The 115343-nt window shown below is 38.9% G+C and carries 104 protein-coding genes and 1 riboswitch (1 of these 105 running past the window's edge); of the genes, 42 read left to right on the forward strand and 62 right to left on the reverse strand.

Annotated features, from left to right (window positions below):
- Positions 1 to 337: 337 nt before the first annotated feature.
- Both BM015_RS07955 and BM015_RS07960 read right to left on the reverse strand, forming a co-directional pair.
- Positions 338 to 559 (reverse strand): YtxH domain-containing protein, encoded by a 222-nt coding sequence (locus BM015_RS07955; protein ID WP_090657109.1) that lies wholly within the window; start codon positions 557 to 559, stop codon positions 338 to 340.
- A 60-nt stretch (positions 560 to 619) separates the two neighbouring features.
- Positions 620 to 3358: a putative LPS assembly protein LptD gene (locus BM015_RS07960; RefSeq protein WP_090657112.1), complete on the reverse strand. Its 2739-nt coding sequence runs from the start codon at positions 3356 to 3358 to the stop codon at positions 620 to 622.
- 70 nt (positions 3359 to 3428) lie between these two features.
- On the opposite strand from BM015_RS07960, the gene BM015_RS07965 reads away from it, so the two are divergent.
- The 4 genes from BM015_RS07965 to apaG all read left to right on the forward strand — a co-directional run bounded on the left by BM015_RS07965 (position 3429) and on the right by apaG (position 7836).
- Entirely contained in the window at positions 3429 to 4403 is a 975-nt protein-coding gene (locus tag BM015_RS07965) for an N-acetylmuramoyl-L-alanine amidase family protein (protein WP_090657113.1), read from the forward strand.
- 170 nt (positions 4404 to 4573) lie between these two features.
- The gene (locus BM015_RS07970; protein WP_090657115.1) at positions 4574 to 5584 is read left to right on the forward strand and encodes an MlaD family protein; all 1011 of its coding nucleotides are present in this window, start codon (positions 4574 to 4576) and stop codon (positions 5582 to 5584) included.
- Entirely contained in the window at positions 5581 to 7218 is a 1638-nt protein-coding gene (locus tag BM015_RS07975; protein ID WP_090657117.1) for an OstA-like protein, read from the forward strand. The genes BM015_RS07970 and BM015_RS07975 overlap by 4 nt, the downstream gene beginning before the upstream one ends.
- A 231-nt stretch (positions 7219 to 7449) precedes the next feature.
- Positions 7450 to 7836 carry a Co2+/Mg2+ efflux protein ApaG gene (gene apaG / locus BM015_RS07980; protein WP_090657118.1) on the forward strand — a complete coding sequence of 129 codons (387 nt, stop codon included), beginning with the start codon at positions 7450 to 7452 and terminating at the stop codon, positions 7834 to 7836.
- Positions 7837 to 7858: 22 nt separating this feature from the next.
- Here the strand turns inward: apaG and gldB are convergent, their stop codons facing one another.
- The gene (gldB, locus tag BM015_RS07985) at positions 7859 to 8866 is read right to left on the reverse strand and encodes a gliding motility lipoprotein GldB (RefSeq protein WP_245751293.1); all 1008 of its coding nucleotides are present in this window, start codon (positions 8864 to 8866) and stop codon (positions 7859 to 7861) included.
- Positions 8867 to 8931: 65 nt separating this feature from the next.
- On the opposite strand from gldB, the gene BM015_RS07990 reads away from it, so the two are divergent.
- The gene (locus BM015_RS07990; protein WP_090657120.1) at positions 8932 to 10614 is read left to right on the forward strand and encodes an NAD+ synthase; all 1683 of its coding nucleotides are present in this window, start codon (positions 8932 to 8934) and stop codon (positions 10612 to 10614) included.
- Positions 10615 to 10700: 86 nt separating this feature from the next.
- Positions 10701 to 13319, forward strand: coding sequence for an MGH1-like glycoside hydrolase domain-containing protein (locus tag BM015_RS07995; protein WP_090657122.1), 2619 nt, complete (start codon positions 10701 to 10703; stop codon positions 13317 to 13319).
- 68 nt (positions 13320 to 13387) lie between these two features.
- Here BM015_RS07995 and BM015_RS08000 read toward each other — a convergent pair whose 3' ends face one another.
- From BM015_RS08000 to hemH, 8 genes are all read right to left on the reverse strand, one after another.
- Positions 13388 to 14770 carry a murein hydrolase activator EnvC family protein gene (locus BM015_RS08000; RefSeq protein WP_090657125.1) on the reverse strand — a complete coding sequence of 461 codons (1383 nt, stop codon included), beginning with the start codon at positions 14768 to 14770 and terminating at the stop codon, positions 13388 to 13390.
- Positions 14771 to 14819: 49 nt separating this feature from the next.
- Positions 14820 to 15680, reverse strand: a complete 861-nt coding sequence (locus BM015_RS08005; RefSeq protein ID WP_090657127.1) for a lipoprotein insertase outer membrane protein LolB1 — start codon at positions 15678 to 15680, stop codon at positions 14820 to 14822.
- The gene (dut, locus tag BM015_RS08010) at positions 15634 to 16074 is read right to left on the reverse strand and encodes a dUTP diphosphatase (RefSeq protein WP_090657129.1); all 441 of its coding nucleotides are present in this window, start codon (positions 16072 to 16074) and stop codon (positions 15634 to 15636) included. Before dut ends, BM015_RS08005 begins: the two co-directional genes overlap by 47 nt.
- A gap of 504 nt (positions 16075 to 16578) precedes the next feature.
- On the reverse strand, positions 16579 to 16953 hold the full coding sequence (locus BM015_RS08015; RefSeq protein ID WP_090657132.1) for a four helix bundle protein: 375 nt from the start codon (positions 16951 to 16953) through the stop codon (positions 16579 to 16581).
- A gap of 537 nt (positions 16954 to 17490) precedes the next feature.
- Positions 17491 to 17985 carry a 2-C-methyl-D-erythritol 2,4-cyclodiphosphate synthase gene (ispF, locus tag BM015_RS08020; RefSeq protein WP_090657134.1) on the reverse strand — a complete coding sequence of 165 codons (495 nt, stop codon included), beginning with the start codon at positions 17983 to 17985 and terminating at the stop codon, positions 17491 to 17493.
- 160 nt (positions 17986 to 18145) lie between these two features.
- Entirely contained in the window at positions 18146 to 19276 is a 1131-nt protein-coding gene (gene porV, locus BM015_RS08025; RefSeq protein ID WP_090657136.1) for a type IX secretion system outer membrane channel protein PorV, read from the reverse strand.
- A gap of 184 nt (positions 19277 to 19460) precedes the next feature.
- The gene (locus BM015_RS08030; protein ID WP_090657138.1) at positions 19461 to 20021 is read right to left on the reverse strand and encodes a CopD family protein; all 561 of its coding nucleotides are present in this window, start codon (positions 20019 to 20021) and stop codon (positions 19461 to 19463) included.
- Positions 20022 to 20165: 144 nt separating this feature from the next.
- On the reverse strand, positions 20166 to 21218 hold the full coding sequence (gene hemH / locus BM015_RS08035) for a ferrochelatase (RefSeq protein WP_090657140.1): 1053 nt from the start codon (positions 21216 to 21218) through the stop codon (positions 20166 to 20168).
- 203 nt (positions 21219 to 21421) lie between these two features.
- Here hemH and hemA point away from each other — a divergent pair, with 203 nt between their 5' ends.
- The 3 genes from hemA to BM015_RS08050 are packed head-to-tail and all read left to right on the forward strand — an operon-like array spanning position 21422 to position 24293.
- Positions 21422 to 22630 (forward strand): glutamyl-tRNA reductase, encoded by a 1209-nt coding sequence (gene hemA / locus BM015_RS08040; protein WP_090657142.1) that lies wholly within the window; start codon positions 21422 to 21424, stop codon positions 22628 to 22630.
- A gap of 3 nt (positions 22631 to 22633) precedes the next feature.
- Positions 22634 to 23605, forward strand: coding sequence for a hydroxymethylbilane synthase (gene hemC / locus BM015_RS08045; RefSeq protein WP_090657144.1), 972 nt, complete (start codon positions 22634 to 22636; stop codon positions 23603 to 23605).
- The gene (locus BM015_RS08050) at positions 23577 to 24293 is read left to right on the forward strand and encodes a uroporphyrinogen-III synthase (RefSeq protein WP_143075794.1); all 717 of its coding nucleotides are present in this window, start codon (positions 23577 to 23579) and stop codon (positions 24291 to 24293) included. The genes hemC and BM015_RS08050 overlap by 29 nt, the downstream gene beginning before the upstream one ends.
- A 45-nt stretch (positions 24294 to 24338) precedes the next feature.
- Here BM015_RS08050 and BM015_RS08055 read toward each other — a convergent pair whose 3' ends face one another.
- The 3 genes from BM015_RS08055 to BM015_RS08065 all read right to left on the reverse strand — a co-directional run bounded on the left by BM015_RS08055 (position 24339) and on the right by BM015_RS08065 (position 27877).
- Positions 24339 to 25877: a S8 family peptidase gene (locus BM015_RS08055; RefSeq protein WP_090657148.1), complete on the reverse strand. Its 1539-nt coding sequence runs from the start codon at positions 25875 to 25877 to the stop codon at positions 24339 to 24341.
- A 64-nt stretch (positions 25878 to 25941) separates the two neighbouring features.
- Positions 25942 to 26739 (reverse strand): SDR family NAD(P)-dependent oxidoreductase, encoded by a 798-nt coding sequence (locus BM015_RS08060; RefSeq protein ID WP_090657150.1) that lies wholly within the window; start codon positions 26737 to 26739, stop codon positions 25942 to 25944.
- Positions 26740 to 26890: 151 nt separating this feature from the next.
- Positions 26891 to 27877 (reverse strand): SDR family oxidoreductase, encoded by a 987-nt coding sequence (locus BM015_RS08065; RefSeq protein WP_090657152.1) that lies wholly within the window; start codon positions 27875 to 27877, stop codon positions 26891 to 26893.
- A 228-nt stretch (positions 27878 to 28105) separates the two neighbouring features.
- Between BM015_RS08065 and BM015_RS08070 the strand changes: the two genes are divergently transcribed.
- The 4 genes from BM015_RS08070 (at position 28106) to BM015_RS08085 (ending at position 33481) form a co-directional block, all read left to right on the forward strand.
- Positions 28106 to 28693 carry a bifunctional nuclease family protein gene (locus BM015_RS08070; protein ID WP_090657642.1) on the forward strand — a complete coding sequence of 196 codons (588 nt, stop codon included), beginning with the start codon at positions 28106 to 28108 and terminating at the stop codon, positions 28691 to 28693.
- A 16-nt stretch (positions 28694 to 28709) separates the two neighbouring features.
- Positions 28710 to 29534, forward strand: coding sequence for a 4-(cytidine 5'-diphospho)-2-C-methyl-D-erythritol kinase (gene ispE / locus BM015_RS08075; protein ID WP_090657154.1), 825 nt, complete (start codon positions 28710 to 28712; stop codon positions 29532 to 29534).
- Between the two features lie 9 nt (positions 29535 to 29543).
- Complete coding sequence (locus BM015_RS08080; RefSeq protein ID WP_090657156.1) at positions 29544 to 30206, forward strand: CPBP family intramembrane glutamic endopeptidase; 663 nt, start codon at positions 29544 to 29546, stop codon at positions 30204 to 30206.
- 287 nt (positions 30207 to 30493) lie between these two features.
- Complete coding sequence (locus tag BM015_RS08085) at positions 30494 to 33481, forward strand: 4-alpha-glucanotransferase (RefSeq protein ID WP_245751295.1); 2988 nt, start codon at positions 30494 to 30496, stop codon at positions 33479 to 33481.
- Between the two features lie 41 nt (positions 33482 to 33522).
- Here BM015_RS08085 and BM015_RS08090 read toward each other — a convergent pair whose 3' ends face one another.
- Positions 33523 to 35172 (reverse strand): CTP synthase, encoded by a 1650-nt coding sequence (locus BM015_RS08090; RefSeq protein ID WP_090657158.1) that lies wholly within the window; start codon positions 35170 to 35172, stop codon positions 33523 to 33525.
- Positions 35173 to 35566: 394 nt separating this feature from the next.
- Here BM015_RS08090 and mdh point away from each other — a divergent pair, with 394 nt between their 5' ends.
- On the forward strand, positions 35567 to 36496 hold the full coding sequence (mdh, locus tag BM015_RS08095; protein ID WP_090657160.1) for a malate dehydrogenase: 930 nt from the start codon (positions 35567 to 35569) through the stop codon (positions 36494 to 36496).
- 154 nt (positions 36497 to 36650) lie between these two features.
- Here the strand turns inward: mdh and rpsG are convergent, their stop codons facing one another.
- From rpsG to BM015_RS08110, 3 genes are all read right to left on the reverse strand, one after another.
- Entirely contained in the window at positions 36651 to 37118 is a 468-nt protein-coding gene (rpsG, locus tag BM015_RS08100) for a 30S ribosomal protein S7 (RefSeq protein ID WP_090657162.1), read from the reverse strand.
- Positions 37119 to 37141: 23 nt separating this feature from the next.
- The gene (gene rpsL / locus BM015_RS08105; RefSeq protein ID WP_090657165.1) at positions 37142 to 37522 is read right to left on the reverse strand and encodes a 30S ribosomal protein S12; all 381 of its coding nucleotides are present in this window, start codon (positions 37520 to 37522) and stop codon (positions 37142 to 37144) included.
- A gap of 115 nt (positions 37523 to 37637) precedes the next feature.
- Positions 37638 to 38699, reverse strand: a complete 1062-nt coding sequence (locus BM015_RS08110) for a branched-chain amino acid aminotransferase (protein WP_090657167.1) — start codon at positions 38697 to 38699, stop codon at positions 37638 to 37640.
- Positions 38700 to 38826: 127 nt separating this feature from the next.
- Here BM015_RS08110 and BM015_RS08115 point away from each other — a divergent pair, with 127 nt between their 5' ends.
- From BM015_RS08115 to BM015_RS08130, 4 genes are all read left to right on the forward strand, one after another.
- The gene (locus BM015_RS08115; protein WP_090657169.1) at positions 38827 to 39399 is read left to right on the forward strand and encodes a hypothetical protein; all 573 of its coding nucleotides are present in this window, start codon (positions 38827 to 38829) and stop codon (positions 39397 to 39399) included.
- Positions 39399 to 39983 carry an RdgB/HAM1 family non-canonical purine NTP pyrophosphatase gene (gene rdgB / locus BM015_RS08120; protein WP_090657171.1) on the forward strand — a complete coding sequence of 195 codons (585 nt, stop codon included), beginning with the start codon at positions 39399 to 39401 and terminating at the stop codon, positions 39981 to 39983. Before BM015_RS08115 ends, rdgB begins: the two co-directional genes overlap by 1 nt.
- Positions 39984 to 40063: 80 nt before the next feature.
- Positions 40064 to 40492 carry an acyl-CoA thioesterase gene (locus tag BM015_RS08125; RefSeq protein WP_090657173.1) on the forward strand — a complete coding sequence of 143 codons (429 nt, stop codon included), beginning with the start codon at positions 40064 to 40066 and terminating at the stop codon, positions 40490 to 40492.
- Between the two features lie 36 nt (positions 40493 to 40528).
- On the forward strand, positions 40529 to 40978 hold the full coding sequence (locus BM015_RS08130) for a DUF1569 domain-containing protein (RefSeq protein ID WP_090657175.1): 450 nt from the start codon (positions 40529 to 40531) through the stop codon (positions 40976 to 40978).
- Between the two features lie 91 nt (positions 40979 to 41069).
- On the opposite strand, the gene BM015_RS08135 is transcribed toward BM015_RS08130, so the two are convergent.
- From BM015_RS08135 to BM015_RS08170, 8 genes are all read right to left on the reverse strand, one after another.
- Positions 41070 to 41672 (reverse strand): superoxide dismutase, encoded by a 603-nt coding sequence (locus tag BM015_RS08135; RefSeq protein ID WP_090657177.1) that lies wholly within the window; start codon positions 41670 to 41672, stop codon positions 41070 to 41072.
- Positions 41673 to 41820: 148 nt separating this feature from the next.
- Positions 41821 to 42138 (reverse strand): hypothetical protein, encoded by a 318-nt coding sequence (locus tag BM015_RS08140; protein ID WP_177191851.1) that lies wholly within the window; start codon positions 42136 to 42138, stop codon positions 41821 to 41823.
- A 339-nt stretch (positions 42139 to 42477) separates the two neighbouring features.
- On the reverse strand, positions 42478 to 42921 hold the full coding sequence (locus BM015_RS08145) for a nucleoside deaminase (RefSeq protein WP_090657180.1): 444 nt from the start codon (positions 42919 to 42921) through the stop codon (positions 42478 to 42480).
- A gap of 13 nt (positions 42922 to 42934) precedes the next feature.
- On the reverse strand, positions 42935 to 45430 hold the full coding sequence (locus BM015_RS08150; protein ID WP_090657183.1) for an AsmA family protein: 2496 nt from the start codon (positions 45428 to 45430) through the stop codon (positions 42935 to 42937).
- A 57-nt stretch (positions 45431 to 45487) separates the two neighbouring features.
- Complete coding sequence (locus BM015_RS08155) at positions 45488 to 46216, reverse strand: esterase family protein (RefSeq protein WP_090657185.1); 729 nt, start codon at positions 46214 to 46216, stop codon at positions 45488 to 45490.
- 5 nt (positions 46217 to 46221) lie between these two features.
- A complete protein-coding gene (locus BM015_RS08160) occupies positions 46222 to 46977 on the reverse strand; it encodes an endonuclease NucS domain-containing protein (RefSeq protein ID WP_090657187.1) in 756 nt (251 codons plus the stop codon).
- 37 nt (positions 46978 to 47014) lie between these two features.
- A complete protein-coding gene (locus BM015_RS08165) occupies positions 47015 to 47752 on the reverse strand; it encodes a ParA family protein (RefSeq protein ID WP_090657189.1) in 738 nt (245 codons plus the stop codon).
- A gap of 130 nt (positions 47753 to 47882) precedes the next feature.
- Positions 47883 to 48647, reverse strand: a complete 765-nt coding sequence (locus BM015_RS08170; RefSeq protein WP_090657191.1) for an ABC transporter ATP-binding protein — start codon at positions 48645 to 48647, stop codon at positions 47883 to 47885.
- Positions 48648 to 48726: 79 nt separating this feature from the next.
- On the opposite strand from BM015_RS08170, the gene BM015_RS08175 reads away from it, so the two are divergent.
- From BM015_RS08175 to BM015_RS08185, 3 genes are all read left to right on the forward strand, one after another.
- Positions 48727 to 49620, forward strand: a complete 894-nt coding sequence (locus tag BM015_RS08175; protein WP_177191852.1) for a sulfotransferase — start codon at positions 48727 to 48729, stop codon at positions 49618 to 49620.
- Positions 49621 to 50382, forward strand: a complete 762-nt coding sequence (locus tag BM015_RS08180; RefSeq protein WP_090657195.1) for a sulfotransferase — start codon at positions 49621 to 49623, stop codon at positions 50380 to 50382.
- A 262-nt stretch (positions 50383 to 50644) separates the two neighbouring features.
- Complete coding sequence (locus tag BM015_RS08185; protein ID WP_090657197.1) at positions 50645 to 51403, forward strand: sulfotransferase domain-containing protein; 759 nt, start codon at positions 50645 to 50647, stop codon at positions 51401 to 51403.
- 90 nt (positions 51404 to 51493) lie between these two features.
- On the opposite strand, the gene BM015_RS08190 is transcribed toward BM015_RS08185, so the two are convergent.
- Together BM015_RS08190 and BM015_RS08195 are read right to left on the reverse strand one after the other, a co-directional pair.
- Positions 51494 to 53944 carry a TonB-dependent receptor gene (locus BM015_RS08190; RefSeq protein WP_090657646.1) on the reverse strand — a complete coding sequence of 817 codons (2451 nt, stop codon included), beginning with the start codon at positions 53942 to 53944 and terminating at the stop codon, positions 51494 to 51496.
- Positions 53945 to 54155: 211 nt separating this feature from the next.
- Positions 54156 to 56207 (reverse strand): putative porin, encoded by a 2052-nt coding sequence (locus tag BM015_RS08195; protein ID WP_090657199.1) that lies wholly within the window; start codon positions 56205 to 56207, stop codon positions 54156 to 54158.
- Positions 56208 to 56509: 302 nt separating this feature from the next.
- Between BM015_RS08195 and BM015_RS08200 the strand changes: the two genes are divergently transcribed.
- Positions 56510 to 56740 carry a DUF433 domain-containing protein gene (locus tag BM015_RS08200; RefSeq protein WP_090657202.1) on the forward strand — a complete coding sequence of 77 codons (231 nt, stop codon included), beginning with the start codon at positions 56510 to 56512 and terminating at the stop codon, positions 56738 to 56740.
- Positions 56741 to 56774: 34 nt separating this feature from the next.
- Positions 56775 to 57098: a hypothetical protein gene (locus BM015_RS08205; RefSeq protein ID WP_143075796.1), complete on the forward strand. Its 324-nt coding sequence runs from the start codon at positions 56775 to 56777 to the stop codon at positions 57096 to 57098.
- Here BM015_RS08205 and BM015_RS08210 read toward each other — a convergent pair.
- The gene (locus tag BM015_RS08210; RefSeq protein ID WP_090657205.1) at positions 57095 to 58129 is read right to left on the reverse strand and encodes a 2-oxoacid:ferredoxin oxidoreductase subunit beta; all 1035 of its coding nucleotides are present in this window, start codon (positions 58127 to 58129) and stop codon (positions 57095 to 57097) included. The genes BM015_RS08205 and BM015_RS08210 overlap by 4 nt on opposite strands.
- 108 nt (positions 58130 to 58237) lie before the next feature.
- On the opposite strand from BM015_RS08210, the gene gndA reads away from it, so the two are divergent.
- The 3 genes from gndA to pdxH all read left to right on the forward strand — a co-directional run bounded on the left by gndA (position 58238) and on the right by pdxH (position 62085).
- Positions 58238 to 59713, forward strand: a complete 1476-nt coding sequence (gene gndA, locus BM015_RS08215; RefSeq protein WP_090657207.1) for an NADP-dependent phosphogluconate dehydrogenase — start codon at positions 58238 to 58240, stop codon at positions 59711 to 59713.
- Between the two features lie 97 nt (positions 59714 to 59810).
- On the forward strand, positions 59811 to 61331 hold the full coding sequence (gene zwf, locus BM015_RS08220) for a glucose-6-phosphate dehydrogenase (RefSeq protein ID WP_090657210.1): 1521 nt from the start codon (positions 59811 to 59813) through the stop codon (positions 61329 to 61331).
- Positions 61332 to 61443: 112 nt separating this feature from the next.
- Positions 61444 to 62085 carry a pyridoxamine 5'-phosphate oxidase gene (gene pdxH, locus BM015_RS08225; protein WP_090657212.1) on the forward strand — a complete coding sequence of 214 codons (642 nt, stop codon included), beginning with the start codon at positions 61444 to 61446 and terminating at the stop codon, positions 62083 to 62085.
- A gap of 9 nt (positions 62086 to 62094) precedes the next feature.
- Here the strand turns inward: pdxH and BM015_RS08230 are convergent, their stop codons facing one another.
- From BM015_RS08230 to BM015_RS08245, 4 genes are all read right to left on the reverse strand, one after another.
- Positions 62095 to 62214, reverse strand: a complete 120-nt coding sequence (locus BM015_RS08230) for a 30S ribosomal protein THX (protein ID WP_090657214.1) — start codon at positions 62212 to 62214, stop codon at positions 62095 to 62097.
- Between the two features lie 120 nt (positions 62215 to 62334).
- Positions 62335 to 62604, reverse strand: coding sequence for an HU family DNA-binding protein (locus tag BM015_RS08235; protein ID WP_090657216.1), 270 nt, complete (start codon positions 62602 to 62604; stop codon positions 62335 to 62337).
- 95 nt (positions 62605 to 62699) lie between these two features.
- The gene (locus BM015_RS08240; protein ID WP_090657218.1) at positions 62700 to 63005 is read right to left on the reverse strand and encodes a DUF4286 family protein; all 306 of its coding nucleotides are present in this window, start codon (positions 63003 to 63005) and stop codon (positions 62700 to 62702) included.
- Between the two features lie 84 nt (positions 63006 to 63089).
- A complete protein-coding gene (locus BM015_RS08245; RefSeq protein WP_090657220.1) occupies positions 63090 to 63857 on the reverse strand; it encodes an exodeoxyribonuclease III in 768 nt (255 codons plus the stop codon).
- Between the two features lie 117 nt (positions 63858 to 63974).
- Between BM015_RS08245 and BM015_RS08250 the strand changes: the two genes are divergently transcribed.
- Both BM015_RS08250 and ftcD read left to right on the forward strand, forming a co-directional pair.
- Positions 63975 to 64865 carry a cupin-like domain-containing protein gene (locus BM015_RS08250; protein ID WP_090657222.1) on the forward strand — a complete coding sequence of 297 codons (891 nt, stop codon included), beginning with the start codon at positions 63975 to 63977 and terminating at the stop codon, positions 64863 to 64865.
- A gap of 219 nt (positions 64866 to 65084) precedes the next feature.
- Positions 65085 to 66761, forward strand: a complete 1677-nt coding sequence (gene ftcD, locus BM015_RS08255; RefSeq protein ID WP_090657224.1) for a glutamate formimidoyltransferase — start codon at positions 65085 to 65087, stop codon at positions 66759 to 66761.
- 95 nt (positions 66762 to 66856) lie between these two features.
- Here the strand turns inward: ftcD and BM015_RS08260 are convergent, their stop codons facing one another.
- The 3 genes from BM015_RS08260 to BM015_RS08270 form a co-directional block, all read right to left on the reverse strand.
- Positions 66857 to 67447 (reverse strand): Uma2 family endonuclease, encoded by a 591-nt coding sequence (locus tag BM015_RS08260; protein WP_090657225.1) that lies wholly within the window; start codon positions 67445 to 67447, stop codon positions 66857 to 66859.
- A 121-nt stretch (positions 67448 to 67568) separates the two neighbouring features.
- Positions 67569 to 68285 carry a YqjF family protein gene (locus tag BM015_RS08265; RefSeq protein ID WP_090657227.1) on the reverse strand — a complete coding sequence of 239 codons (717 nt, stop codon included), beginning with the start codon at positions 68283 to 68285 and terminating at the stop codon, positions 67569 to 67571.
- Between the two features lie 11 nt (positions 68286 to 68296).
- Entirely contained in the window at positions 68297 to 69610 is a 1314-nt protein-coding gene (locus BM015_RS08270) for a Gfo/Idh/MocA family protein (protein ID WP_090657647.1), read from the reverse strand.
- Positions 69611 to 70010: 400 nt separating this feature from the next.
- On the opposite strand from BM015_RS08270, the gene topA reads away from it, so the two are divergent.
- Entirely contained in the window at positions 70011 to 72350 is a 2340-nt protein-coding gene (gene topA, locus BM015_RS08275) for a type I DNA topoisomerase (RefSeq protein WP_090657228.1), read from the forward strand.
- 561 nt (positions 72351 to 72911) lie between these two features.
- Here topA and BM015_RS08285 read toward each other — a convergent pair.
- A complete protein-coding gene (locus BM015_RS08285; protein WP_090657232.1) occupies positions 72912 to 74006 on the reverse strand; it encodes an acyl-CoA dehydrogenase family protein in 1095 nt (364 codons plus the stop codon).
- Complete coding sequence (gene pnuC / locus BM015_RS08290; RefSeq protein ID WP_090657234.1) at positions 73987 to 74601, reverse strand: nicotinamide riboside transporter PnuC; 615 nt, start codon at positions 74599 to 74601, stop codon at positions 73987 to 73989. Before pnuC ends, BM015_RS08285 begins: the two co-directional genes overlap by 20 nt.
- Before the next feature lie 30 nt (positions 74602 to 74631).
- A riboswitch (TPP riboswitch) is annotated at positions 74632 to 74742 on the reverse strand.
- 158 nt (positions 74743 to 74900) lie between these two features.
- Here pnuC and BM015_RS08295 point away from each other — a divergent pair.
- Positions 74901 to 75773 (forward strand): transglutaminase family protein, encoded by an 873-nt coding sequence (locus BM015_RS08295; RefSeq protein WP_090657236.1) that lies wholly within the window; start codon positions 74901 to 74903, stop codon positions 75771 to 75773.
- Positions 75774 to 75783: 10 nt separating this feature from the next.
- Here the strand turns inward: BM015_RS08295 and BM015_RS08300 are convergent, their stop codons facing one another.
- From BM015_RS08300 to BM015_RS08330, 7 genes are all read right to left on the reverse strand, one after another.
- Positions 75784 to 76365, reverse strand: coding sequence for a nitroreductase family protein (locus BM015_RS08300; RefSeq protein WP_090657238.1), 582 nt, complete (start codon positions 76363 to 76365; stop codon positions 75784 to 75786).
- Between the two features lie 98 nt (positions 76366 to 76463).
- Positions 76464 to 77057, reverse strand: a complete 594-nt coding sequence (locus BM015_RS08305) for a DUF420 domain-containing protein (protein WP_090657240.1) — start codon at positions 77055 to 77057, stop codon at positions 76464 to 76466.
- A complete protein-coding gene (locus BM015_RS08310; RefSeq protein WP_090657242.1) occupies positions 77017 to 77859 on the reverse strand; it encodes an SCO family protein in 843 nt (280 codons plus the stop codon). Before BM015_RS08310 ends, BM015_RS08305 begins: the two co-directional genes overlap by 41 nt.
- A gap of 89 nt (positions 77860 to 77948) precedes the next feature.
- Positions 77949 to 78368 (reverse strand): cytochrome C oxidase subunit IV family protein, encoded by a 420-nt coding sequence (locus BM015_RS08315; protein ID WP_090657245.1) that lies wholly within the window; start codon positions 78366 to 78368, stop codon positions 77949 to 77951.
- 20 nt (positions 78369 to 78388) lie between these two features.
- The gene (locus BM015_RS08320) at positions 78389 to 79060 is read right to left on the reverse strand and encodes a cytochrome c oxidase subunit 3 (protein WP_090657247.1); all 672 of its coding nucleotides are present in this window, start codon (positions 79058 to 79060) and stop codon (positions 78389 to 78391) included.
- A 73-nt stretch (positions 79061 to 79133) separates the two neighbouring features.
- Positions 79134 to 79721, reverse strand: a complete 588-nt coding sequence (locus BM015_RS08325) for a cytochrome c oxidase subunit 3 (protein WP_245751297.1) — start codon at positions 79719 to 79721, stop codon at positions 79134 to 79136.
- 140 nt (positions 79722 to 79861) lie between these two features.
- Positions 79862 to 82213, reverse strand: coding sequence for a M4 family metallopeptidase (locus BM015_RS08330; RefSeq protein WP_090657249.1), 2352 nt, complete (start codon positions 82211 to 82213; stop codon positions 79862 to 79864).
- Between the two features lie 25 nt (positions 82214 to 82238).
- On the opposite strand from BM015_RS08330, the gene mnmD reads away from it, so the two are divergent.
- On the forward strand, positions 82239 to 82973 hold the full coding sequence (gene mnmD / locus BM015_RS08335; RefSeq protein WP_090657252.1) for a tRNA (5-methylaminomethyl-2-thiouridine)(34)-methyltransferase MnmC2: 735 nt from the start codon (positions 82239 to 82241) through the stop codon (positions 82971 to 82973).
- On the opposite strand, the gene BM015_RS08340 is transcribed toward mnmD, so the two are convergent.
- Complete coding sequence (locus BM015_RS08340) at positions 82963 to 84045, reverse strand: tryptophan 2,3-dioxygenase family protein (protein WP_090657254.1); 1083 nt, start codon at positions 84043 to 84045, stop codon at positions 82963 to 82965. The two genes, mnmD and BM015_RS08340, sit on opposite strands and share 11 nt — an antisense overlap.
- Before the next feature lie 160 nt (positions 84046 to 84205).
- Between BM015_RS08340 and pyrH the strand changes: the two genes are divergently transcribed.
- Positions 84206 to 84925, forward strand: a complete 720-nt coding sequence (gene pyrH, locus BM015_RS08345) for a UMP kinase (RefSeq protein ID WP_090657256.1) — start codon at positions 84206 to 84208, stop codon at positions 84923 to 84925.
- 50 nt (positions 84926 to 84975) lie between these two features.
- Here pyrH and BM015_RS08350 read toward each other — a convergent pair whose 3' ends face one another.
- Both BM015_RS08350 and BM015_RS08355 read right to left on the reverse strand, forming a co-directional pair.
- On the reverse strand, positions 84976 to 85488 hold the full coding sequence (locus BM015_RS08350) for an acyl-CoA thioesterase (protein WP_090657259.1): 513 nt from the start codon (positions 85486 to 85488) through the stop codon (positions 84976 to 84978).
- Between the two features lie 102 nt (positions 85489 to 85590).
- Complete coding sequence (locus BM015_RS08355) at positions 85591 to 86568, reverse strand: hypothetical protein (RefSeq protein ID WP_090657261.1); 978 nt, start codon at positions 86566 to 86568, stop codon at positions 85591 to 85593.
- Positions 86569 to 86930: 362 nt separating this feature from the next.
- On the opposite strand from BM015_RS08355, the gene BM015_RS08360 reads away from it, so the two are divergent.
- The 3 genes from BM015_RS08360 (at position 86931) to clpX (ending at position 89628) form a co-directional block, all read left to right on the forward strand.
- The gene (locus BM015_RS08360; RefSeq protein WP_090657263.1) at positions 86931 to 87620 is read left to right on the forward strand and encodes a ClpP family protease; all 690 of its coding nucleotides are present in this window, start codon (positions 86931 to 86933) and stop codon (positions 87618 to 87620) included.
- Positions 87621 to 87667: 47 nt separating this feature from the next.
- On the forward strand, positions 87668 to 88300 hold the full coding sequence (locus BM015_RS08365; protein WP_090657265.1) for a ClpP family protease: 633 nt from the start codon (positions 87668 to 87670) through the stop codon (positions 88298 to 88300).
- 92 nt (positions 88301 to 88392) lie between these two features.
- A complete protein-coding gene (clpX, locus tag BM015_RS08370) occupies positions 88393 to 89628 on the forward strand; it encodes an ATP-dependent Clp protease ATP-binding subunit ClpX (protein WP_090657267.1) in 1236 nt (411 codons plus the stop codon).
- A 5-nt stretch (positions 89629 to 89633) separates the two neighbouring features.
- On the opposite strand, the gene folP is transcribed toward clpX, so the two are convergent.
- Together folP and BM015_RS08380 are read right to left on the reverse strand one after the other, a co-directional pair.
- Complete coding sequence (folP, locus tag BM015_RS08375) at positions 89634 to 90500, reverse strand: dihydropteroate synthase (RefSeq protein ID WP_090657270.1); 867 nt, start codon at positions 90498 to 90500, stop codon at positions 89634 to 89636.
- A 127-nt stretch (positions 90501 to 90627) separates the two neighbouring features.
- The gene (locus BM015_RS08380; protein WP_262497242.1) at positions 90628 to 91185 is read right to left on the reverse strand and encodes a P-loop nucleotide/nucleoside kinase family protein; all 558 of its coding nucleotides are present in this window, start codon (positions 91183 to 91185) and stop codon (positions 90628 to 90630) included.
- A 109-nt stretch (positions 91186 to 91294) separates the two neighbouring features.
- Here BM015_RS08380 and BM015_RS08385 point away from each other — a divergent pair, with 109 nt between their 5' ends.
- Complete coding sequence (locus BM015_RS08385; protein WP_090657274.1) at positions 91295 to 92563, forward strand: D-arabinono-1,4-lactone oxidase; 1269 nt, start codon at positions 91295 to 91297, stop codon at positions 92561 to 92563.
- A 441-nt stretch (positions 92564 to 93004) separates the two neighbouring features.
- Here BM015_RS08385 and BM015_RS08390 read toward each other — a convergent pair whose 3' ends face one another.
- The 10 genes from BM015_RS08390 to BM015_RS08435 form a co-directional block, all read right to left on the reverse strand.
- Entirely contained in the window at positions 93005 to 93709 is a 705-nt protein-coding gene (locus tag BM015_RS08390; protein WP_090657276.1) for an ROK family protein, read from the reverse strand.
- A 112-nt stretch (positions 93710 to 93821) separates the two neighbouring features.
- Complete coding sequence (bglX, locus tag BM015_RS08395; RefSeq protein ID WP_090657279.1) at positions 93822 to 96107, reverse strand: beta-glucosidase BglX; 2286 nt, start codon at positions 96105 to 96107, stop codon at positions 93822 to 93824.
- Positions 96108 to 96183: 76 nt separating this feature from the next.
- Positions 96184 to 98331, reverse strand: a complete 2148-nt coding sequence (locus BM015_RS08400) for a M43 family zinc metalloprotease (protein WP_218148458.1) — start codon at positions 98329 to 98331, stop codon at positions 96184 to 96186.
- An 80-nt stretch (positions 98332 to 98411) separates the two neighbouring features.
- On the reverse strand, positions 98412 to 100988 hold the full coding sequence (locus tag BM015_RS08405; protein WP_090657281.1) for a PKD domain-containing protein: 2577 nt from the start codon (positions 100986 to 100988) through the stop codon (positions 98412 to 98414).
- A 167-nt stretch (positions 100989 to 101155) separates the two neighbouring features.
- Positions 101156 to 102457: a BamG family beta-barrel-assembly machinery protein gene (locus tag BM015_RS08410; RefSeq protein ID WP_143075797.1), complete on the reverse strand. Its 1302-nt coding sequence runs from the start codon at positions 102455 to 102457 to the stop codon at positions 101156 to 101158.
- Complete coding sequence (locus tag BM015_RS08415) at positions 102447 to 103742, reverse strand: DUF4270 family protein (RefSeq protein ID WP_177191853.1); 1296 nt, start codon at positions 103740 to 103742, stop codon at positions 102447 to 102449. Before BM015_RS08415 ends, BM015_RS08410 begins: the two co-directional genes overlap by 11 nt.
- A gap of 63 nt (positions 103743 to 103805) precedes the next feature.
- Positions 103806 to 104171, reverse strand: coding sequence for a DUF4907 domain-containing protein (locus BM015_RS08420; protein WP_177191854.1), 366 nt, complete (start codon positions 104169 to 104171; stop codon positions 103806 to 103808).
- Positions 104158 to 105192 carry a Kelch repeat-containing protein gene (locus BM015_RS08425; RefSeq protein ID WP_090657290.1) on the reverse strand — a complete coding sequence of 345 codons (1035 nt, stop codon included), beginning with the start codon at positions 105190 to 105192 and terminating at the stop codon, positions 104158 to 104160. The genes BM015_RS08420 and BM015_RS08425 overlap by 14 nt, the downstream gene beginning before the upstream one ends.
- Before the next feature lie 184 nt (positions 105193 to 105376).
- Positions 105377 to 106132 carry a LytR/AlgR family response regulator transcription factor gene (locus BM015_RS08430; RefSeq protein ID WP_090657292.1) on the reverse strand — a complete coding sequence of 252 codons (756 nt, stop codon included), beginning with the start codon at positions 106130 to 106132 and terminating at the stop codon, positions 105377 to 105379.
- A 163-nt stretch (positions 106133 to 106295) separates the two neighbouring features.
- Positions 106296 to 107378: a sensor histidine kinase gene (locus tag BM015_RS08435; protein ID WP_090657294.1), complete on the reverse strand. Its 1083-nt coding sequence runs from the start codon at positions 107376 to 107378 to the stop codon at positions 106296 to 106298.
- Between the two features lie 285 nt (positions 107379 to 107663).
- Here BM015_RS08435 and BM015_RS08440 point away from each other — a divergent pair, with 285 nt between their 5' ends.
- The 3 genes from BM015_RS08440 to BM015_RS08450 all read left to right on the forward strand — a co-directional run bounded on the left by BM015_RS08440 (position 107664) and on the right by BM015_RS08450 (position 110844).
- A complete protein-coding gene (locus tag BM015_RS08440) occupies positions 107664 to 108752 on the forward strand; it encodes an ABC transporter substrate-binding protein (protein WP_090657296.1) in 1089 nt (362 codons plus the stop codon).
- A 156-nt stretch (positions 108753 to 108908) separates the two neighbouring features.
- On the forward strand, positions 108909 to 109595 hold the full coding sequence (locus BM015_RS08445; protein ID WP_090657298.1) for a TPM domain-containing protein: 687 nt from the start codon (positions 108909 to 108911) through the stop codon (positions 109593 to 109595).
- A gap of 79 nt (positions 109596 to 109674) precedes the next feature.
- Positions 109675 to 110844, forward strand: a complete 1170-nt coding sequence (locus BM015_RS08450) for a DUF418 domain-containing protein (RefSeq protein ID WP_090657300.1) — start codon at positions 109675 to 109677, stop codon at positions 110842 to 110844.
- A gap of 484 nt (positions 110845 to 111328) precedes the next feature.
- Here the strand turns inward: BM015_RS08450 and BM015_RS08460 are convergent, their stop codons facing one another.
- A complete protein-coding gene (locus BM015_RS08460; protein WP_245751298.1) occupies positions 111329 to 111775 on the reverse strand; it encodes a hypothetical protein in 447 nt (148 codons plus the stop codon).
- A gap of 192 nt (positions 111776 to 111967) precedes the next feature.
- On the opposite strand from BM015_RS08460, the gene BM015_RS21365 reads away from it, so the two are divergent.
- Positions 111968 to 112171 (forward strand): hypothetical protein, encoded by a 204-nt coding sequence (locus BM015_RS21365; protein ID WP_143075799.1) that lies wholly within the window; start codon positions 111968 to 111970, stop codon positions 112169 to 112171.
- Between the two features lie 16 nt (positions 112172 to 112187).
- Here BM015_RS21365 and BM015_RS08470 read toward each other — a convergent pair whose 3' ends face one another.
- Positions 112188 to 113297: an ABC transporter permease gene (locus BM015_RS08470; protein WP_245751300.1), complete on the reverse strand. Its 1110-nt coding sequence runs from the start codon at positions 113295 to 113297 to the stop codon at positions 112188 to 112190.
- A 234-nt stretch (positions 113298 to 113531) separates the two neighbouring features.
- Between BM015_RS08470 and BM015_RS08475 the strand changes: the two genes are divergently transcribed.
- Together BM015_RS08475 and BM015_RS08485 are read left to right on the forward strand one after the other, a co-directional pair.
- Positions 113532 to 114404 carry an energy transducer TonB family protein gene (locus BM015_RS08475; RefSeq protein ID WP_090657306.1) on the forward strand — a complete coding sequence of 291 codons (873 nt, stop codon included), beginning with the start codon at positions 113532 to 113534 and terminating at the stop codon, positions 114402 to 114404.
- A 296-nt stretch (positions 114405 to 114700) separates the two neighbouring features.
- On the forward strand, positions 114701 to 115343 hold the 5' portion of the coding sequence (locus tag BM015_RS08485; RefSeq protein ID WP_090657311.1) for a heavy metal translocating P-type ATPase. 1496 nt of this gene lie beyond the right edge of the window; the window shows 643 of its 2139 coding nt (coding positions 1–643); the start codon lies at positions 114701 to 114703; its stop codon lies off the right edge, out of view.

The following is a 115343-nucleotide window of genomic DNA, read 5'->3' on the forward strand; positions in this document are numbered from 1 at the left end:
ATAATTTTATCGCTGGTGAGCATCGCTATTATTTTTTGGTGTGGTAACTCAAAAATAATTTCTTCTTTGCTCACCCTCTTTTATCTAGCAACTTGAATTAATTAACCAAATGCTTTAGCATTGGGATGAACAAGTTAATTTTTAACTGGCTTTAGCCAAAGCGCATTAGCCAATACTTAGGTTACCTTTTTATAAAACGTTCCCTTTAATCCCAGGCCTGAATGCCTGGGTTATTGCGAACTAACGTTAAAATAATTATCTGAAGTTTATTGCAATAAAAAATCCGGGAAGTATAAACACCCGGATTTTTATTATCGAACAAGCATTAAGCCAAATGCTATTCATCATCACCTGTATCAAAAGCCAGGTCATCTAAATCTTCTTCGGCTTTATTTCTAAAATTGCGGATTTTATCTTTTACGTTACCGGCCAGGTCAGTAGCTGAATCTGCAATGCGCTGACGAATTTCGCTGCCGCTTGCAGGAGCAACCATTAAGCCAACTGCCACACCGGCAACAAAACCAGATAAAGTTGCAATCAATATTTTCTGTGCACTCATAGAACAATTTTTTAATGATGATGTAATACGGGGTTTTGCCCAACAACCTTGCCAAAATAATTATTGCTGCATGAAGCGCTTGTTTATCCTGAGATCACGCAAAATACCCGATTTAGGGTTAAGCGTAATGGTGAAAGATTTATACAGGCCAACGTTTATATCAATCGTCATTTGCCAGCAATGCATATCTCTTGTGAGGAAGAAATTAGAAGCCTGCAGCTTGCGGGTAATGATATCAAAATAAAACCCGCCGCCTAACTGCCATTTAGGGGAAAGGCTTATGGTACCGTTTACATTTACGTTAGTGGAAAGATTATTTTTATAATGTATCAAGTCGGATTGTAACATTCTCGTAAACCCAAGCGAGTAAGATAATTGCAGCGACCATGGTGTATTAAAATCTACAAATTCAGCAGGATTGCTCCGGATATAATCAAGCTGCGCCTGCTGTTCATCGGGCGTGAGGGTTTCATCATAATCATTCAACCGGTCTTCATCCGAGCGGTCATCTTTTTTCGACTTGCTTTTCAGCGATGTTGATAACGATAAATTGCCCTGCTGAAACTGTCCTATCTTTCCTTCTTTCCAAAGCAAATGATAATGATTGGCAGTATCCTGCCTGTATGGATTAATGGTTGCGTTAGCCGTAATATTAATCTTATTAAAAAGATTAGTGCCGGCGCTTATGCTTATGGGGCTTATCGGCCTCTCTTTATTCGCACTGTCGGGAATAAGGTTATACCCGCTGGTAATGCTCAGGTTATCAAGTATGCGCACCTTTTTTACACTGTCGGCAGAAGTGGAATCTGTATTACGCTTTTTCATTTCAAGCAGGTTACTTATACCGAAAGTAATACCACCAAAACGGCCTTCGCTAAAGCCGCCCAATACGTTGCCCTGCAGCTGGGAAATACGCCTTACCTGTCCTGTCGAATCCACAATAACATTCTTATAATATTTGCTGACCATGTTTGGTTTATAACTTATACCAATTGATGGGTCAATCTCATGCCGCAGCTTTGAATTTTTAAAATTATAGGTACCAAAAATGCGGGTGTTCATGCTCATGCCAAAACTCATTTCCCGCGCTGCATAAAAACCCCTTTCGATAGATGTATCAACTTTGCCGCTTTTTTTATTCCAGTCTGAATAATTTATTTTCTGGGCATACCAGTTTTCCTGGTAATTGATTGAAGGCGCCAATACCAATGGGCCAAGTGCCGGCAATGTTAACGTAATAGGAATGCGGTGAGTAACGCCCCATTGCATGGTATCGAGTATCTTTCCAAAATTTATGGCTGAATCATAGAAAGAAACCACATTAAGCAAATTGCCTGAATAACCGATACCCAACTTCTGGTACCATTTAAGTGAACCCACCTGCTCTTTCTTCTGAAACGGATATATGGTGGGCGTGGTAAAACTTACCGTTGGCAGGTTCATATTTATAAGGCGGCTAACGCTGTTCTGCGTTTCGTTTAAAGAAACACTCAGGTTATTGCCAAGCCCCCATGTTTTACTATAAGTTATTGATGAAGCAAGGTTATTATTAAAATTAGCCATGGCATTATTGGTCAGGTTTTTATTGTACTGCGTACTGCCTGCCTGCACACTGGCACTGAAGGTTGTTCCAGGCCTTGCCTTACTGTCAGAAGAATGGTTCCACCTTACCTGGTAAGTATTGCTGGTGTAGAATTCTTCTTTGGATAAACTGTAAAGATCATTGTTCAATCTTTTTGTATGTATAGCGCTGAGCGCAAATGTGCCGCGATATTTATAACGTTTGTAATAATTGGTTGTGGCATCTGCCTGCCATCCGCCATAAGAATAAATATTACCCTGTATCCTCGAATCCCAGTTATCATTAATTACTTTATAATAACCCAGGCCTTCGAGCCCCAATCCAAATACATCGCTTGTGGTAAACTGTGGCGGCAGCAAACCGGAATGGCGGCCGCGCTGTAATGGATAAATGCCAAAAGGTATGGCAATAGGCATAGGCACACCTTCAAATTCGGGAAAGGCCGGGCCTGATACGGCAATTTTATCATTAACTATTTTAATTTTTCTCGCCCGTATATCAAAGTGCGGCGTATCAAGGTTACAGGTTGTAAATCTTCCGCGGTAAGCATATTCCACATCTTTTTCCACTTTCTTAACCCGTTGCGCATTTACAAACATTTCACCGGCTTTATAATAAGTATTTTTAGTAAGCCCTTTTTGCGTTTTGAGATTAAAAAAAACGGTGTCCATTATAGAGGTCTGATCGCCCTGCACAAAAGTGGGCAGGTTAAGCGCTCCCTTTGAAGTATCGGTGCCGCCATACGCTTTTATAAGATTTTTATTCTGATCGTACTCAATGGTATTGGCATCAAGCTTCATATCCGTATATGTTGTATTGGCCTTTCCATACAGTAAAAACTGTTTGGTAGGTATATGCAAAACAGCGCTGTCTTCTGCCGTGTAACTAATGGGCGCATCGAGTGAATCTTTGGAAAATAAAGTAGTGTCAACCACAATCCTGCGAGAAGAATCAGAAAGCGTGTCTGTTTCCACAAAAGAAACAGAATCAGAAATTACAGGCTTTCTTATAACATTTTTTGCAGGAAGCGTATCGGCAGGGGCAGATATGCCGGAGTCTGTGCGTGCCGGTATTGTATCAGCAGGTATTGTTAATAATTGTTGAAATTTATTTATACACCTACTGTTAGCAAGTAATGGGAACGTTATAAAAGTTAATACGCATAAAAAGATTACTGCGGTTTTTATATTTGCGTACAGTTTATATTGGTTCTGCATACAGCCGGAACAAAAATATAGTTTAATAGCATAAAAGATTTGTAAAGAAACCTTTTTAACGTACTAAATCATGCAAAGAAAAATTGCAGCCATTTCTTTTCTTATTGTTATCGTTTTTTGTTGTACTTCTTTCAGGTTTGCTTTGGCCACCAAAACTGCGCCTGCCATTACAGATAATTTACAGCAACAACAGCAAAATAAATTGCGCACTATTGTAATTGATGCCGGCCATGGAGGTAAAGATATTGGAGCGAGAGGAAAATATTCTTATGAGAAAAATGTAGCGCTCGCTATAGCATTAAAATTGCAGGCAACTTTGCAGCAGGCTTTACCTGATGTAAAAATTGTAATGACCCGCACAACAGATATTTTTGACGACCCGCGTGTAAAAGCAAATAAAGCCAATGCAGCTAAAGGCGATTTATTTATATGCATTCACTGCAATTCTGCCAAACCCATTACACACAGTGAAATCACAGGCTACAAAACGCAGACATATTATACAGGCAAAGGGAAAAAACGGAAAAAACATACAAGAAAGGTTGCCGTGCGCCGTTACTGGACCACGCCAAACCCCGCTAAAGGAACTGAAACTTATATATGGGCCGCAGACAGGAATGATAATAAAGAAGTTGCCATGATGGAGAATGAATCTTTATACATGGACAGCTCCCTGGCGCAGCAGCTTGGCGATTTTGACCCGGGCGACCCAACCAGGAAAATGTATTATACACTTAAAACGCAACAATATTTCCAGCGCAGCGCCAATCTTGCCCGCGATGTGGAAAATGAGTTTATTAAAATAGGCCGCACCAGCCGTGAAGCCAGGCAAAGAGGTGTTGGCATTTGGGTATTACAAGCCACAGCCATGCCAAGCATTCTTGTGGAAACAGGTTTTATTTCCAATCCTGAAGATGAAGATTACCTTAACAGCACCAGTGGCCAGCAGGAACTTTGCAATGCTATTACCAATGCAGTAATGAATTATAAAAACAACCTTGAAACAAACAGTTTTCAAAGCTTTTCACAGGATTCGCTGCAATAGTTTTTTATCCTGAAAAACATTTTTGCCACTTAAAAAGTTGTGTATTTGATACGGAAAACTTTATGCACTTTTGCTCGGTAAGTAATATCTTTTAGTTTTGCCTTCATTACATCTTTGGCATGATTGTATATTAAGAATTTAGCCACAGGTGCAAAAGATAAATTCCACACATGAAAATTTCGAATGAAACTAAAATAGGTGCTTTAACTACTATCGCGGTGGCTTTTTTAATTCTCGGTTTTAATTTTTTAAAAGGTAAAAGCGTATTAAAAACAGGCTTTTTTTTATACGCTAAATATTCCGACCTTAAAAAGCTCTCATCATCCAATGCTGTTTATGCAAATGGTTTCCAGATAGGCACTGTTTACAGCACCACATCCGATCCGGCATTAAAAGATTTGATTGTTGAAATAAAGCTTGCACAGGATTATAAGATACCGGCAAACTCTGTTGCAACCATTGAATCAAATCCCTTAGGTTCGCCGGTTTTGAATATTCAGCTTGGCGGAAGCACGCAGTTTCTTAACAGTGGCGATACATTGCAAACCCTTGAAGGCAACGGATTTCTCGGTTCTTTGTCAACCAAGCTCGGCCCGCTGTCTGATCAGCTAACCGCATCACTGGTAACATTAGATTCATTAATGAGGAATTTTAATACCTTGCTTGATACTACCACCAAGGGTAATATCCGCAGCGTAATAACCAATCTCAATAATGCTACCGGCCATATTTCAGAATCTACCATAGCGCTGCAAAAACTATTAAATGTACAAACCGGGGCACTGGCACAATCGCTTGCAAACATTAACGAGTTTACTGCGAACCTTGCAAAGAATAATCAAAAGATAGACAGCACGCTTTTTTACCTGCAGGCAACCACAAGAAATTTATCACAGGCTGATGTTGATGGTTTGGTAAATGGCTTTAAGCAAAGCGCAGATTCTTTATCGTCCATTATCAACCGCGTTAATTCAACGGATGGTTCCATCGGCGCTTTAATAAACGACAAGGCATTATACAATAATCTTAACAACATTACGCGCAGTTTAAATGTTTTACTTGATGATCTTCGTGTGCACCCGAAGCGTTATGTAAATATTTCCATTTTTGGCAAAAAAGATAAAGGCGATTATCTTACAGAACCGCTTCCGGTAAAAGATTCATCTGCGGTAAAACCATGATACAATATAAAGCGATAGTTTTTTTTCTCAGCGCAGCTTTTCTTTTTATATGCTCATCGCTTTTTGCACAACAGCCTGCAGACACCGCATCAAAAAGGAAGATCATCATTCTCAATGCAGACAGGCTTAATTATCAGAAAATAGATTCAGCTGAATTTCAATCTGCAGCCGGCAATGTTAAAATAAAACAGGATTCTACTTTATTCTATACAGATAGCGTTGTATTGAATAAAACTAAAAATATGCTGGAGGCATTTGGCCATGTGCATATAAATGATAACGACAGCATACATACTTATTCTGATTACCTGCGCTACCTCGGCAATGAAAAAAAAGCTTACCTCAAAGGCAACGTAAAATTAACCGATGGCAAAGGAACACTTACCACGCCCGATCTTGATTACGACCTGAACACACATATAGGCATTTATACAAAGAATGGAAAAGTAACCAGCGAAAAAACAGTGCTTACCAGTAAAGAAGGTTTTTATTATGGCGAAACCAAAGATGTTTATTTTAAGAAAGACGTAGTGCTGGTAAACCCTGATTATAATATTACAACCGACACATTACTGTTTAATACTTACACGAATGTTGCCACTTTTACCGTTCCCACCATTATAAAAAGCGGTGATAATAAAAAGATATTTACCAGCGATGGTTATTATGATTTAAAAAATAAAAATTCTTATTTCGGCAAACGGCCTCACATAGAAGACAGCACAACAATGCTTGATGCAGATATAGTTGCTTCCAACGATTCTACCAAAGAAAGTGAAGCCAGTGGCAATGTTATTTATAAAGATACCGCGCAGGGCGTAACCGTATTTGCCAATAATCTTAAAAGCAAAGGAGAAGAATCCTCTGTATTAGCCACACAAAAACCGGTAATGGTTATAAAGCAGGAGAAAGATTCTATTTACCTCGCTGCAGATACTTTATTCTCGGGCAAGCTATCTACCATTAAAAAATACAGGAAAATTCCTGTGATACTCGATTCGCTTCCCTCAACAGATTCTGTTTCTATTGCGTTCAGCGATTCGGCAAGGGCTAAACAGGATAGTGCAAAAGACCGTTTTGTGGAAGCTTATTACAACGTAAAAATATTTTCCGATTCACTGCAGGCTGTGGGCGACAGTTTATTTTATTCATCGGAAGATTCTGCATTCAGGCTGTTTAAAAACCCGGTTGTATGGAGCCGTGAAAGCCAGATAACCGGCGATACCATTTATTTATTTACGCTTAATAAAAAACCAAAACGCATGTACGTTTTTGAAAATGCCTTAAGCGTGGAAAAGGTTGGCCCTGAATATTACAACCAGGTAAAAGGCCGTACCATAAATGGTTACTTTACCAATGGAGAAATAGATTCTATACGGGCCAAAGGCAATTCGGAAAGTATTTATTATGCACAGGACGACAGCAGTAAATTTATTGGTGTGAACAGGGCAACGTCTGATGTAATTGATATGTATTTTGTAACACGTGAAGCTAATAAAATTGTTTTGAGAAGCAACGTGGTTGGCACCTCTACACCTATGCGCCAGATGAACCCTTTTGAAATGCGGCTGCGCAATTTTCAGTGGCTTGATGACCGCCGGCCCAAAACGAAATATGATTTATTTGGCAACTGATGTTATACAAGTTGTGAGTTGTAAGTGAGTATTGCTTACTCATTACTGATCACTCGTCACTTATTCCTTCATTAAAGAACCGGCGTTATTAACGTTTAGCATGAAAATTAATTACATCACTTAAGATTTTGAATTGCCTGCTAAAAAATCGTTCAATTATATCATTTATGACGGGCCTGTTCACCGGAATTTATTTTCAATCCCTATCTTTATTCCTGCAAACAATAAAGAATGGTATCAAAAATTTCAGAAGGCGTTGAAATAAGTGTTGAGAGCTTTTACCAGTCAGACTACAGCAATCCGACCAATGGTGAGTTCATGTTTGCTTACAGGATTACAATAGAAAACCAAAATAGCTTCAGCATAAAACTTTTACGCCGCAGTTGGAAAATCTTCGACAGCAGTGGTGAATATCGTGATGTGGATGGCGAAGGTGTTGTGGGCATGCAGCCTGTATTGCAGCCGGGCAAGCAGTTTCAATACGTAAGTGGCTGCAACCTGCGCAGTGAGCTTGGCCGCATGATGGGCACGTATGAAATGGAAAACCTCAACAGTAAAAAAATATTTAAAGTAAATATTCCACCGTTTGATTTAATTGCTCCGTTAAAAATGAACTGAGCATCGGTTAACAGTTAACCGGTTACCTCGGCTTATACTTCGTCTCATCATATATCTTTTTCTCCGGTGTATTAATTAATTGCTGCAAGGTAATTTCCGGGTTTTTATCCATCCATTTCTTTACAACCTGCCAGCCTATAAACTGCCCTATAAATCCCGGCGAAGCCTGGCCTAAAACTTCTGTGTAAGGGCCGTCCTGCATATAATCCCTTACCTGCAAAGGATCTGTTATAAACAGTAAATTATTCTGAACAAAATAATTCCATATACCAGCTTCATTATCATAACAGCCATCCAATTGTTTTTGCGTATAACCTGTTTTCAAGCTGTCTGCAAGCTGCGGTAAAAAATGATCAAGAAGGTACAACCTTTTTCCTGCATCAATCATCTGATATATTAACGGATCACTGCCGTTTTTTTCAGGATAAATATCACTTACAATATTCTTCATACAATTAACGGCAATGTATGCAGGCTTAAACCTGCGCTGCTGGTAATCCGGGTAAACATTGGTTATAAATTCTGAATGATAAACAGGAAAATCGTCACCAAGATATAATTGCAAACCCACAGCAAGCCCGCTTGTAGTAAGCACATTAGCATAACCTTCAACAGGGCCTATAAAAGTTATAACGTTTGCCGGTATTTTATATTCAGGAAAATAATACTTCACATATTGAAGGCCTCTTTTTATCTCTTTAAACTTATCGCTAAAATCATCAAAATATTTCTGCGCTGTATCATAAACAAAATGATAGTCGTGCAGGAACATTTTAATTTTTTTTGCAACACTGTCGGGCTGCGGCGGCAATACCATTATGTTATATAAATAATCATTCAGAAAAGCGCCATATTTTTTTTGAAGCACATTCAAAGAATTTTCAACATTATCCGTGTGAATTGAAAACAAGTCTTTATCAAAACGAAATAACTGCACGTCCACTTTAATATCGGAAACGTCGGGCGCTGGTTTCTTTTGCTTACAGGCAAATAACAGCAAACAAAAAAATGCGGCGGCAAAAAATTTCATATTGCAAATAAATTACTTGCTGCGCAAGCAGGTTGTTAATATTTATTTTAAACGAACTTTACAGTATGAAAATTACAATAGCCCAGCAAAACTATCATATCGGCAATTTTGAAAGTAATACGGCAAAAATTATCGAAGCTATTAAAGAAGCAAAGCAACAGGGCGCTGATCTCATTTTATTCAGCGAACTATGCGTTTGCGGTTACCCGCCAAGGGATTTTCTGGAGTTTAGCGATTTCATTAATAAATGTTATAACGCAGTTGATATAATTAAAGAGCATGCGGATACAATCGGCGTAGTTATTGGTTCACCGGCACGCAACCCAAAATTTGAAGGCAAGGATCTTTTTAATGCTGCTTTCTTCTTATATGAAAAAGAAATTAAGGCTGAGGTACACAAAACTTTGCTGCCCACTTATGACGTGTTTGATGAGTACCGCTATTTTGAACCGGCGTTCGATTGGAACGTTGTAGAGTTTAAAGGCAAAAAACTGGCAATAACTATTTGTGAAGATATCTGGAACCTTGGTGACAATCCATTGTATCGTATATGCCCGATGGATGCATTAATAAAACAAGCGCCTGATTTAATGCTTAACCTCAGCGCATCACCTTTTGACTATACACATAATGAAGACCGCAAAGCAGTTATAAAATCAAATGTGCTGAAGTATAAGCTGCCCATGTTTTATTGCAACACGGTTGGCAGCCAGACGGAGATTGTATTTGATGGCACTTCACTTTCATTTGACAAGCATGGAAACCTTTGCAAAATGTTGCCCATGTTTAAAGAAGCACTTGAAACTATTGTGTTGAATGATGATGGCACTATTGATGCACCTGTTATTGAACGCGCAGAATATTTGCCCGATACAGAATTTGCTGCAAAAGAATTTCAGCCTGCATTAAATCTTGAAATGATTCATGAAGCGTTGTTATTAGGCATTCGCGATTATTTTAAAAAGATGGGTTTTACTAAAGCTATTCTCGGTTCTTCCGGCGGCATTGACAGCGCTTTGGTTTTAACGCTTGCCTGCGAAGCATTGGGCCCTGAAAATGTAAGGGCCATTTTAATGCCTTCGCCTTATTCCACAGAACATTCTGTAAACGATGCGGAAGCATTAAGTAAAAATCTAAATAACCCGTATGATATCATCCGCATTAATTCAATCTATGAATCGTTTTTAGAAACATTGCAGCCTTTATTTAAAGACCTTCCATTTTCTGTTGCCGAAGAAAATATTCAAAGCCGCATAAGAGGTAATTTGCTGATGGCGATAGCCAATAAATTTGGTTATATCTTATTAAACACATCCAACAAAAGCGAGCTTTCAACCGGTTATGGCACTTTATATGGAGACATGGCCGGTGGCCTGAGTGTATTAGGCGATTGTTATAAATCGCAGGTGTATGCGCTGGCAAAATATATCAATCGCGATAAAGAAATTATTCCGGCTAATATTTTAATTAAAGCGCCAAGCGCTGAGTTAAGGCCTAATCAAAAAGATTCAGACAGCTTGCCGGATTATGCTGTGCTTGACTCCATTTTATATCAATATATAGAACGCCGGCTTGGCCCTAACGAAATAAAAGCCTTGGGGTTTGACAGTGCAACTGTTGATCGCACATTAAAACTTGTAAATACCAATGAGTACAAACGTAACCAGTTTTGTCCTATCATACGCGTATCAGAAAAAGCCTATGGCGTTGGCAGGCGCGTACCAATTGTAGGCAGGTATCTTTCATAAAGATGACAGATGACAGTTCACAGATGACCGATGACAATTGACAGCAAACACTCACCGTTCACTCACTCACTTATTAAGTTTGATATATGATTGATGAATTAAGAAGGCTCGAAGAAAATGTAAGTAAACCGGTTCCACTTGTAAAATGGGGATCATATTTAAGTGAAAGGCAATGGGCGACAGTGCGGGAAGATTACAGTCCCGATGGCGATGCATGGCATTATTTTCCTTTCGATCATGCGCATTGCAGAACGTACCGCTGGGGCGAAGACGGGCTTGCTGGCATTTCTGATTACTATCAAAACCTTTGCTTTTATATAGCCTTGTGGAATGGCAAAGATCCAATACTGAAAGAACGGCTTTTTGGTTTGGCAAACTATGAAGGCAATCATGGTGAAGATGTAAAAGAGTTGTATTATTATCTTGATAATTTGCCCACGCATACTTACATGGAGTATTTGTATAAATACCCGCAGCAATTATTTCCCTATGAACAATTAAGAACGGAAAACCGCAGCAAATCAAAACTCGATCCTGAATATGAAATTCTTGATACAGGCATATTTGATAACAATGAATACTTCGATGTTTTAATAACGTATGCAAAAGAAGATGATGAAGATATTTTTATTAAGATCGATATAACTAACCGCTTTACCGCGGCGGCGCCCATAACCGTTTTACCCACTCTATTTTTTTATAACCGCTGGCAGCATTCACCCGATTCGGACGTGCCTTCTATTACTTTATTAAACAGGAACGCAGTCATCACCGATCACTACAGGCTTAAAACAAATTACCTGTATTTTTTGAACGCCGATGACAGGTGGTTTACAGACAATGAAACCAATACAGAAATTATAACAGGCACGCCTAATAAATCAATATTTACAAAAGATGCATTTCATAATGCAGTTATTAAAAAGAAAAATATTACTGATTTAAGAAAAAGAAAAACGGGAACAAAATTCGCCGCCGTATATAATTTAAATATTGAGGCAGGCGCAACAAAAACCATTTACTGCAGGTTCAGCAATGAGCTTTTAAAGAAGCCTTTTTATAAAGGCTTTGAAAATATTTTTAATAAGCGCAAAAAAGAAGCAGATGAGTTTTATGATTTCGTTCTGCCCAAAAAAATAAATGATGACCTGCGAAATATTCAGCGGCAGGCTTTGGCAGGCATGTTCTGGACAAAACAATATTATCATTTTGATGTTGAGCGATGGCTTACCACCGGCGATGGCATTACGCCGCCCAGCGCATCTAAAGCCAATGGCCGCAACAGCGACTGGAAGCATTTAAAAAACCAGGACATTATCAGCATGCCCGACAAATGGGAATATCCCTGGTATGCCGCGTGGGACCTCGCTTTCCAAACCATTTCGCTGGCGGTTGCAGATGCCAATTTTGCCAAGCACCAGTTGCTGCTTATCATGCGTGAATGGTATATGAAACCCGATGGACAGCTACCTGCTTATGAGTGGAATTTCAGCGACGTAAACCCGCCGGTGCAGGCCTGGGCTGCATTGCAGGTTTATTATATTGAAGAGAAGCAAACAGGTAAAAAAGATGTTCAGTTTTTGAAGAAAATTTTTCAAAAGCTGCTTATCAATTTCACATGGTGGATAAACCGAAAAGATGTAAAAGGCAATAACATTTTTGAAGGCGGGTTCCTCGGGCTTGATAATATAGGCGTATTTAACCGCAGCTTTAACCAGCAGGGAAATATACAATTGGAACAGGCTGACGGCACAAGCTGGATGGGCATGTATGCATTGAACATGATGGATATTGCCATTGAGATTGCCTTGCATGACAGTGCTTTTGAAGACACAGCAACCAAGTTTTTCGAGCATTTTGTGTTTATAGCAGAAGCTTTGAATGAACATAACCTGTGGAATGCGGAAGACAGTTTTTTTTATGATGTATTAAATGTTGCAGGCGCTGATCCAATGCCTTTACGCATCCGTTCAATTGTAGGTTTGTCGCCGCTTTTCGCTGTGTCAAATATTTATGCATGGGAATTAAACAAGTTGCGGGATTTTAAAAAACGCATCACCTGGTTTGAACATTACCGCATAGTAAATAACAAGTTCTGGCCAAATGAAGAACGCAGCGGCGATTCAGAAATATTGCTTTCACTTATACGCAAGGAAAGGCTTGTAAAACTGCTGAATTATTTATTAGATGAGAACGAATTTCTATCGCCCGGCGGCATAAGGGCATTATCAAAATATCATTTGGAGCATCCTTATTCCACAACGGTTGATGGCATTGTTTACAGCATTCAGTATGATGCAGGCGACAGCACTTCCAATATGTTTGGCGGCAACAGCAACTGGCGCGGCCCTGTTTGGATGCCTGTTAATTTTCTTATCATTCAATCTATTCGCAAGTATGGTAAATTTTATGGTGACAGCTTGACTGTTGAATGCCCGGTTGGTTCCGGCAACCAGATGAACCTTGAGCAGGTGGCCGATGAACTTACACGCCGTGTAATAAGTTTATTTGAGAAAGATGCGGAAGGCAACCGTAAATTATATGAGCAATATAACTGGTTTTATAAAAGGCCGGAAAACCAGCACCTTATTTTATTCCATGAATATTTTCATGGTGATAATGGCAAAGGCCTCGGTGCTTCGCACCAAACCGGATGGACAGCATTGGTGGCTGAGTTAATTAGCGAGTATGGAGGTAAGTTGTAATTGCTACATACAGCGGCTATACAGAAAATCTTGCCAGATGCCCGGATTTATAAAAACAGTTGCATTTATCAGCGCAGCCAGCTTTCAGGATTAAGATAACCGCCGCTGCTGTTTTCTACCATAAAAACAATTTCACCATCACCTTCGGAGCCGGGGCCCGCAGTGCCAAGCACAGTGCCTGCATGCACTTCTGTTCCTGATTTCACTTTAATATTATTAAGGTTGCTATATGCCGTAAAATATTTACCATGCCTTATTACAACAGCCTGCCCGCTACCCATATCAAATACGCCTGATACGGTGCCATCGGCAACAGACTTAACAGTTACACCAAGAGGAACTGAAATATTTATACCGGAATTATTGCCTGTTATTTTAGTGCCGGGAATGGTATAAGATCCAAATGGAATGCTTATGATACCCGAACTAACAGGCCAGGGCAAGCTTCCCCTTCTCGTTTCAAAATTGATAGAAGTTATTTTATCTTCTTCTGTTGATTCCAGCACATTATAAACACGGGTGCTTTTAGGTGCAGCACTATTGCCAGCAACGCTTGCCGCATTCGATGACGGCGACTCTGGAGGGGGTGTTTTAGCATTATCTGCAGGAGAAGAAGAAGGATTATTGGAGGCCGCATTATTTTTTGCGGCAGCCGCAGCAGCAGCTTCTCTTTTTCTTTGTTCTTCCAATGCCTTTAAACGCGCTGCTTCTTTACGTTTGGCTTCAGCAATTTCACGGTTAATGATTGCCTGCAAAGCGCCTTTCAATTTTTGCTGGTCGCGCTGGTTTTGTTTTATTTGTTTGGCAACATCGCTTTCCCTGCCCTTTAAATTATTTAAAACATCATCCTGTTCTTTTCTATCTTCTTTTAAAACAGTTAGCTGTTTGCCCTGTTCAACCAGGGTAGATTTTTTTTCTGCCTTGTTTGATGTAAGTGTTTGAATTTTTTGTTCAATAACCCTTTGCGTTTTTTGAATAGTGCTTACCTGCGTTTCACGGTAATCGCGGTAACTTCTGAGATAAGCTATGCGTTTAACAGCATCATTAAAACTCGTTGCAGAAAAAATAAAATTGAGATAGTCGTAATTGCTGCGGTTTTTGTAAGCAAATACCAGGCTCTTGGCGTAATTTTCTTTAAGCGAATCAAGCTCCCGTTTCATCCTGTTTATATCAAGCTGGCTTGTATAAATGGTATTATCAAGTCTTCTCAAATCTTTATTAATATTATTAATAAGCGCATTGCGCGTTCTTATTTTTTTCTGCACCAGCGCCAGTTGGCTCAGCGATTTTTTCTTGCTTGATTTTATTTGATTAAGGGTGCTGTTTAATTCAGCTATTTCACGTTGCAGTTGCTGCTGCCTTTTCTGTATGTCTTCTTTACTTTCATCCTGCGCAGCCGCTGCCATTGCTATGCTTAAGCACATAAAAGCTGCAAACAGTTTTTTTATCATGAATAATTGCGTTTGAGATGATTGCTGCTAAATTAACGATACGAAATGCTTATTCGTATTTAACACGGTAATTTTTTGAAATTGTAAACACAAAACTCAGCGGCTGGTTGAAATTATAATCCTTAAAATTCAGAGTTAGGCTCGCCGGGGATTTACCGCTAACGGCAATATCCCTGCTTGCAGAAAAGTTGAAATTATTTACAACATGATAATCGTTATAAAAAATATTAGCGCCGGTTACGTCGCTGTTGCCGATGGTTTGATAATTACTTTGCCCGAGCAAAAAGCCGTTCTTTGTAAATGAATAAACAGAACGCAATACTTCGTCAGTACTGGAAACAGTAACAGAATCTTTTTTAACCTGGTAATTATTGTTGCCATCCAATATAGCCTTACCCAAAATAATATTCTGAAAATCGCTGAAACCAAGCGGCAGTTTGGTTATTGCCTGAAGATGTTCAATGCTGCTCAATTGAACTGTATTCTCCAGCTTGTTGATTATTTTAATGCTGTCGGGTGTTACCAAAACCCTGGCGCCTTCTATATTCAAAGGGCCTGTTATAGATATCCAGATAATGCTATCCTTCAGCATTTTTATATACACCGTTACATTGCCTGCAGCCTGCGGCGAGCTAAAGCTGGCCTTTGCACGGCCATAAAATGTATTAAAATTTAATGGAGTATTGGCAGCATCCATTAACTGTTGTTTTAAGATGGCTGCTGAATCTGCGTGCGGCAGCTTTATGGCGGGCGATGAACTTACTGCAGAATCCTTCACCACATGCTGCGCCTTTTTTGCAGTGCGGCAACCCGATGCGGCCATTAATCCAAAAACAATAATTATAAAAAATATCCGCTGCATATTATTTCCCGGTATGCCCAAAACCGCCTTCGCCGCGTTTGGATTCATTTAAAACTGTTACTTCTTCCCATGCTGCTTTTACAACAGGCTGAATAACCATTTGTGCAATTCTTTCGCCATGCTGAATTGCAAAAGGCTCTGTGGAAAGATTTATCAAAATTATTTTCAATTCGCCGCGGTAATCACTGTCAATAGTACCGGGCGTATTCAAACAGGTAATGCCATGTTTTATAGCCAGCCCGCTGCGCGGTCTTACCTGCGCTTCATAACCTAAAGGCAATTCAATAAACAAGCCAGTTGGAATTAATGCCCGCTGCATTGGGGCTAAATTAACAGGCTCCTGAAGATTGGCCCTTAAATCCATGCCCGATGAGCCAATAGTTTCGTAAGCGGGCAATGCGTTTGTAGAATTGTTAATGATTTTAATGGTAATAGTTTGCATGAATTATTTTTTAAACACTCAATATTTCAATACGCAATAGTCAATGTTCAATTTAAACGCTCTCAAAAATGATTATTGAATATTGAACATTGGTTATTGATTATTCTTTTAAACACTCAATATTTCAATATGCAATATTCAATGTTCAATTGTAAACGCTCTCAAAAATGATTATTGATTATTGAATATTGAGCATTGGTTATTGATTATTCATTTTTAACACTCAATATTTCAATATGCAATATTTAATGTTCAATTGTAAACGCTCTCAAAATGAGTATTGAATATTGGACATTGACTATTGATTATTTTTTTTAAACACTCAATATTTCAATACACAATATTCAATGTTCAATTATAAACGCTCTCAAAATGATTATTGAATATTGAACATTGACTATTGATTATTTTTTTTAAACACTCAATATTTCAATACGCAATATTCAATGTTCAATTGTAAACGCCCTTAAAAATGATTATTGAATATTGAGCATTGGTTATTGATTATTTTCTTTTACTATTCATTCTTGCGGTTTCTATGCTTTTAGCAATTATTGCAACCAGTTCCTCATTTTCTTTCTGTAGCGGTTCAAGTTTACTTACCGGCTTAATCATTTCTTTTGCAAAAATGAGCTTTAAACATGCCCTTGTTTCTTTAAGCTCTTTTAAAAGAATTTTCATTTTATGTATAAAATCCTCTCTTGATTCTGCTGCCTGGGCTTCCCCGTACATCAGCGATGGGGCAAGCCCGCAGCGAATGAGCTGACCTGCAATATAATTACCCGCCCTCGTATTTGGCAAGGTTTCAACTACATCAATAATCCGGGATGAAAAATCAATCAGGCGATCTTCAAGATCAAATTTTCTTTCATTGTTCATTTTGGTATTTATTTAAGAGTTAGAAACTGATAAATAAAACTACCAAAATGATTGTTTATTTTAAATACTCAATATTTCAATGTGCAATAATCCCCGCCTGACGGACGGGCAGGAATATTCAATTTAAACACTCAATATTTCAATACACAATATTCAATGTTCAATTTAAACGCTCTCAAAAATGATTACTGAATATTGAACATTGGTTATTGATTATTTTCTTTTAAACACTCAATATTTCAATATGCAATAATCCCCGCCTGACGGACGGGCAGGAATGTTCAATTGTAAACGCTCTTAAAAATGATTATTGAATATTGAGCATTGGTTATTGATTATTTTCTTTTAAACGCTCAATATTTCAATACACAATATTCAATGTTCAATTGTAAACGCTCTCAAAAATGATTATTGAATATTGAGCATTGGTTATTGATTATTTTCTTTTAAGCACTCAATATTTCAATACGCAATAATCAATAATCAATATTCAATTGTAAACGCTCTTAAAAATGAGTATTGAATATTGAGCATTGACTATTGATTATTTTCTTCCAACTTTTCCAACAGCACAGAAGCATACGCCACCACGCCTTCTTCCCTTCCCACAAAACCTAATTTTTCTGTTGTGGTGGCTTTAATGGAAACATCTTTCTCTGTCAAACCTAAAATATCCGCAATCGTTTTTTGCATTTGCTGAACGTAAGGTTTTATTTTAGGCGCCTGCAGGCACAGGCTGCTGTCAATATTAATTATCCTGTAGTTTTCTTTTTGTATAATCTGATTTGTTCTCGCCAGCAAAACCTTGCTGTCAATGCCTTTAAACTCGTTGGAAGTATCAGGGAAATGTTCGCCTATATCGCCCAGGCATGCTGCGCCAAGCATGGCATCGCAGATGGCGTGCAATAAAACATCTGCATCGCTGTAGCCCACAGCGCCTTTTGTATGCGGCACTTTTATACCGCCCAGCCAAAAATCCCTTCCTTCTTCAAGCCTGTGAAAATCTATACCGGAGCCTATTCTTATATTCATATTATTTACAACTATATTTTGCCACTAAGACGCCAGGGCACAAAAATTAAATACGCACTTTGTGACTTAGAGACTTAGTGGCGTCTCTAAAAAGCCTCATGAAAAAAGCGAAGGTAACTGCCTCCGCTTTAAACTTTATTTAAATTGTGTTGAAATAATATTATTCCTGCGCACCAAAATCAAACAAAAGGCTGAAGCGCAAAGTATTTGATAAAGGGTTTCTTGTAACGCCATTGCCGGATGGGGCAAGATAAGAGAAGTTGAAACCATATATCTGGTATTTTATACCAACGCCCGCCGTAAAATAACTGCGGTTGCCCATTTGTTTTGTTTCCTTATAATAACCTGCACGGATGGAGAACATATTATCATAAGTATATTCTGCGCCCAAAGAACCTGAATAAGCATTATCACTAAAAGATTTAAACCAACTGCTGAAAACGCTCTGCGAATGATATTCATTAATGGCTGCATCATCGGCATCGGTATCTCCGGTCAGCTTGGGAAAGGCAGGCACCAGTAATTTATTTACTTCTGCCGCCAGCGTAAACTTATGCATCTCCTGGAAAGCCCAGGTATAGGCGCCGCCAAGACCCATGTTTGCAGGAATGTAATCTTTGGTTTCGGCATTATCGGTGTAACCTATTTTACCGCCAAGGTTTGAAAGAGAAAGGCCGTAAGTAAAGCCCTGCCCGTCTTCAGTAGTATTATCGCCGTATAAAGAAAGATCAGCAGCTACTGTGCTTCCGGCTTTATAGGCAACGCCGTTATTTGGCGGAGCGCCATTAGCCAGGTCAGAATTTATATACCTTAATGCCACGCCTAAACCTAACGTACTGGATATTTTTCTTGAATATCCCAAATCAATAGCAAATTCAAATGGACGGCCAGAACCTGTGGGAGTGCCTGTAAAATCTGTAAAATCTATATTGCCCAGGTTAAAATATCTTATGCCTGCAGAAAAAGCCTGGTCCTCATCTAATTTATGATAACCTGCCAGCGTAATCATATACACATCTTTGGCAATGTCTTGCAGCCAGGGTGTATAGGTTACACTCACCGCCGTTGGCGATGTGGTAAAAGGTGTTTTAGCAATATTCCAGAAAGCTGAATTGGCATCGGGGCTTATGGCTATACCTGCATCGCCCATACCACCGGCACGTGCATCCGGGGAAATTCTAAGGAATGGGGTTGCGGTTGTTATAATATCATTTTGTGCAAATGCAGGAGACAGTAAGCAGCAACCCGCCAGCAATAAACAAGCCGGGGCCAGTAATTTTTTTCGCATCATTCGTTTGTTTTAATCATTTTGGTTTATCGTCATATTGGCTTTTAGGGCTAACTGACTAATGCGTATAATTTATTCTATAGAAGTATTTAAGACGATTAAAAATAGCTGGTTAGTATGGCAAATATGTAATATTTTTCAATTTTTTACTAATAATACGTAAAAAAGAATCCAAAGGCGGCTTACATTATGGCCTCTTATTTTTTTCCCTTATTGTCTTGTAAATTTTTATAGCGCTCATTAATAATACTACAAAGCAAACCAGCCCAACCAGCCCCCAAACAAAACTCATGCTTTGCTTTACCGTGGCCAGCATTACAATAGCCACCAAAAAAATAGTAGCCACTTCATTCCATATACGCAATTGCTGGGAACTATATTTAAACACACCGCTTATTTGCTGCTTAAATATTTTATGAATCGAAAAATGGTAGGCATATAATAACAATACAAAACAAAGCTTTACCAGCAGCCAGCGGCCGGGTTCGGTAAAAAGAGCAGGGCCCCATCCGCCAAAATGTAAAACCAGCGAGCCAAAAATTAAGGTAAGAATAGCCGATGGCCAGGTAATACCAAACCAAAGCCTTTTCATCATGATAGCAAACTGATCATGCAATGCCTGTTTTACAGCCGGTTCTTTGTCATTGGCCTCTGTATTATAAATAAAAAGCCTTGGCATATAAAACATACCTGCAAACCATGTTACCACAAAAATGATATGTATTGCTTTCAAGTATTGATATGACATAATGCATCGTATTTAAAAGCGTTTGAATTATTTATTAAAGCTGATGACGGGTTATCAGCCCGGCGCTTTCCAGGTGAAATAATTATGTGCTGCCAATTAAAGCATCAGGTGGTAAACATCATTTCTATTAATCCAAACAGCTTATTATTCAAACAACATTTCTGTGCTGCCATTAAAATAATCCTTTATCCAGTTGGTTACAGTTTGCACCCATAAAGGCTGCGTATTCATGCATGGAATAAACTCAAAAGATTCACCGCCTGCATCTAAAAAAATTTGCCTTGCCTGAATGGCAATTTCTTCCAGCGTTTCCAAACAATCGCTTACAAATGCAGGGCACACAACCAGCAATCTTTTTATGCCTTCGCCAGGCAAATCAGGCAGCCGTTCCTGCGTGGAAGGTAACAGCCAGGGATCTTTACCCAGCCTTGACTGGTAAGTTTGCTCTATTTTTTCTTCCGGTATGTTTAATGCTTTCGCCACAAGCTCGGTTGTAACAATGGTTTGATGGCGATAACAGAATTTATGTGCTGGTGAAGCCACATGGCAGCACCGGTTTACCTGCAGGCAATGCTGGCCGGTTATATCACTTTTCCTGATATGCCTTTGGGGCAAACCATGATAACTGAATAAAATTTTATCGTAATCCCTTTGCAGGTATGGCTTTATGCTTTCACTTAAAGCATAAATAAACTGTTCATTATTATAAAACGGTTTTATTGTTTTAAGCACTGAAGCATAATTCTTTTTCTTATGCTGATGTTTAATGTCTTCAACCGCAGTTTCATAACTGCTCATGGCATAATGCGGGTATAAAGGCAGCAGCAAAATTTCTTTAAGCTGCGGATTTTCTTCATGCAGCTTTTTTAATACAGATGCCGCAGAAGGGTTCTGATAACGCATCACGAGTTCTACAGGCTCTTCAAAATTTGCCTGCACTGCTTTTTGCAATTGCTCGCTTATTACAATTAAAGGCGAGCCTTCTTTCATCCATATTTTGCTATAAGCTTCGGCAGAATTTTTTGCCCTGAAGGGAACAATAATGCCTCTTACAAGCAATGTCCTTAACAAAAAAGGTTTATCAATCACCCGCCCGTCCATTAAAAATTCATTGAGGTATCTCTTTACATCTTTTACGTCTGTAGAATCGGGCGAACCGAGATTCATTAATATTATCGCACGGGTATGCTGGTTCATAAAGCCGCAAAAGTAAAGCCTGTTTTGCTGAAACAATACTTTCTATGTACTTCAATCCCAAATAAAAAGGAACAGTACTGCCGCAACTTAAAATGCCTGAGCCGGAATTCTTCAAAACATGACATATAAATGACACTTCAACTGATTTTAATCATGTTTATAGGATGGTTGCAAACTAATTTTGCGACGTTTGATATAACAGGATGGATATATATAAATTTTGCGTAGCAGGAATAAATTACAAAAAAGCAGATGCTGAATTGCGCAGCTCGTTTGCTGTAAATAATGATCAATATTCTTCTATTCTTAAAAATGCCCCTTTATTTGGATTGAAAGAGGTTTTTGTGCTTTCAACCTGCAACAGGACAGAAATATACGGGCTTACTGAAAATGCTGATGATCTCATCAGCCTGCTTTGTGCAGAAACACCGGGCAGCGCGGAAGCTTTTGCAAAATCGGCTTACATAAAAAAAGGCCGTGAAGCAATAGAACATCTTTTTGATGTGGCTGCCGGGCTTGATTCCCAGATTCTCGGTGATTATGAAATTGTGGGCCAGATAAAATCTGCCGCCAAGTTTTCAAGGCAGCATGGTTTTCTCGGTGCATATTTAGACCGCCTGGTGAACAGTGTTCTGCAATCGTCAAAGCTTATTAAAAATAATACAGCATTAAGCGGCGGCACTGTTTCTGTTGCATTTGCCGCAACACAATACATTAAGAAGCACGTAAAAAATATCAGCGATAAAAAAATATTATTGCTGGGCACAGGAAAAATCGGCAGCAGCGCCTGCAAAAATCTTGTGGATTATCTCGGCACAAAAAATATTATGCTTATAAACCGTTCTCCTGAAAAAGCAATAGGGCTTGCAACGGAGCTTGGTTTAAAAACAGCTTCTATTGATAATGTTGAAAACGAAGTGAATGCGGCCGACATTATTGTAGTAGCCACCAACGCAGCAGAGCCCGTAGTACTTGCTTCACACATCACCTCACATCAACCCAAATTAATCATTGACCTTTCTATTCCGTTTAATGTGGAAGAAAGCGTAAGGCATCTGCCGGGCGTTCAACTGGTGAATGTAGATGAATTATCGAAGCTGAAAGATGAAACGCTTAAAAAGCGGGAGGCTGAAGTGCCAAAAGCGAAGGCCATCATTGCTGAATCGATGCAGGATTTTATTGAATGGTATTATATGCGCAGGCATGTACCCATGCTGAAAGACCTGAAGCTAAAATTAAAAGAACTGCATTCTTATACTTTTATTCCCGATGCAGATAACCCGCTTTGTGAATCCAAGATCAATATTAAAATTCAGCGCGTGGTAAACGAAACAGCCTGCAAAATAAAAGAAACAAATACCAAAGGCTGCCATTACATTGCTGCAATAAATGATTTTATTTGCACTGCATAAATCATGGCGAATACAATTATTAGAATAGGTACGAGAGAAAGCCCGCTGGCCGTTTGGCAGGCAACACAGGTGCAAAACCTGCTTACTTCACAGAACATACAAGCAGAACTGGTATATATAAAAAGTGAAGGCGATACAGATTTGATTACGCCTTTATATGCGTTAGGCGTTCAGGGTATTTTTACCAAAGCGCTGGATGCTGCTTTGCTGAACAACAGGATTGATATTGCCGTTCATTCCATGAAAGATGTGCCTGTGCAAATGGCGGAAGGCATTGTTCAGGCTGCCGTTTTAAAACGTGCATCTTATAAAGACGTGTTTGTTTATAAAGACAAAACTGATCTTGAAAAGATTGGTTATATAAATAATGCATGGAGCAATTACTCACCACTTACAATCCACAACGCACAACTCACCATTGCCACCAGCAGCGTCCGGCGTATTGCACAATGGTTAAACCGCTATCCCAATACAGTTATTGAAAACCTGCGCGGTAATGTAAATACCCGCTTAAATAAAGTGCAAACCAATAACTGGAACGGCGCCATTTTCGCTGCCGCCGGAATAGAACGCATTAATTTAAGGCCTGAAAATTCAGTTGATATTGACTGGATGCTGCCTGCACCTGCACAGGGCGCTATTGTTGTTGTTTGCAGAAAAGATGATGAAGCAATATTTAATGCATGCAACAATTTTAATGATAAGGCCACAGCCTTGTGTGTAAAAATTGAAAGGGATTTTCTAAAAACTTTAATGGGCGGATGTTCAACACCGATAAGTGCTTTGACGAAAGTTGAAGACAATACAGTTATATTCAATGGGAATATATTATCAACAGACGGAAAGCAAAAAGTGGAAGTAAATAAAAGAGTTGCTTTGAACGAAGCCGCAGCACTTGGTACGCTTGCCGGTGAAGAAGTTTTGCAAAACGGCGGTGATAAAATTATTGAGCAAATTCGCAATGCTGGCAAATAATCCTTCTATATTAATTACAGGCGAAATTGATGAAGCCTTAATACAACAACTTACTTCCAAAGGTTTTAATGTTGATGTTATTCCATTCATTAAAACAGAGAGCATTCAATCAGCAATTATTCAACAGGAAATTGAACACATTGCGACCATTGATGCAATAATTATTTTTACAAGCAGCCATGCTGTTGAAGCTATATCACATCTTTTATCAAACAAAAAAATCAACTGGAAGGTTTATTGTGTTGGCGAAAAAACAAAATATGTAATTGAGCACTTACTGCCGGCTGTAAGCGTAGCAGATTATGCAGATAATGCCATTCATCTTTCACAAAAAATAATAAGCACTAATAGTATAAACGAGGTTTATTTTTTTTGTGGCGACAAGAGAATGGATACCTTACCGCGATTGCTTGCCAGCAATAATATAACTGTGCATGAAGTACAGGTTTACACCACTACTATTTTTGAATATGCACTTAACCGTTACTATGATGTTGTTTTATTCTTTAGCCCGAGTGCGGTGCGGGGTTTCTTTACATCAAATACAATAGATGAAAAGACTGCTTTGTTTGCTATAGGCAATACAACCGCAAACGAAATAAAACGATATACTTCAACCAATATTATTATAAGCGAAAAGCCCGGTAAGAAAGAATTAATTGAAAAGCTGGTTGAATTTTTTGAATAAAAAAAGCCTGCTTATTCAGCAAGCTTTTTATTGATGATAGAACGTTTATTGATTGATCGCAGCCAGCGCATTCAATTTACCATAGCCAAAATTTCTGTTCTTCTTTGGGTAACCACTTGCCGTTGTTGTAAGCCGTTGTACAATTTGTTCTCTTGTTTCTGTTGGATGTGCCGCCCACACAAGCGCTGCAATGCCTGCTGATGTTGCCGTTGCAACAGATGAGCCGCCAACTGTTGTTGGCACATTGCCACTTATGGCATTGGCAATAGGGCTCATATTGTCGCTGGTTTTATTCATCACGATCACAAAATCAATCTGCCGGCCTTTATGGCAATCGCCGCATGCTTTTAATGTAGCTGTATTTTTTACACCGGTTATAGCCTGCACCTGTGGTAAAGTTGCAGGGAAGGTTACGCCAACCCATGAAGTAAAATCGGTTGAAGTTCCGCCTGCACAAAACATCAGTTTTCCTTTATTGTAAGCATACATAATGGCATCTTTTATTTGAGAAGCCCCTGTTATGCGGCCAAGGCTTAAACTGATTATTTTAATGGAAGCATCATCAGCCGCATACGTATAAGCATCTGCAACACCTTTAACTTCTGAGCCATCAATTATCACATCGTTAGCGGCTTTACAAACAACAAGGTTGCTGTTATAAGCCACACCGCACGAATTTCCATTCGTGCACCGCGGTGCAGTTGCTGTGCTCGTCATTGTAGTGCCATGCCCGCAATTATCATTTGTATTGGCTGTTTTTGGAAGGGTAACTATTTTCTCTAAAGTCCTGCCGGAAGAATAACCCTGGTTAAAGCCGTTGTTCATATTATCCTGGTCGGGGCTAAGGCCGGTATCAATTACCATTATTTTTATACCGGCGCCGGTGCTTAATGCCCATGCAGCCGGTATATTATGATAACTGTAATTCCATGATTGTTTTGCACCCGGTGCAATGGTTATATAATCATCGCCTTCCTGCAAATTGGTGGCGCCTGTGTAACCGCCGCAGCCTGCACCAAGCGAAGCACTTAACTGCGCATCCAGGTCAGCATCATAATTTCCGGGCTCATAGCCTATTGGCTCAGCATAACGGATAAGCTTACTGTTGCGCAGCATTTTAAATGTGCTGAAATTATCAATGCGCACATCAATAACCGGCAGCTTATTTTCTTTCCAAACCTCTATATCTACTGCTTTTAAACCAGGATGCAGCAATCTTTCCTGCTGCAATATCATTTGTATAACCTGCGTTTTTACAGCGCTCCATTTATTATCGTGAATATTAATTTTTGCAATACGTTCCTCAATATTGTTTTCGCTTAAAGGTTTATAACCCACGGAAACAATATGATGAGGACTGTGCATGACGGCGCTGAATGCCATTAAATCTGAAGCATCGCTCCAGTTAAATTCACCTTTTTCGTTGATTGTTTTTGTAATGAAGGCGTTTATTTGTGCTGGCGTCATCAGTTGTGTTTGCACTTCTTCAACCGATGCACTGTTAACTTCATTTGAAGTTGACATTTTATTACAGGCCGCAAAAAGTAATACGCATGCAAGCAATGCAGGAGACAGCTTTTTCATAGTAGTTGCGTTAAAATAGCAGTTAATAAAGCAGTAAGTTACACGTATTAGTTATTAATACAAATTAATATTTGTGATTCTCTACATGCTTGAAAGCATTGGCTATAATCATTTGCTGAATAAATTCCGGTACAAGCCTGCTGATGTGGTAAGATAGTTTATTTATAAATCCCGGGATAATTCTTGCCCTGCCTTTCAGCATTTCTTCTATGGCTTCTTTTGCCACTTCTTCAGGCAGTAAAATGGATAGCTTTGCCATGCCTTTTAATTCTCTATTGCAGGCAATGGTATTGGCATTACTGTCGGTGCCGCCGGGGCATAAAACGCTCACATTAATATTATGCTGTTTTAGTTCAAGCCTTAGCGAACGGCTGAAATAATAAATGTATGCTTTGGATGCTATATAAACTGTTTTACCGGGAATCATATAGAAACCGCCCATGCTGCTTGTGTTCATTATATGCGATGGCGCATTGGCTTTCAGTTCAGGCAAAAACAAACGCGTAAGCATGGTGGCTGCATGAATGTTCAGTTCAAGCTGGCGTTCATAAAAAATAGTTTCGGTGTGTTCAAAATCGCCTTTGCTGCCAATGCCAACATTATTAATAAGGATATTGATGTTGTAATTATTTTCTTTCACCCATTTATATACAGCGCAAAAAGATTGGGGCTTGCTTAAATCAGCACCCAGGCCGCAGCATTCTATATTCTTAAAAGTTGATTGTATTTCATTAACCGTGTTTTCCAGCTCAGCGCCGGGCAGTGCAACCAACAATAAATTCATATTTCTTTTAGCGCATTCAAAAGCAAGCGCTTTACCTATACCAGCTCCTGCACCTGTAATCAAAGTGTACATCTTCATTATTGCTGCTTCTTTATTTTATATTGTTAAGAGCAAATTAAACAGGTTAATAATATTTCTTCTTATAAATATGTGAAGAGAAAGAATTAACCCAAAACGCAGGATAAACTTTAAAAGTATAATTCAAAGCTATCAATTTTCATTATGGCATTTAGTCCGGATTATTTTTCAGCCATTCAACCGTTTTCTTCAACCCTTCTTCCAGCGATATAAAACTATAACCGAGTTCACGCTGCGCTTTACTGCTGTCAACATCCCAGTTGTAATAATATTTTCTTATCCATGGCGGCGTAAGCAATGGTGGCCTGCCCGTTAGTTTCGAATATAGTTCAATTACATTACCTGCAAACATCATTGTCCACACAGGAAATTTTATCAATGTATGTTTCCCACCTGTAATCTGCGCCAGCAAATTAAAGAATTCAATGTACGATGCATTTACACCACCCAGGTTATACCGCTCTCCTGCCCTTCCTTTCTGCATGGCAAGAATATGGCCGTTCACAATATCATCAATATATACATAGCTTCCTGTGCGTTTGCCATCGCCCGGCATAATTTTCCATTTGCCCGACATATATAATTTTACCAGCCTTGTAACAGCATTACTTTCGGTTATAATGCCTGGCCCGTAAATACGCGGCGGATTTAATGTAACGATGCGCAGGCCATATTTGTTACAATATTCTTTTGCCAGTTCTTCAGCCTGGGTTTTGGTGGCTTCATAAATTGTAAAAGGCTTGCCTATTCTTCTATCTTCTTCTTTCACCGGCCTGCGGCCTGATGGCCCAAGTGTGCCGCCGGTTGAAGTGAATACAATATTATTAATATTGTTTTTCAATGCAGCATCAAACACATTTTTGGCGCCTGCCACATTAAGCCTGTAAAAAGTGGAAGCATCTTTCGCCCACACCCGCGCATAAGCAGCCAGGTGATAAACCTGTTCGCAACCCTGCATGGCTTCATCCATTGAGTCAACATCAGTAATATCTCCCTTAAAAATTTTTATGTTGGAATGCTGTAAAACCGGGGTATTCACATCCCGGCATAAAGCATGTATAATATTTCCATCACCGGCAAGCTTTTTAGCAAGGTTATTTCCAACATAACCGGTGGCGCCTGTTATAAAAATTTTCATCAATCAATTGTTCTGAATAAAATACATGAGCTTGAAAAACAGCATTATTATTGTTGCCCTGCTGCAAGGATAAGCAAGTAATTGGCTACCGAAAAATTTTTATTACGAAAAAATTTGTATAAAAAATATTTTTATTGCTCATTAAATAAGCCCAAAGTATATAAGATTGAAAAATTTTATATGGGCTGTAAATCTTTATTTTTGCGGCTTACGAAAGGAAATTTTTGCATGAAGAAGATAGAACTTGAAATTGTTGCATTATCGCATAGCATCACACAAACGCATTCGTATGCGGTTGTTTTGGGTGAAGTAAACGGGTTGCGGCGGTTGCCCATTGTTATTGGCGGTTTTGAAGCCCAGGCTATCGCCGTTGCACTTGAGCGCATGCAGCCCAGCCGCCCGCTTACACACGACCTTATGAAAAATTTTATGTATGCCTTTCATATAGAGTTGATGGAAATAGTGATCAACGATTTGCAGGAAGGCATTTTTTATTCAAAGCTCGTATGCGTAAATGAACATGACACTATTGAGATTGACAGCCGCACCAGCGATGCTTTAGCGCTTGCCGTGCGGTTCGGATGCCCCATTTATACCTATGAAAACATACTGGAAAATGCAGGCATTTTAATGGAAGATGAAGCCCGGCAAAAGAAATCTGACATTACCGTTGAAGATTCCGGGTCTTCCGCCGGCGACAAAGATTTAAGCAGGATGAGTTTGGATGACCTGCAAAAATTGCTCTCTGAAGTTCTGGAACATGAAGATTACATCCGCGCTATTGAAATAAGAGATGAAATAAACAAGCGCAAGTAATATTCAATTTTTTGCTTTGATAGTTTTTCCCAATTGCAAAATAAATATCGGCCTAAGTATTATTGGCAAAAGAAGCGACGGGTATCATAACCTCGAAACCGTTTTTTATCCCTTGCCTTTCTATGATGTGCTGGAAGTAATTCATCATTCCGGCCAGCACGAAGATTACACTTTAACCACTTCAGGAATTGAAATTGAAGGCGCCGCTGAAAACAATCTTTGCGTAAAAGCATACCGGCTTTTAAAACATGATTTTCCGCAATTGCCTTCAGTAAAAATTCATCTGCATAAAGCTATTCCTTCGGGTGCCGGCTTAGGCGGCGGCAGCGCTGATGGTGCTTTTATGCTAATGCTTTTGAATGATAAATTCAAACTGCATCTCACGGAAGAAAAATTATTGCAATATGCGCTGATGCTGGGCAGCGATTGTCCGTTTTTCATCATCAATAAACCATCGTTTGCACAGCAGCGTGGTGAAGTAATGCAACCGGTTCAGCTTGATTTATCCGGGTATCATTTAATGTTGATTAATCCACTCATTCACGTAAACACAGGCTGGGCATTTTCACAGGTTGATTATTCAGGTTCCAATAATATAAAAAGCATAATTGAGCAACCGGTTGAAACCTGGCAGGGAAAACTGGAAAACGCTTTTGAGCAACCTGTTTTTGAAAAATATCCCGAGATTAAAATCATTAAAAACGTGCTTCTTAAAAATGGGGCTTTGTTTGCTTCAATGAGCGGCAGCGGCAGCAGCGTGTATGGTATTTTCAGCAACCCGGCAGATATCGATCTCAATGTATTTCCATCGCATTACTTTGTACAGCAATTAGCATTGTAAAGCTGCTTTATGGATAAAGTAAATTATTTAAAGACTGTAACAAGCATTCTTGTAATTGCTCTCCTCATTTTATTTCCACATTTCGCTCACTTGCCTTTTGCTTCTTATGTTGTTGTATGCTTCCTGATAATTATTATTTATTTAAAAACACAGTATAAAACGCTTGGCTACATCGGGCTTAAACGAAAAGGCTTATCTGTTCACACTTTTATAGTTGGCGTTCTTTCAGCCATTCTTTGGATGGCTTTTGTAAAATTCATTTATCTTCCTTTCATAAATCATTTCTTTCAGGATTATATTAAGGCTTATACGGATTATGATTTTGTAAAAAATAATCTGAGCGGTTTATTAATTGCAACTATAGTGGCGTGGATAGCCGGGGGGTTTTATGAAGAAATTGCTTTCAGGGGATTTATTCAAAACATTATTCAAACATGGTTTTCAAAGTATAATTTTTCTTTTTGGCATGCTGGGCTTTTTACAAGTATTTTATTCGGCGTGTATCATTGGCAGCAGGGCATATTTGGTATAATCGGAGCCACCCTTGGCGGTTTGTATTGGTTATACCTGTTTAAAAAGTACAATAAAAATTTATGGTACCCCATTATATCGCATGCCGTGTATGACACAATAGCATTGACAATGATTTATTTTGATGTACTCAATAACTAATCACTGCTATAAAACTGTTGCACATTTGCGCTGAAAAGGAATATGGATCCAGCGATACTTTAATCGCCAGGCAACAGTAAAAAATTGAATGGTTTATGGTCCGGCTCATTTAATAAGCGCTTTGATTAAGCCGCCTGTTTAAAAGCTTTGCCCGAACAACTTAACTTTTGTTATTTATCCCGAATCCATTATCTAATATTTGTGTATTTATTACACTATACATACTTTCGTTAATAGGCTCCCCTGGAAAACATAGTTTGTATTTTTTTAAATTAAATTTTTATTCATTGGAAACCGGACAGCAAAAGAATGACAAACAGCAAAGTGCTGTTTCCATAAATAACCTGGAAGAAAACCCATCCGCCCCGAAAGCAGTAAAAAAATCAGCGGAAAAAAAGGCAAAATCTGCCGGGCCTAAAAAGGCTGCCAAACAGGCTGCAGGCAATAAGCCCAAAGCTGCAGTTAAAAAGTCAGCTCCAAAAAAGGCTTCAGCCATTGTTGAAACCAAAGAAAAGGCTCCTAAAAAAGTTGCTAAATCAGTTAAAAAAACGGCTGCAACAAAAATAATTTTCCAGCTTAAGTTTCATACTAAACCCGGCCAGTTGCTTTTTGTTACGGGCAATCATCCAATATTCGGCAATGAAAATATTGCAGATGCACTGCCGCTGCAATACCTTAACGAAGAAACCTGGGCTTCAACAGTTGACATAGATACAGCATCTGTGCCTGAACAGGGCATTCAGTACAATTACATTTTAAAGAATGAAGATGGTTCTGTTATGTACGACTGGGGCAATGATAAAACACTCATGCCCGGCTTATTTAAATATGAAGAAGTATTAATTGCCGATTCATGGAATTTTGCCGGTTATTACGATAATGCATTTTACACCGAGCCTTTTCAAAATGTATTGCTGAAAAATAATTATACTGAAATAAAAATTAAAGAGCCCAAAAAATTTACACACCAGTTCAGAATAAAAGCGCCCTTATTAAAAAAAGGAGAAACTATCTGCCTCTTAGGCTCTGCTGAAGAAACAGGAAAATGGACTGCAGAAACTCCTGTTTTATTAAGCAGGAAAGCCGGCGAAGACTTTCACAGTGTTTCACTCAATCTTGCCAACATCGACTTTCCGTTAATATATAAATATGGCGTTTACGATACTATTAATAAAAAATTCCTGCGTTATGAAGATGGTAAAAACCGCATACTCTTCCAGGCGCATGCGGCCGCAAAAAATAAAATAAGCATCATTAACGACGGGTTTATTATTCTGCCCGATAACACCTGGAAAGGCGCCGGTGTTTCCATACCTGTTTTTAGTTTACGAAGCAAAAGCAGTTGGGGCGTTGGTGAGTTTGCGGATATAAAATTATTGGTTGACTGGGCTAAGAAAACCGGTCTTCAGTTAATACAAGTATTGCCGGTGAACGATACCAATGCTACCGGCACGTGGAGCGACTCTTATCCTTATGCCGCTATTTCGGCTTTTGCATTGCATCCTATGTACATTAACCTGGATACGCTTGCCGCTAAGAAAAATAAAAAATTATTAGATGCAGCAAAAGAAGAAAGGCTGGCCCTGAATGAAAAAGATACGGTGGATTATGAAGCCGTAAACAATTTGAAATGGAAGCTGCTTAAAGAAATATATGCCCTGCAAAAAAAAGAAACTTTTGCTTCAGCAGCGTTCAAGGCTTTTTATAAAAAGAACCAGCATTGGCTGGCGCCATATTCCGCCTTTTGCTATTACAGGGATTTGTACAATACTTCCGATTTTAATAACTGGCCATCTAACAAAATCTTCAATGCAGATGAAGTAACCAAATTATTTGATAGCGCAAAAACGGCTGATGCGGTTTTGCTGCATTGTTTCATACAATATCATTTGCACCTGCAATTGCAGGAGGCCACTGCGTATGCGCACGAAAATGGTATAATTATTAAAGGCGATATTCCAATCGGTATTTACCGCTATGGCGCAGATGCCTGGCAGCACCCTGATTTGTTCAACATGCATTTACAGTCGGGTGCGCCGCCCGATGATTTTGCGGTAAAGGGCCAGAACTGGGGATTTCCAACTTACAACTGGCAGAAGATGGAAGCCGATCATTTTGCCTGGTGGCGTCAGCGTTTTGAACAAATGAGTTATTATTTTGATGCTTTTCGCATAGATCATATTCTTGGCTTCTTCCGCATCTGGAGCATTCCCATGCATGCGGTAGAAGGCATTATGGGGCATTTTGAACCCTGCATACCGGTGCATGTGCACGAGTTTCATCAAAGAAATATCTGGTTTGATTACGTGCGTTATACCAAGCCGTACATTACAGATCAACTATTGTATGATGAGGTGGGCGACGAAGCTGCACATTTCAAACAAACATACCTGAAAGCTAATGATGACGGCACTTACAGCCTGCTCGACGAATATGCAACACAACGAAAAGTTGAAGAACATTTTACGGCATTTGAAACAGCCGAACCTGATATTTGGGTAAAGCAAAAATTATTTGATCTTATTTCAAATGTTATTTTGTTTGAAGCAGAAGGAACAAACGGGCAGCAGTTTCATTTCCGCTTTTCAATTGAGGCAACCAAATCATTTCAATACCTCGATCAGCATAAACAAAACCAGCTAAAAGAATTATACATCGATTATTTCTTTCGCCGGCAGGATGAGTTCTGGAGAAAAGAAGCGCTTAAAAAACTACCTGCTTTAAAGCGCTCAACCAATATGCTTATTTGTGGTGAAGACCTTGGCCTCGTGCCAGGCTCCGTGCCTGAAGTGATGAAGCAGCTCGGGCTGCTCAGCCTTGAAATTCAGCGCATGCCCAAGCAGGTTGACAGGGAATTTTCTCATCCTGATGATGCACCTTATTTAAGTGTTGTTACGCCATCTACACATGACATGAGCACTATTCGTGGCTGGTGGGAAGAAGACCGTGCTAAAACACAACGTTTCTATAATTACCAGCTTGGCCAGTGGGGCGAAGCGCCTTATTTCTGCGAACCGTGGATTAACCGTGCAGTTATAATGCAGCATTTATATTCACCGGCCATGTGGAGTATTTTCCAGTTACAGGATATTTTGGGCATGAGTGAAGAACTGCGCAGGCAGAATCCAAATGAAGAACGCATTAACGTACCGGCCATTCCAAAACATTATTGGCGTTACCGCATGCATTTATTGCTTGAAGATTTATTGATTGCTGATGTGTTTAATGCAGAATTACATGGCAATATAGAAGCCTGCAACAGAACGGTTGAATGAACATTAACCTCTCTTCATAAATGAAAAGAGGTTAATTAAATTTATATCATCTCTCTTTGCAGGGAAGGTTTCTTCACTTCGTTGCGCATTTCATTATAATTTTTGGCAGCAGCAACAAACTCAACAAATAAAGGCGCAGGCTTTTCAACCGTGCTCTTTAATTCAGGATGGTATTGAACGCCAATAAAGAAAGGGTGATCTTTTACTTCCAGTATCTCTGCAAGGTTTGTATCAGGATTAATACCGCTCGCAATCATGCCGTTCTTTTCAAACTGGTCAAGATATTTGTTATTGAACTCATAACGGTGGCGATGTCTTTCGCTTATTAATGTTTTACCATAAATGCGATGCGCCAATGTGCCCGGTTTTATTTCACATGGATAAGCGCCCAAGCGCATTGTGCCGCCCATCTTTTTAATTTTCTTCTGTTCTTCCATCATATCTATAACCGGGTCGGGGGTTTGCAGGTCCATTTCTGTTGAATGCGCTTTCTCAATACCCAAAACATTACGGGCAAATTCAATGGCAGCCATTTGCATACCCAAACAAATACCAAAGAACGGGAGATTATTTTCACGGGCATATTGCACGGCAATAATCTTTCCTTCAATGCCACGCTTGCCAAAGCCCGGTGCAACCAGTAAACCATCAAGATGTTCAAGCTTTTCTTTTACATTTTGTTTGTTTAAGCTTTCGCTATGTACATCAATCACCTGCACTTTTACTTCATTCATAGCGCCGGCATGTATAAAACTTTCCAGGATAGACTTATATGCATCCTGCAGTTCCATATACTTGCCAATAAGCCCAATATTTACTTTACTCTTCGGGTATTTCAGTTTATCAAGAAAAACTTTCCAGTTTTTAAGGTCTGCTTCGGGAACAAGTGTTGTATTTAATTTCTTTAAAGTAATTATATCAAGTTTTTCCCGCAGCATGGTAAGCGGCACTTCATAAATAGTGGAGGCATCCATCGCTTCTATCACAGCTTCTGGTTTCACATTACAGAACAGGGCAATCTTTTTCTTCAGGTCATTATTCAAAGGTTCTTCTGTTCTGCAAACAATAATATCCGGATGCACGCCCGTTTCGCTCAGCATCTTTACACTATGCTGCGTTGGCTTTGTTTTTAATTCTTTTGCTGCACGTAAATAAGGGATTAAAGTAAGATGAATAACGCATACATCGCCTTCAGGCAACTCCCATTGCAACTGGCGCACTGCCTCTATAAATGGAAGGCTTTCAATATCGCCAACTGTGCCCCCGATTTCAGTGATTACAATATCGTAATTGCCATCATTGCCCAGCAATACCATGCGGCGTTTTATTTCATCTGTAATATGCGGAACAACCTGAACAGTCTTTCCCAAAAATTCACCGGCACGTTCTTTATCAATTACAGTCTGATAAATTCTGCCGGTAGTTACATTATTGGCCTGCGAAGTGTAAATATTTAGGAAACGTTCGTAGTGGCCAAGATCAAGATCAGTTTCTGCGCCATCTTCAGTTACATAACATTCACCATGTTCGTAAGGGTTTAATGTGCCGGGATCTATATTGATATAAGGGTCCAGCTTTTGAATTGTTACCCTGAAACCCCTTGCCTGTAACAGCTTTGCAAGCGACGCTGCAATAATGCCTTTACCTAAACTGCTTGTTACACCACCGGTAACAAAAATATATTTTGCCATAACTTAATTATTTATAGTTATAATAATTTAATGTTTAAGCGCTGTGCGCCTGGTGTTTTATTTTGTTACCGGCAGCAGCAAACCTGACAAATACCATTGCGTCGTATCAATTATGCTGCATGTATGTTTGTTCAACAAAAAAAGAAAACCCGCACAGTAAATTCTGTGTTTCGTTTTCATCAATCTTATTTTATGATTAGACTTCCGGTGACCGGAGAGAAGAAATTTCTCAGTGGTCATGCAAAGCTAAAATATATTTCTTGCGTTTAAAAATTTCGCTGTAAAAACTGCAATGAAAGTGGAAAATTTTTTATTCTTATTATGAAATGGGCAAACATATTTTTTGGGGCTTACCTTTGCAGCCCAAAATGATTCTTCACCATAAAAATTGTATATGAAAGTTACTGTTGTAGGTGCAGGCGCCGTAGGTGCAACCTGTGCTGATAACATTGTGCGTAAAGAAATAGCGCATGAAGTTGTATTGCTTGACATTAAAGAAGGTTTTGCTGAAGGTAAAGCCCAGGATATGATGCAAACCGCAGCCCTGCTTGGTTTTGACACACGCATCAGCGGCAGCACCGGCGATTATGCTAAAACTGCAAACAGCGATATCGTTGTTATAACATCCGGACTGCCACGCAAACCAGGCATGACCCGCGAAGAACTTATTGGCACTAATGCAGGTATTGTAAAAGGTGTTGTTGGAAGCATTTTAAAATATTCACCCAATGCTATTATTATTATTATCAGTAATCCGATGGATACCATGACTTACCTGGCGCTTACAGCAAGCGAATTACCTAAGAACAGGATAATTGGTATGGGCGGCGCTCTGGATAGTGCAAGGTTCAGGTACCAACTCAGCCAGCATCTCGGCTGCAGCCCGGCTGATTTGAATGCCATTGTTGTTGGCGGTCATGGCGACACTACCATGATTCCTTTAATAAGCAAAGCAACATGGAACAGCGTTCCGGTTACTAAATATTTAAGTGCAGATCAGCAAAAACAAATCGTATCGGATACAATGGTTGGCGGAGCCACGCTTACCAAGCTCATCGGCACATCTGCATGGTATGCACCCGGCGCGGCAGGCGCAGCACTGGTTGAAACCATTGCCAGGGATGAGAAAAAATTATTTACCTGCTGTGTTTACCTTGATGGAGAATATGGCCAAAGTGATATTTGTCTTGGCGTGCCTGTGGTCATCGGCAAAAACGGCTGGGAAAAGATCATTGAAATTGATTTAAATGAAGAAGAAAAAGCTGCATTTAGTAAAAGTGCAGATGCAGTAAGAAACATGAATGATGTTCTGAAAACATTATAAGAAGCTTTTCAATTAGAAAGAGGTTCACATTTTAAAATGTGAACCTCTTTTATTTTAAGTCAGCCGTCTTCCTTTCTCATCGGAGGTATACAGATTATTACAAAAATAAAAAGCCCCGCAATTGCGGAGCTTCGTTATAATGTAGGGATTCTTCCTAAACTCTAAAGTGGGAGAAAGCTTTGTTAGCTTCTGCCATGCGGTGCGTGTCTTCTTTCTTTTTGAAAGCGGCGCCTTCACCCTTGCTGGCAGCGATAATTTCGTTAGCCAGTTTATCAGCCATTGTTTTACCATTACGGTCGCGGCTGTAACGGATAAGCCATTTCATACTTAAAGAAATTTTACGGTCTGCGCGCACTTCTGTAGGTATCTGGAAAGTAGCACCACCAATTCTGCGGCTGCGCACTTCTACAGCAGGCGTTACATTTTGTAAAGCTCTTTTCCAAATTTCATAACCGTTTTCGCCGGTTATTTTGCTCACCTTATCAACCGCATCGTAAAATATGGTGATTGAAGTACTTTTCTTTCCCTGCCACATAAGGTTATTCACAAAACGTGTAACCAGTTTATCGTTAAAACGAGCGTCTGGCGCTAAGGGTAACTTTTTTGCTTGTGCTTTTCTCATCGCTTATAATGATGAATATTTAATTATTTTTTTGCTTTTTCTTTCTTGGTACCGTATTTAGAACGGCTTTGCTTGCGGTCTTTTACGCCGGCAGTATCGAGGCTGCCGCGTACAATGTGATAACGTACACCCGGTAAATCTTTTACACGGCCTCCGCGGATAAGCACGATAGAGTGCTCCTGCAGGTTATGGCCTTCACCCGGAATATAGGCAATCACCTCAATTTTATTGGTTAAACGCACCTTTGCTACTTTACGCAGGGCTGAGTTCGGCTTTTTGGGAGTTGTAGTATAAACCCTTGTACAAACGCCACGACGCTGAGGGCAGGCATCTAAAGCCCTTGATTTGCTTTTTGCCCTGATTATTTCACGGCCATTTCTTACTAATTGTTGTATTGTAGGCATTATTAACCTTAATTTTTTGGGACGGCAAAGGTAACTGCAACAGTATTTAATTCCAAATAAATTGGTACGCTCTTCTGAAATTATTGCGAAAAATGAATAAAAACCAACATTTCCTTTACACTTTAAACAACCATCCGTGCTTATCCGCAGTTTTACCAAGGCGTATCTGGTCAAGTGCCTGTTTAACTTTTGGAGAAATGGTAAAGCTGTTCACATCAAAATCCATCACAAAATCTTTGTACTTCAATTTTTTTATGTTTGAAATAACCGCAGCAGTGCCCATTCCAAAGATTTCTGTAAGCGTACCATTCTTATAAGCTTCCACCACTTCGTCAATATTCAGCTTTCTTTCTTCTACTTTAATACCTATATCTTTTAAAATGGTAATGATACTGTCGCGGGTAACGCCTTTTAAAATCGTGTCTTCCAGCGCGGGGGTCACAAATGAGTTATTAATAACAAAACCTATGTTCATCATACCTACTTCCTGCAGCCATTTATGCTCGAAGGCATCTGTCCATAAAACCTGGTCATAACCCATTTCTTTTGCCTTTGTAGCAGGCAGCATGCTGCCGCCATAATTGCCGGCATTTTTAGAAAAGCCGACACCGCCGGGCGCAGCCCTCGTATATTTTTCTTCCACAGCAATTTTCATGGGCGCTGCGTGGAAAGGCCCAACTGGACTAAGGATAATTAAAAATTTATAGGTTTCAGAAGGTTTTACGCCCAGCATATAATCCGTAGCAAACATAAACGGACGTATATATAATGAATGCTCTGCCTGTGTTGGAATCCAATTTTCATCAAGCTCAATCAACTGCCGCATGCCTTCAATAAAAATCTCTTCCGGCACTTCGGGCATGCTCATACGCCGCGCAGAAAGATTAAAGCGCTTTAAATTTTCGTAAGGGCGGAAAATAACAGCTTCACCGTTTTCCTGCCGAAAAGCCTTAATGCCTTCAAAGATAGACTGCCCATAATGCAGTGCGGAAACTGAGGGATCTAATACCAGCGGCTGATAAGGTTTAATTTCTACCGCTTTCCATTCACCATTTTCATAATCGGCTTCCAGCATGTGATCGGTAAAAAATTTTCCGAAAGGAATGTTTTCGAGGCTTATGTCAGTCAGCTTGCTCCTTTCTATTTTTGTGATGTTTATGTCTAACACTTCTGTCATACCCTTAAATTTGATGCAAAGAAAATAAAAAATCTTTTAGGAGATAAGGCCGCTTATCAATAGATTATTGCATTAGCAGCAATTTTTGGCACCGGCGGCTTTTTGAAAATCAAATAATTTACAATTGATGAAGGAACAATTACCACCGCAGGTTTTAGCGGGATTATTTAATAATTCGCTGGTTTATACCGGTGAGAAAATTAAAACAGAAACCATTTATGATGTACAGCAACCTGTTGCAATAAATGAGTACCCTGTTGAACTAAAACCTGCACCCGCAGAAGAAAAAGTGCACAAGCCCGGCAAATGGTACCTGGGTAATTATGAAAAGAAATTTATAGTACTGGTAAACGATGAATACAATGTTTATTTAAGTGAAAAAGAATTGGAATTCCTTACAGGTATTTTAAATGCCTGCAAAATGAACCTTGCACATGTTGCGCTTATCAACTTCAAAAACCATCCTGTTCAATTTCAGCAGATGAAGAAAGATTTGCAACCGCAATTTATTGTAAGCTTTGGCATAAATGCATTGCAGATAGAATTGCCATTTTCGATGCCCGACTACCAGGTGCAGCAATATGATAATTGCGCCATATTAACGGCACCTGCATTGGTTCAATTAAACGCTGCAACGCCTGCAGCAAAAGCTGAGAAAACAAAATTGTGGAACAGCCTTAAAAAAATGCTTAATCTCTGATGAATAATAAAACCCTGATTTTCGCGAGCAACAACAAACATAAAGTTGAAGAAATACTTGCCGTTATTGGTAACCGGTATAAAATAATTACATTAAGCGAAGCCGGAATAGATATTGACATTCCCGAGCCGCATGATACAATCGAAGCCAACGCATCTGAAAAATCGAGAACTATTTACCAGCTTACAAAACAAAATTGTTTCGGCGATGATACCGGCCTTGAAGTGGAAGCTTTAAATGGCGAGCCCGGCGTTAAAAGTGCAAGATATGCCGGCGAACAAAGAGATTTTGATGCGAATATTGATAAGCTGCTTTCTGAACTTGATGACAAAGAAAATCGTAATGCGCAGTTTAAAACTATTATTTCTTTAATGTGGGATGGCACGGAATATTTATTTGAAGGTATTGTAAAAGGAATGATTATTTATGAACGCCGCGGCACAAATGGTTTTGGGTACGACCCTGTTTTTATACCTGATGGAAGCTATAAAACCTTTGGCGAAATGACGCTGGAAGAAAAGAATTTATTCAGCCACCGTAAAAAAGCTACGGACAAATTAATTGAATTTTTAAAGCAGCAATAATTGCTACAAATGCACAGATTTATTTGAATAATTTAACTGATTCCAACTGTGCGCATGTAACCTATTTATAAAATAATCGCATGGAACGCATTAAAATAAGCCTGCCGGATAATTTCAAATTCTCCACTGTAATTAAAGTTCGTATTACCGATTTAAATTATGGCGGCCATGTTGGTAACGATAGCTTTCTTGCTCTTGTTCACGAAGCGAGGATGCAATTCCTAAATAACTTTGGTTATTCGGAATTAAAACTTGAAAACACTTCATTAATTATGTTTGATGCGGCCATTGAATTCAAAAAAGAATTGAATTATGGCGATGAAGTAAAAATATCTGTTGCAGCCAACGGGTTTGATACAAGGGGTTTTGATATTTTTTACAAGATGGAGATCATTAACCGCGATGCCCCGGTGCTGGCTGCAAAAGCAAAAACAGGCATGCTTTGCTACGATTATAACAATAAAAAATTAACCGGCGTTCCGGAAAAAGTAAAAGAAACATTGATTTAAATACATCTGTTATTCAAAACCATCATTCCACTTTATATGGGTAATATTTTTATTAAGGAAGATAAGGATGATATCCTGCGCAGGATTGACGAACTGCATCCCAACTCAAAAGCAATGTGGGGCAAAATGAATGTTTCGCAAATGCTGGCGCATTGTGTTGTGCCAACAAGAATTTCAGCCGGAGAAATAGAAAGCAAACAAAGCCTTATAGGAAAACTATTTGGCAGTATAGCAAAGAAACAAATGCTCTCAAGCCCGGAAATGAAAAAAGGTTTGCCAACTGCACCGAATTTCATTATAAAAAACACGCCTGATTTTTATGAAAGCCAGCAAACTTTAAAAGATGCGATTGAAAGATTATATGAAACTGATAAAACGGACCTGGTTCAACGTAAACATCCGTTCTTTGGAAAAATGACAATTGAAGAATGGGGCATTCTCAATTATAAACATTATGATCATCATTTAAAGCAGTTTGGAGTTTAAGGCTTATGCTATAAAAATCAATTGCTGGTAACAACAAAATAAAAAAGCTTCGCTCATGCGAAGCTTTTAAAATTATATAAGTGCTTATATATTATTTCGCCTTATCAAAATTTTCCTGCACTTTTTTCCAGTTGATAACGTTCCAAATAGCTGCCAAATAATCAGGACGTTTGTTTTGATATTTCAAATAATAAGCATGCTCCCAAACATCAACGCCAAGAATGGGCGTGCCTTTTACTTCGGCAACATCCATTAACGGGTTATCCTGGTTGGGCGTAGAAGTAACTTCAAGCTTGCCATCTTTTACAATAAGCCAGGCCCAGCCACTTCCAAAACGGGTGGCGCCAGCCGCATTAAACTTCGCTTTAAATTCATCAAAAGAACCAAAGGCGCTGCTGATGGCTTCAGCTAAACTGCCCGAAGGTGCGCCGCCATCTGCAGATAAAATATCCCAGAAGAAAGTATGGTTCCAATGGCCGCCGCCATTGTTGCGAACGGCAGGTGAAATTTTGCCTGCATTGGCAATCAGGTCTTCAAGCGATTTATTTTCATGTTCCGTTCCGGCAATTGCTTTATTCAGATTATCAACGTACGCCTGGTGATGTTTGTCGTGGTGAATCTTCATTGTTTGCTCATCGATGTGCGGCTCTAATGCATTGTATGCATACGGCAGCGGAGGTAATGTGAATGCCATAGTTATAAAATTTTAGATTTCTGATTGTAGATTTCTGCTTTTACAGAAATACAATTATTGTTTATAAAGGACAACAAATTTAGTGCGAGGCTGGCAAAAACAGATTAATTCTTTCTTATATCGAAAATAAGCTTGTGTTTATAGGCATTTAATCACCAAAATCAAAAAAAATATCCATGATTTCGTTTTGGCTTTTATTCATGTATGACAGAATTTCTTCTCTTGCAGATTTGCCAAATTGTTTATCACTTTGAAAGCTATTATAAAGTTTTTTCAAAACCTTATTACCTTTTATTTCATTGCCTAACATTATCAAGTTTATAGCCTTATAAATAGTAAGCATTTTATAATCTGCATTTTTATTGCTCATTGTATCCAACACTGCATTGCATATTGATAGTGACCCATGAAAATATGTATCCGAGCTTATTGAATCTTCTAATTTTCTGTGAAGCATACCTCCCATTAAATATATATATCAGCTGCGTTGGGGTTAATTCTTATACACGCATTAATTGAAATGATCGCATCCTCAAATTTCTTTAATGATGATAAAAACATCAATTTATTATAATAGCATAAAAAACAAGAGCTATCAATTGATGTTGCACTATCAAGATATGAAAGGGCCTTTATACAACTATCTGGATTATTAATGAAAGAAACTAAAGGGATTATTTGATTGCTAAGCCGAACTACTTCTGGATTTGTAATATGTTGCACTTTAGGCTGGCTAATTGAATAAGAACTAATTAGCAAAAAAACAAGTATCAGTTTTAAACTTGTCATGGAATACATTATTTAATTATCTCTTCTGCTGAAAGAAAGTTTTCATAAGCAATGCGCAATCTTCAGCCAAAACGCCGGTTCGTATTTTTGTTTTTGGATGAAACGGAAAGTTAGGTGATGTTATGCGGCGATGTCCATTTTTTTCATCAGCCGCACCCCAAACTACGCGATTTAATTTACTCCAGTACAAAGCGCCTGTGCACATTAAACAAGGTTCAACAGTTACATATAAAGTTGCATCGGGCAAATATTTGGTACCAAGAAAATTATAAGCTGAAGTAAGCGCCAGTATTTCTGCATGCGCAGTTGAATCGTTCAGTTGTTCCGTCATATTATGCGCCCTTGCAATAATTTTTTGATTAATGACGATTACAGCACCAATGGGAATTTCATCTTCTTCATAAGCTTTCTCTGCTTCCCGCAGAGCATGCTGCATATAGTATTCATCATTCAATATCATTAATACAAATTGCTTATTCTTTATCCTTTTCTCTTTGTTTACGACGCTTTTCCCTTTTATACTTATTAAAGAGATCAAGGCTTATTTTAATCTGGCCATCATCACCATCTTTAGCACGCAGGTTAATGCTTCTGCCGGGATCATTCAACTTGTCGCGGTCTATCTTTTTAAAATCTTTATCTCCGGGCTTATTGGTTAAAGACGACAAGGGAACCTGTATTAAAATATCCGTTCTGTTTGCAGTACTGTAAACACCTTCAATATACATGGTAATTGCAGACGACTGAACGGGCATTCTCCGTATGTATACATCACCGTTTTTTATATCAAAAGTATCCTTTAATTCTGCGAACTGCACATTATTCAAATCCCGGTTTTTAAAAACATACTGCTGAATATTGAGCAGCGGTTTAAAATTAGTTAAAGCTGCATTCTTTAAAGAGAAATAGAGTTTGCCGTTCAGGCTGTTTGTAAGCAGCTTACCGGCATTGTTTACACCAACAGCCAGGTTCGCTTTTGCATTCATAATGCCCTGCAGGTTGCCGGATGTAATGCTCGTTTGCCCGAAATTATCAAATGCGTAAAATAATTTTTTCACATTAATCTGACTAAGGTCTGCGTTCACAACAGCCTGGTGATAGTTATTATTAACCTGGTGCACTTTAGCGGAAAGATCAAACGAACCATCAGCATGCTGAAGCGATGCTTTTTGAATACCCCAGTCGTTGTCTTCAAACAACATACTTGCATTTACATTGGTTGCTTTAAAATTATGCAATGCAACCTTATCTGCTTTCAGGATTACATGCATATCTCCGTTTTCAAGAGCATCATCCACTGAGGTTATAACAGAACCGACACCACCTTTCTTTTTTATTTTTGCAGCGCCTTTATTGGCAAATAAAGTTTTGAAATCATTCAGATCAACAGAGGGAGAATAAACGCTGCAATTTATACTTGCTTTCCCGGCCTCTTTTTTTGAATAACGGTTTAGGTCGCTGCCATTAATATTTACAGTAAACCGGCTGGCATTTACATTACATCTAAAGTTATTCATCGCCAAAGTATTACCTGCTATAGCTATAGCGCCGTTGCAGGAAGAGAAAGTAATATTTCTCGGTACATATACCATCGTTCCATTCTCAATTTCAATTTTTGCATTCAGCAGGTTTAGCAAAGAAGGGTCGGGAATTAAAGGGCCATTATAAGCGAGGTATAATTTGGCGCTGCCTTCGGTAAAATCGAATGTTTCAGATAACAGCGTTTCATCTAACTGGGCCATTGTACATGCCGTATTAAATTCAAATTGTATAGTTGGTTTTGATAAATTGGTTATAGCAATTGTAGGCGTGCTCATTTTTATCTGTCCCCAATTACTTGTAAAACCGGTAACAATAATTTTGGAGTTGGAATCATTTGGTGCAATCCGGGAATCAACCTGGTTTGAATAATTTCCTTTAAAGCTGCAGTTTGTTAAATTTACAACGGGTGTTGTAATATTATTTTCTGTCGTAACAAAATCAACCTTAACAGCGGGGTCTCCTTTTTTGGCTAATGGCCCTGTTAATGAAACATTCACATCTACAGGCTCTGTAAGATTTATCTTATCTAACCTGTTTCTTGTTTTAGGTTTTAAAATCGTTAGTGCTGAAGCATATTCAATACCTTTCGTTGAAGCATCTATATGAAACTGTGATTTTCTTTTGAAATCAAATTCACCCTTAATAAGAAAAGGCTGGCCTTGTATTTTAACCTTCGATTCGTTTATGGTAAGTACGCCGCTGGTATCATATATCAATTTCCATTTGGCTTGTATGCGCTGGTTTTCCAGCCAATACCCCTGCGGCAAATTAAAACCAAGCCCACGCAACATTAAATCTTCATCAAAAGTTATGTGATATTTTGAGCCTGTAAAACGCATGTCAACATCAGCATCGTCAATGCGGCCCGCATACCTTTTTTTACGAATAACATCTTCCAAAACAACTGTTACATTTTCAAGATTAAAATTTTTAAGAACGATTGGTTTCTTGCTCTTGCCGGCATTAGCCGTGTCTTTTTTATGCGGCATCAGCACATAGTTGTTGGAGTAGCCGTTCGCATCAGTAAAACTGTGCAGCACCGCATTTTTTACAGTTACGGAGCCAATCTTCAGCCTATTGCCAAGCAATCCTATAAAGCCTGCCCTTGCGGTAATTTCTTCGGCTTTAATAAAAGGCCTGTGGTAGAATGAATCACTGATAGTTACATTCTCAAGCGTAATACCAATATCAGGAAATGTTCTCCATATAGTTATATCGGCATTATTAATTTTTAATTCTCCTAAAATGGTTTCTTTCATCTTCGCATTAAGAAACCCCAGCAATCTTTCTTTTGATGATGATACATAAATGCTAAGGCTCACCAGTAATAAAATATATAAGCCAATTATTACGGCAACAATACGCACAAAGCGCCGCCTCCATTTCCCGGGCACATGAAACCTGCTTTTCTTCTTTTCTTCCTCCATAGCTTAACTATTAAGCAGCAATTGTATAAGAAACGCTGTTGTGCAACAGCGTTTTTACTAAAATTTATTTTGAATGATATAAGGAAGCATATTCAGCCATGTGGGCCAATCATGCGTCCATCCTTCCCAAATGCTGAAATCGTGCCATATACCTTTATCCCAAAGCACCTGTGAGAACCTGCGGTTGGCATCAGGATCTTCATAAGCCCCACCGCCTGTATAAACATGAATATGATGACTGGCGCGTATTTTATCAAGGTACCATTCATCTGTCAAATTGGGAATATAATGAATTGGGCTGTTAAAATAAACCTGGTCATCCCAAAAACCTTTTGAATATTCTGTAAGATCATACACGCCGCTCATGCTTATAACGCCGTTAATAATATCGGGCCGCTTTAAAAATAAATTCATGGCATGCAATGCACCAAATGATGCGCCGCAAGTATAAATCATCGTTTCATTGCTTGAACTGTTGCGTATAAACGGTATTACTTCGTTATGTACATAATAGTTAAACTCGTTTTGACGAATGGCTTTATGCGGCGGGTACATTTCGTTATTCAGCCAGCTTTCATTATTAATGCTGTTGATGCTATAAACTTTTAATTTGCCTGCATCAATAAAAGGGGCCAAAGCATCTATCAGTTTAAAGCGTTCATATTCGAGGTAATCAGCCGCAGCGGTTGGCACCAATAACAATGCAAACCCATAATGGCCATACGTTACTATTGGCATTTCTTTATTGAGTGAAGGACTGTGCCAGGATATAATTTCTCTTTGCATATAATTTAAGATGTGACTTTTTTATCCAAAAAATTGATATCAAATTTCATTTCGTATTCGCAGAGAAATACATTTGGTGTCATTTCTACTGCATATTTAATTTTCTCATCCATTTTATTAGCGACAATATATCCATAAACATTTTTATTTCTTGCCATATTTATTTTAACCCATCCCATATATCTTAATAATTGCCCCAATGCCCTATCGACTCCTCTTGAAAGTTTAGTTTCAAAAACAAAAAAATCTCCTTTGTCATCAACCGTTAAAATATCAATTGGCCCTACATCAGTTGGATATTCTTTACCTCTTCTTTCTCCATCGTCATACAGTTTTAAATTATGTTTCCTAATTGTTGATAAATTACGGATAAGAAAATCCTGAAGATGTTCTTCAAGAGCGAATAAATAAGTTTCCTTCTCAGTTATAAACTCTTCATCTTTAGCAATAGAAATTATTTCTTGAGTAGAATTCAAACCTAATTTTTGTTCATGAAGCCTAAAGTCAATATATCTTTTAAAGGCGTTTGATTCTTGTTTATGCGAATTGTCATCGTTTTGCTTAAATTCCGGAACAGAATACCATCTGTGAAAAATAGATTGCAATTCTTTTGGATTTTTTATGTCATATAAAGATTCCGAAATTATTGACCTTATTTTTAAATCCCTTGATAATTTGTCTATTTTGCTTGAATAAGCGTTAATGCTGCTTTGAGCCCACTTATCTGTCATCCAATTAATAAAACCCTCTTTTTCTGTCATTGTTATTTTAAAATTTCATTCTACAGTTTTAATGATATTACAAACAAACCTTCTTCACTTCATGCCATAAATCACGGTAGCATTGCGCTGCATAACTGCTGTTGGCATATTCAAATAAAGGCTGCTGGTTAATGCCCATTTTCTCTACATCGCTTAAATAAGGAATATAATTTTTAAAGAACAGTTTATCCCTGTAAAATTGTTGCATCACTTCATGGTGCAGGTTTTTCCTGTGGTCAACCATACTGAAGAAGCATTTTAACTTGCTTTTATCAAGACCGTTATCATCAAAATAAGCGCTCACCATTTCAAAAGAATTTATGGAAAGCGTTGTGGGGATATTCGGCATCAAAATATAATCTGCCGCATTAAAAATATTTTCATGCAATAAAGAAATACCGGGCGGGCAATCCAATATTACAATATCATATTCTTTAAGGTTTGCCAGCAGCGATTTTAGTTTTCTTTTACTGTGTTTTATATCACTCAGCAATGTATCAATATTACGCGCAGAAATATCCGCCGGGATTATCCATAAGTTTTCAAAAGCAGAATCCTGTGCGGCATCTTTTACATCTATTTCTTCTGCAAACAATTTTTTTGTTTCGTTTTTATTGTTTGCCTGCACTTTTAGATAAAATGAAGATGAACCCTGCGGATCAAGGTCCCATATCAGTGTTTTATAAACATCGGCAGCGGCGAGATAAGCCAGGTTTATAGCGGCGGCAGTTTTGCCCACGCCGCCTTTGAGATTGTATAAAGCAAAGATTGTCATACATCTAAAATACAAATTAAAACAGCCCACCCCAAAAGGAAGGGCTTTGCACTCAAAATAATTTAATGTGATCTGGTATTACAGCGGGTTGTAAAGGCTTTTCATTTGCGGGATATTTAGGGAAAGGCTGCTATTCTTCCCTCAACTGTTTACCTGTAAGATGAATAAAAACATCTTCCAGGTTGGCTTGTTTTACTTCTTTGGGTTTCTCAAAACCAGCAGCTACAAGATCATCAATCAATTTATCCGGAGAAGCTAATGCTATTATTTTACCTGAATCTATGATAGCAACCCGGTCGCATAAAATTTCCGCTTCATCCATATAATGTGTGGTGATAATAACCGTAGTGCCTTTGCTTCTTATATCTTTTATCAAATCCCAGAGATTGCGGCGCGCCTGCGGATCGAGGCCTGTTGTTGGCTCATCGAGGAAAATAATCTTTGGCCTGTTTATTAATGTTGTGGCAATAGAAAAGCGCTGTTTCTGGCCACCGCTCAGTTCTTTAAATTTTGCTTTGGCTTTGTCGCGAAGATTTACTGTACCGAGTAAATCCATTGGGTTTACTTTGCCGTTATATAAACCCCCGAAAAGCTGGATAAGTTCCACCAGGTTCAGGCCCGGGTAATAACCTGAGCTTTGCAACTGAACACCAATTAATTTTTTTATTTCATTGGGTGCATTATCAAGGTTAAAACCATCAACAATTATTTCCCCGCTTGTTTTCTCCCGCAGCGTTTCAATAATCTCAAGCGTGGTAGATTTTCCGGCGCCATTAGGGCCAAGCAGGCCAAAAATTTCACCTTCATACACATCAAAGCTTATACCCTTTACAGCCTTAAAATCGCCGTAATGCTTAACGAGATCCTTTACTGAAATAATTGGTTTCTGTTGCATATAAATGATATAAAGAATGTATTACAAAGAAATTTATATACTTGTTTATTTTGCAGCAAATATCTTTGAACACCTTTACATGCAAGAAAAATTAACTGTTATTTACATAATATCCGACAGGCGTTCCGGCTCTACGCTGCTTGAAAATATGCTTTCAAAGTCACGGGAAATTTTATCTGTTGGCGAACTGGCAATGCTTAAAGGCCATATTTATAAAGAAGGGCCGGGCGAGCTATGGAACTGGAACTGCAGTTGCGGCAAACCTGTTATGCAATGCGAATTCTGGAGTAAAGTGCTTAAAGGCATTTATGATGATAATTTTGAAACCAAGATAACCTGGCAATATAAGTCTGTGCAATTGCTGCTTTCATCATTTACATCTATCAATAGCAAAAGCACGCTGCAAAAATTAATCAATACAAAAAGAAATAAACAAACAGTCCAGGTACTGAATGAAGTTTATAAAGCTTTAGGTAATATTTCAGACAAAAAATTTATTGTTGATTCTTCAAAGGATCCCATACAGGCTTTGGCTATTACAAAATGTGTTGATATAAATGTGAAGCTTATCTGGCTTACAAGAGATTTGCGCGCCATTACTTTTTCAAAACTGAAGAGATGGAAACAAAATAAGCGTTCTGATAAAAAGCCTTTGGAAACATTAATCGACAGTTTCAGGTATAAAAAAGTTTGCAATGCAGTTATTAAAAACGTTGGTGAAAAGAACACGATTAAAATAAGTTATGAAGCGCTGGCCGAAAAGCCACAGCAACAATTAGATAACATCTGCGCCAAATTTGGATTGGCTGATTACCAGGCGCCTGAATATATGGAGTTGAATAACGATCATACCATTGCAGGCACACCAGGCAGGTTTGAAAAAAAAGTGATTGCTGCTGATAATTCATGGAAAGATTTTTATAAACAACATGCCATGCTGAATGCATTGGGCAAAGTTTTTAATGCATTATAAATGGAGAAGGGCAAAAATGATTTCTTTATTCTAACAGCTCCGAGAAGCGGCTCTACTGTTCTTACAAGAACGCTCGACCAACATCCGCAAATATTTTGCGCAGGAGAAATTTTTCATCCGTCTGATGAAACCTATCATCCTGAATGGCAGTTCCCATTCATTGGTAAAAAAAGTAAAAAAGGGTTTTCAAGAACCTTGTTTACATTAACCAATTATATAAAAGGTTATTTAACGGCGGCCACGCACATAAAAAACTTTTATGCTGTCCACGATACAAAACCTATACGCGGGTTTAAATTAATGAACAGGCATGTTACAGATTTTCCAACAGTTTGGAAATACCTGCTGCAAAGCAATAAGAAAGTAATTGTGCTTGTAAGAACAAATACTTTTCGCGAAGCGCTTTCAAGTTTCAGGGCAAGAAAAATTGGCGTATTTCATTCAAATGAAGATGCGTCACTGGCGGCAAAGAAAGTCCAGGTAAATGCAGTGCAGTTAAAAAAGCGCGTGGATGAACTGGAAGCCATCAACAGTAATATTTTAAAGCTTGGCAAAAGCTTTAATCATATTGTGCTTACGTATGAAGAATTTGAGCACTGGCAGGAAATGCTGGATAAGGTTTTCGATTTTCTTGAAGTGGAAAAAATAAATATGCCGGCGCAGTTAAGAAAAATAAGTGCAGCCAACTGGCGCGATGGTGTTGAGAATTATGAAGAAGTTGAAAATATAATGAAGGATAAGTATGCACATTTTATAAATTAAAAGGCTGTTTGAATTAAACATAAAAAGTGAGTATGGGGTTTCGGAACTGACAGTTTTTTAGCCACAGATGCACAGATAATATCTGTGCATCTGTGGCAATAATTAATTATTAAGAAGATTATTTAAGTTAACAAAAAACATTACCCGTTACTAATCTGACGCTTTTAATGCATAAATATTTAATAAGAAAATTCCCAAAAGCATCTAGCCGGTATTACAAAATTTTAAACAAGTAATCAAACACCATCAACAAGCTATAGAAATGACAAAATTTATAATCTTCACTTTACCGCGAACAGGTTCTACCCTGTTAAGCAAATCGCTTAACAGGCATCCAGAAATTTTTTGTGATGATGAAATATTTCATTTCAGCTTTCGCGACTATTTCAGCCCTAACCAATTCAGGTTTTTAAAAATCCCTCTCCTTCCCAAAAAAATAAATTATATAATTAATTATCCCGCTACTTATCTGCGTTTGCCATCTTTCCTGAAAAAATATTTTTCCAATAAAGAAGATGAAAATTTTAAGGCGCGGGGCTTTAAGCTCATGTATTATCAAACCCTTTATATGCCGGGTTTAATAAACTACCTCAAAAAAAATAATATTAAAGTGATATTGCTTTTGCGTGAAAATATTTTGCGCAACGCACTGAGTGATTTGCGGGCACGGGCCACGGGCATATATCACAACCAGGATGACAATGAAGCACAACGTTCCGGCATGGCCAAACTGAATGTTGATATAAATGCACTCCAACAAAAAATGAATGATATTATCCGGCAAAACAACCTGCTGGAGAACATTGTGAGCGATATGGATTATATAAAAATCCGTTATGAAGATTTTGCAGAATGGGATGCCACTATAAATAAAATTGCATCATTCCTGCAGGTTTCCCAAACTGTTGTAACTGCAGGCGCCAAAAAATTAAACCCTGATGCGTTGCAGGATATGATTGAAAATTATACCGAAGTGGAAACATGGCTGAAGCAAAATAATTATGCAGCGTTTACAGCATAAAGTTGAGACCGTTGCGTGGAATCGGTCATAAAAAGGGCCCGGAAAGAATTCCAGGCCCGCTTATTTATTCATCACCTAAAAACGAGAAAACTAATTTAATCCGCCGCCCTGCGTACCCACACGTTTGCTTTCATCTTCTGCACCTGTTTTACGCTGGCGTGCTGCTTTTACCTGGTTGCTGCCAAAGCGGTAGGTAAAGCTTAAACGCAGTTGCCTGCTTTCATTGCCGCCTTTTACTTTCAGATATTGGCCTGCAAAATTGCTTTTACCTGTCCAGCGCAGCGTTTGAAATATATCTGTTACACTTGCTTTAGCTGTTGCTTTACCTTTAAAAAAGGTTTGCTGTATGCCGCCATCAACACTCCATAATGCACCGCTTTTAAATGTGCCCTGCCATATAGATGGCGAAGTGTAAAAGCCGCTTACTTCAATGGTTGTTGCCTTTGCTACTTTAAAAGTTTGCTGTGCATATACATTTACTGCAAATACATCAAGGTCTATATTCCTTCCAGTGCCAAAATTGGCCTTGTAATGAGAATAGTAAGAGTTTACATTCGCAAACACGCTGTACCATTTATATTGAAAAGGCATACTGATATTCAGGCTTACCAAATCCTGGTCTGCAAGATTTTTCTTTGTAATAAATGCTTTTGATTTGTCAGCAGTATCTATGATTTGAGAGAACACATCATTAACATGGCTGTACGTTAACTTGGTTGTTAACCTGTACCAAAGAGTATTGGTTAACGATATACTGTTAGTGTATTGCGGCCTCAACTGTGTATTACCTTTCTGATAAGTGTATTCATCCAGCTTAAATTCAAAAGGATTTAAATCCTGGTAAGCAGGCCTGTCAATTCTCCTGCTGTAAGCAAGGCTCCACTGGTTCTTTGGATTTTTATTGAACGTGATGGCTGCGCTTGGGAACAGATCAGTATAATTTCTTTTGAAAGAAGAATCGTAAGGCTGGTAACCGCCGTTCCAGTTATACCCGTCAGATATGCCTTTTGAATTGGTGTTTTCTGCACGCAAACCTGCTTGTATCATAATACCATTTTTAAACTGGCGGTTATAATTAACATATGCTGCATTTACATTCTCTTTATAATTAAAATCGTTGCTGCGTAAAGTGTCTAAAAATTTATCATCTGAATACACATTATACCTTTCAAAATCATTTGCAGATTTTACGTAAGAGAACTTAGCCCCATAACCTAACTTTCCTTTCAAAAAGTTTTGTTCATAATCAGCTTTTACTGAATAGATGTCAATCTTAGTTGGCGCTATCATGTTATATATATACTGGTTCTGCAGCACTGAACCGCTTGGATCGTAATAATAATTAGGCTGGAATTGATCGCTCTTAATATCATAATATCCATAATCAGCATCAACATTTAATTCATGCCCTGAAGTATCTGCAAAATGATAATTGAGATTAGCATTTACATTATCCCTTTTCATGGAGCTTGAATTATCAGCCTTTAATATTTTATTTACATCGCCTGTAGGCTCATAAGATATTATTGTATTGCTTTTGTTTGAAACATTTATATCCCCAAGGTTACCATTCACCATTACACCAACAGTATTGCGGCTGTTGATAAAATAGTCCACGCCTGCTTTAAAGTTGTGGCTTTTATTATCAAAACGCATTTTGGAATGCTGGTCGAAAACAGTATCAAGCTGAATGCGGTACAGGTTCATGAAGCCTTCGTTCTTACTATCATTATAATTATAGCTGCCAAAAAGGTTTACTTTTTTATTGCGGTGATTGATGGAAATGCCGCCGTTATATTTTGGATAAATACCAATATTATAACCAGCATTCACAGAACCGTTGGTACCAAAAGATTTGTTCTTTTTTAAACGGATATTAATAATGCCCGCATTGCCCGCAGCTTCATATTTCGCCGATGGATTTGTGATCAATTCAATTGATTCTATTTGCGACGACTGCAATGTTTTTAAATAATTGGCAAGGTCTGAACCGGTTAACGGCGAAGGTTTTCCATCAATATAAACCTGCACACCGTTCTTGCCTGCAAGACTTATATTTTCATCTTTATCCACCACCACACCGGGAGATTTTCGCAACAGTTCTAATGCATCGTTGCCGGTTGCGTTAATGGTGTTTTCAACATTTAATATGGTTTTATCTGCCTTCACTTCAACAATAGGTTTCCTTGCCGTAACCACCACATCTTTCAGATCATTATTGGCTTTAACAAGTGAAATGGCAGCAAGGTTTACATCGCCGCCGCCTGCCACTTCAAAAACCGGCGAATAACTGGCTGCATAACCAACAAAAGTTGTGTTGGTTAAATATTTCCCTTCTTTTATATTCTGAAACTGGTACTGGCCGGCAGTGTTGGTAACAGCAATTTTTACTATTGATGAATCTTTTGCATTCAGTAAAGAAACACTTGCATTGGATAATGTTTTTCCATCAGCATCTTTTACAACGCCCTTTATATTTTGAGCGAACGTGGTTAGCGATAAAAGTATAAACGCACTTAGTATTGATAAAATCTTTTTCATAAGTTTAATAATTTTCAAAATTGATAATTGCAGCAGTTACTGCATATACTTCTTTTATTAATGGCACAAAGAAACTTATGAACGGAAGCGCAGGCAATCGTTAATCGGCGAAGCAAATAATAAAGCGGATGAACTGTAATTTTTATGTAACAGGCAGTAACTGAGCGTCGGCGAAAAAATAAAAAATCGGTAAACGGTATGTTAACATAGGTTAATTAACAAAGCTCCACCATATGCCGATGCGCAACCATAAACCTCTTTCAGGATAACCCGGCGCGCTGTAATTATATTTGGTGAAAGCAAAGCCATTGGCAAAATCAACGGTGTTTAAATTTTCAAGCCGCACAAACCCTTTAAAGCCTTTTATGCGCATGTTAAGATAAATATCCACATCAGGCCGGTTAGTAATGGTTGAAGTATCCTGGTAAACAAACTGGCCGTTAAGCGGCGAATAATCATCAGCTTTATACGGCGTGTTATACCTTACCTCAAACCCGGTTGAAAGAAACAGATTTTTAAAGAAGTTGCCTTCAAATGCAAAACGGGTGCGGCCTAATACAAGCGGCACATTCACGGGCGCATTGCCTGCTATCTGCTGCACATTACCCTGTAAGTACCAGTTTAAATGTTTGGCCACTTTAATTTTTTTATAAGCGCCAATATTCAGCACATTAAAAACAGAAGAAGCCTGGGCAGGCGTATATAAACCGCTGAAATAAGCAAGGTTGGTTACAAGATAATAATCGCCGGTTAACTGCAAAGCCGCAGGCGGCACATTCACCACTGCAAATATTCGCGTAATATTTTCCTTTTTAAAACTTTCACCTGGATACGAAGGAAATGAGCTGAGCGAATAACGGTCGCCTGAGGCATAAGTATTATACTCGCTCATAATAAATGAAGGCGTACGGTTTACGTTTTGAAAACCTACCTGTATGGAGCCAATATTTTTTTTGAGCGAACGCATAAAACTTATGTAAGCCGAATAATCGCCTGCATAATACCCGGTTACATATAATTTGCCCGCAGCTTCTATATCATATAGCTGGTTGCGGGTGCGGTTGCGATATTCTGCCGCCGTGTAAATATTATTATACTGTGTGGCAAGATAGGTTTGGCCTTTTATATTTTCATAACCTGCATTTAATTTCAAAAACTGGTTCAGGTTATTTTTTTGCGGGTAAGAAATAATGGCAAGGTCGTTGGTAAGTGTTTGCCAGCTATCATTGAATTTAAGAGAATCTGTGGTAAATGGAAACACAGTGTACTGCATAAAATTTGAATAGTCTGAAGGTTCCAGCGCATTATCATGGTATTCATATCTTTTGTTTGAATATTGCAGTGTATGCTGAAAACGCAAACGCGGATAAAACAATTTAATGGTGGAAGAATCTGTTACAATTGAATCTTTTTGTCCAAAATCATAACTGTGCCGTAATACGAATGTAAGATCGTTGTACTGCGTGCCTATACCAACCGTTACACCGAAAATACTGCGTGTTGTAAGCAAAGCCGAGCCCAGCTTCGTTAATGCGCTGGTAGGATTATTCATGAAAAGACTGTCCACATTCTGATTAGGCTGAATGCCGCCATTTTCAGATGAAAGAATTTTATTGGCGATGAAAATTATATTATTGGTATAACGCTTATTGCTTGTTTGAAAAAACGTATTAACACGTGTATTGCTTATGTTAGTGCTTTGATTTCTGTAGGTACCCGGCGAATTGATAACCCTGAAATCCAACCCTATATTAAAATTACTTTTTCTGTTTTGCGTGTGAAACAGGTTGATCATTTGTTCGGCCCTGCTTCCTAATAAATAAGCTGTCTCCGAATAAGGCCGCGTGGTTTGAAAAAACCTCGTGTTTTCAGGCGTGTACATATATACATCGTATGCATGAAAGCCCGCATCAAAACCTGGCCTCATTAAAGGCTGAAAGACATAAGATTTAGCAGCGCTTCCAAAATTGCCCATATCGTAATACTTCCATGAAACGGGAAACCGCGTATAGAAATCATCTATAGATGAATCTATTTTATTGTTGCGGGTAGAATCCCAGTAATGGAATGAAATAGTAATAGAGTCTTCATATTTATCGCGGTGCTGCAGGGTTTGGTTAGTTGTATCTTTCTTGCCGGTTATCCTGCCCTGGCTGTCATATTCATAATTACTGGTATCCCTTGTTACCTGCGTATATGCCATCGCAGAAACCATCATTAACAATACCAATAAAAGAAGACGTTTTACTTTATTCTGATACATCGTTCAGGCAAAGATGCAAAGTAATTTGAAAGCTGTGAATGAAAAGGTAATTTGATGTGGTAATTATTTAACACGTAAAAACTGTTGGGACAGGTTAATAATGATGTTAGAAAGAGCCAATTAAATCTCTCATTCATAGTTTAGGCTTTATATTATTTTTCTATAAGCAGATTCTAACGTATATGTATTAAGCTATATACAATACATGTTTACTGTATGAGTGAAACTAAAACATAAAATTGATATATATTATATCAAATGCGCTCTGCTTCATACAATTTATGTTAACTTGCGATTGAGCTATGAATTTAAATAACATCATCATATCAGACCCCGAAATCTTAAGCGGAACGCCTGTTTTTAAAGGCACCAGGGTTCCTGTAAAAAATCTGTTTGATTACCTTGAGGCAGGTGATTCAGTAGAAACATTTCTCGCAGATTTTGATTACATACCTAAAGAATCTGTTCTTGCTGTATTAAAATTCTCGGAACGGATTTTTTCTCAACCCTTCCTATATGAAAGTGTTGCTTGATGAGCAATTGCCATTAAAATTGAAATACAGGTTTATGCCAGAAATAGAAATCTCAACAGTAAGAGATGAAAACTGGTTGGGCGTAAAAAATGGAATGCTAATTCAGATGGCTTTAAAGCATGGATTTTCTGTATTTATAACAAATGATCATAATCTTCTTCATTTTCAGCAAAAGCTGGCGGTGTTGAATATTTTATTTATCAACCTTAATTTACCTTCTAATCGTTACGAAGAACTTTTACCGGTTATATTGATTTTAAAAGAATGGCTGTTGAAAAACAAAGAGAATATTAGCGATCTCATCTCAACAAAAAATTACCTCGTTTATCCAAACGGCTTTCTTTCAGATCAGCCTTAATTAATCTCCCACACTTCTTTTCCTCTTAACAATTTGTCCAAATCGCCTTTACCTTTTGTTGCAATGGTTTCTTCCACCTGCAGGTTTAAAATATCTTCATAGCAGGCGCGTTCGGTTTCATAAAACACGCCAAACGGACGTGGCAAATGGTTTTCAAGCCGCGGGTCATCAAACATGCGGATCAATATCTGGGCTTTATAAAAATCAAATTCATCATGCACCCAAATATCATCAACAGACGCATCCACGCCAATTTCTACAACCACCGGCTTAAAGCCATCAAGCTTAATACCCTTGTTTTTGGTTGCACCAAACAATAAAGGTTTGCCCTGTTCCAGGAAAAGGGTTTCATTTGGTTTGGTTGATTTTTCGGTGAATATTTCAAAAGCGCCATCATTAAAAATGTTACAGTTCTGGTATATTTCCAAAAATGATGCGCCTTTATGTTTATGGGAACGGGTAAGCATTTCCTGCAGGTGTTTCGGATCGCGGTCCATACTGCGGGCTATGAAAGTTGCATCAGCGCCCATAGCCAACGCTGAAGGGTTAAACGGATGATCAATGCTTCCAAACGGTGTGCTTTTGGTTACTTTTTGTTTCTCCGATGTAGGCGAATATTGCCCTTTTGTTAAACCGTATATCTGGTTATTGAAAAGCAAAATATTCACATCAAAATTCCTGCGCAGCAAATGAATGGTGTGATTGCCGCCAATGCTCAGGCTATCGCCATCGCCGGTAACAATCCATACACTCAATTCAGGCCTTGTGGCCTTTAAGCCACTGGCAACAGCGGTTGCACGGCCATGTATGGAATGCATGCCATACGTATTCATGTAATACGGAAAACGGCTGCTGCAGCCAATTCCGCTTATAATAACTATATTTTCTTTCGGTACGCCAATGGTTGGCATTACTTTTTGCACCTGCGCCAAAATGGAGTAATCACCGCAGCCGGGGCACCAGCGCACTTCCTGGTCGGTTGCAAAATCTTTTGCAGTTAAAACGGGCAACCCATTCTCAACAACACTCATATCTTTAAATTTCGGGCGCAAAGTTAATCAAATTCAGGCTATCAGCTATCAGCTATCAACTTGCAGCTTGCAGCTATTTCATTAACTTGCGCCTCCACAAAAAAGCTTATGGCAGAAACACTTTATGATTTTGGGATGATAGGCCTTGGTGTAATGGGAAGCAATTTTTTACTGAACATGGCTGATAAAGGTTATAAAGCTATTGGTTTTGACCTTGATGCTTCCAAAGCAAAAAAACTGGAAGAAGAAGCCACACCGGGCACCGTTGTAAAGGGCGTGAATACATTGGAAGAAATGGTTAAGCAACTGGATAAACCCCGCCGTATAATGATGCTTGTGCCTGCAGGCAAACCGGTTGACGCCGTAATTCAAAACCTTTTACCGCTTGTAGAAAAAGATGATATTATTATTGATGGTGGCAACTCTCACTATGTTGATACTTTAAGAAGGCTTGAGGAATTAAAAGATAAAGGCATTCACTTTATGGGCATGGGCGTGAGTGGCGGCGAAGAAGGCGCACGTTATGGCCCAAGCATTATGCCCGGTGGCGATTTTGCTGCCTGGAAGCGGGTGCGGCCTGTGCTGGAAGCCGTTTCAGCCAAAGTAAACAATGAGCCCTGCGTTGCATACATGGGCAAAGATGCTGCAGGCCATTATGTAAAAATGGTGCACAATGGTATTGAATATGCCATCATGCAATTGATAAGTGAGGCCTACGATTTAATGAAACGTGCACTCGGCTTAAGCAACACTGAACTGGCAGAAGTGTTTAGAAAGTGGAATGAAGAAGAACTGGAGTCTTTTCTTATTGAAATTACCAGCAAAATATTCCTTCGCAAAGACCAGGATACCGGGAAAGAAATCGTTGATATTATTTTGGATGAAGCTGGCTCCAAAGGCACCGGCAAATGGACTTCACAGGATTCAATGGACCTGCCTGTTTCCGTGCCTACGATTGATATTGCAGTTGCCATGCGCATCATTTCTGACTATAAAGAAGAAAGGCTTGCTGCTTCCGAATTATATCAACCTAAAATAAAACCTTCCAAAGGCAACAGGGATGCTGAAATAAAAAGGATAAAAGACGCACTGTATTTCTCCACGCTTGTTGCTTATGCGCAGGGGTTAAACATGCTGCACAAAGCTTCAACAGAATTAAATATGGATATTCCTTTGGCAGATGTGGTAAAGATATGGCGCGGCGGATGCATCATTCGTTCATCGCTGCTGGAAGTATTTTATAAAGTGTACAAAAAGGATAAAACGCTTTCTAATATCTTGTTAAATAAAATCATTGCAAGGCTTGTAAAGAAGACTGAAAAAAATGCAAGGGCTGTTGCTAAACTTGCAATGCAAAATAAAATTCCGGTTATGGCTTTAACCAGCACTATCGGCTATTTTGATGCTTATTGTTCGGCAAATATGCCCACCAATTTAATACAGGCGCAGCGGGATTTCTTTGGCGCCCATACTTACCAGCGCATTGATAAGAAAGGCATTTTTCATACAGAGTGGAATGAAGAAGTGGTGCAGGCCGATAAGCATCATGCCACAACAGAAAATCCTCAAACACCAATCATTTAAATAACAGTTTTAAGAACAAGTGTTATTGAAGAGCTTTAAAATAAAAACAACATTGATAACTTGCATCCTTTCAGAAATACAGGAAAAACAATAATACATGGCTTCAAATAATAACAACAAAAAACCAAAAGCTTCGGTAATATTTATTTTTGGGGGAAGCGGTGATTTAAACCAGCGTAAATTAACACCTGCTTTATACAATCTCTTTATTGATGGTTGGATGCCCGAAAAATTTGCCATCGTGGGATTGGGCAGAACACAATATTCCGATGATAAATTCAGGGACCATTTATCGAAAGGCATCCAGGAATTTAGCCGCCGTAAAGAAAAGAATGGTATTTGGAAAGACTTTTCGCAACACATCAGCTATATGCCAATGGATGCAGAAGATGATGCATCTTATAAGTCGCTCTCTGATCGCGTTAAAGAATATGAAAAAGATTGGGGCGTTAATCCCAATGTAATTTTTTACCTGGCTGTAGCACCGCAGCTTGTTCCCGATATTGCGCAAAAATTATCAACTATAAAACTTTGCAGCGATACGCAAACCACGCGCATTGTGGTGGAGAAGCCATTTGGCCACGATTTAAAAAGTGCAAGGGAGTTAAATAAGCTGCTTACTTCCTTATTTGATGAAGACCAGATCTATCGCATTGACCATTATCTTGGTAAAGAAACCGTTCAAAACATATTGGCTTTACGTTTTGCCAATGCTATGTTTGAGCCTATCTGGAACCGCAATTATATTGACCATGTTCAAATAACTGTTGCAGAAACAGTGGGCGTTGAAGAACGTGGCGGTTATTATGAACAAAGCGGTGCTTTGAGAGACATGGTGCAAAACCACATTCTGCAGCTTTTATGCATGGTGGCCATGGAACCGCCTGTAAATTTTGAAGCCAATGAAATACGTAATAAAAAAGTGGCTGTATTAAATGCCATCCGAAAATTTGACCGTGCTGAAGTTCAGAACTATGCCGTGCGCGGGCAATATGGCGATGGGTGGCTAAAAGGGAAGAAAGTAAAAGGCTACCGCCAGGAAGAAAAAGTTAATCCGCAATCAAATGTGGAAACTTATGCGGCGGTTAAGTTTTATATTGATAACTGGCGCTGGCACCGTATTCCGTTTTATGTGCGCACCGGTAAATACCTGCACCAGAAAACATCTGTTATTACCATACAGTTCAGGCCTGCACCGCATTATGCTTTTCCCGCCGAAGCAGCAGAAACATGGCGGCCTAACCGCTTAACCATCAGCATTCAGCCTGAAATGGATATACGCCTTCGCTTCCAGGCAAAACGGCCGGGGCAGACTATGTCATTAAGCCCTGTTGATATGATTTTCAGTTATACAGAAGCTTATCCTGATGAACATGAACCGGAAGCATACGAAACATTATTGCTTGATGTAATGGAAGGTAACCCTGCTCAGTTTATGCGTGCCGACCAGGTGGAAGCAGCGTGGGAAGTGGTAATGCCTATTATTGAAGCGTGGGAACAGCGCCCGCCGATTGATTTCCCCAATTATGCGCCTGATAGCTGGGGGCCTGAAGATGCCGAAGCATTAATTGCAAGAGATGGCCATAACTGGATAAACCTGCCCACAAAAAGCGAATAGCCTCATTATCCTGGCAGGATAAATGGACATAAAAATGATAAACAAACCAGCCCGTTGATATCTTAAGCAACAGGCTGGTTTTTAATTTTACGCTGACAGAAAACGTCATTACATGAATACAAATATTGCAGATATAAGAAAAGATTACAGCTTACTTGCTTTGAATGAAGATGACATTGCAACAAACCCCATAGAACAATTCAGCCGGTGGTGGAACGATGCCATGCACAGTGAAATACTGGAAGTAAATGCAATGACACTATCAACCGCAACCAAAGACGGCAGGCCTTCGGCAAGAATAGTTTTGTTGAAGGGTTTTGATGAAAATGGTTTTGTTTTCTTTACCAATTATAACAGCCGTAAAGGCAATGAACTTGCAGAAAATCCGTTTGCAGCCTTAACTTTTTTCTGGAAAGAAATTGAACGCCAGGTGAGAATTGAAGGCACTGTTGAAAAAACAGATGCTGCAGAAAGCGATGCGTATTTTTTTTCAAGGCCGCAAGGAAGCCGCATAGGAGCATGGGCATCGCCTCAAAGCACTGTAATTAAAAGCCGCGATGTGCTGGAAGAAAATGTAGCGAGATATACAGGTGAATTTAAAAACAGCATTCCCCGGCCGCCACACTGGGGTGGTTACCGGGTAATGCCTTTAAGAATTGAGTTCTGGCAAGGACGAAGCAGTCGTTTGCACGACCGCATTTCATATACCAAAACCGACGAAGGGAGTTGGAAGGCTGAAAGATTAGCGCCATAAATTACAGCGCTATTCAGATTTTTCTTCTTTTGCTTTTTTAACAGGCTTTGCAGTTTTTGCAGGCCTGCTTTTTCCAAAAGAACCTTTGAATATTTTTCCTTTTTTTGTTTTCTTATCTCCTCTGCCCATAGTTTCTGTTTATTAATACGAAAATTTATAGAGTAGTGTTGTGCTGATTATTGAATTTAATCTTTCAGTTGAATTATAATATTACTCATCATTACACCACTCACTATTCACAATTTACATTTATAACTTAGCTGATAATTCTTTACCTGCTTTAAAACGGGCAACCTTTTTAGCTTTTATTTTAATGGTTGCGCCGGTTTGCGGATTGCGGCCTGTGCGGGCATTACGCTTTGTAACAGAAAAAGTACCGAAACCAACTAATGTAACTTTGTTTCCGGATTTAAGTGCTTTGGTTACAGCGCCGGTAAAGGCATCAAGTGCAGCGTTAGCCTGGGATTTGCTTAGGCCAGCATCGTCGGCAATTTTAGCAACTAATTCAGCTTTGTTCATAGTATGTTATTTTGAATTTTTAATGGGTGACAAATGTATTTTCTTTTTACACTTATCAAAATATTTTTTGCGTTTGCAGGTAATATTAAAACAATTTATTCAATTACTTCAAGCAATGTTCTGAAATCAACGAGGTTATTGCCCCACTTTTCTGCATACTCTTTTCTAAACACATCGGCATAAAATTCTATATAACGGTTATATAAAGCTTTGCTTTCTGCAAAATATTGCACCACATAAGTTGGCCCTTCTTCTTCATTCTGTTCCTGCAGTTTTGAGAGCTGGTATTTTATAAAACAACCTGTGGCAATCATCGCAGGCATATACTCCTGCTGCATGCATTTCAGCCATGCATCGTGAATATTCCAGCTCACTTTTGTTGTAACGTTATAGATAAACATACTGAAAATTATTTAGCTAAAAAAATGATTATAAAAATTCATTATCAGAGTTTGATTGCCACAGATAGCGAAAATTAAACTGGCTTATACATCAATTTCAAGATAAACAGGGCAGTGATCGCTATGCTTTACATCAGGATAAATCTCTGCATCTTTTATAGTATTTTTTAAAGGTTCTGTTACATTAATATAATCTATTCTCCATCCTTTATTTTGAGCCCTTACCGAAGGAAACCGCTGGCTCCACCAACTGTATCTATGCGGCTCCGGCCTTATCACACGAAAAGCATCCACCCACCCATTCGTAAAAAGCTTATCCATCCATGCCCTTTCTTCTGGTAAAAAGCCAGATGTTTTTACATTGCCTTTGGGATTATGAATATCTATTTCTTTATGGGCAATATTATAATCGCCGCAAAGAATAAGTTTAGGATGTGTTTGTTTCAACTTTTCGAGGTAATTAAAAAATCCTTCCAGCCATTCGTATTTAAATGATTGCCGCAATTCGCCCGTGGTGCCCGAAGGAAAATAAGCGTTGATCAAACGAACATCACCAAAATCAAGCTGTAACACACGGCCTTCATCATCGCTTACTTTATGGCCTGTTCCATATACGACATTCGATGGCTCGACTTTAGAAAAAACAGCAACACCGCTGTAACCCTTTTTTTGCGCGGAATACCAGTAATCGTAATATCCCAAATCCGTTATTTGTTCGTGGGCAACATTATCTTTATGCGCTTTTGTTTCCTGCAGGCATATAACATCAGCAGGGTCTGTTTTCATCCAGTCAAGCAAGCCTTTTTTTAAAGCAGCGCGAATGCCATTTACATTATAACTTATGATGCGCATAATAAAAAGTTTACCGCAAGATAAGGGTATAACGAAGCTTTTAATGACAGTTAATTGACGAATATCAACTTTGCGTTAACAATACAGCCAACTACTTTTGCAAATTAAATTTTTCGTATGCATTTAAAACCGGTAACTGTTGTTGATGATATAAGCCCAGCAGATTTTAAACGCAATTATTTCAGCACCAACACTCCTGTTGTAATAAAAAATTTTTCAAAAAAATGGCAGGCTTATTCTAAGTGGAACTGGGATTATTTTAAAGAGATTGTGGGCGATAAAAAAGTAGGCATTTACAATAATGTAAAGAGCGATGCATATACGCCTGTAAACAAAGCCGACGATTATACAACCTTTGGTGAATATGTGGATATGATTCGCAAAGGGCCTGCAGCATGGCGCATTTTTTTATTCAATATATTTAGCCATGCGCCGCAGCTTACCAAAGATTTTACATGGCCTGATGAATATATGAAAGGCTTTGTAAAACGTGTGCCCATGTTGTTTACCGGCGGCCAGGGTTCTATCACACATATTCATTTTGATATTGATTTAAGCCATATCCTGCACACGCAGTTTGCAGGCAGAAAGAAGGTTTTATTATTCCCTTATAGCGAACAATATAAATTATACCGCAAGCCGTTTGAAGTATTAAGCCTTGCAGATTTCAGCAATTATTATGATGCGGATAAAAGTAAACTCGATACTAAAAGATTTCCGGCGCTCGAAATTGCCAATGGTCTTGAAGTTACGCTTGAACATGGCGATACTTTATTCATGCCCGGCGGTTACTGGCATCACATGGAATATTTAGACAGTGGTTTTGCCATGAGCCTGCGTGCATTGAACAGTTCTGTAAGCGGCAAGCTGAAAGGCCTGTGGAATATTGCCGGCATGCGTAATATTGATACACTGATGAAAAAAGCCATGCCGCATAAATGGTATCACTGGAAAGAGAAGAAAATATTTGAGGCCGCTAACAGGGAGCTTGCTTTGAGCAAAGCCTGATGATTACTTTTTAATTTATTTCAACAACGATCTTATTAAAAAACGGCTAACGTAGTTTCAGTTATTGCCATAGGTAAAAATCTGTGGCAATAATTCAAAATGAATAACCAGGTTCTTTGTTTATCAGCATTTGCTGAATTGAATTTTTGCCGATAGCTTTATCCTCATCTATATTAAAGTATTGCTTTAAGCATTGCTTATCTTTTAAACAGTTGTTGTATGCAGCAAATAATAGAATGCGTTCCTAATTTCAGTGAAGGGCGCGATTTAAATATCATCAAACAAATTACAAACGAAATTGAAGCTGTTGAAGGCGTTCGTTTATTAAATGTTGATCCGGGAAAAGCTACAAACAGAACTGTTGTAACTTTTGTTGGCGAACCAAAAGCCGTGGTGCAGGCTGCTTTTAAAGCCATTAAAAAAGCCGGAGAATTAATTGATATGAGCAAGCACACAGGTGAGCATCCGCGCATGGGCGCCACTGATGTTTGTCCCTTAATTCCTGTTGCCAATATTACGATGGAAGAAACCGCTGAATATGCGCAGCAGCTTGCAAAGATGGTTGGTGAAGAATTGCATATTCCTGTTTATTTATATGAACATGCACAGAAAAATAAATTGCGCCATAACCTTTCAATCATTCGTGCAGGTGAATATGAAGGCTTTTTTAAAAAGATAAAATTGCCTGAATGGAAGCCGGATTTTGGCCCGGACGATTTTGATGCGAAACGCGGTGCAACTGTTATTGGTGCAAGGGATTTTTTAATTGCCTATAATGTAAATCTTAATACCACATCAACGCGAAGGGCCAATGCCATTGCCTTTGATGTACGCGAAGCAGGCCGCACGAAAACAGAAAACGGCAAACCTGTTTTAGATGAAAACGGGAAGCCGGTAACTATTCCCGGCAGTTTAAAAAATGTAAAAGCTATTGGGTGGTTTATTGAAGAATATGGCATTGCCCAAATTTCCATGAACGTAACCAATATTGGCATAACGCCTTTGCATATTGCCTTTGATGAAGTTTGTAAAAAAGCCGATGCCCGTGGTATTCGTGTTACAGGCAGTGAGCTTGTTGGCCTGGTTCCATTAAAATCCATGATTGATGCGGGCAAATATTTTTTAGAAAAGCAGAAACGTTCTACCGGCGTTGCTGAAAAAGAGTTGGTGCGCATTGCCATAAAATCGATGGGATTAGATGAACTGGCGCCTTTTAAACCTGAAGAAAGGATTATTGAATATTTACTGAAAGATGCGAAGGACAGCAAACTCATCAACACAACACTTACAGATTTTGCTGATGAAACGGCCAGCGAAAGCCCTGCACCCGGCGGCGGTTCCATCTCTGCTTATGTTGGCGCTTTAGGTATTTCATTGGCCACAATGGTCGCCAATTTATCATCACATAAAAAGGGCTGGGATGAACGCTGGAAAGAATTTGGTGACTGGGCTGATAAAGGGCAGCAATATAAAAATGAATTAATGCAGTTGGTGTATGCAGATACAAAAGCATTTAATCAAATAATGGCTGCAATGGGTCTATCCAAATCAACTGATGAAGAAAAACAAATACGCAAACAAGCCATACAGGAAGCCATAAAATTTGCTATTGAAGTGCCGTTTAAAGTAATGCAATTGGCTTATGAGAGCATGCATGTAATAAAAGCTATGGCGGAAACGGGCAATCCGAATTCTGTTTCAGATGCGGGCGTTGGCGCATTATGCGCCCGCAGTGCGGTAATGGGCGCTTTTATGAACGTGCGCATAAATGCTTCGGGCTATGATGATAAAACTTTTGTTGAAGACATTATTGCAAAAGGAAAGGATATTGAAAGCAAAGCCATTGCTTTGGAGGCTGAGATATTAAAAACGGTGAATGAGAAAATTGGGATATAATTCCGTCAACCGGCAAAGCCCTCTGATGATCTGACGCTTCAAATAGTAAATGGATAACGTTTGACCATTATTTATAAAAATAATCCAAACGGCTTTTAAACTAAACGCACATCTTCATAAATATCTGCAATCAGGATTTTTTTATCAATGGCTTTTATATGCAATTCTTCTTCAGGCGAATTATATTCTTCCAGTTCCCAGTGATTATTTTCATTTAAGCAGAATACTTCAACATGTATGCTTTCAGAATCAACAAGAATATATTCTTTTAATGTTGGTATATCGCGGTAAAGCTTAAACTTTTCACCACGGTCATAATTTTTAGTCGATGGCGAAAGCACTTCACTTATTACAGTGGGATTTAAAACATTCCAGTTATCATTATTAAGAGTAATCAACTCACCACAGACAATAGAAATATCAGGATAGGTAAACAAAGTATTCTTTTCTATATGCACACGCTGATCGCTGTTATAAGGCTTGCATTTTTTCCCGCTCAATTTTGTACGCAAAGCATGATACAGATTACCAGCAATTTCATTATGCGGTACTTTGGAGCCAGACATAGCAAATATCTCTCCCTTATAATATTCGTGTTTCTCTATTGAAGCCTTTTCCATTTCGAAGTATTCTTCCACGGAAAATTTTTGCTTGCCGTAAGCTATTGCCGGCTCTCTTACTTCCATGCAATAAAAATACAAAATCTGTGAATGAGAAGCCGGAAGTTTCCATATTCGTCTACCGGTGAAACGACATTAAGATGAAAGCACCATCAGCAAAAAGCATTTGCTTTATATAGTTTATTATTTAAAAAATTTTTTCACCCTTCAACACTTTTATAGCGGAACCTTCCGCAAGAAATACAGATTCAGGTTGCTGGTTTAAAGTTTCAGCAAATGCCTGCCCATACAATTCTTTTGTGCTGCAAACAATATCGTAAGATTTTATTGTATGCACATTCCATTTAGGGTGCTGAACTTCATAAACGCCGGCGCATGTTTTATTAATACATGTATAGCCCCAATAATGTTCGGTAATAAATTCCTCAGCCGAATTTTCAGCAATGGTTTCGGGCTCTTGTGATGCAATACAATTTATATGATTCCATTGTTTGCCAACTTTCCATTCATATCCAATACTCAAATCATTATCGTTTTTGTCCCATTTGTGTTTGGTTTGAAGTGTTACATAATTCTCACCATACAAAGAATTGGCAACAAAACTTATCATCCGCTTTGATACAATTTCTTTTATAAACACAACACCACGCCTCCATTCATTGCTTTGTTTATAGCGGACATAAAAACGCAGGTTTATTTCTTCAAAGCTTGTATGAAATGGAAATGATATCCCCATCACCTTCACATCCTCAAACATAAACCCAACAAGGCTTACATAATGTTTGCCATTAAATGTATTAAGCTCAGTTTTATAGGGGAGATACGGCTGCAGCAATAACGGGTCAATTCTATAATTAGCCATTATAAGGTTGCGCCATGCCGCAGTAAGAAATGTTTTTTGCATTATGCTGCTATTTATACCACAGGCTTCCAGCCTTTTTCATATTCACGTTGCCATAGCTTCATGGCTTCAGGATTATTAAGAATATGGCCATTGGAAGGATCGCAATGTAGAACGCCGCCGCTGCGCTGTGCAATGTTCGCCAAATGGCAAAGCAATACAGATTTACTGCCTTCATTAACCGGTGAATTAAGCTTTGCATCACCTCTTACGGTATCAACAAAATTTTGAAAATGATATAAATCAAGATTGCCTGTTGAACTTACAAGATTATTGGCTTCCGCAGCAACATCTGTTTTACCTTCTTTTACCAGTTTGTTTTTTGTATCAAATATTTTATAACCGCCGCCACCATCATTCACCAATGTTCCGCCATCACCATAAATAATAAATCCGCGGCTTTCACCTTCAACAGGATAGTTATTGCAACTGCGGCTTTCCCATGTTATTGCTTTTTCATCTCCAAATTCAAATGATGCTACCTGCGTATCAGTAGTTTCCCAGTCATCTTTAAATGCATAACGGCCTCCGGCGGATGTGACTTTTGTTGGATAATCAAGTCCTAAAAACCAACGGCAGCAATCAATTTCATGCGTACCATTATTACAGGCTTCGCCCGTGCCCCAATTCCAGAACCAATGCCAGTTATAATGCACGATATTATCTTTAAATTGTTTGCGTGGTGCAGGTCCCTGCCATAAATCCCAATCCAATGTTGAAGGCACAGGAATAACTTTGCCAACACCGATAGATGCACGATTATTGGCATACCATGCTTTTGCGAAATATGCTTTACCAATAATACCTTCTTTTATAAGCTTCGCCGCTTCTATTAACGTAGGCATTGAGCGGCGCTGGTTTCCCATTTGTATATGTTTGCCATATTTTGAATATGCCTGCGATATCAACTCTCCCTCATACGGGTTTTGGCCACAGGGCTTTTCAACATACACGTGTTTACCATTTTGTACGCCTAAAATTGCTGCCGGTGTATGCCAGTGATCGGGTGCAGCCACAGCCAGCGCATCAAAATCATTTTGCTTAAGCAACTTCCTGATGTCTTTTATAACAGTTGGTTTGCGCGGTGCATCCTTCAAAGCTTCAAGACCGTTTTTAATGGCGCCATCTTCCACATCACATATATAAGCCACTTCCACATTAGGCAATGAAGCAAACGATTTTGCAAGATAACTGCCCCGGCTGTTCACGCCCATTACGGCTAATATAACTTTATTGCTCGGTGCATTTTTTCCAAATACCGGGAAATTTAAAATAGTAACTCCTGCAGCAGCAGTAGATGTGTTTTTGATAAATTTTCTTCTGTTCATAATTGCAAGCTTATGCGCTAAAGATAATGAACAGTAATATTCAATACTCAATGTTCAATACACAATGCTCAGCCTGCAATGGTTTTATAATTGAACATTGAGTATTGTTTTGTTCCTGCCCGACTGATTCGGTCAGGCGGGGAATATTGAATGTTTACTTAAAAAAATATTTGAGAAATGAAGCCTGCAGCTTGCAGCCAGGGATTGTGTACTAAAAACCGGTTTTAACTCAATGTTTCATGGCTTTAATTTGTTTGTTTTAATATTGCAGCGTTTCGGCCACCGCAGAAAACATTTTCAGCATAATAAAAAAATAAATTTTTACAGTGTATTCGGCAGGCCTTAAAATATATAAAAAGACTGTAGCGTTTCGGTTGCTGGTCAACAAAAATAAAAGTGAATGGCAAAGAATTTATTGATAGTGGAAAGTCCGGCAAAGGCAAAGACCATTGAAAAATACCTTGGCAGCGATTTCGAGGTTAAAAGCTCGTATGGGCATATACGCGACCTTGAAAAAGATGACATGGGTATTGATATAAAACATAATTATTCTCCCCGTTATATTATTCCCGAAGACAAACAAAAAGTTGTAAAGGAATTAAAATCTGTTGCAAAAAAAGCGGATGAAGTTTGGCTGGCAACGGATGAGGACCGTGAAGGTGAAGCCATAAGCTGGCATTTATGTGAAGTACTTGGGCTTGATCCTGTAAAAACAAAGCGCATAGTTTTTCATGAAATAACGAAACCGGCTATTCAAAGAGCGGTGCAGCAGCCACGCACAGTGGATATGAATTTAGTGGATGCACAACAGGCAAGAAGGATTTTAGACCGCATTGTTGGTTTTGAAATAAGCCCCGTTTTATGGCGCAAAATGAGCATGCGCAATTCTTTAAGCGCGGGCCGTGTGCAAAGTGTTGCTGTACGTTTAATTGCAGAAAGAGAAAGGGAAATAAATGCTTTTGAACCGGTAAGCAGTTTTAAAATTGAAGCCATCTTTAGCGGGCAGGACATCAATAATAAAAATGTAAGTTTTAAAGCTGAAGGCATCCGGCAGAAAAATGCAGAAGATGCTGAAACGTTTTTACAAAGCTGTGTGGGCGCCAATTATAAGGTGAGCGATATACAGGTAAAGCCTGCAAAAAAATCACCGGCGGCACCATTCACCACATCAACTTTGCAGCAGGAAGCAAGCCGTAAACTTGGTTACAGCGTGAGCAAAACAATGCTGCTTGCACAGAAGTTATATGAGAGCGGAAACATTACTTACATGCGTACAGACAGTGTGAATTTAAGCGACACTGCATTGAACGATATTCATTCAAACATAAGTAAACAATACGGCAACAAATATTTACAGCCCCGTAAATACAAGAATAAAAATGAAAGTGCGCAGGAAGCGCATGAAGCCATTCGTCCAACTTATATTGAAAATACAAGCGTGGACGACAGCGATACAAAACGTTTATATGAGCTGATATGGAAGCGCACAATCGCGAGCCAGATGAGTGATGCCGAACTTGAAAAAACAACAGCAAAGATTGCCATATCAACCAATAACCAGGAACTGTCGGCGCAAGGTGAAGTGTTGAAATTTGACGGCTTTCTTAAAGTTTACATGGAAGACAAGGACGAAGAAGATGCAACGGAAGAAGACACGGAAGGCATGCTGCCACAACTTAGCGTGGGTCAGTCTTTAACGCTTAACCAGATGCAGGCTATTGAACGTTTTACAAGGCCAGCACCAAGATATACGGAAGCCTCGCTTGTAAAGAAGCTGGAAGAATTGGGCATTGGCCGGCCTTCTACTTATGCGCCAACTATATCAACTATTTTAAAACGCGGTTATGTGGAAAAGCGCGACAAAGAAGGCGTTTTGAGAAATTATCGCGTGCTTGTTTTAAAGCAGGATAAAATCAGCAAAAAAACAGAAAATGAAACCACAGGTGCAGAACGCTCTAAATTATTTCCAACAGACCTTGGTTTGGTAATAACAGATTTTTTAGTGGAATATTTTTCTGATATAATGGATTATGGCTTTACTGCAAAACTGGAAGATGAGTTTGATGAAATTGCAGAAGGTAAAAAACAATGGGAAAAAACGATTGATGGCTTTTATAAACCCTTTAAAAAAGACGTAGAACATACACTTGAAAATGCAGAACGTATAAAAGGTGAAAGGGAATTAGGTGTGGATGAAACATCGGGTAAAAAAGTGGTTGCACGCATGGGGCGTTATGGCCCGATGGTACAAATTGGCGATGTGAATGATGAAGAAAAACCGCGCTTTGCAAAGCTAAAGCCCACGCAAAGTATTGAAACCATCAGCTTTGAAGAAGCAATGGAATTATTCAAGCTGCCGAGAAATTTAGGGCAGTTTGAAGACGAAGATGTAACGGTAAATATTGGCAGGTTCGGCCCCTTTGTTGCACACAACAAAAAGTTTTATTCTTTAAGCAAAGAATACGATCCTTATAGCATAACACTGGAAGAATCTATTCCCATTATAGAAGAAAAACGCAAGGCAAAAGAAGAACGCACCATAAAAGTTTTTGAAAAAGAAAAGATACAGGTGCTGCGTGGCCCTTACGGCCCATACTTAAAAGTGGGATTACGTAATTATAAACTTACCAAAGAACAGCAGGAACGTGCCGCGGATTTAACGGTTGAAGAAGCCAAAAAGATTATTGAAGAGTTGAAAGCTAATCCGCCGAAGAAAGTTGCGAGGAAGAAGAAGAAATAGTTTGTGAATTATTTTTTCAGCTAAATGATATATGAAATTTTTTCTCTCTTTATTACTATTTTTTATCACGAAGAATATTAAATGTCAACCCAAAGAAATTATCAAGAATGGCTTTGTTCTAATTATAAACGACAGCTACTTTTTTCTGGAAAATGATAGTTCGAACGAATCCATGGACAGCCTGATTTTTGACACAACAAAGGAATTTATAAACTTGATTCCATCTAACAATAACGAAATGGAAAATGTTGTGTCACATAGCTTATCATTTAAACGCAACTTGTATATGTGCGGAAATTATAGTCCGTATAATAAAATGAAATACGCAAGAGTAAGCTTGACCACTGTTAAAAATAAAATTACACATAATAAAAGCGAAGTTGGACCTGAATGCTTTTATGATTTTGATACGCCTGTCACCCCCTATTATTTTAAATATAGACCCAGAATAATTATTGCTAACACAATCAGTTTAGTTAAATAGATAATCTCTTTCGATTTATGGCATTTATTCTCGCTATTATCTTTTTTGTCGTGACATTTATTTATAAAATTATGTATTCATACGCCCGGATAATTCAGCAAACCATGCTGGCTGGCGGTAAATATATCCCTGAAAATTCTTTCTATTTCAGTTTTGCCGTTAACTGCAGATAATCCGCAATAAGGATAAATGGCAGCGACCTGTGCCCGGCATTCTTTTACAAGCTGAACACTTAGTTTATTAATATTGTTTAGCCTTTTTGCCTGAATATTTTTCTTTATCAAAAGTTCATTCCACGCCGCTTCAGCAGCTTCATAGAATTTTGTACGGAGCATTTCAATTTTATTATTGGCATCTGCAATTAATTTATTTGAATAATCATACTGCTTTATTGTAATTTTTTTTGCCTGCTTTCTTTTTTTAATAATAGCATTTGATTCTTCTAAAAAATGCCTCGACATGCCAAGCGTATTTACAGCAAGTGTTAATGCTGCAAACTGCAAAAAAGGAAATTGAAAAACAGCATCATCATGAGTGGCTGTTTCAGCATTAATTATGAATGATCTTTCTTTTGGCACATATAGATTTTCAACAAAAAAACTATGCCCTGCCGTTGCTTTAAGGCCAGGCGTATTCCAGTCTTCAATAACCTTTACCTCACTCCTTTTAAAAAAGAATGATTGGATTAATGGCTGCTGGTTTTTATCCAATACCGGTTTACCATTTTTTTCAATAGTGCAGTTAGCAGTAAAATGTGTAAGATGTGGCGCTCCGGTTGCGTATTTCCAAAAACCGTTTACAATAAAACCATCATCGGTAATAGAGGCTTTACCGCTTGCAGCGCCGCTTCCTCCCAAACAAACTTTCTGCCTGCTGAATATTTGCTTTGCTATCTTTTTATCAATATAACCAACAAATAAATTGGCGCCGGCACATAAGGTAATCGTCCAGCCAAGGCTGCCATCAATATATGCAAGCTGCTCTTCCAGTAACAAAGCTTCGGGCAAATTCATTGCAAGACCGTTATATTTTTTCGGGACAAAAATTTTAAACCATCCATATTTATACATAAGCTTTAATTGTTCCGGCTGCAATACACTCTTTTCATCTGCAACAGCAGCATACTTTCTTAATATTGCAATTGTTTTCTTATCAAATGCTTTGTTCTTCATTAATTATCTTTTTCCATTTAAAATATCCCTGTATAGCAATTACAAAAAGAAAAACCGTAAGCAATGCATAAAGCGGCAATTCTTTATAAAACAAAAGCGGTATGGCAAAAGCATTGCTTATGTTGAGCCATATCCAGTTTTCAAGCTTCCGTTTTGCGAGCAACCACATGCCTGCCCATGCTGTAGCGCTAACCCATGCATCAAATAAAGGCACGCGTGAATCAGTAAAATTTTTAAGTATGAGATAAAGAAAGAAGAATGCTATTACAACAATAGCGACTGTTATCTTCTTATCTTTTGCATTTGATCTTGTAACAGGCAACGGCGCTTTATCTTTCCTGTAAATCCATAGCCACCAACCCCAAATACTCATGATGAGGTAATAAATATTTAAAGCGCTTTCAGCATATAAACCAACGGTATAAAAAAGATAAATAGTAATTATTACAGAAATAATACCCGCAGGATAAAGCCATATTTTATTAGCTTTTGCAAACAATACCTCAGCTACGCCAAAACTTACACCGAGCCATTCGAGCCAGCCTGTTTGTTTTACCTGTTCCCACAAAATATTAATCCATTGAATTAAATTCATGCATCTGTTATGTTATACAGGAGTGCATGCAATAACAGACGATTCTATTCCCTGCGCCGGCATTATCCGTATCAGGTTCAATGGGTATAATCTCAGCCTGTAATTATCCGGTTAAACCGTGAGGCACCCCGTAGTGATGAAGCACGAATATAAATGATAAACAGCATGGCCTGCATACAATTTTTTCAGCTTGCAAACTGTTATATTATATAAGAAAAATATTGTGTTTTAATTTATACACAGATGTTATTTATTTTATCTTTAAATTAAAGTTAGCGATGTTAGTTTGTGCCTGATTTATGCATCAAAACGCTGAAATATCTGCTTTGCTCACATTAATTGATGACCCCGATGAAGAAGTTTTTACTACGGTGAGCACACGCATTGTGCATTATGGAAAAGGCATTATACCCAATCTCGAAAATCTTTGGGAAAATACATTGAGTGAAGCCGTGCAGGAACGCATTGAAATGATCATTCATAAACTGCACTATTCAGACCTTGTGCGTGATTTAACAGAATGGCGGGATAGCGCATATCATGATCTTTTGTTCGGTGCATTGCTGGTGGCACGCTTTCAATATCCCGATCTTCAAACATCGCCTGTTATACAGGAAATAGAAAAAATAAGGCGCAATGTTTGGCTTGAATTGAATAGTTTTCTTACGCCACTGGAGCAGGCCAATGTAATTTCAAGTATTGTTTACAATTATTATAACCTGAAAGGTGCAGAAATTGCATATAAAAATCCGGATGATTTTTTCATGCATAAGGTGCTGCAAACACGAAAGGGCAACACGCTTTCAAATGGTATATTATATCTTGTATTAGCCGAACTGCTTGCTATTCCTGTAAAGGCAATTAATATTCCGCAACAGTTTGTGCTTGCTTTTTTTAATGAAGATTATGATGCCGGCACTTACAATGGTAACCCGCAAAAGAAAATACATTTTTATGTAGATGCCACTTCCGGCCAGCCTTTTACCCACAAGGATATTGAGAATTATTTCAAGCGTATTAGTGTGCCGCTGGTTCCATCTTATTTTAAGCCGATGAATGCAGTTCGTGTAATACAGGTTTTGCTGGAAGAGTTGGCACGCTGTTTTGATGAACCGGCCAAAATGTACAAACATAATGAGCTGCTTCAACTTTCTGATTTATTATCTGAATAGGAATAAGCTCTCAATTTTTCCAAACAACTTTTTCTTCCAAAGGAATAATACGGCTGCCTTTTTTTATATCACTATCGGTATAACCAAGATAAATTAAACCAATCACCTGGTCTTCGGCCTGCAAGCCTAAAAAGGTTTTCATAGCATCATGAAATGTAATGCCGCCGGTGCTCCATAAAGCCGCAATATTTAAAGAAGCAGCGCCAAGAAGAAGATTTTGCACAGCAGCAGCAACAGCGCATATTTCTTCAACTTTTGTAATCTTCGGGTTATTGCCCCGCTTCATATAAACAGCAATTATGTGCGAACAATTATCACCGTTATGCAATATCTTTTCGTATTTCGCTGTTTCAAATTTTTCAGCAGGGGCATTTGCTTTATATAGATCTGCATGGTCTTTACAAAACTGCTGCACGGCATTGCCGGAAAACACAACAAAACGCCAGGGTTCTGTGTGGGCATGTGTAGGCGCCCAATCGGCAAGTTGCAATAGGTTATTAATAACAGTATCATCAATCTTTTTGCCATTCATGAGCATGGGTTTGCAACTGCGCCTGTTCTTTATAATGTTTTCTATTATTTCAAAATTCATACAACGAAAATAGTAGCTTGGTAATAAAATTTATGCAGGCGTTAATTTCTACATTTCGTAAATAAACACATGCAATGATAAGCCGGAAGCAAAAAATGTCAGGTGTAATAAGGCTGTATCATCCAGTAAACTACCGGGCCTGAAACCGCCACATAAAACCACAATGGCCATGTGATGCGGGCAAGTTTTTTATGTTTGGGATATTCTGCTATTAAAGCGCGATAGGCTGTGAATAAAATAAACGGTAAAATAATGCCTGCTAAAAATATATGCGTAAGCAAAATGATGAGGTAATAAGGCCTCGAACCACTTACGGCAGCCTTCTCTGTATCGCTTAAAATACCATTATGATCAGCATCACCGTAAATTGCTTCGCCGGCTAATAAATGATGCGCTATATAAGAAACCAAAAACACTACAGATAAAATAAGCGCTGCGAGCATAAGCCGTTTATGCAAAATATAATTTGATCTTTTTACAGCAATTAAAGCGATTAAAAGCAACACCGCAATAACAGAATTAATAATAGCATTGGCCAGGGCAAAAATGTGAATGTCAAACCCTAAATCAATATCAACTTTAAACTTTGCCAAAAAGCTTACGGCAGCAAATATTACAATAGAAAATATAATGATAAGCCAGGTTGCTTTTTTATCGTTCTTGTGTATTACCGGCTGAGGCAGTTGGTTCATCTGTATTTTTTTTACGGAATATTAAACGCGTTACCACTATAGTTGCCACAATTGCTATAACAAAAAATATAGCCATTAAAGCAGGATCAAATGGAAGTTTCTGCGGATTGTCATCCACAGCCAGCATTAATAATCCAATATCTTTGGAAAGCTTGTTAAGCGATGTTGAATCCAGGCCATTATAATAACCGCGGACATTAAAGTTTTTATCAATCAGCACAAATCTTGTAGTGTGCACAAAATCGGGATTGATGGGAACCGTATCAAATTTATCAACCTTTAATTGCTCAAACGCATAATTATATATGGTATCGCGGTTGCCCGTTAACAGCCACCAGTTACCTGGATCTATCCCAAAATGATCGGCATATTTCTTCAATTTTGCAACAGAATCTGTTTCGGGATCAATGCTGAATGAGATAAACTGAACGATAGATGAATCCGGTGCAGACATAATATCGCCGCCTCTTGCAAAAGAGCGCTGCATCGTAAGCATATTTTTTGTAAGCAGCGGGCAGATAGATCCGCATGATGTGAAGAAAAAATCCATCACTATCAGCTTGCCCTGCAAATCATACAGGCTTACCGTATCGCCCAATTGATTTACGAGATGGAAATTGGCTACGCGATGCCAAACTGTGTCATTTACCATCTGGCCTTTTTCCACGTGATTTATAACAGTATCAGGCAGGTAATGGGCAGGCATTACTGTTGCATTATCACTCGCCTGCTTAAGCCATAAATAGCTTGCCAGTGGAATTAATACAGCTATTGCAACTGCCAGTAAAGCTTTTTTAGTCATGCTTAAAAATATTGCACGGCATTGCCGAAATAAAAAACCACCGCAAAGGTGCGATGGTATTTTATTAATATAAAGTGTTTCACAAAATTTTATTCAAGGTGGTGCGTGCCTTCTTCCTGCACAGGCATCTTTTCTTTACTGTGCTCAAGATGGTTTCGGTCCCATTTGTTCTTATAATTTTTAAATGAATTTCCATCTGCAAGAAAAGCGCTGATAAACCATATAAATAAACAAAGCGGCACCACGATGGTCATTATCATATTACGCAGTTCATGCTTAAGGTGCATGAAATAGGCAACGATATAAAAAGCCTTTGCAAGCATAAGAATAACAATTATGCCTTTTATTATATGGCGCTTTAAACTTTGCTCATCCATCCCTATCATTGAAAACCCTAAAGCAAGCTCCACAATTGTAAGGACGGAAAGGATAATAGTAACTCTCCATATTTCCTTTACACCTCCGCCTGCATGCCTTTCTTCGGCTAAAGATTCTATAGAATGATCCATTAGTATTGTTTATTATTTAATTAAATAAGATAAAAGCAGGTGAATACAAATACCCAGACAAGATCAACAAAATGCCAGTATAACCCGGCCTTTTCAATCATGAGATAATGGCCTCTTCTTTCAAATACGCCCCGTAAAACCATTATAAGCATAATGCAGTTTATTATTACGCCGGAGAATACGTGAAAGCCGTGAAAGCCCGTTATTGTAAAGAAGAAATTGGTAAAGTTGGTTGTGCTGATTGTGCCATCTGCATTTGGAAAAGGGTTTCTTCCCCACCATGCACCTTCATGATAAAGATGCGTCCATTCCCAAGCCTGGCAACCCAGGAAAGCAAGGCCGCCCAAAATGGTAAGCACCATATATTTTGCAACGCCTTTTTTGTTCATGGCATGCCCTTCGTGCACGGCAAGCACCATTGTTACAGAACTGATGATAAGAATAAAGGTCATTATACTTACAAACACAAGCGGGGCATGTGTTTCTCCGCCAAAAGGATAAGTGCGGAATACCGTATTGGGGTCAGGCCAGCCATTGGTTGCAAAACGGGTAGTGCCATAAGCAATAAGAAATGCGCCGAAAGTAAAAGCATCACTCATCAAAAAATACCACATCATCAGCTTGCCATACTCAACATTAAAAGGACTTCTTCCGCCCTTCCACATTCCGGTAGTTGTAACAGTTGTGTTCATGTGTATTTAAAACTTGTATGGTGGCAAAGGTATTGGCTACGGTTTAAAAAATAAAATCGTTGCTGTTTTTTTCTTAAAACCATTTTAAGAAAATAAAAAGATATATCCAAAGTATATCCACAAAATGCCAGTACGTGCTTACAATCTCAATGGCAGTAGTATTATAATTTTTGGTTTTTAAACTGTATGCCCTGAAAAAAATAATGAGCAATGCTATAACACCGCCTAATACGTGCAACGCATGCAGGCCAACAATTATACCAAGGAAAGATGCAGAAGGATTGCTGCCTATACCAAAAATTTTTACACCATGATTGTATAAATAAGAAAAACCGAAGTATTGCAAAACGCCAAACAGAATGCCCAATACTGCTGTAATGGTTATGAGCATGCGGTAGCGCCGCATTTCCCTTGCCTTAAACGATTTAAGGGCAAGGTGTATGGTTAAACTGCTTAACAATATTACAACGGTGGAAATCCAAAATACGGAAGGAAATTCAAACTCCAGCCAGTTGGCTGCAGCTTTGCGCACAATATAAGCGCTCGTTAAACCTGCAAACATCATTACAATACTTCCCAGGGCAACCCAAAGCGTAAACTTATGCGGGTGGATTCTTTTTCTTTCGTTACTTACTGTGGCTGGCATTGTTACTGCTTTCATTATAAAACTTGCTTTTAAAAAGCGGTGCGAAATTACAACATTGCAACCAGCTTAATTCCTGTGAATATTATAATATTAAATAAGAGCATAAAAAAAGGCTGCCGGATATACCGGCAGCCTTTTAATTATCAGCTTGTTGATTAATGTGCAACCAGCAAGGTTATTTTTCCAATAACCACGCCGTCCTGCTCAACAGCCACATAATAGTAACCATTATGCAAAGCAGAAAGGTTGTTTAATGTAAAGCTGTTTTTGCCTTTTGTTTGAACACCTGCTTCATAACTGTTCTTGCTTACGCCCATTGCATCGGCCAGCCTGAAGGTTACTTTACCGCTGTTTACAAGTGTGTAATTCAGTTTTACCGAAGACGATACTATTGGGTTTGGATATACCGAAATATCGCTTATCAATGTTTCAGTTGCAGCGCCGGCTGCAGTAATATTTACACTGTAATCTTCCACTTCTCCCTGGTCGAATGTGGCACAAGGATCGGTGATAGCCGTGTTATAATGCATCTGGATACGCATGCGTGTAAGGCCAGCCTTAGCCGAAGCTGGCACTTTAAATGTCTTGGTAAGAATGGCTGCAGATTTTACAACAACAGAGCCTACCTTTTCACCGGCATCATTAAAATCGCCATCGCCGTTATAATCAATATACATTGTCCAGCCTTCTTTACGCACAACACCGGGGAAGCCTGCCCTAACCTGTATAGTTGCTTTCTGGCCTGCAACCACATCAGAAACTACCGAAGTAAAATCACCATAGCCGCCATTGTCACCACTCACATAATCGCTGCCGTTGAAATTCACAAGATTAATATATTCATTGGCAGTGCTTAATCCTTTTGAAACGCAATAAGCAGGTTCATCTTCTCCATATACGCCCACAGCATCCCAGGCATTTTTTACCTGTGCTACTTCGTTGGATGAAGCGCCATATAAATCTGTGGCTGCATTTACACTGGCTTCCCTCCAATCTGCATAAACGGAAGTGCTTGTAAGATAAGCAGTCTCGGTACGGTATATAATCTGTTCAGCTTTTTCAATACCAATGCCCTGAACATTATAAGCATCACCATTATCATTAGTGCCGCTTCCGCCTGTAACGAGCAGGTAATACATAAAGTTGCCAACACCACTGTTTGTATGCACACCGCCATTATCGCTGCCGCCATTAACCCAGTAAGTTCCTTTATAAGTGTCTGGCTGCTGATAAGCATTAGGGTTACTCATATCTCTTATAAACCAATTCATATCATTACTCAGGCGCCAGTCAATATCGTTTGGCTTTGCCCAGAACTGAACTGATTTACCCATAATGTCACTCATGCTTTCATTCATAGCACCCGGTTCATTTTGATAAACCAACCCGCTTGTATATTGCGTAACGCCGTGTGTAAGCTCATGGCCTGTTACATCAATACCGGTAACGCCTTTTTGAGAACCGCCCGACCGGATGCCATAATTCATGGCAGTACCGCTCCAGGAAGCGTTATCGCGATATAAAATGCTTTTTCTGTTTACATAGCTGTATAAAGCATAGCCATTGTTATCAATACTATTGCGGTTAAAAACTTCTTTATAAAAATCATACGTCATTTCAACGCCCCAATGTGCGTCCAGTGCGTTTTGATCCGGCAGGGATAAATTCCAGTTGGCTGAAGTGCTGGTAAAATCATCGCCCCCCACCCTTAAAGTAATCACACCATTGCCTCTTGAAAGATCGTGCAAACGATAAGCATTTGTACCGGTTTGTTCGGAGTGAATGGTTTGCGTGCCGCTGTATAAAGTATTAGCGGTTCCGGTTACGTCGGCTGTATGAATGCGTTCTTCACGGCCCAATAATTTTCCGGTTGCGGCATCTATATAATAATATGCCCGGCTATATGGTTCTGCAGCATATACATCTATTTTATAAGCCAGCTTAAGGTTTGCCGGGTTAATGCTGCTTACTTCAGAAAACCAGCATTTTTCTGCCACAGGATAATAGGTTGCAGATGAATTTTTGAACTGTGCTTTTAAAGCAGCTTCCATGCCTTTGTCCTGCCACATATATTTGGTTGCAGGCACATTTCTAAGTGCATAGGCTATTGCCTGGGCCGGGCTTATTTTAGCTGCACCGGTTGCAGTTGCACTTTCATTGAAATCTGTAATAACAGTGCCCGACAAAGAAACAACCCTACCATTTTTAGTGTTTACGATATACATGGAATGATTAACCGGTATGCCCTGGTAAGTTTGCTGAAAGCGGTAATGTACAAAGCCAAGGTTATCTTTTTCCGTGCTTTTCAATACAAGCGAACTTTTGTCATTTAAGCCAAGCAATTTCGCCGCCTGTGAAGTATTAAATGGCAACTGCTGATCCTGTGCCAGCTTTACAAAATGTTTGGTTGTACCATTCTCGCCCCTGATAAGCGTTTTTAAATTGTTTTGAGAAAAACCATGTAATGCAAGGCCGAGCATTACAATTGAGAGTAAACGTGTTTTCATGTTTGAATTAATTAGTTAAAAAAGAATGTTAAAGCTAACAGATGTTATCATCCCCGCGAAATATTTTTATAAAGTGAGTAACCAGCGGCTTATACAAATAACAGAAGATGGCTCTCATACCATTATCATTCCTTCAAAAAAAATTATTTATCACAGCACGCATGGTGCATTGCAGGAAAGCCGGCATATTTTTATTAACAGCGGGCTGAAATATTTTTTAAATAAGTATGCTGATGCAAATGAAACTATCCATGTTTTTGAAATGGGCCTGGGCACAGGCTTAAATGCATTGCTCACATGGCAGGAAGCAGCATTATTAAAGCAAAAGATTTTTTACCATGCCGTGGAATTATACCCGCTGACAAAACCAGAAGCGGACAGTTTGAATTATGACAATTTTATGGAAAATAATAACGTTCGTTTATCAGCAATTCATCATTCAGCATGGAATGAATTAATTAGTTTGAATGAATATTTTTCTTTTATAAAAACTAATGCTGATATACAAAATTTCAATACAGCGCAAAAATTCAACCTTATTTATTTTGATGCATTTGACCCGAATGCCCAACCGGAATTATGGACAGAAATCATTTTTAAAAAAATGTTTGACCTGCTGCTTAACAACGGAATCTTAGTAACCTATTGCAGCAAAGGCGCCGTACAAAGGGCAATGAAAACTGCCGGTTTTATTGTACAAAAACTAAAAGGCCCGCCTGGAAAAAGAGAAATAATAAGGGCAATAAAAACTACACATTAAAACTCAAATGCTTTATCAATTCTTCAGGCAGCTTTGGCAAATTTCTTCTTTCAATTAAAAACGTAGAAAGGCCTGCAATATCCCTGTAAACATAATGTTTGTTCAATGCACCCTCAAGGTAACCCGAACCAGATGTATTGCCCGTGCCCACCCGCATACCAATCATGCGGCGCACCATTATTAAATGTTTATGCCGCCAGTTGCTCATTAAATGGTCAATTTCAATTAATGTATCGAGTATTTGATAAGATGTTTGGAATACGGGAAAATCCCTGTAAAGCATTATAAACAAGGCAGCGCGCAGTGCCTGCGCAGAAAAACTGCTTCTCAAATTGTTTAATGTTTCGGGTGCAATGCCCTCCTGCATGATGTTGAAGAAAACGTAATCGAAATCAATAATTTTATTGGCTTCCCTTTGCGTTAAACCTGCCTTATAAATATGCCTGTAATCATTCCAGAATACGTGGCCTGCGCCGCTTTCTGCCGAAAGCGGCGCATAATTTTTCCAGAACAGTTCTTCAAAAAAAGGCATTCTTTCAAGCCAGTGGTTAATGAGTTGTAAAAGGTTTTGGTGCTGTTCCTTTTCTGTGATGCGTGCATAGTCTTCCTGCGTAAAGCCGCCTTCATTTACCCGCTTGTAATAATCTTTCTGATGACGGTTTTCCAGTTGCAAACCCAGCACCGATTCTATGAGCCTGAACTGTGCGCTCTGAAAGCCGGAGGAAGGCGTGAGCAAGTTCCTGAATTCTAAAAAATCAAGCGGCGTCATCGTATCCAGGATACTTACCTGCTGGTTTAATAATTCCAAAATTTTTATAATGCGCCGCAAACGGTGCAATACGAGGTTAAGGTCTTCAGAATTATCATTAATAATTTCTTTGCTGAATATTTTCAATACATAATCAAGCTCAAATAAAATTTGTTTAAACCACAATTCATAAGCCTGGTGTATAATAATGAAAAGCATTTCATCGTGCGCCGGGTAATTATCTTCTTTAAAACTTTCCGGCTGCTGGCTGCCTAATATTTTATCAAGATGCAGGTAATCGCTGTAGTATAAGGTATCTTTCATTAATGTACTATTTATTATTATCCATATTTAATCTTACAAATAATTCAAACAGCTTTTAATTGTTCTTTCAAATTTTCCCATCCGTCTGCAAACAGGGATTTTTCTATTTGACTTTTCGCTTATTTTGCAGCCATTCATAATCAAATCTGAAAATAACCGCATGTTACCAAGGTACAAAAGAATAGTATTGAAACTTTCCGGAGAATCTTTAATGGGAAATGGCGCTGATGGCTTTGAACCTTTTAATGCACCGGTAATAGAGCAATATGCAAATGAAATCAGGACCATTACTGATCTTGGTGTGCAGGTTGCGCTTGTAATTGGCGGCGGCAATATTTACCGCGGCGCCAATGAAATTGAAACCGGCATTGAACGCGCTCATGGCGACTATATGGGAATGCTTGCTACAAGCATTAATGGTATGGCAATGCAGGCCATGCTTGAGCGCATAGGCGTTGACACACGTCTTTTAAGCGCTATAAAAATGGAGCAGGTGGCAGAGCCTTACATTCGCCGCCGGGCCATTCGCCATCTCGAAAAAGGCCGTGTTGTAATTTTTGCAGCCGGCACGGGAAACCCTTATTTTACTACAGACACAGCCGGTTCTTTAAGGGCTTTGGAAATTAAGGCTGATGTAATTTTAAAAGGTACGCGTGTGGATGGTATTTATACTGCAGATCCGGAAAAAGATATAACAGCAACCAAATATGAAACCATTACCTACCAGGAATGTATTTTAAAAAACCTTAAAGTAATGGATATGACGGCCTTTACACTTTGCATGGAAAACAACCTTCCTATTGTTGTTTTTGACATGAATAAACCGGGCAACCTATTAAAAGTAGTGGAAGGATTGAACGTTGGTACATTGGTAAACTAATAAATAGTGTTTAAATAAAAAAAGCAGGTTCATAACCTGCTTTTTTTGTATCAGCTATTTAAGAAAGCTTTTAATTCATTGGCATCATTGGGCTTCATTTTGCCGCTTAATATCAGGCGGAGTTGCCTTCTTCTTAAAGCCCCGTCATACAAGGCTTTTTCCTGTTCCGTCTCGGGCAAAACGGCTGGCACCAGCCTCGGCTTATTATTGGGATCGAGCGCAACAAATGTAAAATAGGCTTCGTTGCTTTCATACCTGTATTGATGCAGGTTATCTTCTCCCCAAACCATTAAATGTATTTCCATTGAAGTATGAAATGCCCGTGTAATTTTTGCTTCAATATGCACCACATTGCCAAGCTTAATAGGGTTTTTAAAACTGATATTATCCACACTTGCCGTCATGCACGGGGCGTTGCAATGTTTACTGGCAGTCATGGCTGCGGCAATATCCATCCAGTACATTAACCTTCCTCCCATCAAATTTCCAAAAACATTGGTATCGTTTGGTAATACCAATTCGTTCATTACGGTTATGCTTTCACTAACTTTCTTACTTTCCATTGCACAATTTTGCGCAAATATAATTTGCGATGTGCGATAATATTTTATTATCGCATTAATAAAGAACTGCCCTTTTGTGAAAGCAGTTCTTTATCACACTTTTTATTTGCTTAAACCTTCCAGCATTGCATCTGTTATCCGCACGGCTGTTTTTCCATCTCCCGTGCCCGTGCCGCTGTATGCAATTGCATAAACCACCCTGCCGTTTAATTCATTTAAAGTTGCATCAAATAATTCTTCAGAATTTAATTTAATGCCATACTCATTGGATATAAGATTTGTTTTATTACAAGCTTTTTTATAGGCATCTGTGCTTTTAGCAAAACCATCAAAACAACCATTAATATTATACCAGTGCACATTGAGGTAATCAATAGGAATATTGCGGATAGATTCAGCGTAATAATTCACGGCTTTTATCAGCAAATTAAAATTAGCCAATTTACCTCCAACCCAATATTGACTAAACCATTCGGCTGCTTCTTCCTGGGAAAATTGAGTATAAGCCCATCTGCGCAGGCCGGTGGAAGTTATACCCGCGTCGGCAATTTTAAAACCGTATTTATGGCCTACCTCTGTAATGGCAGCAAGCTCATTCAGGTAATGGTCTATGGTACCTTTGTGATAAAGAATATTATCCCATTCATTTTCCACAACCACCACAGGTATCTGGTCCTTTTGAGGGGCATAATATTTAAAAAATTCTTCAGCCCTCTTTTTTACATTAACAATGTTGGTGGGAAATGGCTGAGGGCCAAAAGCTACGTTTGCCCAGTTAAGATTTACCTGCACATGGTACCCATTTTTCAAATACTTGTCAATAACTCCGCTCTTTGTTTTTTCAGAAAGAAAGATATTAAGTCGCGTAAGTTTAATACCAGCATAATCAAGCTGCTTTGTTGTAGCATCAAATCCTCCTTTGGCAACAAGCAGGCCATGCGTTGTTTGCGGTGCGGCCTGCGAAGAATACTCTTCTGCGGCAGTGCCGGAGGTTTGGGTTTTAAGAGGTTGGGTTTCTTTTTTGCATGACGCAGCAATGCATAGCGCCAGCAATAAATAGCACACTTTCGGGGCGTTCATTTATTAATAGATATTGGTGACAATACATCCTGATTGCGATCGGAAACAGGCTTGCTTTCTTCTTTGATATAGCTATCCCTTTAGAAAATTTGGCTTTTCAGAATAATGATTAATTGGACTTTCGATAATTTGCTTTTTCAGATTTTTTTTCGATCAATTGTTACCTGCTAATGGGGCTAAAACAGTTATGTAATTACTCTAATTCGTTCCTAAATATTCAATCAGCGGCGCAAAGGTATAGTATTTTTAAATACAACATTTATTTTTTTTAAATTTTCTGCCCTTTTGTCTCAATTTTTATTTTGCACAGAATTTGGTTCGATGTCGATTCTATTTATCTTCAACGCTTTAAAATAATAATTATGGATTTTGGAAAGGAATTTGAAAAATACGCAGTTAAGCACAGGGGAATAAGTTCAAATACAATTCATGGATTTAAGCAGCACACAATCACTAATCTCACTCCTTATATAATTGAAGAACGCCCGCTGAACGTTGCCAGCATGGACGTTTTCAGCCGATTGATGATGGACCGCATTATCTTCCTGGGTGAGCCGATTGATGACTATGTAGCTAATATTGTAACCGCACAGTTGTTGTTTTTAGACAGCACAGACCGCACAAGGGATATTCAAATGTATATCAACAGCCCTGGCGGCAGCGTGTATGCGGGGCTTGGCATTTACGATACCATGCAGTTTGTAAGCCCTGATGTTTCCACCATATGCACAGGCATGGCTGCCAGCATGGGCGCCATTTTAATGTGCGCTGGCGTAAAAGGAAAACGCAGCGCCCTGAAACACAGCCGCATCATGTTGCATCAGCCTTTTGGCGCTATTGGCGGGCAGGCAACTGATATTGAAATCACGGCAAAGGAAATTCGAAAAATAAAGCATGAATTATATGCCATTATCGCCCATCATACAGAAAAAGACATTAAAAAGGTAGAAGAAGACTGCGACCGCGATTTCTGGATGACCGCCGATGAAAGCAAGGCCTATGGTGTGGTGGATGAAGTATTGGTAACTAATCCAAGAAAAGAAAAAAAATAGCTCAAAAAAATTTGCAGTAATCAAATAACCATATCAAATTAAATAATATGATCGATTTGAAAAATATAAGCTCATTAAGATTAAATGAAGACGAAGACGAACCGCAGAAAGAAGAGAAGCCGGAACAATCTTCTTACCTAATGAAAAAAATGGAGCAACTGTTTTTAAAAAACAGGGCCGTTTACCTGTGGGGGCCGGTAGAAGATAAATCAGCCCGTGATGTTGTAAGCAAACTGCTTTTGCTGGATGCTGATAAACCGGGCAAGGAAATAAAATTTTATATTAACAGCCCGGGCGGTGTGGTTACAAGTGGCATGGTTATATATGATACCATGCAAATGATTCAATCGCCCGTAAGTACCATTTGCATGGGCCTTGCCGCCAGCATGGGCTCTATTTTATTAAGCGGCGGCGTTAAAGGAAAAAGATATATATATCCTCATGGGGAAGTGATGATTCACCAGCCAAGCATTGGCGGTTATTTCCAGGCTACAAGCGCCGATATTGAAATTCATGCAAAACAAATGCAGCGCACTAAAGAGATAAGCGCAAACATCCTGGCAAAAAACACAGGCAAATCTTTCGAAAGAATTATGAAAGACTTTGATCGCGATTACTGGATGGATGCCAAAGAGGCAGTTGAATACGGCATTGCAGACGAAATAGTTGAGAAGCTATAAGCTGAATTATTAGGATATTATAAAGCAAAGGTTTAATAAATACGTTTTACCTTTGCTTTCTTTTTTAATCAAATTTTATTTATTTAATTACGATGGCAAAACAGTCAAACCTGCATTGTTCTTTTTGTGGCCGCAGCCGTGATGAGGTAAAGATTCTTATCGCAGGCCAGGAAGGGCATATTTGTGAAAACTGTGTTGAGCATGCCCAGGAAATAATTATGCAGGAATTGCAGGTAAGGGACGAAACCCGCACCACGCAATACAAATTCAATATCCGCAAACCCTTAGAAATAAAAAATTATCTTGATCAATATGTAATTGGCCAGGAAGAAGCAAAAAAAATCTTATCTGTAGCCGTTTACAATCATTATAAAAGAATTACCCGTAAACAGCAGCAGGATGATGTTGAAATTGAAAAGAGCAATATCATTATGGTTGGCGAAACCGGCACCGGTAAAACCCTGCTTGCCAAAACAATTGCCAAACTTTTAAACGTTCCCTTCGCCATAGTTGATGCTACTGTATTTACTGAAGCCGGCTATGTGGGTGAAGATGTGGAAAGCATGCTTACGCGTTTGCTGCAGGCTTGTAATTATGATGTGGCCGCCGCCGAAAAGGGAATTGTTTTTATAGACGAAATTGATAAAATAGCCCGCAAAGGCGATAACCCTTCCATAACCCGCGATGTAAGCGGCGAAGGCGTGCAGCAGGGTTTACTGAAAATGCTTGAAGGCACAGAAGTGCTCGTTCCGCCTCAGGGCGGCAGGAAACATCCTGAGCAAAAAATGATAAAAGTAAATACCACAAATATCCTTTTCATTTGCGGCGGTGCTTTTGACGGCGTTGATAAAATAATTGCACGCCGTATTAATACAAATGCCATCGGGTTTAATGTAAATAAAGAAGAACAGGAAGACCAGCGCAAGAATTTACTGCAGTTTGTAAATGCGCAGGACATCCGCTCTTTTGGTTTAATACCGGAATTATTAGGCCGCCTGCCAATAATCACTTACCTCAACCCGCTGGATGCAGAAACCTTGCGGGCCATTCTCACCGAACCTAAAAACAGCCTGATAAAACAATACACCAGGTTGTTTGAAATGGAAGGCATAAAGCTTACGGTTGATTTGGATGCGCTTGACTTCATGGTGCAGAAAGCACTTGAATTTAAACTGGGTGCAAGAGGTTTAAGAAGTATTTGCGAACATATACTTACTGATGCAATGTTTGAGTTGCCCGGCAGTAACAAAAAAGATCTGCATGTAACGCTTGAATACGCTTCTACCAAGTTTGAAAAAAGCAAGCTTAATAAACTCAAGGTTGCCTAAGCTTTTTACGATACTGCTTCGGCATTGTTATATACCTCAAATAATTTTATAGCTTCTGCAGCTTCTTTTACATCGTGTACACGTAAAACAGATGCGCCGTTCAACAAAGCGATCATGTTCATTGCTGTAGTTCCATTCAATGCATCCTCCGCTGTAACATTCAGCGTTTTATAAATAGCCCCTTTTCTTGACAGGCCGGCAAGTACAGGCCTGTCAAGCATTTTGAAAACAGCAAGATTTCTTAATAGCTGAAAGTTATGGCTGATGGTTTTGCCAAAGCCAAAACCGGGATCAATGATCACATCTTTAATGTTATGCTGCCGGCATTTTTCTGTTTGAAGAATAAAAAAATCAAGCACTTCCTGCACCACGTCTTCATAAACAGGATTTACCTGCATAGTTTCCGGCCTGCCCTGCATATGCATGCAGATATAAGGCACCGGGAATTTTCCAACAGTTGCCAGCATGTTATCATCCATCATTCCACCGCTTATATCATTAATAATGGAGGCGCCCGCTTCAATCACTTTTTCTGCAACAGCAGCATAGTATGTATCGGCGGAAATAATTGCACCAGGAAAATTTTTATGAATTAACTCAATTGCAGACAATAATCTTTCCTCCTCTTCTGTTGCTGATAACCTTGTGCTGCCCGGCCTTGTACTTTGTCCGCCAATATCCAATATAGCAGCGCCTTCTGCAATCATTTTTGAAGCCGCTTTTAATACTTCATCTTCTGTTTGCACACGGCTTTTTGAATAAAAGGAATCGGGTGTAATATTCATAATGCCCATTATTACAGGCTTATCAATAACAAGCAATTTTCCGTTGCAGTTAAGTGTAAATAAAGTCGTTTTTTCAGATGCAGGCATTGCAGGAATAAATTTATGTCTATTGATTTATTATAATTTTTATGGCTGAGTTTGCCAGAAAAATATACGGCACAAATATCGGCATGCAGCATTCATTATTATGATTGCTTTCGTGGTTTTGTTTGCTTTATAGCCCAATAAAATTGATGATGTCTTTCAACCCGGGATCATATCCTTCTTTGGTATCAACCTTTAAAGTTGGCAGGTTTATATTAACCGGTTTATATTCATCTGTAAGCAGCACGTTTAGTTCTCCTTCTTCATTTACAAACCTGTCGTTGTGAAATTTTTCTCGGGAAGAATCATCCGAGAGCCTTTGTTCAAACCGTTGCCGGGTTGTAGCAAGCGGCGCATCACAAATAATTATTTTTATAGTTGCCCGGTGCGAAAAATTCAAAAGTTTTTCTTCCCATGATTTATGTTGAAAAGCAGCCTCAGCAATGAATGATATATTCTTTGAAATAAGAAAACCTACTACCTCAAAAAAAGTGTTATAAATGTGCCAGTCAGCTTCATTACCAGGCTTGTTATATGTATCACCAATGGTATTTATATAACCTTCTTTAAGTTCATCTCTTGAAATAACAGGGCAGTTTATTTCCCGTGAAAGTTTATGCGCCAACGTTGTTTTTCCTGAAGCAGGCCTTCCTGTAATAACAGTTAATAATGGCTTATGCATTTGCAAAAATTGATTTTTGTTTATTGAGTGAATATAATTTTATGAACTGGAATTTATGAAGAAATATACGATACAAATATCGCGATAAGGTTTATTTTATATAACTCTGCATTTAATGGAAACATCTCCTAATCTGCTCAAAAACTGGGCAGGCAATATTACTTATAACAGCAATAGGCTATATAATGCTGCTTCTGTAAACGAAGTGCAGGATATTATCGCAAAACATGCGAATATTAAAGCTTTAGGCACCAGGCATTGCTTTAATACCATTGCTGACAGCCAGCATAATTTTATTTCATTATTGCAGATGAATAAAGTGTTGCACATAGATGAAACCAGCAGTACAGTTACAATGCAGTCCGGTATGAAATATGGAGAATTAGCGCCATTGATCAACAGTAAAGGCTTAGCGCTGCACAACCTTGCTTCATTGCCGCATACGTCTGTTGCGGGCGCTTGTATTACAGCAACACACGGATCAGGTGTGCATAATAAAAATTTATCGGCAGCAGTAACCGCTTTTGAATTTATTGATGCAGAAGGCAGGCTTCATCATTTATCAAAACAAAAAGACGGTGAAAAGTTTAACGGGCTTGTAGTAAATCTTGGCGCCGCCGGTGTTATAACAAGTATTACGCTGCAAGCGGAACCAACTTATAACATAAAGCAATTTGTTTTTGAACATCTTTCTTTCAATACCATGAAAGAAAATTTTAAAACCATTATGGGCGCCGGCTACAGTGTAAGCCTGTTTACCGACTGGACAAATGATATAAACGAAGTTTGGATAAAGCAAAAAGCAAATGAGCAACAGGCAGGCATGAAAGCATTTTTTGATGCAATGCCTGCAACAGGAAACCTGCATCCTATTGCATCCATTTCAGCAGAACATTGTACAGAACAAATGGGTGTAGCCGGCGCATGGCATGAGCGTTTACCGCATTTCAGGATGGGCTTTACACCAAGCAGCGGCGAAGAACTACAATCAGAATATTTTGTGGCGGATGAACATGCCGTTGATGCAATCATGGCAGTTCAAAAGCTTACTGATAAAATAAGCCCCTATTTATTGATTTCAGAAATAAGGAGTATTGCTGCAGATGAACTCTGGCTTAGCCCTTGCTATAAACAAAACTCCACAGCTATCCATTTTACCTGGAAACAAAACTGGCCTGCAGTACAAAAATTATTGCCTTTAATTGAAGAAACTTTAGCAGCCTATAATGCAAAACCGCATTGGGGAAAGTTGTTTTCCATGACAGGCCTTCAGTTGCAAAACAGGTATGAAAAAATAAATGCTTTTAAAAGCCTGCTTAAAGAATATGATGCTAAAGGAAAATTCAGAAATGATTTTCTGAACCGTAATATTTTTGTTGTTTAAGAACTGTTTATTATTTAAGATGGGTTTGCAAATATTCAATATGCAATGTTCAATAATCAATGCTCAGTTTGCAGGGGTTTTATATTGAACATTGCACATTGTTTTGTTGAATATTCGCCTTAAACTGAGCTGTTCACCACTGACAACTCGCTTACTTAATATTAACGTGAATTCTGGATGAGCATTTTAACGATAAAGATGTTTGCGAATTGAGCAGGGATTTGTATCGTCATGTCGGGGAAACGAGACATCTCCTGAAATTCAGACTGGTTGAAAGCTAAGAGATTTATCTCTTTCATATTTATCTTTTAGGTCTCGATGATTGCTTCGCAATTCTCCTATCGTCGAAATGACGTTCGAAGATGTTTATATTTTGTAATCAGTTTTCAATTTCATAGCATAACGCCTCACATTAATATTAAATTGACCTGGCAACAATAATCATTTTTCATCTTTCCACAATCTTGCCCCTCCTCTTATGCCTTCTTTATTGTTAGCGATAACCATATTATCATCCAGTGGCATGGTTAAGTTCCTCGCATTGCCACCACTTATATACAAGCGATCATAATTAAATACCGTTTTTAAAATCTTAAACACTTTTTCCATCCGGCGGTTCCATTGTTCTTTACCTTTTTGATTATATGCTTTTTCACCAATATACTGGTCGTAATCTTTATCGGTTTTTACAGGGTGATGTGCAATTTCAAAATGCGGTAATAATTTGCCATCATACAATAAAGCTGTACCGAAACCTGTGCCCAGCGTTATCACCATTTCAAGGCCCTTGCCGCTTACAATGCCCACACCTTGCAGGTCTGCATCATTTACTACCCTGGCTGGTTTTCGCAGCAGTTTCCCAAGAAAATTTTGCAGGTCAAAATCCTTCCAGTCATCAGTGCCAAGATTGGGCGCCGTTTTAACTACGCCGTTTTTTATATAACCCGGGAAACCAACAGATATTTTATCATACTCTCTAAGGCCTTTTACCAGTTCTTTAATACCATCTAATACATTAATAGGCGTGGAAGGCTGCGGCGTTGGTATTTTTACATATTCTGAAACAGGTTCCCCTTCTTTATTTAATAAAATGGCTTTGACGTGCGACCCGCCAATATCTATCGTTAATATATTTCCTGCATTCATATACCTGTAAATTTTTTGATGAATTGTATTGTTGTTACCTGCTTCTTAATAACCGGTTTTCATTTATTATTTCCAGCTCAACTTTAAACTTTATATTTCAAACTTTGAAAATTTATTTCAGCCAGAAAGATACTTTTTTTACGTCTCTTGAATTTGGCCCGGTCATCACTTCAAATTCGCCGGGTTCTGCAATGAGTTTTAAGTCTGGATTATAAAACATCAGGTCACTGTGATTAATATTGAATACAACCTGTTTGCTTTCACCCTTCTTCAAAAATATTTTCTGAAAGCCCTTCAATTCTTTTACAGGCGGTGTAATGCTGGCCACTTTATCATGCAGGTATAATTGCACAATTTCCTCTCCATCATAATTGCCTGTGTTGGTTACCTTAACCGTTACAGTTAAACCTTCCATACCACTGATAGTTGTTTTGCTTAAAACAGGATCGCTATAGTTGAAATTTGTATAACTTAAACCATAACCAAACGGATATAAAGGCTCGTTGGTAACATCCAAATAATCTGATTTAAACTTATGGCCATCGCCCGGGTTTAAAGGCCGGCCTGTATTCTTATGATTGTAATAAAGCGGTATCTGGCCAACATTCTGCGGGAATGTAGTAGTAAGTTTTCCTGAAGGATTATAGTTGCCAAACAATACATCAGCAATGGCATTACCGGCTTCAGTACCTGGAAACCAAACATCTAAAATAGCAGCGGCATCTTTATCTTCCTTGTTTAATGTCATAGGCCTTCCATTAAATAATACAACCACAACCGGCTTTCCGGTTGCAACCAATGCGGCTAATAAATTTTCCTGGCTTTGCTGTAAACTTATGTCACTCATGCTGGCCGCTTCACCGGTAAAGTCTGCAGCTTCGCCTAAACAGGCAACAACAATATCCGCTTTATTTGCTGTTGCAACAGCTTCATCAATCATTTGCTGTGGCGTTCTTGTATCAACATCAATTTCTTTTGCAAAATCATTAATGTTCTTAACGATCATAGAATCGTCGCTTATGTTGGCGCCTTTTGCATACAATACATTTACATCGTTGCCTGCAACATTCTTAATGCCCTGCAGCACGGTAATATCTTCATTGTATTCACCGCGTATATTCCATGTTCCGAGCATATTGCGCTGGTTATCTGCCAGCGGCCCTACCAATGCAATCGTTCCTGATTTCTTTAAAGGCAAAACATTATTGCTGTTCTTTAATAACACAAATGAATGCTCTGCCGCATTGCGCACGGCAAGCCTGTTGGCATCAGTAAGAATTGAAGTTTTTGCACGCGCTTCATCACAATGATTATAGGGGTCATCAAACAAACCCATTTTATACTTTGCTTCAAGCACTCTTCTGCAGGCATCATCAATTTCCGTTTGTGTAACCTTGCCTTCCTGTAAAGATTTTTTTAATGTAGTCAAAAATCCTTCAGACACCATATCCATATCCAGGCCTGCTTTTAACGACTGGGCCGATACCTGCTGCAGGTCACCAATACCATGATTGATCATTTCACTTACTGAAGTATAATCACTCACCACAAGCCCTTTAAAGCCCCATTGATCGCGCAACACATCAGTCAATAAAAATTTATTACCGGTTGCAGGAATGCCATCCACTTCATTGAAAGAGCTCATCACGCTGCCAACGCCCGCATCAATGGCGGCTTTATAAGGCGGCAAATAATATTGATACATTCTTATGCGGCTCATATCAACCGTATTGTAATCGCGGCCTGCTTCTGCAGCACCATATAATGCATAATGTTTTACACAAGCCATTACAGCATCTTTTGCAGCCATGTCTTTTCCCTGGTAACCACGCACCATGGCCGCAGCTATCTTTGAACCGAGATAAGTATCTTCACCCGAACCTTCTGCAATGCGCCCCCAGCGCGGATCACGGGCTATATCAACCATTGGCGAATACACCCAGTTTAAACCGTCAGCAGCAGCTTCTGTGGCAGCAATGCGTGCACCTTGTTCTATCAGTGGCATATCCCATGAACAGGATAGACCAAGCGGAATAGGAAATATAGTTCTGTGGCCATGGATCACATCTAAACCAAACATTATAGGAATTTTAAGGCGCGAATTTTTTACAGCAATATCCTGCGCTTTGCGGATTTGATCGGGGCCGTTTATACCAAACAAACCGCCAACCTGACCGTTCCGGATTTTATTGTCCACATCTGTGCTTACAACAGCCCCTGTAACAGCGCCGCCCGGCGTAACAAGATTTAGCTGGCCTATCTTTTCATCCACAGTCATCTTACTCATCAGGTCTTTTACAAAAGCATTCATTTTTTGTTCCTGCTGATAAGTTTGCTGGGCAGATAAGAATGATACAGCAGTTATTGTAAAAAGAAAAAACAGGCAGATTTTTTTCATGGCAAAGAATTTACTTATTCAAATATAATCATGAACAAACCGTGCAAAAAAAATACTGCTTATATAGCTAACCGGTTTACAGCTTAATAATTTTTTTCGTCAACACTTTATCTGAGAATATTGCCTGAACAATATACATGCCTGCAGCGCAACTACTGAGATCGATATTATAATAATTGCCTGCTTCCCCGTTTACATTAACCTGGATGATCTTTTGCCCAATCATACTATATATAACAATCGCTTTAAGGTTGGATGGCTGCGGATAAAACTGTACCGCAACATTGCTGGTGGCAGGATTGGGCGTTACCAAAAAGCCCTGCGCTTTTAAATTTGGATTGATAGTAACAGTCCTTATATTAATATCATCCAAATAAATATTGTTTTCATATTCTTCTGTATTTCTGAAAGCTAACATAATGTTGCCTGCATTTATATAATCTGCAAGATTGATAGAGTCTTTACGCCATTCAGATGAAGCAGGCACAAATTCAGTGGTTGTTGGCGTTGTTCTTGTTACAAGATTGCTTCCGTATTTTTTATAAATGCTGGTATAAGTTGCGCCGCAGTCTTTGCTTACAAGCACTTCCAGCGTATCCCAGGTATTGTTGCCGGTATTAATATCAGTATAAGTTGCAGCCGCCACATAAAATGAAAGAAAGGCAGAATCCACATTAGTAATGTTGATATCCGGAAAGCGCAAATCATCTTTTTGATCGTTGGCGTTATAATTAAAATTATTGATCATAATGCTGGCATTACCTGACTTTGCCGCACGGGTGGTGCGTTGCCATGTAATATAACCGTCAGGATTTACAATATCCCAGGCTGCTGGCGGAAATGTTGTGTTTTCAAAACCTTCTGAAACAGTTGCCGCTGCTGCATAGTATTGAAAAGTGGATGTAAGCGTATCGTTATCTGTAACCTCATCCCGCTTATTGTTGGGGCCTGAAGTATAAATAGCAATGGTGTGAATACCATCTGCTATTGTTAAATCATTCAATTGCACCTGCGCAGTTGCGTTATGCGCCAGTGAACCATTCCAGTTATAGGTTGAACTGTTTTTACCATCAATTAACACCGTTATATTTAAGCTGGTTAATACCTGCATGCCTGCATTTTGTATGGTAACTGCAGGCGTTAAACTGTTGCTGCATATTCTTGCTGCCGGCGCATTTATTGATTGAAGCGCAGCATTGTAAGCATATTGCACAGGCGGCTGGCAACCATCGGAAGTTAACAGTGAAGAACGGTAAGCCAGCACTGCATCTTCCATACGGTCAACCTGTTCTGTTGTAAACAAAACAAGGCAATCATCGTTACTGTAATCCATATAATTCTGATACATGATGCCGTTACCATCCGTAGTACAGTTATCAGTTCTTACGCCTGAATAACAGCCTGCACTTGCATCGGCCTGGTTCGGCGTATCATCAATGTAATCTGTACCGGCACAAGCGCCTTTATCATCTCCCCATATATGATAAAGGTTAAAGTAATGACCCGTTTCGTGCGTTAAAGTTTTACCGCCATTGTATGCAGTGTAAGTGCTGCCGGGCAGGCTGCGGTAATCAATAACAACGCCTTCCGCATCAGCAGAACTATCTTCAGGAAAAGTAGCATAACCCAAAACACTGTTTGATAAAACGCAAACCCACACATTGAAATATTTATCATCATCCCAAATATCGGCGCCGCCAGATGAAGCATATTTCACGCCATCATTAGTACTGAAAGAACTCTTTGTGGTAACAATACGCTCAATACCGCTGGTGCTGTCGCCGGTGGGTGTGCGCCGGGCAAGGCAGAATTGAATATTCGATTTGCCATACAACGATTTAAAGTAAGAAGGGATATTGGTTGAGTCTGCATTCTGCCCCGCAAAATCTTTGTTTAAAACATCCAGTTGTTCATGTATCTGTTCATCCGTTACTGCATCCGGGTTTTTTAATACGATATGAAATACCACGGGGATGGTAGCAACAGATTCAAGCCTGCTGCGGCTTTTAAGCAGTTTATAATAACCGCTTTTAACAGCATCATTAAAAGCTTCGCGCTTTTGTTCAAATCGTTTTTTGAATGTGGGGTTGTTCTGAAACTTTATTTCAAGCCGCTGCATGGCGCCACATTTTTCCTGCACAACTTTATTCTTTTCCTGTGCTGAGGATGTTGCATAAAAAACCATGAATGCGAGCAGGCATAAAAGATATCGGGGGTTATACATTCGATGTTTGTTTTGGAATTTCTTTGATAAAGCTAATCCTTCTGCAGTAAGATCATGTAATATAAATTTATGCTGCTTACTCATCTTATTAACACAAAAGTTCCTTTTCGTAAAATTTCCTTATTGGTATAATCTGTTCCCAACGCAATAAAAACATAAGTGCCCGCAGGCTGCGGCGTTCCATTCCATGTGCCATCCCAGCCCTTGCCTTGTTGCTCAGTAAAAAATACACGCTGCCCCCAGCGGTTATAAACACCAAAATATTTAAAAGATTTTATGCCAACCAGTATAGGTTTTTCAACGTCGTTCAGGCCATCATGATTTGGCGTGAAACCGGTTGGCACAAAAATGTCGGGCTTCGTTGTAAACACATATACTTTTATATCATCGTAAGCATAACAGCCTTCGGCTGTGGATACTTTTACCGTATAGGTAATTGTATCGGCTGAATGATAAGTGCCAACAGGATTATAAATGGCTGGGTTATTTAAATAGGTTGATGGCGTCCATAAATAAACGGCGCCGCCTGAAGCATTGAATTGCAAAGGCTGATTAATTACTACGGCCGTATCGTTGCCTGCAAAGGCATTTACTTTAGGCACCACATTAACCACCACCACATCGGTTGATGGTTTGGGGCAACCCAATGTATCATATACAGTAATGGCATAAGCCGTTGTATCCATCGGGCCGGCAACAGGTGTTAAAGTGTTTGCATTAACCAAACTGGTTACAGGCAACCATGTAAAAGAACTGCCATTAATTGTTGCGCTTAACTGTGCAGTGTTTCCATAACATATAGATGTATCGTTTGATGCCGTTACAGCAGGATAAGGAACTGTGGTAATTTGTACAGCATCATTAGCAACGCATTTTCCTATGCTTGCCATAACGGTATAGGTTGTATTGTTTGGCGGAAATGCCAATGGTTGTTTAGCAGTATCGCTGCTTAAATAAGTTGAAGGCGACCATTGATAATGCAATGCATTGCTGGTTGTGAATATCTGCATGCTATCTGTTGTGCAGATGGTTGTATCGGGCATTACATTTAATGATACGTTATCTACAACATTCACCGTAACCGTGTCGCTGGCAACGCAACTTTTTTCAGTAAGTGTAACAATATATTGCGTTGTGTCTTTTGGATAAACATAAGGCGATGACGAGTTTGCATTAATGATGTTGTTGCCAGTCCATACAAAATTTCCATTGCCATAAGCCTGCAGTTGCAATGTATCTATACTGCAGATTAATGTATCGCTGAAAGCAAGTGAAAGATCAGGCTTGTCTGTAACGTTCACTGTTTTGCTAACTGTTTCACTGCAGCCTTTGCTTGATGTAATGGAGAGCGTAGCCGTTCTTGTTGCTGCCGATGGATAAGTATATGATACCGTTTTTAAAGACGATGTATCTGCTGCAGTTGTTTCATCGCCAAAATTCCATAAGCGATAAGTTATATAACCATATTTAATGTAGCTGGTATCATTAAATAAAAACGGCGACTGGTAACAATTCCCTGAAACAGTGAAACCAGGGCTGAAGGCCGGGTAAACAGCTACCTGTGATGTAGTTGAATCGGAACAACCGGAAGTAGAAACCACTTTCAGCTTTACAGTATAAACACCGGTATCGGGATAAGTATAAGATGGTGTTGCTTCTGTTGATACATCTGCATTCGTTCCGCTTACGCCAAAATCCCAGTAATAAGAACTGATATTGGAAGCAGATGCTTCATTTTTAAATGATGTGGTAAAGCTGTCGCAGTTGGTATAAGACGGTGCAAGCTCTGCCGCTGTTAAGCTGCAATTGTAAACATATATCTGCAATTCTTTTTTCACAGAATCAATCAGTACGCCATTGCGCCATTCCTTTACATATACAGCCATAACAAACTCACCGGTGGTTGTTGGCGCAGTGCCGGATATCAACCCTGTTTTCGGATTGATGGTAACGCCGCTGCCCATCGGGCTTGCGCCGCTGTAACCGGAGTTGTAAGTAAGCGATGCAAAAAAAGGAGCGGATGAGCTTGATGAAGTATTCAATCCATTACCAAAAGAATAACTGAGCGAATCATTATCAACCGGGTCACTTGCTGCAAACTGGTAGTTGAACCCTTCTTTATAACATACAATAGCTGTGTCTTTAAAATCAAAAACAGGGCTTGTGTTTTCATGATAATCCGCGCCTGAATTACCGGGAATAGTTGCTGTAATGGCTATACCTGTTGAACTTGAATTGGCTATATTAATAATATTATCCGTTCTGTATTCATCTGTAACGGCCAATACATAACCGGCTGTAATATCAGTTAATGTAATTGTAGTAACATAAGTATAAATTTCATAACAGATTGTTGGCGGGTTAACCATGCAACTGCTGAAACTCTTTTTAGTAGATGTGGCAGAAGTAGTAGTGTTAATAGTTGTTGATAAAACCTGCGAACCCGTAGCGCCATTCAATGCGCGTAATGTTACAGATGTTCTTGGGCCTTCAACGCCACAGCCATAAAACACTGTTACGGTTACTTTATATTTTGATGTGCCTGAAGAGGCGCCGGCGCCTGCATATTCATAACGTATATAGCCGCCTTTTACATGATGTGCCAATGCGTGCTGCCCAATAAAAACAAGCAAAAGAAAAATGCAGCCTGCCCTCATCCTGTAATGGTTTTAAGTGTTCAAATTATTTAATCATTTATGCGGAGAAATGTTTCATGCGGTAAATGCTCAAAATGTTGCGGGGAAATGGTTGTGTTGTGAGTTGTAAGTGGTGAGTAATTACACTGCCTACACATTAAACACAACAATTTATCAATAACATAACACTAATTATATTTTCCGTATTTCGCGCTGTTGAACCAGAAAGCTTTGAAGGATAAACCAATTACAAACTGCGTATAACTTTCCCGTATCTGGTTATTGCTTGTTGAACCTTTTTTGCCAAATTCAAAACCTAAATTGTAGCTCAGCCCGCCGTTGGATATGCGGTAGCCAAAACCGTTTGTTACCCTGTTGCCAAACCCAATTGAATAAGAATAATCAGCCAAAGGGTTATTGTTAACGTGTATATAGCTTTGCTCATAAGAAAAGCCAGCCTGCAAATAATATTTTTCAACAGTCTGCAATCCTGCTTTTCCTTTAAAACTATATTCAGCGCCCGCAGAAAAGCGAAATGCTTTATCAATATAGGAACTGGGATAATTTACTTTCTGATATTTCCAGTTATAAGAAGTATAATCGGCGCTAAGGGTAAGGTTATCATTAAACACCAGTGCATAGCCAACGCCAATCTGCACAGGCAATGTAATATGCTTTGCAGCATTTACTTCTGTTGTAATGGTTGAATCGCTGGTAACATATTCTGTTGACCACTGGCCTGTAAGTTTAGCAGCATTGGAAATAGTAAAACCTAATTGCTGCGTTATATGTTTGCTCAATTTACCGGCATATTGCAGGCCGCCTGTAAACATTAATGCATGCAAAGCATCGTATTCATTTCTCGTAACATCAAGGCCAATGCCGGAGCTTGTATAAGTAGTATTTGTTTGAAGTGTTCCAAACAAAACCGATGTGGTTAACCCAACAGAAAAGTTTTTGTTTAACGCAAAACCATTTGACAGGAAAACCTGGTTGAGCCCGCCATTGCCGTCAACTGATTTACTTAATATGCTCGTATTATCAGCGAGTTTTGCAGAATCGTTAAGCATGTAGTTTACCGTGCTGTATGGCCTTAAGCCGAATGCAAATGCCCATCTTTTTTCCGGCTTATATGCTAATGATATTCTGCGTATAGCAAAATCTTTGGAAGGTGATGTAACTGTATCCCTGCCAGGTACCAAAAAGTTGCTTACCCTGCCGCGCATGATAAAATCAAAGTTCATCACCTTTGGGTCGAGCGCCGTTAATGATGCCGGGTTGCTGAAATTAAATGCAGCGCCATTACGCAAAGCAATAGATGTGCTGCCCATTCCAAAATAACGCCCAAAGTCTTTTGTTTCTATATCGCCCACGCCAAATATGGAATAAGGCGATGTAACGTTTTGCGCAAAAGCCGCAGTGCTGCTGATTGTAACAATCATGCTTAACAGCAGCTTTGCAAACTGTATATATTTTTTTTTACAAGCCAAGTACATTGAGTTTTAATTTGAAACTTCCATTATTTAAAGCGTGTAAAATGAGGCGTTGTTCGTTTGAATTTGAAGCTGTGCTTTCAGGCTGCATATAGAGATAGTATGTGGAAGATGTGCCCGCTTTTAAAACAGCATTTACAAAACTGGTTATATCGTAAGTATATTTTGTATTCTCGCCGTAGAGATAATCTATATACAGGTTGCCTGTTTGAAGTGTGCTCGTACCTGAATAATACAGGTAGCCCGACGTTTCATCATATTCATTCAGTATGCTTAAATTTATTGTATCGGGCAGGCTGTAAAAAGACTGCAAGCCATAACTGCCTTTTAATGGATATATCTCCAGCGTTGCACTTACAATATTTACATAATTATTTATTTCTTTCAATGCATACAAAGACGGGAAATTAAACTTAGGGCACAAACCATGATTTGCTTCCATATACACATAACCGCCGGTTTTACTGCTTTCCAGTGTTTGTGTTTTTTTAGCAGTGAAAACAGAAAGGTTGGTACCTGAATGATCTGTTGTAAAACCATTAAACTGGTGTTCCGTATTCAGTGGCAGCTTTACAGTATAATTTACCGGCAGCGGCGCATTTTTATGATAGTATAATAAAACAAGGCTGGAATCCCCGGTCGGTTTCATGTAATATACCGTGTTATTGTTTGAAGCGCCTGTTAAGCAAAAACCTTTTATATACTTTAAGAAAACATCATTGTCGGTAATGGTATCTGAATTGCGCTGGATCTTATTATATAAATCCTTACCTAAATCATCTGATAATTTTATACGGATAGTGTTTTGCCTTCCGGGAGAGACGGTCGCCGTAAAACTTCCCAATGGCTCTGTTGTATAATTACGGCTTGTAACATTATAACCAAATGTATTATTGTCTGAAATAAGCTGTGTAAGCTGGTTTACATTTAAGGTAAACGGCGCTGTTGTATCGCCATAAAAGCCGCCTGAAAATTGTGTGACCAAAACAAGCGAATCGAAGTAGCAACTTGTACAGCCATTAAGCATTTGCGCACTGTCGTATGGAATAGTAAAATCAAAATATGCTGTTGCCTGCAGTTTGCCAACTGTACTATCGTAATGATTGCCGGCAATAAAATACCCGCTGTTAACTGTGCTGAAAGAATCAACCTGCGTGGTATATGCATTTACGCTGATGGTATCTATTGCAACAATGTTGGGGTCATCTGTTAAAGCGCTTCCACCAAAATCAACTTCCTGTTTCTCGCAGGAGAAAAAGCCGGTTGCCAAAAGCGCGAACATCAAAATATACCTGTATGTATGATTGATACAATTCATTTTATACATCAGTAATGCGGTACGGGTTTATTGCTGCGTTATACCGAGGTTATTTAATTCCTGTAACGTTAATGTGGGCAGTTCGTTATTCCTTATCTTCTGCGCCACCAGTTTGCCTGTTTGTGCTGCCAGCACTTCTGTTGGAAAAGGTTTATTGCCCTGTATAACGGGAATGCAATCCTGCCTTATGAATTCTTTGTGATCAACAATAATGGAATATCCAAAACCTTGTTGTGTTGGAAAAGTATAAACCTCTACCCTGCTGCTGTCAGCGTGCTGCTGATGCGCATTTGCATTTATATCAGCTTTATTATTATTGTTATTATTACATGCCGCAATGCAAACAGCGAGTAAGGCAATTGCCAGCGCCCTTTTCCAATTAGTTATCATCATCGGACTGGTCTTCAGTTGGGTTAAAGCTCCAGCAATCATCAAACTGGTAAGTGCTGTTGTTACCGGTGGCTACATAACCAACATTGTTAAGTGTAAAAGCTACAGCGCCTATGCGGGCAGTACCTTCAAAGCTGGTGCGCTGCACCCATAAATCGGTTGAAGGCGTATATTCCCATGTGGTTGAAATGGTGCCGCTTTGCTGGCCGCAGGTTACATAACCTTTGCCATTCATAACAAATGCAACTGCATTGTCCCTTACAATGTTATAATCATCATCATAATCTTCATCTGAATTGGCATCAGATATTTTTCTTTTTTCTGTCCACTCATCAGCATTGCCGTTATACACCCAGAAATCATTAATGTTATCGCCATTATTAATACCGGTGCACACATAAGCCAGGTCATCAATTACAAATACAACAGCGCCTTTTCTTTTATAACCGCCGAGGCTTGCTTTCTGCGTCCATGTATCTGCAGATGGATTGTATTGCCAGTTATCTTTTAAATAATTATCATCAAAACCCGTAGCGATATAACCTTCATTATTCACTGAAAAACCAATGGCATCGTAACGCGCAGTGCCGCCAAAATCTGTTTTCTGTGTCCATATATTATTAGCAGCGTCGTATTCATAAAAATCTTTCAGTTTATTCACGCCGTCATAACCTGTGCCCACGTAACCTTTTTCGCCAATAGTAAAAGCAACGGCAGAATTTCTTTCTACACCTGGCAAATCAGCCTTTTGTTTCCAGGTGCCGGTTGAAGCATCAAACTGCCAGAAATCCTTCAATCTTGTATCGCTGCCTTTATAGCCTGTGCCCACATAAGCATAATTATCAATAGTAAAGGTTACGGCTTCCGTTCTGGCAACGCCTTCAAAGTCTGAACTGCGTGCCCAGTTACCTTCATAATCATCGGAGGTGGAAGCGGTTTTATCACAGCTGTAGAAAGCACTGCACAGGAGCATAAGCATCCATGCATTCCTGTTTAAAATCCTGGCCTGTTTCAGGTTCAACATATTTATAGTTTAATTTAATTTAAAAAAAATGGGTCATGTTTACCCTCATTTAACCGGTTCCGCTGAAGAATCAGCCGAACGTTGCATGACCCATAATGAAACGGCGACGAAAATATTTTCGCCTTATCGTTATGAAAAGTTAAAGGGACTTGAAGTGGACAGTTTTGAAGCTGAAGCGGGCAGCTTAGCTGGCCAGCCATGTAAGAAACTGGGGAGCTTTTGTTTTGCTGACAATTATTTCGTGCGGAAAGCGAATGGTAAGGTGCACCAGCAATTTTCTTGCAAAAAATTTAGACACCTCTTTTATGGCTTTTTTATTTACAAGATATTGCCTGTTTGCCCTGAAGAATTTGGAAGCATACTGGTTTTCTATATCGTCAAGATTGGAAGAGAGCATGTATACAGACTGGTTAAAACAACACAGCTTGGTAACTTCATTCTCTATATAAAATACGGCAATGGAATCGGTGGCAATAGGTACAATTTTATCTTTATGATGCACCAGCACCTGCTTTTCTTCATGCCTTAATTTATCGGCAACTGCATTAAGGCCTTCCAGCAATTTATTATAAGGATTATTGCTTTGGGTGAGGTTAACAAATTTTGAAACAGCTTTTTCAATGGCTGTTTTGTTATAAGGTTTCAGAACGTAGGCAATACCGTTATTATTAAATGCTTCGAGCGCATATTTATCATAGGCCGTGCAAAAAATGATGGGTTTGTTTATATCAATCTCTTTAAAAATATCAAAGCTTAAACCATCGCCGAGATGAATATCGCTGAAGATAAGGTCATAGTCATGCTTTTGTTGGAAAAAAAACGCTGCTTCCTTCACCGATGATAATACGGCCACAACTTCAACCGGGTAAGAAATTTCACTGAGTGTTAAACTGAGGTCTTCCACATTCATGGCCTCATCTTCAATAATTACAATTTTCATTCGTGCAAGTTTGATTTTTCAATGGTCTCATGCATGTCCCGGACTTGTTTCGGGAGAACCTCACCATGTACATTCCCCTGTGTGAGAAAAAATTATAATGCTCGGTTTCATCAGTTTATTTTTTGTTTCTTTTAATGGCCAAATGGAATCTTTGATGATTTCATTACAGCAGCTTTAAATAAACTGTAAAGTGGTTTTCGGTTTGTTCAATTTTTACGTCTTCGCCGGCAAGGTATTTATATCTTTGAGAAAGATTTGCTAAACCTACGCCCGATGGCGCTTCAGCCTGTTCGCGGCTTTGCATATTGTTGGAAACAACAAGATAATTGTCTTCACTATAAATGGTTATTTTAAGCGGTTGCTCCTGCGTGAATTTATTATGCTTTAAACAATTTTCCACCAGCAGTTGCAATGAGAATACAGGTACTTTTTTTTGCGCCGCAATATTTTCAGATATATTCATTTCATAAAACAGGCTTTCGCCAAACCTTGTTTTTTGCATTTGCAGGTAAGTAAGCGAGAACTGCATTTCTTCCTGCAGCAACACAACCGTATGTTCATTATGCGATAAGGAAAAGCGTAAAAATTCAGAGAGTTTTACCAGGTAATCTTCAGCTTCTTTCGTATTGCGTTTAATGAGTGTTTTTAAAGCATTCAATGAATTGAATAAAAAATGCGGCTGTAACTGGTGCAGCAGTTTTTCATGTTCGGCCTGTATGTGCTGCATCTTAAGTTCGGCGTTTTCAATCCTCACCTGCGTTTCAGAATATCGTATGAGCAAAAGCTGTATGATGATAAGGATAATGGTATTGGTGGCAGCCGCAGAAATAACAGGCATTAAAACCTCAAACGAATTTCTTTCCTCCGGAAAAGGAAAAGGCCCCGGGTGAAAAATTACTTTTCTTACTATCAATGCAATAGCTGCGGTAATAGCATAGCTTAATATAAACCTGATGGCATTACCTGATTTTTTTACAGAAAATAAACGTGTGCCATAAATAAGCAGTAAAATATTCTGCAGCCATATAAGTGCTACCTGCAGGGTTACAATTAAAAAAGGAATAAAATGATTTTGCTGGCGAAAAGGTATTTGCATGGGATGCCCCGGGTGCATGGGATACTGCGGCGGCCCGGAATATTGCATAATGATCGGGTTGATGATTGGCGTAATACCAAACAGGCCAATAAACGGCGTAGTTAAAATAGCCGTATAAATAATGGTTTTATATTTTGCCTTTAACGTCATAAAGCCGCCAAAAATAAATAAAGCCTTAATAACAACAGCAAAGGTTTGAAGAGGTTAGTTAACGTGATGCCGGGATAAAAAAGTTTCATCGCTTTAGAAAACCTCACTTAAATCCACCTAACGCCTGTGCGTTATTTAAGCATTTACACTATCTTTATTTCTTTATAAAAAGAACCAGCGCTGCTGTTTTTTTCAAAAAATTTGATAAATCCTGTTCCTTTGCTTTTTGCCATATATTAAAGTAAATGAAGCAAGGTTTATAATTTAACTGAATAAGCAATCAACATGAAATCAAAAGCAACACGGCTTATTGCCATAGCATGTTTTACAGTTATCAGTCTTGCACTGCTCCGCTTTAAACCGTGGGAACGCAGCAATAACAGCAGTGATAATAATATGGCAACCGCTGATAATGTGATTCATGAAGGCGGCAACAAAAAAGCAACGCGGGAACTTACCGTGGGGTTTCTCCCGGTAACCTGCCATCTTACCTGCCCGGTTACAGACTTCGCTTCAAAGAATACGCAAACCAATACCAATTTTAACTCAAGGCTGTTTACAGATTTTCCTACAGTTGTAAGTGCCATGGAAGCCAAACAGATACAGGCATCTTTTATGATTGTGCCGCTGGCAATGAAACTTCGTGAGCAGGGTGTGCCCGTTCAGATATGCTATCTCGGCCACCGCGATGGTTCTGAAATTGTGGTAGCTAAAAACGGCCCTATCAGGAGCCTGAAAGATTTAAAAGGAAAAAAACTGGCGCTGCCCAGCTTTTTCAGCAACCAGAATTTTGTTATTCATAAACTGATGGAAGATTATGGAATGAAAAAAGACGATATTACTTTTATCATTCTTCCGCCGCCTGATATGCCAACCTCTTTGGCAGCCGGCGCCATTGATGCCTATTTTGTGGGCGAACCTTTTTGCGCCAAGGCAGAGCTTGACGGCACTGGCCGCATTCTTTATTATTCAAGGGATATATGGCCCAATTTTATTTCCTGCGCACTGGTGGTGCATGAAGACCTGATAAAAAGTAACCCCGACGTGGTAAAAGACCTGGTGGGCGGTATAGCCGCATCCGGTCTTTGGGCTGAAAAAAACCGCGCCGATGCCGCAAAGCTTGTAGCGCCTTATTTTCATCAAAACGAAAAGGTGCTGAACTATGTGCTTACCTCCTCTCCCGAACGTGTAAAATATATAAGCTTAAACCCTACCGACGAAGACCTGCAAAGCATTGAAGACATGGGTATAAAACTTGGCTTCCTGAAAAAGGAGATACCTATTAATGAACTTGTAAACCGTGATTTTATTCCAAAGGAAATAAAACCTGCTGCTATTAACCTTGCGGATATCGGTAAGGCTGGTGGAAAATAAGGCTTTGAGCTGCGGGCTGCGAGTTGTGAGCTGGGATAGGATCAATGACTATGCAAAGTGCATAATGCTTTGTTGTTTGATTTTGAGTAGCAGCTTTTTTTTAATTTATTTGTTGCACATGATAACGAAATAAAACCTTTTGCACACCACTTTGTTATGACCCGCTTAATATTTGCAATTCCCTTTTTGCTATTATCAATCTCTAATGCTTTTGGACAAAGTTCCAACTCATCTGTTTTAGTAAAGAAGTTTAATCTAAATCTTTTATTAATAAAGGAAAAATTGGTTGTTGATAGTCTTTTAAATGTTTATAACGACCGTTCTGATGTTGAATTAAATAAAATATTAAGTGATTCAGCTTTCATTAAATCTTTAGTTCAATCAAATGCCCACGACCATGACCAGCTGATTTGTTCGGCTTATAAAATTCCATACATCATCAAGCCATTAGGTTGGACAAGCGATTACGGTCATATTTTTACGAATAACCAAATTGCAGGTCTTGACTCAATGCTAAGTGACTATGAAAGGAAAACAAAGAATGAAATTGCGGTTGTTACTTTTGATAGTTCATTTATTCATGATGAAGATTTTGACAGTTTGGTTTTAGCAATTCACAATTTTTGGAGAGTTGGAAAAATTGATGCGAACAACGGTATCTTAATTGGCATAAGTACAGCCAAAAGAAAAATAAGAATAAATAATGGCTATGGTATTGAAGACAAACTATCAAATGAGGAAACAAAAACAATTATTGATAACATAATTGTACCTGCATTTAAAAAGGCAGACTATTTTGATGGTGTTAAAAACGCTATTAAAGAGATAATGAATAAAATTTAAGAAAAGCGGCGTACACATACTACTGTAGCTACATCGTCTCTGGAAAGAGATCGGATAGGCCTAATGACTATACAAACGCATGACAGCAACTCTACCGATAGAACAAAAGGACAGGACAATTATTGTGGATGTAATTCGTGGGTTTGCTCTTATTGGTGTGTTAATTTCCAACTTTACTTCTTATGTTGACCAGCAAACACCAGAACCAATTTTGAATTCTATTTCATCTTCCTTGGACAGGTTTCTAATGAATTTCAATTCTGTTTTTCTTGAATGGAAATTCATGACCTTGTTTTCAATTCTTTTCGGTTACGGCTTCGGACTTATTCTTGAAAGTTTAGAAAAGAGAAACATCAACCCTAATTTCTTTTTTGTTAAGCGTATGTTTTGGTTATTTATTTTTGGTGTTATTCATTCTATTTTTTGGTGGGGAGATGTTTTAAATCTCTATGCTATGAGTGGGATTCTTTTGCTTTTGTTTAGAAATAAATCTAACAAGGCAATTTTATCTTGGGCTGTGTTGTTTATGCTTGTCCTTCCTGTATTCATTTCATATTTAGTCCGTAACCAACCAGAAACATTTACCACAAGCGACATACAAGAACTTTACAATCGGTATAAGCTGGGAACACTCCCTGAAATTTTTAAATTCAATATCAATTTTTATTACCGAATGTTTATTGTTTCGGGAGGTAATTTGCACGACATCATAGAAACGCTTGGCAGGTTTTTATTTGGATATTTTCTTTTACGCATCAAGTTTTTTCATTTAGTAGAAACAAAAAAATCAACATTTAATAAGATTGCCTTGTATGCAGCACCACTTATGATTTTATATTTTATTTTTAAGTGGTTATTTATGAACGGAACTATTCAAGCAAATCAATATATACTTTCTCCACTTCTATCATTGGGTATTCTTTCTACAACAACCTTTTATGTTAGTGTTCTTGTTATCGCTTACATAAATTTTGGGTTGAATAAATTCTTTGCAGCATTGCAATCCTTGGGGAAAATGACACTAACAAACTACTTAATGGTTTCTGCATCTCTAATTATTCTGTTATATGGTTTTGGGTTTAACAAGTTAGGCGAATTATCTATTCACATAATTTGGCTGTTTGCTTTCGTGTGGCTGTTTGTTGAAATTATGTTTAGCACTTATTGGTTAAAACAATTCAGATATGGACCAACAGAATGGATTTGGAGACAACTCACATACTGGAAACGACTTCAATTGCGAAAATGAACAGAGAAAGAAAAATACATAGCATCGCCTTGAACAAACTTTGGTGCGCACTTCAAACAGTTGTGCTCCGAACGAACAGCTTGGCTGCGTATAACATTGGTCACTGTTGCACAATCTTAATTTTTAAAAAAGGTTATAAAAAGCCGGCACCCTAAAGCCATTAGAGCTTAAAGCCGGCCTTTAAATTTTGATGCTTTTGTACAAGCGGTTTATAAAACAAAAAATTTAATGCAGCTATTGAGCTTAAAATGAGCTGTATAAAGAGATTTAGCAATGAGGGCTTGGCTTTCCTTTAAAAACAATGAGCTCAAACTTATTGACACGGTAAGTAAAGATGAATATTCTGGTGGTGGGACTGTACAACAATTTACAAATGCTTCAGAGTATTTAGACTTAGTAAAAAGTAGAACCATTTCAATTTTTAATCATTATGTCCGAATGACTCAAATCTACTGACAACAAATATTAATCAACTTCACAACCACTACATCGTCTCCGGTTCATTTTTATGCCTGGGCTTCCAGTAAATATAATAATAGGCAAGAATGAGCACGCCCGTGAAAAAAGGTATTAAAGCGAGGTGTTTATAAGTCATCTCCCCAAAAACAATTTTTTCATCAAACCCAAAAAACTCGCTGATCATCCAGTAACTGTTGGCGGCAATCCAAACGCTAATGGCAACATTATGGCATAATTCCGACATATATTGCCGCGTTCTCCAGGCAATTACCAGCGATATGATAAAGGTGGGCACTATCATCATAATCCCGAGCGGCTTCCATATTAAGCACCAGCTTATGTCTTTAAACAGCCAGAAAACTATGTGCAGGTTTTCCATTTGCCGGTAACGCAATGGTATAACATAGTTTTGCTCTTCTTTCGATTCAATAACAAAGGAAGAAGCAGCGCTTATATTATCTTCATTTCTCATAATCAATTATTTATAAAAGTTTCAGGCCATTTATTTTTAAAATAAAATTTTATATTAATTAATAAACAGTATTTAACTGATTATCAATGAAAAAGTCCATTATTAATTTATAAAAAATATTAAAGGCCAACTTTCGGCAACCATTCTCCTGTTCCGCCTGTTTTTATAATAAACAATTTAAAATTTAGTACTATGAAAAAAACATTTACCGTTTGCCTGTTATCAATGTTTTGCTTCGCTGCATTCAGTTGCTCCAAAGATGTAAAGTCTCCGGCCAAAGTTTCCGGCACTGCTACAACAACTACCACGAATGCTTCTTCACCATCCGGCGGTCAATATGGTTCAGGGCACACCTGTGGCAACGATCATTCAGGCAATAACAGCGGCGGTTATTAAAGCAATACAGCGCTAATTATTCCCAACGGAACACTTTAACGGCCGCTGCATAAATTAAAACACCCCACAACAAAAGAACCCCTATATCCGGCCAGCAACTGATAAAGCTTGCTCCTTCAAAAGATATATTGCGCATGGCATTATTAAAATGCGTAAGCGGCAGGATATTGCAAAAAACCTGCAGCCATTTAGGAAAAACAGTGACCGGGAAAAATGTGCCCGCCAGCAAAAACTGCGGCAGCGTAAACATATTGGCAAACGGCGGAATAGTACTTTCATTTTTGGCCACACTGCTTACAATAAATCCAAAACCCATAAACACAACAAGTGAAATAAAGCTCAGCAGCATTATTTCCATAAAAGTTATAAACCCTTTTACCAGCGTGAATTTAAAAGCAAAAACACCAAGCCCTATGATAATGATGGCTGTCATCATTTGAAAAACAACACGGCTGAGCGTTTCACCCAAAACAATAAAAGTGCGGCGCACCGGCGTTGCAAAAAAACGTTTTAAAATAAGCTGCTGTCTCAAATTAAAAAATGAAAACGCCACCCCGAATACACCGGCGCTTAAAAGAGAAAAACCTAACTGGCCCGGCAAAATAAAATCTATGCGGCGGTATTCCCGGCCCGGAATTTTTTCAATTGTGTTGCTTACTGCAGCTATTGTTTCTGCCTGCGGGTATTTTTCTGCATTTATATTACTGATGATATTTTTAAGTATTGACTGCAGCACCTGGATATTCTGCGGGTTCACCGCTTCAGAACTTTTCAATTCGATTATATATTCAGGGTTTTCAAAAGTATTTTTAACGATATTGATAATGGCCGTTATGTTTCCTTTTTCAAGGTCTTCTTTTAACAACAAACTATCTTCCTGTACAATATGAATACTGCCGATATCTTTTATAGAAGAATAAATAACATTTGACGTATCTGCATTCTTATTTAAAGCCACATCCAGTGTAATCCCGTTGCTTCCGCCTATGAACCCAAACACCAGTATAAACACCAATGGAAAAACAATGCTGAAAATTACTGTGGAAGGGCTCCTGAGCATCGACCTGAAGCTTGCTTTTGAAATAGCAAGCATGGCTTTAAACTGGCTATACTTTGTCTGCATCATAAAAATATTGGCCGCAAAACTATTTCATCATTTATAAAGAGCTAACGATTTTTTATTTGACATGCCTGGAAAGAATGCTGTCACCGGAACACAACACATAACAAAATTTAAACAAACTTCATAAAATTCATCCTGCATTTATGCGTTATAAAAGCAATTAATGGCCAGCGTAATCCACATACTGTTAGCATCTTTATAACAAGGGCTTAAGCTCACTGTAAATAAATTTGTTCCATGCATACAACCATTGCAGAATTAAATTTTGAAAGAAATAAAAATATCAGGGCATTAGCTTACACGGCTGGTATAATTGGTATTTTATTTTTACTGTTTGTTTTATGGCGCTGGTCGGTGCCTATTATGCAAAAGCCGCTTGCAGATACAGGCGTGGAAGTAAACCTTGGCAACAGCGATGAAGGCCTGGGTGATGTGCCGCCCCAGATTCCGGGCCCACCCGCAGAAGAACAGCAAACAAATTATAACCCACCGCCATCTCAGCAGGCCGAAGCGGAAACACAGGCTGAAGTGGCTGAAAACGATGAAAAAGATGTGCCGGTAATTCATACTTCACCTAAACCAGAAAAGAAAAAAGAAGTTGCAAAGGTTAATAATCCCGTTAAAAAAGCCGCAACAAAACCAGTTACCAATCCAACGCCGGCGCCACCCAAACCAAAGGCTGTATATGCCGGCGGCAGCAGTAAAACCAGTGGCGGCAATAATGCCGACAGTTATACAAAAAGCAATAATCAGGGTATTGCCGGCGGCAAAGGCGACCAGGGTAAAGCTAACGGCAATGTTAACAGCGACAGTTATACAGGCAATGGTGGAACCGGCAGCGCCGGTATAAGCATAAGCAGGGGGTTACAGGGCAGGCGGCTGGCTGGCGGGGCGCGTTTCCAGGACCAGTATAAATATGGCGGTAAAGTTTCTGTGGATGTTACCGTTAATGAAAACGGCACTGTTACCAATGCAAAAGTTAAGCCCGGCAGCCCGTTTGCAGATTTAAACAGTATTGCCGAAAAACGTGCATACCAGCTTAAATTCAATAAAGGCAGTACCACACAAACAGGCACCATTACCATTGTTTTTCAAAATCCAAAGGGTTAGAATAGCAGAGCTTTACGCAGTGCGCTGCGTTCTTTCAAAATCCATCAGCCAGGCCTCATCGTGCAACAGCTTTACATAGCTGATAATTCAATCATTTTTTCTCACATTATCTTCCTCACTTATCAGATATTCTCCTATTGGTATTTTGTTTTTCGCCTATAACAACTTGCAAAATGCAATGGTGCATTATACCTGAACAGTCATCAAAATGCAACATGGTTGATTTTATATTTTTTATGATGAAAAGTTGGCTTGGTAATTTTGCAATATATAAGTGCTTATATAAATTTCTAAGTATGGAAACAGTGAACATGAAAGTAAAAGGGATGAGCTGCACTAATTGCGCACTGTCTATTAATAAATATCTTGAAAAGGAAGGCCTTCAAAATGTGAAGGTGAATTTTATAGGCGGCGATGTGAGCTTTGATAAAGATGTCAATATCCCAAAAGAAAAAATAAAAAGGGGCATAGAACGACTGGGCTATGAAGTGGTGCCGGACGAACATCATCATGATGGCCACGGGCACAATCATACACATGAAAGCAATTCCAAAAAACTGCTGGGTAATAATTTTCAGCGTTTTATTTTCTGTCTTGTATTTGCCGCCCCTCTGTTCCTGCACATGCTTGGCGTGCATATATCTTTTTTAATGAATGAATATGTGCAGTTAGGCTTGACGTTGCCGGTTTTTATTGTGGGCATGTTATATTTTGGAAAAAGTGGTATAAGAAGTTTGCTGGGCGGCGTACCAAATATGGATGTATTGGTTTCCATCGGTTCCATTGCATCATTCGCTTATAGCTTATACGGAACGATAACAGGCCGGCCGGAACAGTTTATGTTTTATGAAACTACGGCCACTATTATCACGCTTGTTTTTATGGGCAACTGGCTGGAAGATAAATCTGTTCAAACAACCCAGTCGGCTTTGAAAAAAC

The organism is Parafilimonas terrae, assembly GCF_900115755.1.
GTDB classification, from domain to species: domain Bacteria; phylum Bacteroidota; class Bacteroidia; order Chitinophagales; family Chitinophagaceae; genus Parafilimonas; species Parafilimonas terrae.

Excerpts from the sequence above, each read along its gene's own strand:
- rpsG (WP_090657162.1), bottom strand. The coding sequence starts at position 37,118 with ATGAGAAAAGCACAAGCAAAAAAGTTACCCTTAGCGCCAGACGCTCGT.
- BM015_RS08030 (WP_090657138.1), bottom strand. The coding sequence starts at position 20,021 with ATGTCATATCAATACTTGAAAGCAATACATATCATTTTTGTGGTAACA.
- BM015_RS08425 (WP_090657290.1), bottom strand. The coding sequence starts at position 105,192 with ATGTTGAACCTGAAACAGGCCAGGATTTTAAACAGGAATGCATGGATG.
- BM015_RS08430 (WP_090657292.1), bottom strand. The coding sequence starts at position 106,132 with ATGAAAATTGTAATTATTGAAGATGAGGCCATGAATGTGGAAGACCTC.
- BM015_RS08250 (WP_090657222.1), top strand. The coding sequence starts at position 63,975 with ATGCATTTAAAACCGGTAACTGTTGTTGATGATATAAGCCCAGCAGAT.
- BM015_RS08115 (WP_090657169.1), top strand. The coding sequence starts at position 38,827 with ATGAAGGAACAATTACCACCGCAGGTTTTAGCGGGATTATTTAATAAT.
- BM015_RS08300 (WP_090657238.1), bottom strand. The coding sequence starts at position 76,365 with ATGAATTTTGAAATAATAGAAAACATTATAAAGAACAGGCGCAGTTGC.
- BM015_RS08340 (WP_090657254.1), bottom strand. The coding sequence starts at position 84,045 with ATGAAAGATACCTTATACTACAGCGATTACCTGCATCTTGATAAAATA.
- BM015_RS08090 (WP_090657158.1), bottom strand. The coding sequence starts at position 35,172 with ATGGCAAAATATATTTTTGTTACCGGTGGTGTAACAAGCAGTTTAGGT.
- pyrH (WP_090657256.1), top strand. The coding sequence starts at position 84,206 with ATGTTACCAAGGTACAAAAGAATAGTATTGAAACTTTCCGGAGAATCT.
- BM015_RS07960 (WP_090657112.1), bottom strand. The coding sequence starts at position 3,358 with ATGCAGAACCAATATAAACTGTACGCAAATATAAAAACCGCAGTAATC.
- BM015_RS08130 (WP_090657175.1), top strand. The coding sequence starts at position 40,529 with ATGGGTAATATTTTTATTAAGGAAGATAAGGATGATATCCTGCGCAGG.
- BM015_RS08285 (WP_090657232.1), bottom strand. The coding sequence starts at position 74,006 with ATGAAGAACAAAGCATTTGATAAGAAAACAATTGCAATATTAAGAAAG.
- BM015_RS08000 (WP_090657125.1), bottom strand. The coding sequence starts at position 14,770 with ATGATAAAAAAACTGTTTGCAGCTTTTATGTGCTTAAGCATAGCAATG.
- apaG (WP_090657118.1), top strand. The coding sequence starts at position 7,450 with ATGGTATCAAAAATTTCAGAAGGCGTTGAAATAAGTGTTGAGAGCTTT.
- BM015_RS08230 (WP_090657214.1), bottom strand. The coding sequence starts at position 62,214 with ATGGGCAGAGGAGATAAGAAAACAAAAAAAGGAAAAATATTCAAAGGT.
- BM015_RS08330 (WP_090657249.1), bottom strand. The coding sequence starts at position 82,213 with ATGAAAACACGTTTACTCTCAATTGTAATGCTCGGCCTTGCATTACAT.
- pnuC (WP_090657234.1), bottom strand. The coding sequence starts at position 74,601 with ATGAATTTAATTCAATGGATTAATATTTTGTGGGAACAGGTAAAACAA.
- BM015_RS08165 (WP_090657189.1), bottom strand. The coding sequence starts at position 47,752 with ATGACAATCTTTGCTTTATACAATCTCAAAGGCGGCGTGGGCAAAACT.
- BM015_RS08135 (WP_090657177.1), bottom strand. The coding sequence starts at position 41,672 with ATGGCATTCACATTACCTCCGCTGCCGTATGCATACAATGCATTAGAG.
- BM015_RS08055 (WP_090657148.1), bottom strand. The coding sequence starts at position 25,877 with ATGAAAAAGCTGTCTCCTGCATTGCTTGCATGCGTATTACTTTTTGCG.
- rpsL (WP_090657165.1), bottom strand. The coding sequence starts at position 37,522 with ATGCCTACAATACAACAATTAGTAAGAAATGGCCGTGAAATAATCAGG.
- gndA (WP_090657207.1), top strand. The coding sequence starts at position 58,238 with ATGGCAGAAACACTTTATGATTTTGGGATGATAGGCCTTGGTGTAATG.
- BM015_RS08360 (WP_090657263.1), top strand. The coding sequence starts at position 86,931 with ATGGATTTTGGAAAGGAATTTGAAAAATACGCAGTTAAGCACAGGGGA.
- BM015_RS08145 (WP_090657180.1), bottom strand. The coding sequence starts at position 42,921 with ATGATATTGAATGATGAATACTATATGCAGCATGCTCTGCGGGAAGCA.
- BM015_RS08210 (WP_090657205.1), bottom strand. The coding sequence starts at position 58,129 with ATGAGTGTTGTTGAGAATGGGTTGCCCGTTTTAACTGCAAAAGATTTT.
- BM015_RS08270 (WP_090657647.1), bottom strand. The coding sequence starts at position 69,610 with ATGAACAGAAGAAAATTTATCAAAAACACATCTACTGCTGCTGCAGGA.
- topA (WP_090657228.1), top strand. The coding sequence starts at position 70,011 with ATGGCAAAGAATTTATTGATAGTGGAAAGTCCGGCAAAGGCAAAGACC.
- BM015_RS08445 (WP_090657298.1), top strand. The coding sequence starts at position 108,909 with ATGACCCGCTTAATATTTGCAATTCCCTTTTTGCTATTATCAATCTCT.
- BM015_RS08265 (WP_090657227.1), bottom strand. The coding sequence starts at position 68,285 with ATGCAAAAAACATTTCTTACTGCGGCATGGCGCAACCTTATAATGGCT.
- BM015_RS07975 (WP_090657117.1), top strand. The coding sequence starts at position 5,581 with ATGATACAATATAAAGCGATAGTTTTTTTTCTCAGCGCAGCTTTTCTT.
- hemC (WP_090657144.1), top strand. The coding sequence starts at position 22,634 with ATGGCGAATACAATTATTAGAATAGGTACGAGAGAAAGCCCGCTGGCC.
- BM015_RS08315 (WP_090657245.1), bottom strand. The coding sequence starts at position 78,368 with ATGGATCATTCTATAGAATCTTTAGCCGAAGAAAGGCATGCAGGCGGA.
- BM015_RS08070 (WP_090657642.1), top strand. The coding sequence starts at position 28,106 with ATGAAGAAGATAGAACTTGAAATTGTTGCATTATCGCATAGCATCACA.
- bglX (WP_090657279.1), bottom strand. The coding sequence starts at position 96,107 with ATGAAAAAAATCTGCCTGTTTTTTCTTTTTACAATAACTGCTGTATCA.
- BM015_RS08390 (WP_090657276.1), bottom strand. The coding sequence starts at position 93,709 with ATGAATGCAGGAAATATATTAACGATAGATATTGGCGGGTCGCACGTC.
- folP (WP_090657270.1), bottom strand. The coding sequence starts at position 90,500 with ATGCCTGCATCTGAAAAAACGACTTTATTTACACTTAACTGCAACGGA.
- BM015_RS08350 (WP_090657259.1), bottom strand. The coding sequence starts at position 85,488 with ATGGAAAGTAAGAAAGTTAGTGAAAGCATAACCGTAATGAACGAATTG.
- BM015_RS08475 (WP_090657306.1), top strand. The coding sequence starts at position 113,532 with ATGCATACAACCATTGCAGAATTAAATTTTGAAAGAAATAAAAATATC.
- BM015_RS08325 (WP_245751297.1), bottom strand. The coding sequence starts at position 79,721 with ATGAAAGCAGTAACAATGCCAGCCACAGTAAGTAACGAAAGAAAAAGA.
- BM015_RS08470 (WP_245751300.1), bottom strand. The coding sequence starts at position 113,297 with ATGATGCAGACAAAGTATAGCCAGTTTAAAGCCATGCTTGCTATTTCA.
- BM015_RS21365 (WP_143075799.1), top strand. The coding sequence starts at position 111,968 with ATGAAAAAAACATTTACCGTTTGCCTGTTATCAATGTTTTGCTTCGCT.
- BM015_RS08065 (WP_090657152.1), bottom strand. The coding sequence starts at position 27,877 with ATGAAAATTTTTATAACAGGCGCCACCGGTTATGTTGGAAATAACCTT.
- gldB (WP_245751293.1), bottom strand. The coding sequence starts at position 8,866 with ATGAAATTTTTTGCCGCCGCATTTTTTTGTTTGCTGTTATTTGCCTGT.
- BM015_RS08190 (WP_090657646.1), bottom strand. The coding sequence starts at position 53,944 with ATGAAAAAGATTTTATCAATACTAAGTGCGTTTATACTTTTATCGCTA.
- BM015_RS08180 (WP_090657195.1), top strand. The coding sequence starts at position 49,621 with ATGGAGAAGGGCAAAAATGATTTCTTTATTCTAACAGCTCCGAGAAGC.
- BM015_RS08125 (WP_090657173.1), top strand. The coding sequence starts at position 40,064 with ATGGAACGCATTAAAATAAGCCTGCCGGATAATTTCAAATTCTCCACT.
- BM015_RS08240 (WP_090657218.1), bottom strand. The coding sequence starts at position 63,005 with ATGTTTATCTATAACGTTACAACAAAAGTGAGCTGGAATATTCACGAT.
- zwf (WP_090657210.1), top strand. The coding sequence starts at position 59,811 with ATGGCTTCAAATAATAACAACAAAAAACCAAAAGCTTCGGTAATATTT.
- BM015_RS08320 (WP_090657247.1), bottom strand. The coding sequence starts at position 79,060 with ATGAACACAACTGTTACAACTACCGGAATGTGGAAGGGCGGAAGAAGT.
- BM015_RS08460 (WP_245751298.1), bottom strand. The coding sequence starts at position 111,775 with ATGAGAAATGAAGATAATATAAGCGCTGCTTCTTCCTTTGTTATTGAA.
- BM015_RS08080 (WP_090657156.1), top strand. The coding sequence starts at position 29,544 with ATGGATAAAGTAAATTATTTAAAGACTGTAACAAGCATTCTTGTAATT.
- ispF (WP_090657134.1), bottom strand. The coding sequence starts at position 17,985 with ATGAATATAAGAATAGGCTCCGGTATAGATTTTCACAGGCTTGAAGAA.
- BM015_RS08450 (WP_090657300.1), top strand. The coding sequence starts at position 109,675 with ATGACAGCAACTCTACCGATAGAACAAAAGGACAGGACAATTATTGTG.
- BM015_RS08355 (WP_090657261.1), bottom strand. The coding sequence starts at position 86,568 with ATGAACGCCCCGAAAGTGTGCTATTTATTGCTGGCGCTATGCATTGCT.
- BM015_RS08195 (WP_090657199.1), bottom strand. The coding sequence starts at position 56,207 with ATGTATCAGAATAAAGTAAAACGTCTTCTTTTATTGGTATTGTTAATG.
- BM015_RS07995 (WP_090657122.1), top strand. The coding sequence starts at position 10,701 with ATGATTGATGAATTAAGAAGGCTCGAAGAAAATGTAAGTAAACCGGTT.
- BM015_RS08140 (WP_177191851.1), bottom strand. The coding sequence starts at position 42,138 with ATGGGAGGTATGCTTCACAGAAAATTAGAAGATTCAATAAGCTCGGAT.
- BM015_RS08235 (WP_090657216.1), bottom strand. The coding sequence starts at position 62,604 with ATGAACAAAGCTGAATTAGTTGCTAAAATTGCCGACGATGCTGGCCTA.
- BM015_RS07990 (WP_090657120.1), top strand. The coding sequence starts at position 8,932 with ATGAAAATTACAATAGCCCAGCAAAACTATCATATCGGCAATTTTGAA.
- BM015_RS08160 (WP_090657187.1), bottom strand. The coding sequence starts at position 46,977 with ATGACAGAAAAAGAGGGTTTTATTAATTGGATGACAGATAAGTGGGCT.
- hemH (WP_090657140.1), bottom strand. The coding sequence starts at position 21,218 with ATGAACCAGCATACCCGTGCGATAATATTAATGAATCTCGGTTCGCCC.
- porV (WP_090657136.1), bottom strand. The coding sequence starts at position 19,276 with ATGATGCGAAAAAAATTACTGGCCCCGGCTTGTTTATTGCTGGCGGGT.
- BM015_RS08400 (WP_218148458.1), bottom strand. The coding sequence starts at position 98,331 with ATGTATAACCCCCGATATCTTTTATGCCTGCTCGCATTCATGGTTTTT.
- BM015_RS08385 (WP_090657274.1), top strand. The coding sequence starts at position 91,295 with ATGGAAACATCTCCTAATCTGCTCAAAAACTGGGCAGGCAATATTACT.
- BM015_RS08260 (WP_090657225.1), bottom strand. The coding sequence starts at position 67,447 with ATGGAAGTAAGAGAGCCGGCAATAGCTTACGGCAAGCAAAAATTTTCC.
- pdxH (WP_090657212.1), top strand. The coding sequence starts at position 61,444 with ATGAATACAAATATTGCAGATATAAGAAAAGATTACAGCTTACTTGCT.
- BM015_RS08110 (WP_090657167.1), bottom strand. The coding sequence starts at position 38,699 with ATGACAGAAGTGTTAGACATAAACATCACAAAAATAGAAAGGAGCAAG.
- BM015_RS08200 (WP_090657202.1), top strand. The coding sequence starts at position 56,510 with ATGAATTTAAATAACATCATCATATCAGACCCCGAAATCTTAAGCGGA.
- BM015_RS08175 (WP_177191852.1), top strand. The coding sequence starts at position 48,727 with ATGCAAGAAAAATTAACTGTTATTTACATAATATCCGACAGGCGTTCC.
- clpX (WP_090657267.1), top strand. The coding sequence starts at position 88,393 with ATGGCAAAACAGTCAAACCTGCATTGTTCTTTTTGTGGCCGCAGCCGT.
- rdgB (WP_090657171.1), top strand. The coding sequence starts at position 39,399 with ATGAATAATAAAACCCTGATTTTCGCGAGCAACAACAAACATAAAGTT.
- BM015_RS08060 (WP_090657150.1), bottom strand. The coding sequence starts at position 26,739 with ATGAAGATGTACACTTTGATTACAGGTGCAGGAGCTGGTATAGGTAAA.
- BM015_RS08170 (WP_090657191.1), bottom strand. The coding sequence starts at position 48,647 with ATGCAACAGAAACCAATTATTTCAGTAAAGGATCTCGTTAAGCATTAC.
- BM015_RS08405 (WP_090657281.1), bottom strand. The coding sequence starts at position 100,988 with ATGAGGGCAGGCTGCATTTTTCTTTTGCTTGTTTTTATTGGGCAGCAC.
- BM015_RS08310 (WP_090657242.1), bottom strand. The coding sequence starts at position 77,859 with ATGACTAAAAAAGCTTTACTGGCAGTTGCAATAGCTGTATTAATTCCA.
- BM015_RS08155 (WP_090657185.1), bottom strand. The coding sequence starts at position 46,216 with ATGCAAAGAGAAATTATATCCTGGCACAGTCCTTCACTCAATAAAGAA.
- dut (WP_090657129.1), bottom strand. The coding sequence starts at position 16,074 with ATGCAAACTATTACCATTAAAATCATTAACAATTCTACAAACGCATTG.
- BM015_RS08295 (WP_090657236.1), top strand. The coding sequence starts at position 74,901 with ATGCATCAAAACGCTGAAATATCTGCTTTGCTCACATTAATTGATGAC.
- hemA (WP_090657142.1), top strand. The coding sequence starts at position 21,422 with ATGGATATATATAAATTTTGCGTAGCAGGAATAAATTACAAAAAAGCA.
- mdh (WP_090657160.1), top strand. The coding sequence starts at position 35,567 with ATGAAAGTTACTGTTGTAGGTGCAGGCGCCGTAGGTGCAACCTGTGCT.
- BM015_RS08005 (WP_090657127.1), bottom strand. The coding sequence starts at position 15,680 with ATGAATCCAAACGCGGCGAAGGCGGTTTTGGGCATACCGGGAAATAAT.
- BM015_RS07970 (WP_090657115.1), top strand. The coding sequence starts at position 4,574 with ATGAAAATTTCGAATGAAACTAAAATAGGTGCTTTAACTACTATCGCG.
- BM015_RS08015 (WP_090657132.1), bottom strand. The coding sequence starts at position 16,953 with ATGAACAATGAAAGAAAATTTGATCTTGAAGATCGCCTGATTGATTTT.
- mnmD (WP_090657252.1), top strand. The coding sequence starts at position 82,239 with ATGTTAAAGCTAACAGATGTTATCATCCCCGCGAAATATTTTTATAAA.
- ftcD (WP_090657224.1), top strand. The coding sequence starts at position 65,085 with ATGCAGCAAATAATAGAATGCGTTCCTAATTTCAGTGAAGGGCGCGAT.
- BM015_RS07965 (WP_090657113.1), top strand. The coding sequence starts at position 3,429 with ATGCAAAGAAAAATTGCAGCCATTTCTTTTCTTATTGTTATCGTTTTT.
- BM015_RS08205 (WP_143075796.1), top strand. The coding sequence starts at position 56,775 with ATGCCAGAAATAGAAATCTCAACAGTAAGAGATGAAAACTGGTTGGGC.
- BM015_RS08365 (WP_090657265.1), top strand. The coding sequence starts at position 87,668 with ATGATCGATTTGAAAAATATAAGCTCATTAAGATTAAATGAAGACGAA.
- BM015_RS08435 (WP_090657294.1), bottom strand. The coding sequence starts at position 107,378 with ATGACGTTAAAGGCAAAATATAAAACCATTATTTATACGGCTATTTTA.
- BM015_RS08245 (WP_090657220.1), bottom strand. The coding sequence starts at position 63,857 with ATGCGCATCATAAGTTATAATGTAAATGGCATTCGCGCTGCTTTAAAA.
- BM015_RS08150 (WP_090657183.1), bottom strand. The coding sequence starts at position 45,430 with ATGGAGGAAGAAAAGAAGAAAAGCAGGTTTCATGTGCCCGGGAAATGG.
- BM015_RS08305 (WP_090657240.1), bottom strand. The coding sequence starts at position 77,057 with ATGAACCAACTGCCTCAGCCGGTAATACACAAGAACGATAAAAAAGCA.
- BM015_RS08420 (WP_177191854.1), bottom strand. The coding sequence starts at position 104,171 with ATGATGATAACTAATTGGAAAAGGGCGCTGGCAATTGCCTTACTCGCT.
- BM015_RS08415 (WP_177191853.1), bottom strand. The coding sequence starts at position 103,742 with ATGTTCGCGCTTTTGGCAACCGGCTTTTTCTCCTGCGAGAAACAGGAA.
- BM015_RS08440 (WP_090657296.1), top strand. The coding sequence starts at position 107,664 with ATGAAATCAAAAGCAACACGGCTTATTGCCATAGCATGTTTTACAGTT.
- BM015_RS07955 (WP_090657109.1), bottom strand. The coding sequence starts at position 559 with ATGAGTGCACAGAAAATATTGATTGCAACTTTATCTGGTTTTGTTGCC.
- BM015_RS08185 (WP_090657197.1), top strand. The coding sequence starts at position 50,645 with ATGACAAAATTTATAATCTTCACTTTACCGCGAACAGGTTCTACCCTG.